General features: G+C 71.9%; 100 protein-coding genes, 1 other RNA gene and 4 pseudogenes (2 of these 105 running past the window's edge). 41 read left to right on the top strand and 64 right to left on the bottom strand.

Features of this window, described 5'->3' with window-relative positions; genetic code table 11:
- Window positions 1–169 carry the start of a peroxide stress protein YaaA gene (yaaA, locus tag DC008_RS09790; RefSeq protein ID WP_108706630.1) on the bottom strand. Its footprint begins 614 nt before the window's first position, so the window shows 169 of its 783 coding nt (coding positions 1–169); its start codon is at window positions 167–169; the stop codon falls past the left edge of the window.
- A 73-nt stretch (window positions 170–242) separates the two neighbouring features.
- Between yaaA and DC008_RS09785 the strand changes: the two genes are divergently transcribed.
- Complete coding sequence (locus DC008_RS09785; RefSeq protein WP_108706629.1) at window positions 243–1,679, top strand: RNB domain-containing ribonuclease; 1,437 nt, start codon at window positions 243–245, stop codon at window positions 1,677–1,679.
- On the opposite strand, the gene DC008_RS09780 is transcribed toward DC008_RS09785, so the two are convergent.
- Window positions 1,591–2,232, bottom strand: a complete 642-nt coding sequence (locus tag DC008_RS09780) for a hypothetical protein (protein ID WP_108706628.1) — start codon at window positions 2,230–2,232, stop codon at window positions 1,591–1,593. The genes DC008_RS09785 and DC008_RS09780 overlap by 89 nt on opposite strands.
- Window positions 2,229–2,981 carry a MerR family transcriptional regulator gene (locus tag DC008_RS09775; RefSeq protein WP_108706627.1) on the bottom strand — a complete coding sequence of 251 codons (753 nt, stop codon included), beginning with the start codon at window positions 2,979–2,981 and terminating at the stop codon, window positions 2,229–2,231. Before DC008_RS09775 ends, DC008_RS09780 begins: the two co-directional genes overlap by 4 nt.
- A 164-nt stretch (window positions 2,982–3,145) precedes the next feature.
- Between DC008_RS09775 and DC008_RS09770 the strand changes: the two genes are divergently transcribed.
- Both DC008_RS09770 and rnpB read left to right on the top strand, forming a co-directional pair.
- Window positions 3,146–3,685: a Uma2 family endonuclease gene (locus DC008_RS09770; protein WP_244221339.1), complete on the top strand. Its 540-nt coding sequence runs from the start codon at window positions 3,146–3,148 to the stop codon at window positions 3,683–3,685.
- A 54-nt stretch (window positions 3,686–3,739) separates the two neighbouring features.
- Window positions 3,740–4,143, top strand: an RNA gene (gene rnpB, locus DC008_RS09765) — RNase P RNA component class A.
- Between the two features lie 289 nt (window positions 4,144–4,432).
- On the opposite strand, the gene DC008_RS09760 is transcribed toward rnpB, so the two are convergent.
- From DC008_RS09760 to DC008_RS09740, 5 genes are all read right to left on the bottom strand, one after another.
- Window positions 4,433–4,834, bottom strand: coding sequence for a hypothetical protein (locus DC008_RS09760; protein ID WP_108706625.1), 402 nt, complete (start codon window positions 4,832–4,834; stop codon window positions 4,433–4,435).
- Window positions 4,835–4,933: 99 nt separating this feature from the next.
- Entirely contained in the window at window positions 4,934–5,365 is a 432-nt protein-coding gene (locus tag DC008_RS09755) for a hypothetical protein (protein WP_108706624.1), read from the bottom strand.
- Window positions 5,358–6,344: a hypothetical protein gene (locus DC008_RS09750; RefSeq protein WP_244221338.1), complete on the bottom strand. Its 987-nt coding sequence runs from the start codon at window positions 6,342–6,344 to the stop codon at window positions 5,358–5,360. Before DC008_RS09750 ends, DC008_RS09755 begins: the two co-directional genes overlap by 8 nt.
- A gap of 278 nt (window positions 6,345–6,622) precedes the next feature.
- Window positions 6,623–6,970, bottom strand: coding sequence for a hypothetical protein (locus tag DC008_RS09745; protein ID WP_123953992.1), 348 nt, complete (start codon window positions 6,968–6,970; stop codon window positions 6,623–6,625).
- A gap of 114 nt (window positions 6,971–7,084) precedes the next feature.
- Complete coding sequence (locus tag DC008_RS09740; protein ID WP_108706622.1) at window positions 7,085–7,720, bottom strand: hypothetical protein; 636 nt, start codon at window positions 7,718–7,720, stop codon at window positions 7,085–7,087.
- Between the two features lie 138 nt (window positions 7,721–7,858).
- On the opposite strand from DC008_RS09740, the gene DC008_RS09735 reads away from it, so the two are divergent.
- Window positions 7,859–9,370, top strand: coding sequence for an esterase/lipase family protein (locus tag DC008_RS09735; RefSeq protein ID WP_108706621.1), 1,512 nt, complete (start codon window positions 7,859–7,861; stop codon window positions 9,368–9,370).
- Between the two features lie 411 nt (window positions 9,371–9,781).
- Here DC008_RS09735 and DC008_RS09730 read toward each other — a convergent pair.
- Together DC008_RS09730 and DC008_RS09725 are read right to left on the bottom strand one after the other, a co-directional pair.
- A pseudogene (locus DC008_RS09730) lies at window positions 9,782–10,105 on the bottom strand (MazG-like family protein); the annotation flags it as partial.
- Window positions 10,106–10,149: 44 nt separating this feature from the next.
- On the bottom strand, window positions 10,150–10,707 hold the full coding sequence (locus tag DC008_RS09725) for a DoxX family protein (RefSeq protein ID WP_055620684.1): 558 nt from the start codon (window positions 10,705–10,707) through the stop codon (window positions 10,150–10,152).
- A gap of 142 nt (window positions 10,708–10,849) precedes the next feature.
- Here DC008_RS09725 and DC008_RS09720 point away from each other — a divergent pair, with 142 nt between their 5' ends.
- A complete protein-coding gene (locus DC008_RS09720) occupies window positions 10,850–11,176 on the top strand; it encodes a hypothetical protein (RefSeq protein ID WP_055620683.1) in 327 nt (108 codons plus the stop codon).
- Window positions 11,177–11,465: 289 nt separating this feature from the next.
- Here DC008_RS09720 and DC008_RS09715 read toward each other — a convergent pair whose 3' ends face one another.
- Window positions 11,466–12,230, bottom strand: a complete 765-nt coding sequence (locus DC008_RS09715; RefSeq protein WP_108706620.1) for an SDR family oxidoreductase — start codon at window positions 12,228–12,230, stop codon at window positions 11,466–11,468.
- 134 nt (window positions 12,231–12,364) lie between these two features.
- On the opposite strand from DC008_RS09715, the gene DC008_RS09710 reads away from it, so the two are divergent.
- Complete coding sequence (locus tag DC008_RS09710; protein WP_108706619.1) at window positions 12,365–14,002, top strand: alkaline phosphatase D family protein; 1,638 nt, start codon at window positions 12,365–12,367, stop codon at window positions 14,000–14,002.
- Here DC008_RS09710 and DC008_RS09705 read toward each other — a convergent pair.
- Window positions 13,989–15,023 (bottom strand): Gfo/Idh/MocA family protein, encoded by a 1,035-nt coding sequence (locus DC008_RS09705; RefSeq protein ID WP_108706618.1) that lies wholly within the window; start codon window positions 15,021–15,023, stop codon window positions 13,989–13,991. The genes DC008_RS09710 and DC008_RS09705 overlap by 14 nt on opposite strands.
- An 88-nt stretch (window positions 15,024–15,111) precedes the next feature.
- Between DC008_RS09705 and DC008_RS09700 the strand changes: the two genes are divergently transcribed.
- From DC008_RS09700 to DC008_RS09690, 3 genes are read left to right on the top strand one after another with little or no spacing between them, the layout of a single operon-like run.
- Window positions 15,112–16,452, top strand: a complete 1,341-nt coding sequence (locus DC008_RS09700) for a multidrug effflux MFS transporter (protein WP_108706617.1) — start codon at window positions 15,112–15,114, stop codon at window positions 16,450–16,452.
- A gap of 11 nt (window positions 16,453–16,463) precedes the next feature.
- Entirely contained in the window at window positions 16,464–17,579 is a 1,116-nt protein-coding gene (locus DC008_RS09695) for a serine hydrolase domain-containing protein (RefSeq protein WP_235074624.1), read from the top strand.
- 32 nt (window positions 17,580–17,611) lie between these two features.
- The gene (locus tag DC008_RS09690) at window positions 17,612–18,616 is read left to right on the top strand and encodes a small ribosomal subunit Rsm22 family protein (protein ID WP_108706616.1); all 1,005 of its coding nucleotides are present in this window, start codon (window positions 17,612–17,614) and stop codon (window positions 18,614–18,616) included.
- A 23-nt stretch (window positions 18,617–18,639) separates the two neighbouring features.
- On the opposite strand, the gene DC008_RS35195 is transcribed toward DC008_RS09690, so the two are convergent.
- Complete coding sequence (locus DC008_RS35195) at window positions 18,640–18,834, bottom strand: DUF6243 family protein (protein WP_123953991.1); 195 nt, start codon at window positions 18,832–18,834, stop codon at window positions 18,640–18,642.
- Window positions 18,835–18,969: 135 nt separating this feature from the next.
- On the opposite strand from DC008_RS35195, the gene DC008_RS09685 reads away from it, so the two are divergent.
- A complete protein-coding gene (locus DC008_RS09685; protein WP_108706615.1) occupies window positions 18,970–19,605 on the top strand; it encodes a TetR/AcrR family transcriptional regulator in 636 nt (211 codons plus the stop codon).
- A 152-nt stretch (window positions 19,606–19,757) separates the two neighbouring features.
- Complete coding sequence (locus DC008_RS09680) at window positions 19,758–20,489, top strand: bifunctional DNA primase/polymerase (protein ID WP_108706614.1); 732 nt, start codon at window positions 19,758–19,760, stop codon at window positions 20,487–20,489.
- 20 nt (window positions 20,490–20,509) lie between these two features.
- On the opposite strand, the gene DC008_RS09675 is transcribed toward DC008_RS09680, so the two are convergent.
- The 4 genes from DC008_RS09675 to efeO are packed head-to-tail and all read right to left on the bottom strand — an operon-like array spanning window position 20,510 to window position 24,763.
- A complete protein-coding gene (locus DC008_RS09675; protein ID WP_108706613.1) occupies window positions 20,510–21,502 on the bottom strand; it encodes an SCO2278 family lipoprotein in 993 nt (330 codons plus the stop codon).
- Window positions 21,462–22,334, bottom strand: coding sequence for an iron uptake transporter permease EfeU (gene efeU, locus DC008_RS09670; protein WP_108706612.1), 873 nt, complete (start codon window positions 22,332–22,334; stop codon window positions 21,462–21,464). The genes DC008_RS09675 and efeU overlap by 41 nt, the downstream gene beginning before the upstream one ends.
- A 1-nt stretch (window position 22,335) precedes the next feature.
- Window positions 22,336–23,598: an iron uptake transporter deferrochelatase/peroxidase subunit gene (efeB, locus tag DC008_RS09665; RefSeq protein ID WP_108706611.1), complete on the bottom strand. Its 1,263-nt coding sequence runs from the start codon at window positions 23,596–23,598 to the stop codon at window positions 22,336–22,338.
- A gap of 10 nt (window positions 23,599–23,608) precedes the next feature.
- Complete coding sequence (gene efeO / locus DC008_RS09660) at window positions 23,609–24,763, bottom strand: iron uptake system protein EfeO (protein WP_108706610.1); 1,155 nt, start codon at window positions 24,761–24,763, stop codon at window positions 23,609–23,611.
- A gap of 265 nt (window positions 24,764–25,028) precedes the next feature.
- Here efeO and DC008_RS09655 point away from each other — a divergent pair, with 265 nt between their 5' ends.
- Window positions 25,029–25,673 (top strand): PhzF family phenazine biosynthesis protein, encoded by a 645-nt coding sequence (locus DC008_RS09655; protein ID WP_055620666.1) that lies wholly within the window; start codon window positions 25,029–25,031, stop codon window positions 25,671–25,673.
- A 6-nt stretch (window positions 25,674–25,679) separates the two neighbouring features.
- On the opposite strand, the gene DC008_RS09650 is transcribed toward DC008_RS09655, so the two are convergent.
- Complete coding sequence (locus tag DC008_RS09650) at window positions 25,680–26,327, bottom strand: biliverdin-producing heme oxygenase (protein ID WP_108706609.1); 648 nt, start codon at window positions 26,325–26,327, stop codon at window positions 25,680–25,682.
- A 123-nt stretch (window positions 26,328–26,450) separates the two neighbouring features.
- Window positions 26,451–27,308, bottom strand: a complete 858-nt coding sequence (map, locus tag DC008_RS09645; RefSeq protein ID WP_108706608.1) for a type I methionyl aminopeptidase — start codon at window positions 27,306–27,308, stop codon at window positions 26,451–26,453.
- Between the two features lie 58 nt (window positions 27,309–27,366).
- Between map and DC008_RS09640 the strand changes: the two genes are divergently transcribed.
- A complete protein-coding gene (locus DC008_RS09640; protein ID WP_055620663.1) occupies window positions 27,367–27,597 on the top strand; it encodes a hypothetical protein in 231 nt (76 codons plus the stop codon).
- Between the two features lie 26 nt (window positions 27,598–27,623).
- Here DC008_RS09640 and DC008_RS09635 read toward each other — a convergent pair whose 3' ends face one another.
- The gene (locus DC008_RS09635) at window positions 27,624–28,955 is read right to left on the bottom strand and encodes an MFS transporter (RefSeq protein WP_164492279.1); all 1,332 of its coding nucleotides are present in this window, start codon (window positions 28,953–28,955) and stop codon (window positions 27,624–27,626) included.
- Window positions 28,956–29,052: 97 nt separating this feature from the next.
- Window positions 29,053–29,679, bottom strand: coding sequence for a hypothetical protein (locus tag DC008_RS09630; protein WP_108706607.1), 627 nt, complete (start codon window positions 29,677–29,679; stop codon window positions 29,053–29,055).
- Between the two features lie 146 nt (window positions 29,680–29,825).
- Here DC008_RS09630 and npdG point away from each other — a divergent pair, with 146 nt between their 5' ends.
- Window positions 29,826–30,551, top strand: a complete 726-nt coding sequence (gene npdG / locus DC008_RS09625; RefSeq protein WP_108706606.1) for an NADPH-dependent F420 reductase — start codon at window positions 29,826–29,828, stop codon at window positions 30,549–30,551.
- 52 nt (window positions 30,552–30,603) lie between these two features.
- A complete protein-coding gene (locus DC008_RS09620; RefSeq protein ID WP_055620660.1) occupies window positions 30,604–30,789 on the top strand; it encodes a hypothetical protein in 186 nt (61 codons plus the stop codon).
- Here the strand turns inward: DC008_RS09620 and DC008_RS09615 are convergent.
- Window positions 30,779–31,579 carry a site-2 protease family protein gene (locus DC008_RS09615; RefSeq protein WP_108706605.1) on the bottom strand — a complete coding sequence of 267 codons (801 nt, stop codon included), beginning with the start codon at window positions 31,577–31,579 and terminating at the stop codon, window positions 30,779–30,781. The two genes, DC008_RS09620 and DC008_RS09615, sit on opposite strands and share 11 nt — an antisense overlap.
- 175 nt (window positions 31,580–31,754) lie before the next feature.
- Between DC008_RS09615 and DC008_RS09610 the strand changes: the two genes are divergently transcribed.
- The gene (locus DC008_RS09610) at window positions 31,755–35,045 is read left to right on the top strand and encodes an AfsR/SARP family transcriptional regulator (RefSeq protein ID WP_108706604.1); all 3,291 of its coding nucleotides are present in this window, start codon (window positions 31,755–31,757) and stop codon (window positions 35,043–35,045) included.
- Window positions 35,046–35,065: 20 nt separating this feature from the next.
- Here the strand turns inward: DC008_RS09610 and DC008_RS09605 are convergent, their stop codons facing one another.
- The 5 genes from DC008_RS09605 to DC008_RS09585 form a co-directional block, all read right to left on the bottom strand.
- The gene (locus DC008_RS09605) at window positions 35,066–35,890 is read right to left on the bottom strand and encodes an ABC transporter permease (protein ID WP_108706603.1); all 825 of its coding nucleotides are present in this window, start codon (window positions 35,888–35,890) and stop codon (window positions 35,066–35,068) included.
- Complete coding sequence (locus DC008_RS09600; RefSeq protein ID WP_108706602.1) at window positions 35,887–36,912, bottom strand: ATP-binding cassette domain-containing protein; 1,026 nt, start codon at window positions 36,910–36,912, stop codon at window positions 35,887–35,889. The genes DC008_RS09605 and DC008_RS09600 overlap by 4 nt, the downstream gene beginning before the upstream one ends.
- Before the next feature lie 87 nt (window positions 36,913–36,999).
- Window positions 37,000–38,052: an endonuclease/exonuclease/phosphatase family protein gene (locus DC008_RS09595; protein ID WP_108706601.1), complete on the bottom strand. Its 1,053-nt coding sequence runs from the start codon at window positions 38,050–38,052 to the stop codon at window positions 37,000–37,002.
- A 188-nt stretch (window positions 38,053–38,240) separates the two neighbouring features.
- The gene (locus DC008_RS09590) at window positions 38,241–38,870 is read right to left on the bottom strand and encodes a TetR/AcrR family transcriptional regulator (RefSeq protein WP_108706600.1); all 630 of its coding nucleotides are present in this window, start codon (window positions 38,868–38,870) and stop codon (window positions 38,241–38,243) included.
- 83 nt (window positions 38,871–38,953) lie between these two features.
- On the bottom strand, window positions 38,954–40,537 hold the full coding sequence (locus tag DC008_RS09585) for an MFS transporter (protein WP_108706599.1): 1,584 nt from the start codon (window positions 40,535–40,537) through the stop codon (window positions 38,954–38,956).
- Between the two features lie 201 nt (window positions 40,538–40,738).
- Here DC008_RS09585 and panB point away from each other — a divergent pair, with 201 nt between their 5' ends.
- Window positions 40,739–41,614: a 3-methyl-2-oxobutanoate hydroxymethyltransferase gene (panB, locus tag DC008_RS09580; RefSeq protein ID WP_108706598.1), complete on the top strand. Its 876-nt coding sequence runs from the start codon at window positions 40,739–40,741 to the stop codon at window positions 41,612–41,614.
- A 67-nt stretch (window positions 41,615–41,681) separates the two neighbouring features.
- On the opposite strand, the gene DC008_RS09575 is transcribed toward panB, so the two are convergent.
- On the bottom strand, window positions 41,682–42,284 hold the full coding sequence (locus DC008_RS09575) for a DUF305 domain-containing protein (protein ID WP_108710623.1): 603 nt from the start codon (window positions 42,282–42,284) through the stop codon (window positions 41,682–41,684).
- 17 nt (window positions 42,285–42,301) lie between these two features.
- On the bottom strand, window positions 42,302–42,964 hold the full coding sequence (locus DC008_RS09570; RefSeq protein ID WP_108706597.1) for a DUF3105 domain-containing protein: 663 nt from the start codon (window positions 42,962–42,964) through the stop codon (window positions 42,302–42,304).
- A gap of 175 nt (window positions 42,965–43,139) precedes the next feature.
- Between DC008_RS09570 and DC008_RS09565 the strand changes: the two genes are divergently transcribed.
- The gene (locus DC008_RS09565; RefSeq protein ID WP_108706596.1) at window positions 43,140–43,574 is read left to right on the top strand and encodes an RrF2 family transcriptional regulator; all 435 of its coding nucleotides are present in this window, start codon (window positions 43,140–43,142) and stop codon (window positions 43,572–43,574) included.
- A gap of 13 nt (window positions 43,575–43,587) precedes the next feature.
- Here DC008_RS09565 and DC008_RS09560 read toward each other — a convergent pair whose 3' ends face one another.
- A complete protein-coding gene (locus DC008_RS09560) occupies window positions 43,588–44,781 on the bottom strand; it encodes a globin domain-containing protein (protein WP_108706595.1) in 1,194 nt (397 codons plus the stop codon).
- 331 nt (window positions 44,782–45,112) lie between these two features.
- Here DC008_RS09560 and glnA (DC008_RS09555) point away from each other — a divergent pair, with 331 nt between their 5' ends.
- Complete coding sequence (glnA, locus tag DC008_RS09555; RefSeq protein ID WP_055620935.1) at window positions 45,113–46,474, top strand: type I glutamate--ammonia ligase; 1,362 nt, start codon at window positions 45,113–45,115, stop codon at window positions 46,472–46,474.
- Between the two features lie 89 nt (window positions 46,475–46,563).
- Here the strand turns inward: glnA (DC008_RS09555) and DC008_RS36560 are convergent.
- Window positions 46,564–46,724, bottom strand: a pseudogene (locus DC008_RS36560) (site-specific integrase); the annotation flags it as partial.
- A 32-nt stretch (window positions 46,725–46,756) separates the two neighbouring features.
- Here DC008_RS36560 and DC008_RS36440 point away from each other — a divergent pair.
- From DC008_RS36440 to DC008_RS09530, 5 genes and pseudogenes are all read left to right on the top strand, one after another.
- A pseudogene (locus tag DC008_RS36440) lies at window positions 46,757–47,208 on the top strand (toll/interleukin-1 receptor domain-containing protein); the annotation flags it as partial.
- Between the two features lie 27 nt (window positions 47,209–47,235).
- A complete protein-coding gene (fxsT, locus tag DC008_RS09545; RefSeq protein WP_108706593.1) occupies window positions 47,236–49,095 on the top strand; it encodes an FxSxx-COOH system tetratricopeptide repeat protein in 1,860 nt (619 codons plus the stop codon).
- 17 nt (window positions 49,096–49,112) lie between these two features.
- A complete protein-coding gene (locus DC008_RS09540; RefSeq protein WP_164492277.1) occupies window positions 49,113–49,979 on the top strand; it encodes a tetratricopeptide repeat protein in 867 nt (288 codons plus the stop codon).
- A 433-nt stretch (window positions 49,980–50,412) separates the two neighbouring features.
- Window positions 50,413–50,499 (top strand): annotated as a pseudogene (locus tag DC008_RS36435) (glutamine synthetase); the annotation flags it as partial.
- A 170-nt stretch (window positions 50,500–50,669) separates the two neighbouring features.
- On the top strand, window positions 50,670–52,820 hold the full coding sequence (locus tag DC008_RS09530) for an MMPL family transporter (RefSeq protein WP_108706591.1): 2,151 nt from the start codon (window positions 50,670–50,672) through the stop codon (window positions 52,818–52,820).
- A gap of 71 nt (window positions 52,821–52,891) precedes the next feature.
- Here DC008_RS09530 and DC008_RS09525 read toward each other — a convergent pair whose 3' ends face one another.
- The 3 genes from DC008_RS09525 to DC008_RS09515 form a co-directional block, all read right to left on the bottom strand.
- On the bottom strand, window positions 52,892–54,343 hold the full coding sequence (locus DC008_RS09525) for a HAMP domain-containing sensor histidine kinase (protein WP_108706590.1): 1,452 nt from the start codon (window positions 54,341–54,343) through the stop codon (window positions 52,892–52,894).
- Complete coding sequence (locus DC008_RS09520; protein ID WP_108706589.1) at window positions 54,340–55,032, bottom strand: response regulator transcription factor; 693 nt, start codon at window positions 55,030–55,032, stop codon at window positions 54,340–54,342. The genes DC008_RS09525 and DC008_RS09520 overlap by 4 nt, the downstream gene beginning before the upstream one ends.
- A gap of 134 nt (window positions 55,033–55,166) precedes the next feature.
- On the bottom strand, window positions 55,167–55,616 hold the full coding sequence (locus DC008_RS09515) for a VOC family protein (protein WP_108706588.1): 450 nt from the start codon (window positions 55,614–55,616) through the stop codon (window positions 55,167–55,169).
- Between the two features lie 235 nt (window positions 55,617–55,851).
- Here DC008_RS09515 and DC008_RS09510 point away from each other — a divergent pair, with 235 nt between their 5' ends.
- Window positions 55,852–58,851 (top strand): bifunctional [glutamine synthetase] adenylyltransferase/[glutamine synthetase]-adenylyl-L-tyrosine phosphorylase, encoded by a 3,000-nt coding sequence (locus DC008_RS09510; protein ID WP_108706587.1) that lies wholly within the window; start codon window positions 55,852–55,854, stop codon window positions 58,849–58,851.
- A 15-nt stretch (window positions 58,852–58,866) separates the two neighbouring features.
- On the opposite strand, the gene DC008_RS09505 is transcribed toward DC008_RS09510, so the two are convergent.
- Window positions 58,867–59,790 carry a phosphatase PAP2 family protein gene (locus tag DC008_RS09505; RefSeq protein ID WP_108706586.1) on the bottom strand — a complete coding sequence of 308 codons (924 nt, stop codon included), beginning with the start codon at window positions 59,788–59,790 and terminating at the stop codon, window positions 58,867–58,869.
- Between the two features lie 117 nt (window positions 59,791–59,907).
- Window positions 59,908–60,942, bottom strand: a complete 1,035-nt coding sequence (locus tag DC008_RS09500) for a LacI family DNA-binding transcriptional regulator (RefSeq protein WP_279632310.1) — start codon at window positions 60,940–60,942, stop codon at window positions 59,908–59,910.
- A 381-nt stretch (window positions 60,943–61,323) separates the two neighbouring features.
- Between DC008_RS09500 and DC008_RS09495 the strand changes: the two genes are divergently transcribed.
- The 7 genes from DC008_RS09495 to DC008_RS09465 all read left to right on the top strand — a co-directional run bounded on the left by DC008_RS09495 (window position 61,324) and on the right by DC008_RS09465 (window position 73,968).
- Complete coding sequence (locus DC008_RS09495; protein ID WP_108706584.1) at window positions 61,324–62,595, top strand: extracellular solute-binding protein; 1,272 nt, start codon at window positions 61,324–61,326, stop codon at window positions 62,593–62,595.
- A 110-nt stretch (window positions 62,596–62,705) separates the two neighbouring features.
- The gene (locus DC008_RS09490; protein ID WP_108706583.1) at window positions 62,706–63,710 is read left to right on the top strand and encodes a carbohydrate ABC transporter permease; all 1,005 of its coding nucleotides are present in this window, start codon (window positions 62,706–62,708) and stop codon (window positions 63,708–63,710) included.
- A gap of 14 nt (window positions 63,711–63,724) precedes the next feature.
- Entirely contained in the window at window positions 63,725–64,636 is a 912-nt protein-coding gene (locus DC008_RS09485) for a sugar ABC transporter permease (protein WP_108706582.1), read from the top strand.
- 160 nt (window positions 64,637–64,796) lie between these two features.
- Window positions 64,797–66,479 (top strand): glycoside hydrolase family 13 protein, encoded by a 1,683-nt coding sequence (locus DC008_RS09480; protein ID WP_108706581.1) that lies wholly within the window; start codon window positions 64,797–64,799, stop codon window positions 66,477–66,479.
- A gap of 137 nt (window positions 66,480–66,616) precedes the next feature.
- Window positions 66,617–68,002, top strand: a complete 1,386-nt coding sequence (locus DC008_RS09475; RefSeq protein ID WP_108706580.1) for an alpha-amylase — start codon at window positions 66,617–66,619, stop codon at window positions 68,000–68,002.
- A gap of 115 nt (window positions 68,003–68,117) precedes the next feature.
- Window positions 68,118–73,517: a pullulanase-type alpha-1,6-glucosidase gene (pulA, locus tag DC008_RS09470; RefSeq protein ID WP_108706579.1), complete on the top strand. Its 5,400-nt coding sequence runs from the start codon at window positions 68,118–68,120 to the stop codon at window positions 73,515–73,517.
- A 94-nt stretch (window positions 73,518–73,611) separates the two neighbouring features.
- Window positions 73,612–73,968 (top strand): 5-carboxymethyl-2-hydroxymuconate Delta-isomerase, encoded by a 357-nt coding sequence (locus DC008_RS09465; RefSeq protein WP_108706578.1) that lies wholly within the window; start codon window positions 73,612–73,614, stop codon window positions 73,966–73,968.
- A 20-nt stretch (window positions 73,969–73,988) separates the two neighbouring features.
- Here DC008_RS09465 and DC008_RS09460 read toward each other — a convergent pair whose 3' ends face one another.
- From DC008_RS09460 to DC008_RS09450, 3 genes are all read right to left on the bottom strand, one after another.
- Window positions 73,989–74,678, bottom strand: coding sequence for a TetR/AcrR family transcriptional regulator (locus tag DC008_RS09460; RefSeq protein WP_107096696.1), 690 nt, complete (start codon window positions 74,676–74,678; stop codon window positions 73,989–73,991).
- A 90-nt stretch (window positions 74,679–74,768) separates the two neighbouring features.
- Window positions 74,769–76,697: a hypothetical protein gene (locus DC008_RS09455; RefSeq protein WP_108706577.1), complete on the bottom strand. Its 1,929-nt coding sequence runs from the start codon at window positions 76,695–76,697 to the stop codon at window positions 74,769–74,771.
- 62 nt (window positions 76,698–76,759) lie between these two features.
- Window positions 76,760–77,269, bottom strand: a complete 510-nt coding sequence (locus DC008_RS09450; RefSeq protein ID WP_208645833.1) for a tetratricopeptide repeat protein — start codon at window positions 77,267–77,269, stop codon at window positions 76,760–76,762.
- 120 nt (window positions 77,270–77,389) lie between these two features.
- Between DC008_RS09450 and DC008_RS09445 the strand changes: the two genes are divergently transcribed.
- Window positions 77,390–77,821 carry a hypothetical protein gene (locus DC008_RS09445; protein ID WP_108706575.1) on the top strand — a complete coding sequence of 144 codons (432 nt, stop codon included), beginning with the start codon at window positions 77,390–77,392 and terminating at the stop codon, window positions 77,819–77,821.
- Between the two features lie 72 nt (window positions 77,822–77,893).
- Here the strand turns inward: DC008_RS09445 and DC008_RS09440 are convergent, their stop codons facing one another.
- From DC008_RS09440 to DC008_RS09415, 6 genes are all read right to left on the bottom strand, one after another.
- Window positions 77,894–79,444, bottom strand: a complete 1,551-nt coding sequence (locus DC008_RS09440) for a DUF1996 domain-containing protein (RefSeq protein ID WP_108706574.1) — start codon at window positions 79,442–79,444, stop codon at window positions 77,894–77,896.
- 207 nt (window positions 79,445–79,651) lie between these two features.
- Complete coding sequence (locus DC008_RS09435) at window positions 79,652–80,671, bottom strand: SDR family oxidoreductase (RefSeq protein ID WP_108706573.1); 1,020 nt, start codon at window positions 80,669–80,671, stop codon at window positions 79,652–79,654.
- Window positions 80,672–80,743: 72 nt separating this feature from the next.
- Window positions 80,744–81,298, bottom strand: coding sequence for a winged helix-turn-helix domain-containing protein (locus DC008_RS09430; protein WP_108706572.1), 555 nt, complete (start codon window positions 81,296–81,298; stop codon window positions 80,744–80,746).
- Between the two features lie 351 nt (window positions 81,299–81,649).
- A complete protein-coding gene (glnII, locus tag DC008_RS09425; RefSeq protein WP_108706571.1) occupies window positions 81,650–82,678 on the bottom strand; it encodes a glutamine synthetase in 1,029 nt (342 codons plus the stop codon).
- Between the two features lie 313 nt (window positions 82,679–82,991).
- Complete coding sequence (locus tag DC008_RS09420) at window positions 82,992–83,699, bottom strand: RlpA-like double-psi beta-barrel domain-containing protein (protein WP_108706570.1); 708 nt, start codon at window positions 83,697–83,699, stop codon at window positions 82,992–82,994.
- A gap of 132 nt (window positions 83,700–83,831) precedes the next feature.
- The gene (locus tag DC008_RS09415) at window positions 83,832–84,197 is read right to left on the bottom strand and encodes an arsenate reductase family protein (RefSeq protein WP_108706569.1); all 366 of its coding nucleotides are present in this window, start codon (window positions 84,195–84,197) and stop codon (window positions 83,832–83,834) included.
- Window positions 84,198–84,418: 221 nt separating this feature from the next.
- Here DC008_RS09415 and DC008_RS09410 point away from each other — a divergent pair, with 221 nt between their 5' ends.
- Window positions 84,419–84,745 (top strand): hypothetical protein, encoded by a 327-nt coding sequence (locus tag DC008_RS09410; protein WP_055620620.1) that lies wholly within the window; start codon window positions 84,419–84,421, stop codon window positions 84,743–84,745.
- A 507-nt stretch (window positions 84,746–85,252) separates the two neighbouring features.
- Window positions 85,253–86,602, top strand: coding sequence for a DUF2252 domain-containing protein (locus DC008_RS09405; RefSeq protein WP_108706568.1), 1,350 nt, complete (start codon window positions 85,253–85,255; stop codon window positions 86,600–86,602).
- A 47-nt stretch (window positions 86,603–86,649) separates the two neighbouring features.
- Here the strand turns inward: DC008_RS09405 and DC008_RS09400 are convergent, their stop codons facing one another.
- Window positions 86,650–87,396, bottom strand: a complete 747-nt coding sequence (locus DC008_RS09400) for an alpha/beta hydrolase (RefSeq protein ID WP_208645832.1) — start codon at window positions 87,394–87,396, stop codon at window positions 86,650–86,652.
- Window positions 87,397–87,633: 237 nt separating this feature from the next.
- Here DC008_RS09400 and DC008_RS09395 point away from each other — a divergent pair, with 237 nt between their 5' ends.
- Window positions 87,634–87,918 (top strand): hypothetical protein, encoded by a 285-nt coding sequence (locus DC008_RS09395; RefSeq protein ID WP_108706566.1) that lies wholly within the window; start codon window positions 87,634–87,636, stop codon window positions 87,916–87,918.
- Between the two features lie 43 nt (window positions 87,919–87,961).
- Here DC008_RS09395 and pspAB read toward each other — a convergent pair whose 3' ends face one another.
- The 4 genes from pspAB to glnA (DC008_RS09375) all read right to left on the bottom strand — a co-directional run bounded on the left by pspAB (window position 87,962) and on the right by glnA (DC008_RS09375) (window position 91,340).
- Complete coding sequence (pspAB, locus tag DC008_RS09390) at window positions 87,962–88,561, bottom strand: PspA-associated protein PspAB (RefSeq protein WP_108706565.1); 600 nt, start codon at window positions 88,559–88,561, stop codon at window positions 87,962–87,964.
- Between the two features lie 2 nt (window positions 88,562–88,563).
- Window positions 88,564–89,481, bottom strand: coding sequence for a zinc metalloprotease HtpX (htpX, locus tag DC008_RS09385; RefSeq protein WP_108706564.1), 918 nt, complete (start codon window positions 89,479–89,481; stop codon window positions 88,564–88,566).
- A 72-nt stretch (window positions 89,482–89,553) separates the two neighbouring features.
- Window positions 89,554–89,820: an SCO2583/SCO2584 N-terminal domain-containing protein gene (locus DC008_RS09380; RefSeq protein ID WP_108706563.1), complete on the bottom strand. Its 267-nt coding sequence runs from the start codon at window positions 89,818–89,820 to the stop codon at window positions 89,554–89,556.
- A 110-nt stretch (window positions 89,821–89,930) separates the two neighbouring features.
- A complete protein-coding gene (glnA, locus tag DC008_RS09375) occupies window positions 89,931–91,340 on the bottom strand; it encodes a type I glutamate--ammonia ligase (protein WP_108706562.1) in 1,410 nt (469 codons plus the stop codon).
- A 198-nt stretch (window positions 91,341–91,538) separates the two neighbouring features.
- Here glnA (DC008_RS09375) and DC008_RS09370 point away from each other — a divergent pair, with 198 nt between their 5' ends.
- A complete protein-coding gene (locus DC008_RS09370) occupies window positions 91,539–92,006 on the top strand; it encodes an RDD family protein (protein ID WP_108706561.1) in 468 nt (155 codons plus the stop codon).
- Between the two features lie 88 nt (window positions 92,007–92,094).
- Here DC008_RS09370 and DC008_RS09365 read toward each other — a convergent pair whose 3' ends face one another.
- The 4 genes from DC008_RS09365 to lipB form a co-directional block, all read right to left on the bottom strand.
- Window positions 92,095–92,793, bottom strand: a complete 699-nt coding sequence (locus DC008_RS09365) for a DUF4191 domain-containing protein (RefSeq protein ID WP_108706560.1) — start codon at window positions 92,791–92,793, stop codon at window positions 92,095–92,097.
- A 48-nt stretch (window positions 92,794–92,841) separates the two neighbouring features.
- Window positions 92,842–93,042, bottom strand: coding sequence for an SCO2195 family GlnR-regulated protein (locus tag DC008_RS09360; protein WP_108706559.1), 201 nt, complete (start codon window positions 93,040–93,042; stop codon window positions 92,842–92,844).
- Between the two features lie 291 nt (window positions 93,043–93,333).
- A complete protein-coding gene (gene lipA, locus DC008_RS09355) occupies window positions 93,334–94,299 on the bottom strand; it encodes a lipoyl synthase (RefSeq protein ID WP_108706558.1) in 966 nt (321 codons plus the stop codon).
- A 105-nt stretch (window positions 94,300–94,404) separates the two neighbouring features.
- Window positions 94,405–95,202 (bottom strand): lipoyl(octanoyl) transferase LipB, encoded by a 798-nt coding sequence (lipB, locus tag DC008_RS09350; RefSeq protein ID WP_108706557.1) that lies wholly within the window; start codon window positions 95,200–95,202, stop codon window positions 94,405–94,407.
- A gap of 280 nt (window positions 95,203–95,482) precedes the next feature.
- On the opposite strand from lipB, the gene DC008_RS09345 reads away from it, so the two are divergent.
- The gene (locus DC008_RS09345) at window positions 95,483–96,919 is read left to right on the top strand and encodes an NsdA family TPR-like regulatory protein (protein WP_108706556.1); all 1,437 of its coding nucleotides are present in this window, start codon (window positions 95,483–95,485) and stop codon (window positions 96,917–96,919) included.
- Window positions 96,920–97,389: 470 nt separating this feature from the next.
- Here the strand turns inward: DC008_RS09345 and DC008_RS09340 are convergent, their stop codons facing one another.
- Window positions 97,390–98,763: an NAD(P)/FAD-dependent oxidoreductase gene (locus DC008_RS09340; protein ID WP_108706555.1), complete on the bottom strand. Its 1,374-nt coding sequence runs from the start codon at window positions 98,761–98,763 to the stop codon at window positions 97,390–97,392.
- Between the two features lie 368 nt (window positions 98,764–99,131).
- On the bottom strand, window positions 99,132–100,037 hold the full coding sequence (locus DC008_RS09335; RefSeq protein ID WP_108706554.1) for a TIGR01777 family oxidoreductase: 906 nt from the start codon (window positions 100,035–100,037) through the stop codon (window positions 99,132–99,134).
- A 53-nt stretch (window positions 100,038–100,090) separates the two neighbouring features.
- Between DC008_RS09335 and DC008_RS09330 the strand changes: the two genes are divergently transcribed.
- A complete protein-coding gene (locus DC008_RS09330) occupies window positions 100,091–100,591 on the top strand; it encodes a GNAT family N-acetyltransferase (protein WP_108706553.1) in 501 nt (166 codons plus the stop codon).
- A gap of 12 nt (window positions 100,592–100,603) precedes the next feature.
- Here DC008_RS09330 and DC008_RS09325 read toward each other — a convergent pair whose 3' ends face one another.
- The gene (locus DC008_RS09325; RefSeq protein WP_108706552.1) at window positions 100,604–101,785 is read right to left on the bottom strand and encodes a MarP family serine protease; all 1,182 of its coding nucleotides are present in this window, start codon (window positions 101,783–101,785) and stop codon (window positions 100,604–100,606) included.
- A gap of 264 nt (window positions 101,786–102,049) precedes the next feature.
- On the opposite strand from DC008_RS09325, the gene DC008_RS09320 reads away from it, so the two are divergent.
- Complete coding sequence (locus DC008_RS09320) at window positions 102,050–102,787, top strand: peptidoglycan recognition protein family protein (protein ID WP_235075012.1); 738 nt, start codon at window positions 102,050–102,052, stop codon at window positions 102,785–102,787.
- A 158-nt stretch (window positions 102,788–102,945) separates the two neighbouring features.
- Here DC008_RS09320 and DC008_RS09315 read toward each other — a convergent pair whose 3' ends face one another.
- The 7 genes from DC008_RS09315 to DC008_RS09285 all read right to left on the bottom strand — a co-directional run bounded on the left by DC008_RS09315 (window position 102,946) and on the right by DC008_RS09285 (window position 113,554).
- On the bottom strand, window positions 102,946–103,464 hold the full coding sequence (locus DC008_RS09315) for a DUF4240 domain-containing protein (protein ID WP_108706551.1): 519 nt from the start codon (window positions 103,462–103,464) through the stop codon (window positions 102,946–102,948).
- A 72-nt stretch (window positions 103,465–103,536) separates the two neighbouring features.
- Complete coding sequence (locus tag DC008_RS09310) at window positions 103,537–104,514, bottom strand: helix-turn-helix transcriptional regulator (RefSeq protein ID WP_108706550.1); 978 nt, start codon at window positions 104,512–104,514, stop codon at window positions 103,537–103,539.
- A gap of 103 nt (window positions 104,515–104,617) precedes the next feature.
- Complete coding sequence (gene aceE, locus DC008_RS09305) at window positions 104,618–107,320, bottom strand: pyruvate dehydrogenase (acetyl-transferring), homodimeric type (protein WP_108706549.1); 2,703 nt, start codon at window positions 107,318–107,320, stop codon at window positions 104,618–104,620.
- Between the two features lie 261 nt (window positions 107,321–107,581).
- Entirely contained in the window at window positions 107,582–108,205 is a 624-nt protein-coding gene (locus tag DC008_RS09300; RefSeq protein ID WP_108706548.1) for a GntR family transcriptional regulator, read from the bottom strand.
- Between the two features lie 280 nt (window positions 108,206–108,485).
- A complete protein-coding gene (gene sucB / locus DC008_RS09295; RefSeq protein WP_108706547.1) occupies window positions 108,486–110,294 on the bottom strand; it encodes a 2-oxoglutarate dehydrogenase, E2 component, dihydrolipoamide succinyltransferase in 1,809 nt (602 codons plus the stop codon).
- 76 nt (window positions 110,295–110,370) lie between these two features.
- Entirely contained in the window at window positions 110,371–111,759 is a 1,389-nt protein-coding gene (gene lpdA, locus DC008_RS09290; protein WP_055624490.1) for a dihydrolipoyl dehydrogenase, read from the bottom strand.
- Window positions 111,760–112,012: 253 nt separating this feature from the next.
- Entirely contained in the window at window positions 112,013–113,554 is a 1,542-nt protein-coding gene (locus DC008_RS09285; RefSeq protein ID WP_108706546.1) for a leucyl aminopeptidase, read from the bottom strand.
- Window positions 113,555–113,907: 353 nt separating this feature from the next.
- Here DC008_RS09285 and DC008_RS09280 point away from each other — a divergent pair, with 353 nt between their 5' ends.
- Window positions 113,908–114,141, top strand: the 5' end (the start) of a protein-coding gene (locus DC008_RS09280) for a hypothetical protein (protein ID WP_108706545.1). Its footprint extends 1,800 nt past the window's final position; 234 of the gene's 2,034 nt are visible here — the first part of the coding sequence; the start codon lies at window positions 113,908–113,910; the stop codon falls past the right edge of the window.

The raw sequence follows: 114,141 nt of genomic DNA, 5'->3' as shown, positions 1-114,141 counted from the left end.
CGAGCACGTCCCGCGCCTTGTCCTCGTCGCCCGCGCACAGGTCGACCAGCTCCGTCAGCACGGCCTCACGGGCCTCGCCGAGCCCCGGCAGGGACAGCGACTCCGGCTTCAGCGGCGCACCGCGACCGGACGACGCCTTGCCTTCGGACGGCGGCAGCAGGACAAGCACAACGACTCCTCACGATCGAACCCCGCCCAGCGTACGGCGTGCCCACCGGCCCCCCTCGCCCTACGCTCGACTCATGCCCCGCCGCCACATCCGCGTGACCGGCGCCCCCGAGGCCCCCCTGCGCGCCGCCCTCACCGCGCTGCGCACCCGGCTCGACGTCCCGGCGGGCTTCCCGCCCGAGGTCCTGGCCGAGGCCGAGCGCGCCGCGAAGGCCCCCGTCCTCCCGGCCCGCGACGCCACCGGCATCCCCTTCCTCACCATCGACCCGCCCGCCTCCACCGACCTCGACCAGGCCCTGCACCTGTCCCGGCGGGGCACCGGCTACCGCGTCCGGTACGCCATCGCCGACGTCGCCGCCTTCGTCGTACCGTCGGGCGCGCTGGACCGGGAGGCGCACCGGCGGGTGACGACCCTCTACTTCCCGGACACCCGCGTCCCGCTGCACCCCGAGGTGCTCAGCGAGGACGCGGCCAGTCTGCTGCCGGACCGGGACCGCCCCGCCGTCCTCTGGACGATCGAGCTCGACGCGGAGGGCCGTACGGTCGCCGTCGACGTCCACCGCGCCCTGGTCCGCAGCCGGGCCAAGCTGGACTACGCGGGCGTCCAGCGGCAGATCGACGCGGGGACCGCCGAGGAGCCCCTGGCCCTGCTGAAGGAGATCGGGGAACTGCGCGAGCGCCTGGAGCTGGAACGCGGCGGCATCTCGCTGAACGTCCCCGAGCAGGAGATCGTCGAGCACGACCACACGTACGCGCCCGCGTACCGGGCGCCGCACCCCGCCGACGGCTGGAACGCCCAGCTCTCCCTGCTCACCGGCATGGCCGCCGCCGAGCTGATGCTGGCCCACGGCACCGGCATCCTGCGCACCCTGCCGGCCGCCCCCGACGGCGCGGTCGGCCGGCTGCGCCGTACGGCCCGCGCCCTGCACATCGACTGGCCCCACCATGTGTCGTACGCCGCGCTCGTCCGCTCCCTCGACCCGCACCGGCCGCACCACGCGGCCTTCCTCCAGGAGTGCACGACCCTGCTGCGGGGCGCCGGCTACACACCGTTCCGCGACGGCGCCCTGCCCGCCCTGACCACCCACGCCGCCGTGGCCGCCCCGTACGCCCACTGCACGGCCCCCCTGCGCCGCCTGGTCGACCGCTACGCCTCGGAGATCTGCCTGGCGGCCACCGCGGGGGACCCCGTCCCCGACTGGGTCCTGGCGGCCCTCGACACCCTCCCCTCCCGTATGACCGAAGGCGCCCGGCGCGCGGGCACGGTGGAACGGGAGTGCGTCGACCTCGTGGAGGCGGCGGTGCTGAAGGACCGGGTGGGGGAGGAGTTCGAGGCCCGCGTGGTCGACGTGGACGAGCACCGCCCGACGACGGGCGTGGTCCAGCTCCACACCCCGGCGGTGATCGGCCGCATCGACGGCCCTACTCCGCTCCCCCTGGGCGACCCTCTACGAGTCCGGGTGACGGAGGCCGACCCGGAGAGGGCGAAGGTGCGCTTCGAACCGGCGTGAGGGCGCTGACGAGCCCGGCGGCGTCCTCGGCGTACAGCCGGACCAGCCACACCTCCCGCCGCCGCCCGAGGAGACCGGTGTGGACGACGGGCTCCGCGAGCTCCAGTGTCACGGTGGTCTGCGAGCCGACGGCCAGATTCAGCTCGCCCTCGGCGGCCGCGTGGGTGGTCCGCAGCTCACGCCGCACCCGCGCGACACGGTCCACCGGTATCCGCAGATCGACATGCCCGGCCTGCCGGACCCGCAGCACGCCGGGGAGGAGCACATGGGGCCGTACGACGGAAGCGGCATGCATCCCGAGCACGAGCACCAGCGTGTAGACGTCGACCGCGAACCACACCCCCCGCACGACCGGATGGCCGCGCAGCAGCACGGACATCATCACCGACTCGATCACGACCACGAACCCGAAGCCGAGCAGCATCACCCCCTGCCCCCGCGCGTAGGGGAACGCGACCCCGCCCCGCACCCCGTGCCGCCGTCGAGCCACCCACAACCCGATGCTGACCAGCAGCCGCAGCTCATGCCGCATCAAGGCGGCGACGGCCCTCACCCCTGCTCCATGATCAGCGCCAGCGCCCGCCGGACGGCCTCGGCCTGGGCGGGCGGGAAATCGGCGTAGAAGGCCCGCAGAAAACTGTCGTCGGAGTCGATCTCGAGCGTCTCCGGAAGCACCCCACGGGGCAGACAGTCCACGAGGGCTCGGGCCGCCTCGTCCACCCGGGGATCGGCCGGATCGGCGTCGGCGAGGTCGTCGAGCAGGGCGTAGGCGGCGAGGGCCCGCTCCTGCCCACCCGGCACGGCGAGCGCGTCGCCCAGCGCGGCCATGACGGCCTCGCCGGTCTCGTCCCCCGCCGCGGTCTCGATGAGGGCGAGCAGCTCACGGTCCTTGGCGGCCATCGGGGAGTCGGTGACCTGGGACATGTCCCGGAACAGCGCCGCCAGCCGGGGCGACACGGGCCCCTCGGCGGGCAGCCCGCCCTCCATGTCCAGCAGGGCCTTCAGCCGCGCCCGCCGCTCCCGGATGGCGGCCTCCTGCCGGGCGAGGTCCGCGTCGAGCTCGCCCAGCACCTCGACGAGGTCCTTCCCGGCGTCCTCGGCCAGCACGTCCCGCACCTCCGCGAGCCCCAACCCCAACTCCGTCAGCCGCCGGATCCGCGCCAGCACGACGGCATGCCGCAGGGTGTAGTCCCGATACCCGTTGGCCAGCCGCTCCGGCTCCGGCAGCAGCCCCTGATGGTGGTAGTGCCGCACGGCCCGCGTGGTGACGCCGACCGCGGCGGCGAGTTCTCCGATCCGCATGGGACCAGTAGAGACGTTGACGTCGCGGCAGGGTCAAGGGACGGCGGTGGTGCGGGGCCTGTGCCACGTTCGAGGGACGAACCCCCGCTCCCTGGGACAGATGATCGTCAGATGGCCCAGCCTGACCGGTGACAAGGGAGACGACGGAGGAAGGACCGAGCAGGGTGCTTCTGGAGGGCTTCCTCGCCCTGAACCCACCTCAGGGATTCCGGGCCGAGCTGGTCGAGGGGGAGATCGTTGTGACGCCGCCACCGGACGGGGATCATGAGAAGTACATCAGCCGGATCGTGCGGCAGGTGATCAAACACTCCAGGACCGACATGGACTTCTCGGAGAACAAAGGGCTGCGGCTGAGAAGCGGCGACGCGTGCCCCGAGAACCACGTGATCCCGGACGTCATCTTCGCTCCCCTGGCGTCCGACCTCTTCGGGGGAGCGGGGCCCTGGATGCCCCTCGATGGTGTCGCCATGGCGGTGGAGGTGACGGCCGGCAACCTACGGAAAGACCGCGAGCTCAAACGCCGCTGCTACGCACGCGGCGGTGTCGCCCTGTACCTCCTGCTCGACCGTGACACCGCACAGACCACCCTCTTCGGCTCGCCCGGGAAGGACGACTACCGGGAGCACCACACACGCCCCCTCGGCAGGCCCGTCACCCTCCCCGCCCCCTTCGCATTCGAACTGGAGACGACGGACCTGCTCTGACGCCGCCCGGCGACGGCCGCCCCGACCGCCCGGTACCATGGTCGACACGGCAGACGAGCCGGGCGGGCGGCCGCGTGGAGTCCCTCAGGGGGCTCCCCGAGGAACGTCCGGGCTCCACAGGGCAGGGTGGTGGCCAACGGCCACCCGGGGTGACCCGCGGGACAGTGCCACAGAAAGCAAACCGCCCGGCACTCAGGTGCCGGGTAAGGGTGAAACGGTGGTGTAAGAGACCACCAGTGCCTGGGGTGACTCAGGCAGCTAGGTAAACCCCACCCGGAGCAAGGTCAAGAGGAGCGCTGTAACAGGCGCTCTGCGCGGACGATCGAGGGCGGCCCGCCCGAGTCCGCGGGTAGACCGCAGGAGGCCGGTGGCAACACCGGTCCTAGATGGATGGCCGTCGCCCCGGCTCCCGCGAGGGAACCGGGGAACAGAACCCGGCGTACAGCCCGACTCGTCTGCCGCCCAGGTCACTGACCTGCCAGAACACCCTCAGAATCGCCCGATGATCTTGCGCTGGGGAGCATCTGGGCGTCGGGGAGCGCCGAGCCCCACGGGTCCACAGCCGCATGAACAGAGCCTTCGCGCCCCCGCCGCCCCTTTTCCGGACTCCGTAACGGGAGTGACCGGCCTCGGGGTTGGTTGACCGCATCCCCTTCCCGAGCGCGTGGGGCGGGGAGGGCGTCGCGGACTTCTCACGCCGTCTTGGTGTCACCGGGATATCGGCGCGGAGGTCACCTCCCCGGGCGGCTACCACTTGACCTGATGGAACTCCATCGTGCCGAAGGTCGTGATGTCCATCGCGTAGCTCCACAGCGCGTACCGCCGCTGATCGGTACGGCGATAGGTCTTGCCGAAACCGTTGTCGAGAATCTCGGTCCAGCCGTCGCCCTGCCCGTAGTGCGCGAACAGCCGGTCGTTGCGTCGCGCCGCGTCCTGTTCGGACTCCGCCGGGGTCTGGTAGATCACCTCGTGCAGCCGGCCGCGCCAGACAGTGAGAAGCAGTCGGCCGCCGTCCACCACGTACCTGTCCACGACCGCGTCGGGAGCGTTCTCGTGAGGCCCTGACGACTCGAGCTCACCGGGGACGCGCACTTCGTCAGCGGCGCACAGCAACTCCAGCAACGGCACGGCATCGTCGAGACGGTCCACGAGGAACCACCCTAGGCCCTCCCCGGGCCCTTCCCTGGGCTTCACCAACGCCCCGCAGAGCTACGAACTGGAGGCGGTTCGCCCTTTGACGTGGTGCGGTCAGAACTCCCACACCTGAGCCGGGTCGTCCAGCGCCGCCCGGATCTGGGAGAGGTCGCCCATGTCCGCCAGCGGGGAGCTCTTGGCGACGTCGACGATCCCGCGCACGACGGCGTGCAGTACCTCGCCGTTCTCCTCTTCGAGTGCTCTGTCCAGCCGGACGAACATCTCCTCGTAGAGATTGCGTCGTTCGGCGAACGCCTGTGTGAAGTAGTCCTTGAGGACGGCTTCAGCGGCCCTGATCCGGGCGACCTCGGTGGCCTCGTAGGCCCGGATCCGGGCTCTCTTGCTGCTCTCGACCTCGTGGATGTGGATGCACTCACGGGTGGCGTCGACGATCTGGCTCAGCGCGTCGAAGACGTCCTTCACCTGGGCGGAGGCTCGGGCCGCCGTGACCACCTTGCCTACGTGCACCTTGGGCCGGTCAGTCATCCTGGGTCTCCTCGATCAACGGCCTGTACCTGATGGTGAGATTGCCGACGCGCTCGTCCAACTCGCCGTCGGCGTTGACGATGGGAGCCGCCGCCACGTCGCGGACCGCCATCACCAGCGTCATGGTCCGCTGGAAGCGCGCGGCGTGCCGCAGTGAATCGAACGGCTCCGACTCCAGGAGGTCCAGCGCCTCGAGCGCCCGAGTGGTGAGGCTGGCGAGGAGCCCGCGCAGCTCCGCGGTGCGGATGTCGACGCTCTTCAGGAGCGCCTCCGTCTTGTCGAGTTCGGCGATCGCCACGGCGACGTCCGCCTCGTACTTCTTCGCCTGGGTGACCTTCTTCGTGGTCTGGCCCTTGAAGACCAGTCCGCCGACGAGCAACGCGGGGCCCGCGACGACGATGTTGAGCGCCGCGCCTCCCAGGGCCATGCCGCCGCCACCGGATGCGAGCGACCCGCCGCCCAGGAAGGCGAGCAGCGCACTCTCGGCCGCGGCACCCGACAACCCGGAGATGGCCGCACCGGTGCTCGCCACGCCGAAGCTGCTCGCCGCCGCCGTGACACCGATACCTGCGCCGGCGCCCGCCGCCGCGGACCCGAGAGCCCCGCCGATCCACGTCGCCGTATCGACATCGAGGCTGCGAAGCCCGGGAACCTGTCCCATGGTGGCGTCGACGCCGTCCACCAGCAGTCGCTCGCTCTCGCGTACCTGGCGCTCGTGGCGGCGCAGGAAGTCGACCATGCGGACGACGACGTCCATGAACGCCTGCCTCTGTTGCTCCCCCAGAGTTCCGAGGCGGCCGTTCGTCGCGGCCAGGGCCTCCTCGGCCCGAGTCCGGCGCAGCTCGTAGGCCTGGCTCGCCTCCTTGCTCCGGTCTCGCGCCCGCTTGAGGTCGAGGAGGCCTTTGCCCATGAGAGCGCCTCCGCTTCCTCCGGTCGCCACCCCGACGCCGATGAGGACGACCGGTATGAAGATGGGCACGATTTCCCCCCTGCGGCCCCTGCGCCATGTGCACCGGCAGGAGTCGACCGTGTCGATGGCTGGCTGGCTGGCTGGCTGCGGCGGAAGAGGCCAAACGTGCTGCTGGTGCACCTTGTTGACGTCTCAAGCTTGACGATGAGACGTAAGCGCTGTCAACGAGATGTGATGATCCGATGGAGACTCGGTACTATGCCCGCCCCTTCGAGGCATCCGACGTGCCGGCAGTGTGCGCGTACGCCGCGAACACGCGTGCCTGCTCGGTCCTCGCCTGCGGTCCTTCAGCGACTTCCGGTCCCCGTGTGCCCAGGGCTCGTGCGAAGGCCGGTGCCGGCTATGAGGAGGAGCGCAGCGAGGACGGAGACCACGCAGGCCGGTACGAACACGTCCGACTTCTCGTCGGCGAACATGCCCGCTGCGGCGAGGGCGAGGAAGACGCCGACTGCCTGCCGGCCGGTTCCGGAGGGAATCCGTCCCGCCGTCCGCCAGCGTCTGCGGGGGATCCACAGGCGGAGGAGTTCCGCGGTGGAGGCGAGGGCGAGAAGCCGGGACGCGATCATCAGCCGTCCGGGAGCGGTGTTCTCTCCCAACTCGCCGACGCCGACAGGGTGGGAAGGGGGGAGCTGCATGTAGATGCGGACTCTCCGGATGTGGAATGGTTGCGTACTGCAGTGAAGGAAATGTGTTCCCTCGGTCCGCGCTCTCGCTGGTGAGAGGCGACTGCAGTCCGGCCGGTCCTCGGCTCAGCCGCCCAGCGCCACGATCGTGTTCGGCTCCTTCTCCAGCAGGCCGGCGATGCCCGCCTCCGTCGCCATCGCGCGGCGGGACGGGTCGGCGGCCGCGCGGTCGGCCTCGTACTTCTCCCACTTCGCGGGCTGGAGGAAGAGCATGTCGTTCGTGCCCGGGACGATCAGGACGCCGCCGAAGGCCGGGTCGCCCGCGAACCAGGCGCCGGCTTCCGTGCCCCCGGGCCGGCGGCGGGTCATCGAGGCGTTCAGGGCGCGCATCGTCGGGGCTCCGTGCCGGCCCCGGATCGGCAGCTTCACCGTGTGGATCGTGCCGAGGAGCAGCCAGTCGGAGCCGCGCCGGTCCACTCGGTCGCGGTATTCCAGCGGGTACGTGCGCAGGACGCGTTCGCACACGTGGAGGCGTCGTCCGTGGCGGACCTGGAGGAGAAGGAGGAGCAGGACGAAGAGGCCCGGTACGACCGGGAGGACCGTCAGGAACGTGTTCGGGACGCCCGCGTTGACGAGAGCGAAGGGCAGGGCTGTCAATGCTGTGCCCAGGGCGGCCCGCAGGGCTATGTGCCGGGTGCGCGCGGAGCGGCTGCGGGCTATCACCTCGGCCACGTCGGGGGCCTGGTGTGGGGGGTGCGTCATGCGGTGTCTGTCTCCTCGAAGCGGCTGCGCCACGGCATCGGACAGCGTAGGGCCGCTTCACCCCCACGGGTGGTCCCGACGGGCGCGGGTCCCCGGCTTCGGTTACTCAGGAGACGTGACCGTCTCTTGGAGGCTGCCGTGGACGACCCCCGCCGTCTTCCCCTCGTCTACGTCCGTGGCTTCGCCGGAGGGACGTCGGGGATCGACAAGGCCGTCGGTGATCCCTTCTACGGGTTCAACGAGGGGTCCACGCATGTCCGGGTCGGGGCCCACGACCAGCCGTTGTTCCATCAGTTCGAGAGTCCTCTGCTGCGGCTGATCCGTGAGGAGGGGTACGAGCTGCTGGTGCGGGGGAGCCAGGAGACCTACCTCGCCGAGCACGCGCAGGTGCCCGCCAACTCCGTATGGGTGCACCGGTTCTACGACCGGTCCTCCAGCACCTGGGGCGGCCGGCCGGAGGAGTACCGGCTGGAGAGCGCCGCCGCCGATCTGCTCGACCTCGTCGACCGGTTGCGGGAGAAGACCGGCGCCCCCGCGGTCCATCTCGTCGCCCACTCCATGGGCGGGCTGATCTGCCGGTGCCTGCTGCAGAAGGTGCTGCCGGACCGGGGCCGCGACGCCGCCGAGTGCATCGGCAAGTTCTTCACCTACGGCACTCCGCACGGCGGTATCGCCTTCGACCTCGGGGGCGGCTGGCTGGAGCGGATCCGGGACGCCGTCGGGATCCAGGGCGCCGACATCTTCGGACCCCGGCGGATGTACGAGTACCTGACGCCCCAGGCCGAGTTCGATCCCGGCGGGCCGCCCGAGGGGTGGGACGCCCGGCGGATGCCCCAGGGGCCCGGGACGCTGCCGCTGGAGCGGGTCTTCTGCCTCGTCGGCACCGATCCGGCCGACTACGACGTCGCCTTCGGGCTGTCCTCCACCGCTGTCGGGCCGCACAGCGACGGGCTCGTGCAGATCGAGCGGGCGTATGTGCCGGACGCGCACCGGGCGTATGTGCACCGTAGTCACAGCGGGCGGTACGGGATGGTCAACTCCGAGGAGGGGTACCAGAATCTGCGGCGGTTCCTGTTCGGGGACACCCGGATCGAGGCATCGCTGGTCGGGCACCGGCTGCCCGATGACGACGACCTCGTGTGGCAGGCCGAGACACGGCTGTCGGTGCGCGGACTGCCCGTCGTCATGCACGAACGGCTGGCCGCCCACTGGTGCCCCGTCCAGCTCGACCCGCCCGCGGCCGGCACGGGCGCCGGTGAGGCATCCGTCCCGCTCGCGACCACCTTTCTCAACAGCCGGCTGCGTCAGACGACAGGCGAGCCGATGCGGTTCATCCTCATGCTGCGGCTGCTGTCGCTGCGCGAGCGTCGCGGCATCCTCAGCCTCGGCGACCACATCGAGCGCACTGCCGACTTCTCCGACACCCTCGTCATCGACGTCGGGACCCCCGAGGCCGGGCCCGGTATCTGGGCCGCCTGGAACTCGGAGATCGAGGGCGCCATCCGCGACCATCGCGTCGCCGGCGCGCCCCGGTCCGACGAGGACCCCACCCCCGGCCGCTGGGTCGCCCACATCCCGCTCCCCGAGAGCACCGTCCCCCTGGTCGGCGACCGAGCCAGGATCCGGCTGGTCGCCACGCCCTGGAGCTGAGCGGGTTCCCTCCGGGGGCGGGACAGGGCGCGATACGGCTTGTCGTCGCGTCCCCTGTGTATGAGGTGTATGAGGTGTATGAGGTGCCCCTCAGGTGTCTGAGGTGTCTGAGGTGTCTGAGGTGTCTGAGCGCGGGCCGTGCGGACCCGACGCGCTCAGCCCGGCCCCTGCCCGGCCGCCCGGCAATAGGCGCCGACTGCGCACACGCCCCCGCGCCCCCGGAGCCCCTACGCCCCGGAACCCCCACGCGCCCGGAACCCCCACGCCCCCCGGAGCCCCTACGCCTCCAGAACCCCCACGCGCCCGGAGCCCCTACGCCTCCGGAACCCCCACGCGCCCGGAACCCCCACGCCCCCGGAACCCCCACGCGCCCGGAACCCCCACGCCCCCGGAACCCCTACGCCCCGCCCTCAGCGACCGTTCCGCCACCCGCGCCAGATGCCGCATGAACACCTCGCGCGCGTGCGGCGTCAGGGTGCGCAGCGCGACCAGGGCCGTGATCACCACGTCGCACAGTTCGGACTGCACGTCGTCCCAGGTGTGGGTGACGCCCTTGCGCGGGTTCTGGCCGGTCGCCCCGATGACCGCCTGGGCGACCTCGCCGACCTCCTCCGACAGCTTCAGCATCCGCAGCAGCAGGCCCTCGGTGCCGCCGTGCGGTTGCCCGGCCTCCAGCCACGCCCACAGGGCGTCGACGTCTTTCCACAGGTCGGCGGTGGCCTCGTCAGTCGTCATGCGGGCAGCTTAGGCACCGCACCCGTGCGGTACCGGCCCCCGGTTCACTCCTCGAACAGCGTCTCCTGGTCCGCGAACTCGCCGTCCTTGTCCGGGCGGTCGAGCCGCCGGTTGCGGGCGCCCACCACCAGCGCGGTCGCCGCCGCCGTCACGCCGAGCGCCGTGGGGACCATCCAGCCGCGGTCCAGGACGTGTTTCAGCGCGTGGTCGAGGGAGAGCCTGCCGGGGCCCGTGATCGCGAGGCTCGTCGCGGCGAGGCCCAGCATGGCGGCGTGCTCGTAGCCGCCCTCCTGGTTGAAGAAGCCGTTCGGGGCGTGCACCGCGGCCGCGCCCGCCATGCCGCCGGCCGCCGCCGCGCCCGCGGCGGGGGTGGCGAGGCCGAGGGCCAGCAGGGCGCCGCCGCCGGTCTCCGCGAGGCCGGACGCGGTCGCGCTGGCCTTGCCCGGCTTGTAGCCGATCGACTCCATGAACTGGCCGGTGCCCTCGATGCCGTGGCCGCCGAACCAGCCGAACAGCTTCTGCGTGCCGTGCGCCATCAGGACGCCGCCGGCTCCCAGCCGGAGCAGCAGCAGGCCCAGATCGTGTCGGTTGAAAGAACTCACAGCGACTCCCGGAGACAGATCAACAGGGACAGGGCCCGGCGGGGACCTCCCGCCCTTCCACCGTGACATCGGGAGCACCCGCCCGCCTTGCCTCGGCGCCGTTCGGGTGGCGGGCCGGTGGGGCCGGTGTGACGCTGCCGGTATGACCATTCAGACGTCCAAGCTCAGCGACCCCACGGTCCGTGCCTTCGTCGCGGCGGTCAACGCCCATGACCGCGACGCCTTCATGGGCGTCCTCGCGCCCGGCGCGACCATGGCCGACGACGGCACCGACCGCGATCTGACCGACTGGGTGGACCGGGAGATCTTCTCCTCCAACGGGCACCTGGAGGTCGACAACGAGTCCAACCGGGGCCGCGACCTCGTCGCCTCGTACCGCAACGACACGTATGGCGAGATGCGGACCCGCTGGCACTTCGAGGTCGAGGACGACGGGCGGATCTCCCGCTTCGAGACGGGTCAGGCCTGAGCCGCCTCCGTCCCTTCCTGACCGTACGCACGGCAGCCGTTCCACCCACCGGTGCGTCCCTCGCGGTCCCACGCGAGGTCCACCCCCACCCCGGTGCGGTGGAACGGCTGCCGCGTCCCCCCTCGGTATGGCATACGAACCCTGCTGCTCCGAATGTGAAGCTCTCGTGCAGAGTGATCTGAGCATAAGCCGCCTACCGGGGGCGATGTAGCGGAATTACAGATTCCAGTTGTGCACATCGTGAAGACGCACAGCCCCTCGGGATCGCCCCGGCCCGCCCCGGCTCCCCTCAGCCCCGCCCCACATACGGCATCCCCGTAGCCAGCACCGTCGCGAACTGGACGTTCGCCTCCAACGGCAGCTCCGCCATGTGCCGGACCGTGCGGGCCACGTCCGCCACATCCATCACCGGCTCCGGCACCACCGAACCGTCCGCCTGCAGCGCACCCCGCTGCATCGCCGCCGTCATGTCGGTCGCCGCGTTGCCGATGTCGATCTGACCCACCGCGATCCCGTACGGCCGCCCGTCCAGCGCCAGCGACTTCGTCAGGCCGGTCAGCGCGTGCTTGGTCGCCGTGTACGCCACCGACTGCGGGCGGGGCGTATGGGCCGAGATCGAGCCGTTGTTGATGATCCGGCCGCCCCGCGGGGTCTGCTCCTTCATCTGCCGGTACGCCGCCTGCGCGCACAGGAACGCCCCGGTGAGATTGGTGTCCACCACATGCCGCCAGGCGTCGTACGGCAGTTCCTCGACCGGCACCCCGCCGGGGCCGAACGTGCCCGCGTTGTTGAACAGCAGGTCCACCCGCCCGAACCGCTCCACGGTGGCCGCGAAGAGTGCGGTGACGTCCTCCGGGCGGGCCACGTCCGTGCGTACGGCCAGCGAGGCGGCCTCCGGCACCAGGTCCGCCGTCTCCCGAAGCGTCTCCACGTGCCGTCCGGCCAGCGCCACCGACCAGCCCGTGCGCAGCAGTTCCACGGCGACCGCGCGGCCGATGCCCGAGCCGGCGCCGGTCACCACGGCGGTCCTCGTCTGCGTCTCCTTGTCGTCCATGGGGCGGCAGCGTAGGGGACGGTCCGCCATTCGGAACCCGCCTGTCCGCCATCCGGGTGTTGTGTACGCGCCAAGCTCGTGTCGTCGCGGCCCGCCTCCCCGCCCCGTGCCTCCATCGGGCAGGGGAGGACCGGATGACCATCACGAACGACCTGTCCCAGCACAGCCCCGAACTGCGCACGGCGGCCCGGCACATCGGCCGCCGCCGCTTCCTGACCCTGACCGGCGCGGCCGCCGCGCTGGCCTTCTCCGTGCAGCTGCCCGCCCCGGTCGCCGCGAGCGCCGCCGCGCGCGGCGCCCGCCGGATCGCCGACGACCCCTTCACCCTCGGTGTCGCCTCCGGCGACCCGCTGCCCGACTCCGTCGTCCTGTGGACCCGGCTCGCGCCCGTGCCGTACCAGGCGGACGGCGGGATGCCCGCCGAGCCGGTCACCGTGGGCTGGGAGGTGGCGCACGACGAGGCGTTCACGCAGCTCGCCGCGAGCGGCGAGACCGTCGCCCACCCCGAGTACCACCACTCCGTCCATGTCGACGTGCAGGGCCTGGAGGCCGGCCGCGTCTACCACTACCGCTTCCGCAGCGGCACCTGGATCAGCGAGACCGGCCGCACCCGCACCGCCCCGGCCGCCTCGGCGACGACCGCGCTGACCTTCGCCGCCGTCTCCTGCCAGGCGTACGCCGACGGCTACTACACGGCGTACCGGCATCTCGCGCAGGACGACGTCGACGTCGTCCTCCACCTCGGCGACTACCTGTACGAGTACGCCGTCAACTCCGTCGGCGGCTACCGCAACTACACCGACCGCACGCTGCCCGCGCTGTTCAACCGGGAGACCGTCACCCTGGAGGACTACCGGCTGCGCTACGCCCTGTTCAAGTCCGACCCGGACCTCAGGGCCGCGCACGCCGCGCATCCCTTCGTCGTCACCTGGGACGACCACGAGACCGAGAACAACTACGCCGGCGACACACCCGAGAACAGCGTCCCGCCCTCCGAGTTCCTGCTGCGCCGGGCCTCCGCCTACCGCGCCTACTGGGAGAACCAGCCCCTGCGTCTCCCGCAGCGGCCCACCGGCCCCGACATGCGGCTCTACCGGCGGCTGCACTGGGGCCGCATGGCCCAGTTCGACGTGCTCGACACCCGCCAGTACCGCTCCAACCAGGCGTACGGCGACGGCGCCCAGGTCCCGGGCCCGGAGATCGACGACCCGGCGCGCACGATGACCGGCGCCACGCAGGAGCGGTGGCTGCTCGACGGCTGGCGCGCCTCCACCGCCGTGTGGAACGTCGTACCGCAGCAGGTGACGTTCTCGCAGCGCAGATTCGACCTGACCACGCCGTCACGGGTGTCCATGGACGCCTGGGACGGCTACCGCGCCTCGCGGCGCCGGGTGCTGGACGGCGCCAAGGCCGCCGGGGTGCGGAACCTCATGGTGCTCACCGGGGACGTCCACGTCGGCTACGCCTTCGACATCAAGGACGACTTCGACGACCCCGCGTCCGCCACCCTGGGCACCGAGATCGTGGCCACCTCCGTCGCCAGCGGCCGCGACGGCACCGACCGGCCCGCCAACTGGGAGACGTACATGACGGCCAACCCGCATCTGCGGTTCTACAACGGCCGGCGGGGCTATGCGCGGGTCGCGCTGGGGGAGTCGCTGGCGCGGGCCGACTTCCGGACCGTGCCGTACGTGACCACGCCGGGGGCGCCGGTCACGACGGCCGCGTCCTTCGTCACCGAGGTCGGCGACCAGGGGCTCACGCCGGCGTGAGCGCCGACGCGGGGTCCTCGCCGAGGGCCTCGCCGGGGTAGCGGACGCCCACCCGGTCCCGGATCGCGTCCAGCGTCCGCATCACCGCGAGGGTGCCCTCCAGCGGGACCAGCGGGGACTCGGTCTCCCCGGCGCGCACCGCCCGCATCACCTCGATCGCCTCGTGCCGCATGGAGGTACGGGGTCCGTCCGCCGGGTCGGCCGTGAACTCCTCGGGGTCACGGCCGTCGCGGTGCAGCACGAACCGCTCCGGGTGGAAGAAGCCCTCCGGTACGTCGATCCGGCCCGCGGAGCCGGTCACGGACGCCACCGTCGGCGTACCGCCCGAGATCGAGCAGTGCAGGGAGGCGAGCGCGCCGCCGTCCCACGACAGCAGGGCACCGGTCTGCAGGTCGACGCCCTCCGGGGACAGCGTGGCGCGCGCCGTCACGTCCGACGGCTCCCCGAGCAGCAGCTGCGCGAACGCCACCGGGTACACGCCGAGGTCCAGCAGCGCGCCGCCGCCCTGCGCCGGGTCGCGCAGCCGGTGCGCGGGCGGGAAGGGGCCGGCCAGCCCGAAGTCGGCCTGGACGTGCCGGACCTCGCCGATCGCGCCGTCGTCGACCAGGGCCTTCAGACGCCGGACCAGCGGGTTGCAGTACATCCACATGGCCTCCATGAGGAAGCCGCCGTGCTTCCTGGCCAGCGCGACCAGTTCCCCGGCCTCGCGGACGTTCAGCGTGAACGGCTTCTCGCAGAGGACGTTGCGGCCCGCCTCCAGGCAGAGCCCGGCGGCCTCGCGGTGCGCCGCGTGCGGGGTCGCCACGTACACGACATCGATGTCCTCGTCCTGGGCCAGGGACACCCAGTCGCCGTAGGCGCGCGGGATGCCGAAGCGCTCGGCGAACGCGTCGGCGGAGGCACGGGTCCGCGAGGCCACCGCCACCACCTCGGCGTCCGGCAGATCCACCAGGTCCGCCGTGAACGCGGCCGCGATCCCACCGGTCGCCAGAATCCCCCACCGCACGCTGTCGTCCGCCACTGCGGCCCCGCCCCTCGCTCATCCGACCATCGGCACTCTGTTCGAGCTGAGAGCATAGAGGGCGGATCACTCGGAGAGGGAGGGGCTCATGAGCGACCAGGGGGGACCGGCACGGGACACGGCCCGGCCGCCGGCACCGTCCGCGCGGCCGTCACCGGTCGTCGTGCGGCGCCGCACCGGCCTGCTCGTCACCTTCGTGCTCGGCGGGCTGACGGCGACGCCCCCGCTGGCGATGGACATGTACCTCCCGGCGCTGCCGGAGGTCACCCGCGCGCTGCACGCGCCCGCCGCCACGGTCCAGCTGACCCTCACCGCGTGCCTGGCCGGCATGGCGCTCGGACAACTGCTGGTCGGCCCGATGAGCGACCGCTGGGGCCGCAGGCGCCCGCTGCTCGCGGGCCTCGCGGTGTACGTCGTCGCCACCGCGCTCTGCGCCTTCGCGCCCACCGTCGAGGCGCTCGTCGCCTGCCGGCTCGCGCAGGGGCTCGCCGGGGCCGCCGGCATCGTCATCGCCCGGGCCGTCGTCCGCGATCTGCACGACGGCGTGGCCATGGCCCGCTTCTTCTCCACCCTCATGCTGATCTCGGGGGTCGCGCCGATCGTGGCCCCGCTCATCGGCGGGCAGATCCTGCGGGTCACCGACTGGCGGGGCGTGTTCGTCGTCCTCACCGTGGTCGGGGTGCTGCTGGGCGCCCTCGTCTGGTTCCGGCTCCCCGAGACGCTGCCGCCGCAGGACCGGCACGCGGGAGGCGTCGGTGAGACCCTGCACGCGATGCGCGGGCTGCTCGCCGACCGCGCCTTCACCGGGTACGCGCTCACCGGCGGCTTCGCCTTCGCCGCGCTGTTCGCCTACATCGCCGCCTCGCCCTTCGTGATCCAGGAGATCTACGGCGCCTCGCCGCAGACGTTCAGTCTGCTGTTCGGCCTCAACTCCATCGGCCTGGTCGCCGTCGGCCAGCTCAATGGCAAGGTGCTCGTGGGCCGGGTCAGCCTCGACCGGGTGCTCGGCATCGGCCTCGTGGTCGTCGTCCTCGCCGCCGGCGCGCTGCTGCTGATGTCCCTGGGCGTCTTCGGCGAGACCGGCCTCGCACCCGTGGCCGCCGCGCTGTTCGTGCTGATGTCCGCGATGGGTGTGACGCTGCCCAACACCCAGGCGCAGGCCCTGCAGCGCACCAAGCGCTCCGCCGGGTCCGCCTCCGCGCTGCTCGGCACCACCTCCTTCCTCATCGGCGCCATCGCCTCACCCCTGGTGGGCGTCGCCGGGGAGGACACCGCCGTCCCGATGGCCGTCGTCCAACTGGCCGCGGGCCTGGTGGCGCTGGCCTGCTTCATGGGAATGTGCCGTCCCTGGAGGACACCAGGTCCGGGCGTACGGGACGGGGCTTCGCCCGCGTCCGGCGCGGCCGCGAGCACGGGGGAGGACAGCTGAGCGCGCCGAGACTGCGCGGGGACGCACCGGAGAGGGCCGGTCTCGACCCCGAGGAGATCCGACAGCTCGTCAGCGAGGTCCGCGACCTCACCGCCGGCCCGCGCCCCTGGGCCGCCGGGACGGTCCTCGTCGTCGGGCGGGGCCCCTACCTGGCCGTCGAGGAGGCGGCCGGCTGGGCCGTGCGCCACGCCGCCTACGACGAGCGCACCGACGCGGGCGTGGAACTGCCGCCCGGGGCCCGGGTGCCGATGACCACGGCCACCCCGTTCGACCTGGCCTCCCTCACCAAGCTGTTCACCTCGGTGGCCGCCGTGCAGCAGATCGAGCGCGGCACCCTCGGCATCGACGCGCGCGTCGGCGCGTATCTGCCGGACTTCCGGGCCGCCGCACGGCACGACATCACCGTGCGGCAACTGCTCACGCACACCTCCGGGCTCCGCCCCGAACTGCCGCTGTACGACTGCGCGGACGACGCCGAGCGGCTGGACCGGCTGCGCGCCGAGGCACCCATCGGGGTGCCCGGCACGTACTGCTACTCCGACCTCAACATGCTGCTGCTCCAGCACGTCCTGGAACGCATCACGGGCCGCCCGCTCGACGTCCTGATCCACGACGGCATCACCCGCCCGCTGGGTATGACCGCGACCCGGTTCGGCCCCTGCCCGGGCGCCGCCGCGACCGAGGACCAGCGGCGGCCCTGGGCGAAGGCGGACCGGGGGATGCTGCGGGGCGTCGTCCACGACGAGAACGCCTGGGCGCTGGGCGGGGTCGCCGGGCACGCCGGACTGTTCTCCACCGGCCGCGACCTCGCCGTCTTCTGCCGCGCCCTGCTGTCCGGCGGCGCCTACGGACCCGCCCGCATCCTCGGCCCGGACTTCGTGGAGCTGCTGCTGACGCCGCCCGGCCTGGGCTTCGCGGTCGACCAGCCGTGGTTCATGGGGGAGCTGGCAGGGCGGGGCGCGGCCGGCCACACCGGATTCACGGGCACGTCGCTGGTGATCGACCCGGCCCGGGACACCTTCCTGATCCTGCTGGCCAACACCGTCCACCCGCGCCGCCGGCGCCCCGACAGCGGTCCGAGGGCGGCGGCGGGCACCCGGGTGGCCCGGGCACTGCGGGGCCGGTGAGGAGGCCCTTCGCGGCCTCGTAGAATCTCCGGGTGAACGCCCCCGTCTCCCCGTCCGCCGAGACCCTGCGCGCCGCCCTGGCCGCCCTGCTCGACGGGCTCCCGCCGCGCCGGGCCGCGCAGGCCGTCGACCGGCTGATCGCCACGTACCGGGGCGCCACCCCCACCGACAGCCCGATCCTGCGCGACCGCGCCGACGTGGCCGCCTACGCCGCGTACCGGATGCCCGCCACCTACGCGGCCGTCCGCGCGGCCCTGGAGGCGTTCGCGCGTACGGTCCCCGGCTGGGCTCCGGACCGGCACCTCGACGTCGGCGGCGGCACCGGAGCGGCGACCTGGGCGGTCGGCGCCACCTGGCCCGGCCCGCGCGAGGTCACCGTCCTGGACTGGGCCGAGCCCGCCCTGGCCGTCGGTCGGGAGATCGCCGAGGCCGCTCCCGCGCTGCGCGGCACCCGCTGGCAGCGCGCCCGGATCGGCGCCGCGCTCAGCCTCGACGCCGCCGACCTCGTCACCGTCTCCTACGTCCTCAACGAGCTCACCGCCGCCGACCGCGGCACCCTCGTCGACACCGTGGCGGGCGCCGCCCGGACGGTCGTGATCGTCGAACCCGGCACCCCCGACGGCTACGCCCGGATCATCGAGGCCCGGGACCGCCTCATCGGCGCCGGGTTCCGGATCGCCGCGCCCTGCCCGCACAGCGCCGCCTGTCCCATCGTGCCCGGCACGGACTGGTGCCACTTCTCCGCGCGGGTCAGCCGCTCCTCGCTGCACCGCCAGATCAAGGGCGGCTCCCTCGCCTACGAGGACGAGAAGTTCAGCTACGTCGCCGCCACCCGGCTGCCGGCCGCCCCGGCCCCCGCCCGGGTCGTGCGCAAGCCCCAGATCCGCAAGGGGCAGGTGCTGCTCGACCTGTGCGAGACCGAGCCGGGGCTGCGCCGGACGACGGTCACCAAGCGCCACGGCGACCTCTACCGGGCGGCCCGCGACACGGACTGGGGCGACGCCTGGCCGCCGCCCCCCGAGGAGGGGACCTCCTAGAAGGTCCCCTCCGTACGGGCCTCCTAGGAGGACTCTTCCGTCCGGGCCTCCTCGGCCCGCCTCTCCTGCAACCTGCGCAGCAGCTCCCGCTTCTGCGCCACCGGGTCCGTCCCGCCGCCGACACGGTCGCCGCGGGCGCCGCCGCGCAGCGCCGTACGGCCCAGGTGGCGACGGGCCCCGCCGACGCCCAGCATGTTTCCGGCTCCGCCTCGAGTCATGGCGAGGCTCCCTTCGTGATGACCGATCACTGACGACTGACGTCCAGTGGTAGCGAACGAGACGTATCGTCTCGCTTTTCGACCGCTCCAGCATCTGGCGAGACGCAGCGTCTTGTCAACTGATAAGTTCGAGCCATGGCAGCACGCGAATCAGCCCCGCCCGCACCCAACGCCGGCCGCCGCAGCGAGCGCTCCCGGCGCGCCATCTACGACGCCGCCCTCGCCCTGGTCGTCGAGGTCGGCTACCCCCGCACCACCATCGAGGGCATCGCCGCCCGGGCCGGCGTCGGCAAGCAGACGATCTACCGCTGGTGGCCCTCCAAGGCCGACGTGCTGATGGAGGCGTTCCTCGATCTCGCCGAGCGCTCCGCGCGGGAGGCCGGGGAGCAGCCGTACTCCATCCCCGACACCGGCGACCTCGCGGCCGATCTGAAGGCGGTCCTGCGTGCCACCGTCGACGAGCTCCAGGACCCCGCCTTCGACGCGCCCTCCCGTGCCCTCGCCGCCGAGGGTCTGGTCAACGAGGAGCTCGGCCGCCAGTACGTGGCCAAGCTGCTGGAACCCTCGCTCCAGCTCTACGTCGAGCGGCTGCGCTCCGCCCAGAAGGCCGGCCAGGTCCGCCCCGACATCGACCCGCGCATCGCCCTGGAGCTGTTCGTCTCCCCACTCGCCCAGCGCTGGCTGCAGTACACCGGGCCGATCTCCCACGACTACACCGACACCCTGGTCGACTACGCGCTGTACGGCCTCGCCCCCCGCCCCCAGGCGTGACGAAAAACGCATCCGCGACCCCATTACCCCTGATCACGGCGTTGTGCACGGCTCGCCCCACCTGGCACGGTTGTCCGCTACGGCCCCCCGGAGCGCACGAGGGTGGGACCATAGGGCATGCTGTTCCGCACGACAGCGAGGCGAGGGGATAGATGAGCGCGGAGTTGGGCGGCCGGTCCGGCCTCCAGGGCAGAATCTCCCAGTGGCTGCGGGGACGCCGCCCGAAGGACACCGCCGGCGACGGCGGCCGGGAGGCCCTGCTGCTCGCCGCCGCGGCGGCGGGACTGCCCCTCGCGCCCGCCGCGCACCCGGCCGGATACCGCTGCTCCTGCGACCGCGTCGGCTGTCCCACCCCCGCCCGGCACCCGGTGTCCTTCGCCTGGCAGACGCAGTCCACCACCGACCGCGGCCAGATCGAGCGCTGGGCCCGCCACCATCCGCAGGCCAACTTCATCACCGCGACCGGCATGGTCCACGACGTCCTGGACGTCCCCGTGGAGCCCGGCCGTGAGGCGCTGGAGCGGCTCCTCGCCGCCGGTATCGAGGTCGGGCCGGTCGCCGAGAGCGACGACGGACGGCTGCTGTTCTTCACCCTCACCCGGGGCACCCCCGAGGACGAGGACGAGTGGTGGCCCTGCGAGCTGGACTGCCACCCCGAGACCATGGACGAGCACCCCGGCCTGCGCTGGCACTGCCGCGGCTCCTACGTCCTGATGCCGCCGTCCCGGCTGCCCGGCGAGGGCCAGTCCGTGCACTGGGTCCGCGGGCCGGAGCATCCGCTGCCCGACCCGCTCAGCATCCTCGAGGTCCTCACCGACGCCACCGCCCGCCATGTGGGCGAGGAGCCCGACCACGTCTCCGCGTCCTGGCCCCTGCGCCGCTGACTCCGCGTCCTGCGGCGGGGCTACTCGCCCTTCGCGGCCGTCATCCCCTGGATCCGGCCGAGGACGTCCACCTTGCCCGAGCCCTTCGGGACCAGCGCCACCTCGTTGGAGACGAACTCCAGCGTCAGCGACTGCTTGATCTCGCCCTCCGTCAGGGCCTCCACCGACTTGCTCGGCACCGGCACGGACGCGCCCGGCGCCGCCGTCTGCTTCTCGAAGTGCCGTGAGGCGAAGAACGCCAGCGCGTCACCGTCGGCCGTACGCAGCGCCAGCGGGGCGAAGTCGCCGTTCGTCAGCGGCTCGTCGATGAACTGCCGGACCAGACCCGGGCGTTCGGCCTGCTTCTTGCGCAGGGCGCGCCACCGGCTGGTCTGCCCGCCGTCCGCGAAGGCGGTCCCGCCGTCCTTCAGATAGGACACATAGCGGTCGCTCAGATCGCCGGGCGGTATGGCCAGTTGCTTCGAGTCCGCCGGGACGGCCTCGGCGAACCCGTCCTCGTCCGTCTTGAACTCGGGAACGTCCCGGGGCGCCATCAGCGTCAGATAGGCGGCCTTCCACGGCTGGTCCAGGTCGTGCCGGGTGAACACGAAGACCCAGCGGGCCTGCCCGCCCTTGTTGGCGGCCGCGTCGGCGACGAACCAGCGGGGCCAGCCCGCCTTCTTGGGAATGGCGAACTTGGTGTCCGACAGCTCCAGCGGGCTGTGCGCCGGGTTGCCGCCGGGGCTCGTCGCCCGGCCCGCCTTCAGCCGGGCCGCGTCGATGGCCCCCAGGGCACCCGTGACCCGGCCCTCGTCCAGAGCGCTGTCGTAGGCCTTGTCGGCCGCGTTGTACGCGGTGGTGAACTCCTTCAGTGCCTTCGCGGCCTCCGCCTTGGTGGCCGAGGGAAGGACCTCCTTCTCCCCGTGCACCACCACACATCCGCTCGCCGTCAACGACAAAGCGGTCAACGAGGCCGCAATCAGCGCGCTCCGGTCAAGCCTGCGGAGCCTTCGAGGGCCGCGATCCCTGCTCATCCGGTTCCTTCACCTTCCCCTTCCCGGAGGCGAACCCTACCGGGGCGAGGAACAGCGCGAGCGTCGGGATCAGGTACAGCAGCCACACCGTGACCTGGAGCACGGTCGGATCGGGCTGGAAGTTGAACACACCCTTCAGCAGGGTGCCGTACCAGCTCGCCGGATCGACGGTGTCGCTGACGTCGAACGCCTTGTCGCTCAGGCCCGGCAGCCAGCGCGCCTCCTGCAGGTCGTGCATCCCGTACGCCAGCACACCGGCCGCGACGACGACCAGCATGCCGCCGGTCCAGGTGAAGAACTTCGACAGGTTGATGCGCAGGGCCCCGCGGTAGAACAGCCAGCCCAGCACGACCGCCGTGGCGATGCCGAGCGCGACGCCGACCAGCGGGCGCGGGGTGCCGTCCCCGGCCGCCCGCACCGACGCCCACACGAACAGGGCCGTCTCCAGGCCCTCCCGGCCGACGGCGAGGAAGGCGGTGGCGACCAGCGCGCCGGTGCCCATCCGCAGGGCCGCGTCCAGCTTGCCGTGCAGTTCGCTCCGCAGATGCCGGGCGGTGCGCCGCATCCAGAAGACCATCCAGGTCACCAGGCAGACCGCGAGGATCGACAGGGAGCCGCCGAGGGCCTCCTGTGCCTCGAACGTCAGCTCCTGCGAGCCGAATTCGAGGGCACAGCCGAAGCCCAGCGCGAGGGCGACCGCGACACCGATGCCGGCCCAGATGGGCCGCAGGGCGTCCCGGCGGTCCGTCTTCACCAGGTAGGCGATGAGGATGCAGACGACGAGGCTGGCCTCCAGCCCCTCGCGCAGCCCGATCAGATAGTTGGAGAACACCTCACGCCTCCTTGCCGAACAGCGTGCTGCCCCACCAGTCGTCCTTGTCGCGGACGCCGGGCGGGACCGCGAACAGCGCCGAACCCACGTGCTGGATGTACTCGTTGAGCGCGTCCTTCGCCAGGTTGCGCTGGATCCGGACGAACCCGGTGCGCGGGTCGCGCTGGTAGGCCAGGAAGAACAGGCCCGCGTCCAGGCGGCCGAGGCCGTCGGTGCCGTCCGTGAAGGAGTAGCCGCGGCGCAGGATCGTCGCCCCGCCGTTGGAGTCGGGGTGCGCGAGCCGTACGTGCGCGTCGGGGAGCATCGCCTTCAGGAACGGCTTGTCGCGCTCCTTTGCCTTGCCGACAGGGGCGCCCTCGCCCTTGCTCCGGCCGAAGATGTCCTCCTGCTCCTGCAGCGGGGTGCGGTCCCAGGTCTCGATGTGCATGCGGATGCGCCGCGCGACGAGGTAGGAGCCGCCGGTCATCCAGGCGGGTCCGTCCTTCTCGCCGACCCACACGTGCTGGTCCAGGCGGTCGGTCTCGGTGCCCGAGATGTTGCGGGTGCCGTCCTTGAAGCCGAACAGGTTGCGCGGGGTCTGCGCGTCGGGCGTCGTCGACGAGGTCTTGCCGAAGCCGAGCTGCGACCAGCGCACCACGACCTTGCCGAACCCGATACGGGCCAGGTTGCGGATGGCGTGCACGGCGACCTGCGGGTCGTCCGCGCACGCCTGGACGCAGAGGTCACCGCCGCTGCGGTCGCGGTCCAGGTTGTCGCCCGCGAACCTCGGCAGTTCGGTGAGGGCTTCGGGGCGCGCGTCCGCGATGCCGAACCGGTCCCCGAACTTGTCGAAGAAGGAAGGCCCGAAGCCGATCGTCAGGGTGAGCCGGGACGGCTTCAGCCCGAGCGCCTCACCGGTGTCGTCCGGCGGGGCCTCGGCGAGACCGCCGTACGCGCCGTCGCCGACGGCCTGCCCGGCGGTCATCCGGCGCGCGGCCTCCGTCCAGTCCTTCAGCATCTGGACGAGCGCGTCCCGGTCCTCGGTGCGGACGTCGAACGCGGCGAAGTGCAGCCGGTCCTGGACCGGGGTGGCGATACCGGCCTGCCGCTCCCCGTGGAACGGGATCGCGGCACCGGTGTCGGTGCCGGCCGGCTCGGCGTCGTCGCCGGCGCGGGCCGCGGCGACGGCCCCGCCGGCCGCGACGGCACCGAGCGCGAGCCCGGCGCCGCCCCAGCCGAGCAGCGCACGCCGGGAAGGGGTGTTGTTCTCGGACTGTTCCGTCATGACGGCGCCCCTACTTGACGACGACGGCGGCGGCGAGCTTGGACAGCGGCTCCGCCAGGGCGTTGACCCCGTCCGAGAGCTGCTTGCGGTCGGCGTCGCCGACCTTGTCGTAGGAGGTGAACTCGTACGACTCCTTGTCGGCCCGGAACTTGTCCAGCCGGGCGTTGAGCTCGGCGAACTGCCGGTCCAGCTCGGTGGCCAGCGCCGGCTCGTTGGCCTGGGCGACCGGCTTCAGCAGCTCGTACGCCTTCTGCGCGCCCTCCACGTTGGCCTTGAAGTCGACCAGGTCGGTGTGCGAGTAGCGCTCCTCCTCGCCGGTGACCTTGCCGGTGGCGACCTCGTCGAGGAGCTCCTTGGCGCCGTTGGCCATGGAGGTCGGGGTGATCTCGGCCTTGCCGACCCGGCTCTGCCAGTCCTTCAGGTCGGTGATCAGCTGCCCGGCCAGCTCCTTCTCCCGGTCGCCGATCTTCTTGTCCTTCCACAGCGCCTTCTCCAGGCGGTGCCAGCCGGTCCAGTCGGTGGCCGGGTCCCGGCCGTCCTCCAGGCCGTCCTCGCGGACGTCGACCTTCGGGTCGATGTCGCCGAACGACTCGGCGACCGGCTCGGTGCGCTCCCAGCCGATCCGGGACGGGGCGTACGCCTTCTTGGCGGCCTCGACGTCCCCGGCCTTCACGGCCGCGGCGAACTTCTCGGCGAGCGGCAGCGTCTCGTCGGCCTGCTGCTGGACGTACTCGCGGTAGGCGGCCACGGCCTTGTCCAGACGCGGGTCGCGCTTGGCGGTCGAACCGCCGGTGACCTTGACGGACTGCCGGATGCCGTCGCCCTTCATACCGGGCTTGCACGCGATGGTGTAGTCGCCGGCCTTCACCTCGGCGGTGACGGTCTGCTTGGTGCCGGGGCCTATGTTCTCGCGCTCGGTGACGATGCGGTCGTCCGGGAAGAGGATGTAGACCTCGGTGACCTTCGAGCCCTTGTTCTCCACGGCGAGCTCGATGTGCCCGGCCGGGAACTCCTTCTTCGACACCTCGCACTTGTCGTCCGTCGCGGTCACCCGCACGACCCGGTCGGAGCCGGCGGAACTGCCTTTCTCGGTGCACCCGGTGACGGCGGTCAGTGCGGCCACGGTCGTGGCGGCGGCGACGGCGGAGAGTCTGGCGGGTCGCATGAAGGCTCCAAAAAAGGGTGGCCGGAAAGGACGCATGACGTGCCTCACAGCCCAGCAAGGTGAGGCTCACCTAACGGACCTAAGGATCGCCTAAGTGGCCAAAATCGTCCCCATGGAGAGGTCAAAGGAAAGTCAAAGGTTCGGATGCGGCATGAGCAGGACGGCTCCTGTTCGAGGGGGCGACAACATGTCGACCGGCCGGCCGTGACCCCGGGACCTGGAGGCGCCCGGCGTCCCGCTCGCGCGGCGGTGCTTCAATTTCCCCGTGACTGACTACGACGTCCTCCGCGTGTTCTGCGGACCCCGCGGCGGATACGGCAACGAACTCGGCGTCGTGCGCGACGGCTCGGTGATTCCGGACGGCCGGGACCGGCAGGCCCTGGCCGCGAAGCTGGGGTTCAGCGAGACCGTGTTCGTGGACGACCCCGAGCGCGGGGTCGTCGACATCTACACGCCGTCCACCCGGCTGCCCTTCGCCGGCTACCCCTGCGTCGGGGCCGCCTGGCTGCTGGACGTGCCCGAACTGGTCACGCCCGCCGGGGTCGTGGGCACCAGGATCGACGGCGAGTTCTGCTGGATCGAGGCCCGCCCCGAATGGGCGCCGCCGCGCACACTGCGGCAGTACGCCTCCGCCGCCGAGGTCGACGACCTGGAGGTGCCGCCGCCGGGGGAGTGGATCTACGCCTGGGCCTGGGAGGACGAGGCCGCCGGACGGATCCGCGCCCGCGGCTTTCCCGGCCGGGGCGACGGCATCGACGAGGACGAGGCGACGGGCGCGGCGGCGATGCAGCTCACCCATCGCCTGGGCCGCGCCCTCAACATCACCCAGGGCGCCGGCTCCCAGCTGCTGACCGCACCCCAGCCGGGGGACTGGATCGAGCTGGGCGGCAGGGTCGTCCTGGAACGCTGACCCGCCTCAGGCGCTCAGCGGGAACTCCTCGCCGAGCGCCTGGAACATCGCGGTGTTCAGCGCGAACGCCTTCTTGCACTCGGCGACGATCCGCTGCTTCTCCAGGTCGTCCGCCGGGACGCCGTCCAGCAGCGCCCGGTACTCCCGCTTGAACGCGGCCGGGTTCGAGATGCCCTCGAAGACGTAGAACCGGACCCCGTCGCCCTTGCGCTCGAAGCCCCAGGTCCGCTCCGCCCGGTCCCGGATGATCTGCCCGCCGGAGAGGTCGCCGAGGTAGCGGGTGTAGTGGTGGGCGAGAAAGCCGCCCGGCCACTCCCGCGCACAGGACCGCACCCGGTCCGCGTACGCCCGCGTCGCCGGGAGCGCGGTGAGGCCCGCCCGCCACTGCGGGCCCCGCAGATGCGCCAGGTCCCGCTCCAGGGCCGCCAGCCGGAACAGCTCCGGCCGGACGAAGGGGCCGGCCACCGGGTCCGCCGTGAGCCGTCCGGCGTCGCTCTCCAGTGCCTCGTAGACGAACCACAACTGCTCCGTGTACCGCGCGTACGCGTCCACACCGAGCCTGCCGCCGAGCAGATCGCTCATGAACGTCGAGGCCTCGGCCTCCATGTGCTGCTCGTGGGACGCGGTGCGGATGACGGTGGAGAAGGGGTCCATGGGGGCATCCTCTGAGGTTAGGCTAACCTAAGTCAAGAGGTTTGCCGACGCTGTGTCGGTAAAAGCCTACCGAGAAAACCCGCCCTCCGCAGAGGACGGGTTCTCAGATGGTCGGGCAGCAGGTCAGGGCAGGGTCAGGATCTCCGTGCCCGTCTCCGTCACGACCAGCGTGTGCTCGAACTGCGCGGTGCGCTTGCGGTCCTTCGTGACGACGGTCCAGCCGTCGTCCCACATGTCGTACTCATGGGTGCCCAGCGTCAGCATCGGCTCGATCGTGAACGTCATCCCCGGCTGGATGACCGTCGTCGCGTGCGGGCTGTCGTAGTGCGGGATGATCAGGCCCGAGTGGAACGACGAGTTGATGCCGTGGCCCGTGAAGTCCCGCACCACGCCGTAGCCGAAGCGCTTGGCGTAGGACTCGATCACTCGGCCGATGACGTTGATCTGGCGGCCCGGCTTGACCGCTTTGATCGCGCGGTTCAGCGACTCGCGGGTGCGCTCCACCAGCAGCCGGCTCTCCTCGTCCACGTCACCGACCAGGTACGTGGCGTTGTTGTCGCCGTGCACACCGCCGATGTACGCCGTCACGTCGAGGTTGACGATGTCGCCGTCCCGCAGCACCGTCGAGTCCGGGATGCCGTGGCAGATGACCTCGTTGACGGACGTGCACAGGGACTTCGGGAAACCGCGGTAGCCGAGCGTCGACGGGTAGGCGCCGTGGTCGCACATGTACTCGTGCGCCACCTTGTCCAGCTCGTCCGTCGTCACGCCGGGCGCGATCAGCTTCGCCGCCTCGGCCATCGCGCGGGCCGCGATCCGCCCGGCGACGCGCATCGCCTCGATGGTCTCCGGCGTCTGCACCTCCGGCCCCGTGTACGGGGTGGGCGCGGGCTTGCCGACGTACTCGGGGCGGCGGATGGCGCCGGGTACGGAACGGGTGGGGGAGAGCTCCCCGGGAACGAGCAGCGACTGGCCAGACATGCCAGCGAGTCTAACCAGCGGGCATGGGGGAACATGTCGGTGGCGAGAGGAGCTGGTCATGGCCTTGTTCAAGAAGCGCACGGTCGGCAAGCCCGGCGAGTGGTACTACTGCCTGGTCCACAAGCGGGTCGAGGAGGGGCCGGACTGCCCGGCCAAGGACCGGTTCGGGCCCTACACCTCGCGCGAGGAGGCCCAGCACGCCATGGACCTCGCGCGCGAGCGCAACCTGGAGTGGGAGAACGACCCCCGCTGGCACGACTCGCGGTCGGGGCAGACGGACGGCGGCTGATCGACGCTCCGCCGGCACCGGTGGGGTCAACCCTCCGCCGGCACCGGTGGGGCCGCCGCCGCTTCGGCCCGCCGCTCGCGCTGCCGTACCGCGTGCTCGTTCGTCCGCGCGTCGTACGTCATCAGCTTCGGCAGGCACAGCGCCAGCAGCCCCACCGCGCCCACGCACAGCAGCCCGCCCGACCACACCGACGTCCGCACGCCCTTCCACGCGGCGACGCCACCCATGTAGGTCTGGCCGAGCTGCGGTCCCACCGAGTACGACAGAAGCTCGATCCCGGCGAGCCGGCCCCGCAGCTCGTCGGGGATCGTCTGGTTCCACATCACCCCGCGGAACAGTCCGCTGACCATGTCCGCCGCGCCGCCCAGCGTCAGGAACAGCAGCACCAGCCACACGTCGTGGGACAGCCCGGCCGCCGTGATCGCCGCGCCCCACAGAGCCGCCGCCAGCACCACGGCCCGCCCGTGCCGGTGCACCCGCGCGGTCCAGCCGCTCGTCAGACTCACCAGCATCGCGCCGGCCGGGACGGCGGCGTACATCAGACCCAGCGCCCAGGGGGCGCCCAACTCGTCGGCGAGGAAGGGCAGGACGGCCAGCGGCAGCGCGAAGAGCATCGCCGCGATGTCGATGACGTACGTGCCCAGCAGCTCCTTGCGGCTCCACGCGTACCGGGCGCCCTCGGCGATCGCCCGCAGGGACGGCTTCGCCGCCTCGTGCGAGGGCGGCGAGGACGCCAGGCCGATCACGAACAGCACCGAGACCACGAACGTCACCAGGTCCGCCGCGTACGCCCAGCCGAGCCCCGCGTACGCGACGACCACACCGGCCAGCGCGGGACCGGCCACCCCGCCGACCTGCCAGCGCAGCGCGTTCAGGGACGCGGCGGCCGGCAGCTGGTCGTGGGCGACGATCCGGGGCAGCAGGGCGTCCAGCGCCGGGCGCTGCACCGACACCAGCGCCGACGACAGGGCGGCCACGACATACAGCGGCCACACGGCGGGCCGCGGCAGCAGCGCGTTCAGCAGCAGCGCCGCGCTCAGCACGGCCTGACCGGCCTCCGTCCACACGATCAGCCCGCGCTTGTCGAGGGCGTCGGCGAGCGCGCCGCCGTACAGCCCGCACACGATCAGCGGCACCAGCTCCACCGCGCCGATCGCGCCGACCGCCGCGGCCGACCCCGTCAGCTCCTTGATCTGCACGGGCAGCGCCACGAACGTCAGAAAGCTGCCGAAGGTGGAGACCAGCCCCGCCAGCCACACCTTGCGGAAGTCGGCGGACGCCCGCCAGGGCGTGAGATCGGGGAGCAGGGCGCGCAGCCGCGACACGGGCGCCGCGCCGGCGGGGGAGTCGTCGGTCACGAGGGGTCATGGTCGGGCGCGGCGGTGGCCCGGGCAAACGGTTTTCACCGGCGCCCCGGGCGAACGGTCTTCACCAGCGTCCCAGGGCAGACGGTTTTCACCAGCGCGGGGGCGGCGGTGCCGTCAGGGCGTCCGCGAGCCGCGACAGCCGGTCCCGCAGCCGGCGGCGCCCCCGGCGGGACGGCAGCGGATTCTCCCCGGCCGCCGCGCTCACCAGATGCTGCACGGTGTCCAGGTCCAGCTCCGCGCCCCGCGGCACGATCAGCCGCTCGTGGGAGATCTCGGTCAGCTCGCCCTCGCCGGTGCCGAGCACCAGCACCGTCGCACCCGCCCGCCGCGCGTCGTACACCCGCTCAAGCAGCGGCGCCCCAGGTCCGGGCCCCGACTCCGGCCCGTCCGAACCGGGCGCCACCACCAGCAGCGTCTCCCCGCGCCGCGCCGCCGCCAGCCGGCCGAGCCCCACCGCCAGATGCGCCGGGTCCGAGGCACGGGCGTCGTGCCGCACCAGCGTCGGCGCCAGCTCGGGCGTCCCCGACCACGCGGCCTCGTCCACCAGGTGCGCCGCCAGATGCCACGGCTCGTACTCCCGGGTGCCGACCAGCAGCAGCCCGCCGCCGTGCGCCACCGCCGACGTCCGCAGCGTCCCGGCGAACCTCCGCGTGGCCCCCAACCACTCGGTCCCGGCGAGTACTTCACGCAGCAGGGCGACCCGTACGGCATCCATGGGCCCGCATCCTGCCCCAGTGCGCCTCGCGCGACCCGCCGTTCACCCCGAATTCGCCCGACCCGGGCCTCCGCCCGCACACCTGCCCGACCCCGCCGCAACGCCCTCGCCCTCCGCCGCGGGCACCACGGACGTAAAGTCGGCCCATGACCTCTAGCGACAGCGCACAGCAGTCCGCCGGAACCCCCGCGAAGGCGCCGGCCAAGGACCCCTGGGACCTCCCCGACGTCTCCGGGCTCGTCGTCGGTGTGCTCGGCGGCACCGGACCGCAGGGCAAGGGCCTCGCGTACCGGCTCGCCCAGGCCGGCCAGAAGGTGATCATCGGCTCGCGGGCCGCCGAGCGCGCCCAGGCCGCCGCCGAGGAGCTCGGACACGGCGTCGAGGGCGCCGACAACGCCGAGACCGCGCGCCGCAGCGACATCGTGATCGTCGCCGTGCCGTGGGACGGCCATGGCAAGACCCTGGAGTCCCTGCGCGAGGAGCTGACCGGCAAGCTCGTCGTCGACTGCGTCAATCCGCTCGGCTTCGACAAGAAGGGCGCCTACGCCCTCAAGCCCGAGGAGGGCAGTGCCGCCGAGCAGGCCGCCGCCCTGCTGCCGGACTCCCGGGTCACCGCGGCCTTCCACCATCTGTCGGCCGTCCTGCTGCAGGACCCGGAGATCGACCGCATCGACACCGACGTGATGGTCCTCGGCGAGGAGCGGGCCGACGTGGAGATCGTCCAGGCGCTGGCCGGCCGTATCCCCGGGATGCGCGGCGTCTTCGCGGGACGGCTGCGCAACGCCCACCAGGTGGAGTCGCTCGTCGCGAACCTGATCTCGGTGAACCGCCGCTACAAGGCGCACGCGGGACTCCGTGTCACGGACGTATGAGGCGATGGGGGACACTGGGCACAGCAGTGTCCCCCGACCAGGAGCCGACCCCATGCCCCGCCTCGCCTACTACACCCTCGCCGTCTGCGTCCTCTCCGTGGCCGCGGCGGCCGTCGCCTTCGCCCAGGGCAGCTGGCTCGGAATCGTGTGGATCCTGCTGGCGGGGCTGTCTTCGAACATGACCTGGTACTACGTGAAGCGCGCCCGGGACGCCCGGCGGGACTCCGTCACCGGATGACCTGGCACAGCTCGTTCCCGTCCCGCCAGAAGCGGAACAGGTCGTAGCCGCAGTAGGTGTCGATCTCGCCGATGCCCAGGCCGCGCAGCACGGCGTCGATCATGTCGAAGAACACGCCGTTGACCTCGGGCACCCACAGCAGCGCGAAGACGAACAGCAGGCCGAACGGTGCGAACGGCTCCACCTGGCGCCGGACGTTGTGCGACAGCCAGGGCTCGATCACCCCGTAGCCGTCCAGGCCCGGCACCGGCAGGAAGTTCAGGATCGCCGCCGTCACCTGGAGCAGCGCCAGGAACGCCAGCGCGAACCGGAAGTCGGCGGGGACGCCGTCCAGCGCGCCCAGCCAGAACGGGGCCGCGCACACGACGGCGAACAGCACGTTCGTCAGCGGTCCGGCCGCCGAGATCAGGCTGTGCCGCCAGCGGCCCCTGATCCGCCCGCGCTCGATGAACACCGCGCCGCCGGGCAGACCGATACCGCCCATGATCACGAAGACGACCGGCAGGACGATGCTCAGCAGGGCGTGCGTGTACTTCATCGGGTTCAGCGTGAGGTAGCCCTTCGCGCCGACGGAGATGTCACCGCTGTGCAGCGCCGTGCGCGCGTGCGCGTACTCGTGCAGGCACAGCGACACGATCCAGGCGGCCGTCACGAACAGGAACACCGCGAGACCCGGCTTCTCCGCGAACCCGGTCCAGGTGGCCCACCCCGTCACCGCGGTCACGGCGACGATCCCGAGGAACACGGGGCTGATCCGCCGTTCGCTGTGACGGCTGAGGGCGGTGGTCATGGGGCTCCCTGTATGTCTCGGACGTGCGGGCCTGCCCGACCGTACCGGCCCCACCCGGAAAACGTCTCGCGGTGGGGCGCTGGTTCCAGGGAGGCTGGACCCCGGCCCCCGCACCCCGGGGCGCCGCCACGCCTCGTCCGACGGCCCCGTGACCGGCCCCAGCCCACCAGAGACAATGGACCCCGTGCGCTATCGCATCCTCGGCACCACCCAGGCACTTCGCCCCGACGGCCGGGCCGTCCCGCTCGGCGGGGCCCGGCTGCGGGCCCTGCTCACCGTGCTCGCGCTGCGCGCCGGCCGGACCGTGCCCGTGGGGCTGCTGGCCGACGAGGTGTGGGGAGCCGAACCGCCCGCCGACGCCACCGGGGCGCTCCAGGCGCTCGTGGGCCGGCTGCGGCGGGCCCTGGGCGCCGACGCCGTACGGTCCGAGGACGGCGGCTACCGGCTGGCCGCCGCGCCCGACGACGTCGACCTGCACCGGTTCGAACGGCTCACCGGCGAGGGCACCCGCGCCCTCGCCGACGGCGACCCCGCCAAGGCGGCCGGCGTCCTCGACGACGCTCTCGCCCTCTGGCGGGGCCCCGCCCTCGCCGACCTGCCCGACCGCACCGCCGAGGCGGCCCGGATCGGCACCCGGCACCTCGACGCGCTGCGCGCCCGGCACACCGCGGCCCTCGCCCTCGGCCGCGCCGAGCAGGCCCTGCCCGAGCTGACCGCCCTGTGCGACGCGCACCCCCTGGACGAGCCCCTCCAGGCCCTGCGGCTGCGTGCCCTGCGCGACGCCGGCCGCCCCGCCGAGGCCCTGGCCGCCTACGACGACGTACGACGGCTGCTGTCGGACCGCCTCGGCTCGGACCCCGGGCCGGAACTGCGCGCCCTGCACGCCGAGTTGCTGCGCCCGCAGCCGGAGGCCGGCACTCCCGCCGCGCCGCCCCCGGCCCCGCCGGCCGCCCCCGCCGGCAACCTCCGCGCCCGGCTCACCTCCTTCGTCGGCCGCGAACCCGACATCGCGGCCATCCGCGGCGACCTGGCCGCCGCCCGGCTCGTCACCCTGCTCGGCCCCGGCGGCGCCGGCAAGACCCGGCTCTCCCAGGAGGCCGCCGAGAGCGTGCGCGACGGCGTCCCGGACGGGGTGTGGCTGGCCGAACTCGCCCCGGTCGACGACCCGCAGGCCGTCCCCGAGGCCGTCCTCACCGCGCTCGGCGCCCGCGAGACCGTCCTGTACGGCGCCGGCGCCGAGGCCATGCGGGCCGGCACCGAACGGCACGACGACCCCGTCGACCGGCTCTCCGAGTACTGCGCCAAACGCCGGATGCTGCTGATCCTCGACAACTGCGAGCACGTCGTCGACGCCGCCGCCCGTCTCGTCGAGCGGCTGCTGGAGCGCTGCCCCGGCCTCACCGTGCTCGCCACCAGCCGGGAACCCCTCGGCGTGCCGGGCGAGGTGCTGCGCCCCGTCGAACCGCTCCCCGAGCCCTTCGCGCTGCGCCTGCTCGCCGACCGGGGCGCCGCCGCCCGGCCCGGCTTCCGACCCGAGGCCGACGAGGAGACCGCCGCGGCCTGCGCCGAGATCTGCCGCCGTCTGGACGGCCTGCCCCTCGCGATCGAACTCGCCGCCGCCCGGCTGCGCGTGCTCACCCCCCGGCAGATCGCCGACCGGCTCGACGACCGTTTCCGGCTGCTCACCTCCGGCAGCCGCACCGTGCTGCCCCGCCAGCAGACCCTGCGGGCCGTCGTCGACTGGTCCTGGGAGCTGCTGGACGACGGCGAACGCGAGGTGCTGGGGCGGCTGTCGGTGTTCGCGGGCGGCTGCGACCTGGCCGCCGCCGAGGCGGTGTGCGGCCCCGGTGCCCTGGAGGCGCTGGGCTCACTCGTCGACAAGTCCCTCGTGGTGGCCGCCGCCGGTGACGACGGCGAGATGCGCTACCGGCTCCTGGAGACCGTCGCCGAGTACGCCGCCGAACGGCTCGACGAGACCGGCCGGCGGGCCGACGCCGAACGCGCGCACCTGACGTACTACCGGGAACTCGCCCGCACCACCGAGCCGGCGCTGCGCGGCCGCGGCCAGCTCGCCGCCATCCGCCGGCTGGAGCGCGAGAGCGAGAACATCCGGGCCGCCCTGCACCACGCGGTCGCCGCCCGGGACGAGCAGGAGGCGCTGTGCCTGGTGCTCTCCATGGCCTGGTACTGGCAGATGCGCGACCTGCGGATCGTCGCCCGCAACTGGTCGCGCGAGGTGCAGGACCTCGGGCCCGACCCGTTCGCCGAACCGGTCCGCCGCGCCGAACCCCTGTGGGAGCGCTGCACCGACACCCCGCCGCCCTGGACCGACCAGGTCCGCGAGGAGGCCCGGCGCGGGCTGCATCTGATCCACCTCGCCTGCATGGACACCGAGCTGGACGCCTGGCAGACCCCCGAGGCGCAGGCCAAGCTGAGGACCATCGCCGGTTCCTACGAGCCGGGCCTCCCGCAGGTCTGCCACTCGCCGGGCAGCCTGTGGTTCTTCGCCGTCATGCTCACCGGCGACATGGACCGGCTGCGGACCGTCGTCGACGCCGCGATCCGCACCTGCCGCGCCCAGCCCGGCTACCGGTGGGACCTCGCCGCCAACCTCCAGATGCGGGCCAACCTGCTGGCCGGCCGCGCCGACTGGGCGGGCGACGCCATCGCCGACGCCGACGAGGCGCTGGAGATCTTCGAGGGCCTCGGCGACCTGTGGGGGACCGCCGAGGCGTACTCGGCGCGCGCCGAGGCCCATGAGCGCCGGGGCGCCTACCTGCGGGCCGCGGCCGACTACGAGGCGGGCATCGACCACGCCGAGCGGCTGGGCGCCCACGCCCAGGTGGGCGTGCTCAAGGCCCGGCTCGGCAGCGCCCTGATCGAGGCGGGGCAGGGCGAGCGGGGGGAGAGCCTGCTGCGCGGGGTCATCGAGCAGGGGAGCGGGGTGAGCGAGCACGCCATGCCGTTCGCCCGGCTGATCCTGGCCGGCCTGCTGAGCATGACCGGCCGGATCCCCGAGGCCCGGGAGCAGCTGCGGACGCTGCGTGAGGAGTTCAAGATCGCCCACTTCATCGTCTTCGACGCGTTCATCCTCGGTTCCGAGGCCTGGCTGGACGCCCTCGAGGAGCGGAGCGAGGTGGCCCTGGCGACGATCAGGAAGGCGCTGGAACGCGCCGAGGACCCCCTCGCCCAGGCCATCGCGCCCCAGATGCGGGCCGCCTACCTGACCACCGCCGCGTTCGCCCTCGCCCGCGCCGACGGCGGCCGCCGGGCCGCGGACGCCGCCCGCTGCCTCGCCGCCGCCGACGCGCTCCAGCCGGACCGGCACGTCCCGAGCTGCCAGGAGCGCGAGGTGCGCCAGCGGGCGGTGACGGCCGCGCGGGCCGCGCTCGGTGACACCGCGTTCGAGGCGGCGTACGCCGAGGGCGGCGGCCTCTCCCCGCAGGAGGCCGCCGCCCTCGTATGACGCGTCCGACGCGGGCCGCGTCAGGTCTTGGTGCGGAACTTGTGGATCGCGACCGGCGCCATCACCGCCGTGATGAGCGCCGACCAGCCGAGCGTCACCCACAGGTCGTGCGCGACCGGCCCGCCCACCATCAGCCCGCGCGCCGCGTCGGCGAGCGTGGACAGCGGGTTGTAGTCGGTGAACGCCTGCAGCCAGCCCGGCATCGACGTCGTCGGCGCGAAGATCGACGAGCCGAACTGCAGCGGGAACAGCACCAGGAAGCCCATCGCCTGCACGGACTGCGCGCTCTTCATCACCACGCCCAGGGTGAGGAACACCCACATGATGGACGAGGCGAACACCGTCGACAGCGCGACCGCCGCGAACAGCCCCGGCCAGTGGTTGATCTCGAACCCGACCAGCACCGAGACGACCATCAGCACCGCCGTCGCGAACAGCATCCGCAGCAGCTCCACGGAGATCTTCGCGAACAGCACCGAGCCGCGCCCGATCGGCAGCGACCGGAAACGGTCCATCACACCGGAGTTGAAGTCCTGGCTGAACCCGGTGCCGACGCCCTGCGACAGCGTCATGCTCATCATCGCGATCATGCCGGGGATCACGTACTGGACGTACTGGTCCTGCCCGCCGCCCAGAGCCTGCCCGATCGAGCCGCCGAAGACGAACACGAACAGCAGGGTGAAGATGACCGGCATCAGCAGCGCGTCGGCCATGGACTCGGGGTCCTGCCGGATCCACAGCAGATTGCGGCGCACCAGCGCGCCCGTGTGCCGCAGATGCCCGCGCAGCGGGATCCGCGCGTCGTCCTTGGCGGGGGCGGCGTCGGTCAGGGTGGCGGCGCTCATACGGCGACCTCCTCGCGGTCGTCGGCGGGCACGGTGTCCTGCGGCGCACTGGCACGGTGGCCGGTGAGCGAGAGGAACACCTCGTCCAGGCTGGGCAGTTCGGTGGTGATGGAGGCGAGCGTGACCCCGCGCGCGGTGACCGCGCCGACGAGCGCGGTCAGCTGCTCGTCGCTGAGCACGGGGACCAGCAGGGTGCCCGTCTCGGGATCGACGGTGCCGGCCGCGAGCCCGGTGATGCCGAGGTCGTCCAGATACCCGGCGAGCGGCCGCAGTTCGAGCGGGTCGGCCGGGCGGATCCGCAGGGTGCGGCCCCCGACCTTCGCCTTCAGCGCGTCGATGGCGCCGCCCGCGATGACCTTGCCGCGGTCCACGACCGTCAGCTCCGAGGCGAGCTGCTCGGCCTCCTCCATGTACTGGGTGGTCAGCAGGACGGTCACACCGTCCCCGACCATCGCCTTGACCTCGTCCCACACCTCGTTGCGGGTGCGCGGGTCGAGGCCGGTCGTCGGCTCGTCGAGGAACAGCACGGCCGGCCGTCCGATCATGGAGGCGGCCAGGTCGAGCCGGCGGCGCATACCCCCCGAGTAGGTGGAGGCGGGCCGCTTGGCCGCCTCGGTCAGGGAGAAGCGCTCCAGCAGCGCGTCGGCGCGGGCGCGGGCCTCCTTGCGCGGCAGGTCCAGCAGCCGCCCGATCATGTACAGGTTCTCCCAGCCGGGGAGCTTCTCGTCCACCGAGGCGTACTGCCCGGTCAGACCGATGACCCGGCGCAGCTGCCGGGGCTGCCGTACGACGTCGTAGCCGGCGACGGTGGCCTGCCCGGCGTCCGGGGCGAGCAGGGTGGAGAGGATGCGCACGAGGGTCGTCTTGCCGGCGCCGTTCGGCCCCAGCACGCCCATCACGGTGCCCTCCCGGACCTCCAGGTCCACACCGTCCAGGGCCTTGGTCTCGCCGTAGTGCTTGACCATCCCCCGTACGGAGACGGCGCCGCTCGCGCCGCCCGAGGTGTTGTCGATTCGCGTCATGGCACAGACGGTGACAGACGCCGCCGACAAACCGCCGACAGTCCGCCGACACCCCGGGCGGCGCGCTGTCGGCGGCCCCGGACCAGGTCAGGAGGTGGTCGGGTCGACCTCGACGCGCGCCGCCACCGGCAGATGGTCGCTCCCGGTCTCCGGCAGCGTCCACGAGCTCGACGGCTCCACACCCTTCACCATGATCTGGTCGATCCGGGCCATCGGGAACCGCGCCGGCCAGCTGAAGCCCATCCCGGTGCCGGACGCGCCCTGCGTGGAGCGCATCTGGGCGGTGACGGCGTTGAGCGCGCGGTCGTTCATCGTGCCGTTCAGATCGCCGAGCAGGACGACCTTGCCGATCCGCTCGTCGGCGATGGCCTCACCCAGCGCGTCGGCGCTCTTGTCGCGCTGCCGGGCGGTGAACCCGGCCTCCATCTTCACGCGCACCGACGGCAGATGGGCGACGTAGACGGCGACCTCGCCCGAGGGCGTGTCCACCACGCCGCGCATGGCACGGGTCCAGCCCAGCCGGATGTCGACCGGCCGCACCCCGGACAGCGGGTACTTGCTCCACAGCCCGACCGTGCCCTGCACCGAGTGGTACCGGTACGTCCCCGCGAGCGCCTTCTCGTACGTCGGGACCGCCGAGGCCGTCAGCTCCTCCAGGGCCACCACGTCCGCGCCGGACGCGGCGACGTCCCGGGCCGTGCCCGACGGGTCGGGGTTGTCGGCGTTGACGTTGTGCGTGGCGACCGTCAGATCACCGCCGGTGCCGGTCTTGTCGGTGAGCTGCCCGCCGAAGAGGCTGACCCAGATGATCGCCGGGACCAGCACGGCGATCAGCGCGGTCGCGGACCGGCGCACCACCCCGAGCACGAGCAGCAGAGGGACGAACACCCCGAGCCAGGGCAGGAACGTCTCGGTGAGACTGCCGAGGTTCCCGATGGCGTTGGGGATCTGCGCGTGCAGCAGCATCACCAGGCCGAGCGCGACCGCGAGCACGGCCGGCACCAGACCGCGCCGCCAGACACCCGGGTCGCGCCACCAGCTCGCGGTCAGGCGCTGCGTCAGGCGTCGAAGCCCGGGCCTGCGGCGCTCGGACCCCGGGCCGCCGTTGTCCGTCTCCGTCACGTACGCCTGTTGCGCCATACCGTCGCCTCACTACCTGCCGTGCAACACCGTCGTCCCCCCGCGCCCAGAGAAAACCCTAGGGGATGATCGGCTCCGATCCCGCCGTCCCGTGACGGCCGTACGGGGGCGAGGACGTGGAGGGCGGCCCCGGCAGTTCCGCTTCGCCGGGAGGAATGCGCCCTCTGTGACGAAACGCGCACATGGCTCTACGTCGTTGAGGTGCTGACGGGCCGTAGACCGGTGAGCGCGACGTCGGCGATCTGCTCCGCGAGGCCCTCCGGGAGGTCGGCGTCCGGGCGCATCACGGCCCGCACCAGCATCGGCCCGAACACCATGTCGTTCATCACGTCGATGTCGATGTCGGTGCGCAGTTCGCCGGTCTCCTGGCCGCGCCGCAGGATCGCGTACTGCTTGCGGCGCCGCGGCTCGATGACGTTCGCGTGGTAGGCGTCCCAGATCTTCGGGCTGCTCTTCATCTGGGCGATGACGTTGTGCAGCAGCACCGACGACCGGGTCATCAGGCCGCGCTGCCTGGTCTGTTCGAGCAGGGCCACCACGTCGTCGCGCACCGAGGTGCCGGGCAGCTCGGGGTCCGGCGGCTCGGCGGCCCGCACGATGTCCACGAACAGCTCCTCCTTGCCGCTCCAGCGCCGGTAGATGGCGGCCTTGCCCACGCCCGCGGTGCGAGCGATGCGCTCGATGGACAGCTCCGCGAGCGGCACGCCGTCCTCAAGGAGCTTCAGCACGCCCTCGGTGATGGCCCGCTCCACAGCCTCGCTGCGGGGCCGGCCCCGGGTGGGACCGTCCTGCCGGGGACGATGGTCGGCGAGGCTCACTGGGTTCGCTCCTTTCCGTGGGCTGTGCCGATTCTCCCCCCGGATGCGGACGCCGCCGGAACGACGGCGTCCGCGCGTCGGCGCTATTCGGACGCCACCAGCTCCTTCTCGTCCTCGCCCGCACGGGGTCCGGCGGGCCGCCCGGGCAGGCACACGGCCACGACGACCGCGCCGAGCACCGCGATGCCCGCTCCCCACAGCGCCGTGATGTGCATGGCGTGCAGGAACGCGTCGTGGGCCGGGCCGACGAGGGCGTCGCCGCGCGGGCCCAGCTTCTCGGCGACCCCGAGGGTGGCCTCGATGGACTCGCCCGCGGTGTGCCGTACGTCCGCCGGGAGCGCGGTGAGCCGGTCCTCGATGCCGCCCCGGTAGGCGGTGGACAGCACCGAGCCGAGCACCGCGATGCCGAGGGCGCCGCCGACCTGGCGGAAGGTGTTGCTGAGCGCGGAGGCCGAACCGGCCTTCTCGCGCGGCAGGGCCTGCATGATGACGACGCTGATCGGCGTCATGATGTGCGCCATCGCGGCACCCATCAGGAAGAAGACGACCTCCAGGAGCCAGATCGGGGTGTCCGCCTCGAAGGTGGCGAAGGCGGCCAGCGTGGCGGCGATGAGGACCATGGCGCCGGTCGTGGTGGCCCGGTTGCCGAACCGGTCGACGAGGAGCCGGGCGCGCGGGGCGAAGATCATCTGGGCGGCGGCGAGCGGCAGCATCAGCAGACCGGTCTCCAGCGGCGAGTAGCCGCGCACGCTCTGGGTGTAGAAGACCGAGAAGAACGTCACGCCCATGAGGGCGAAGAAGACCAGCGCGATGACGCCGATCGCGGCCGAGAAGACCTTGTCGCGGAAGTAGCCGATGTCGATCGACGGGTGGTCGCTGCGCTTCTCGAAGACGCCGAACGCGGCGAGGACCGCGAGGCCGGCGCCGATCGTCAGCAGGACCGCGGGGTCGGTGAAGTCGGCGAGCTGGCCGCCCTTGATGATGCCGTAGACGAGCAGGACCAGGCCGGCCACGGACAGCACCACGCCGATGGGGTCGATCCGGCCGGGCCGCGGGTCGCGGGAGTCGGGGACGAGCCACAGCATCAACGCGAGCGCGAGCAGCACGATCGGCACGTTGATGAGGAAGACCGAGCCCCACCAGAAGTGGTCGAGGAGCAGACCGCCGGTGATCGGCCCGATGGCGATGGCGAGACCGACGCCGCCGGCCCAGATGCCGATGGCCTTGGGCTGCTCGTCCCGCTCGAAGACGTTCATCAGCACGGCGAGCGTGGCCGGCATGACGAACGCGGCGCCGAGGCCCATGACGGCGCGGAAGGCGATCAGCTCGCCGGGCGAGCCGGAGAACGCGGCGAGCGCCGAGCCGACGCCGAACACGGCGAGACCGCCGAGCAGCACCTTCTTGCGGCCGACCCGGTCCCCGAGGATGCCCGCGCTGAACAGCAGGCCGGCGAAGACGAGCGTGTAGGCGTTGATCGCCCATTCCAGCTCGCTCTGCGTGGCGCCGAGGCCGGTCGGCGCGGGCGTCGAGATGGTCTTGATGGCGACGTTCAGGATGGAGTTGTCCAGCACGACGATCAGGAGGCTGAGCATCAGCACACCGAGGATCGCCCAGCGGCGCCGGTGCACCGCCTCCGGTATGCGGGTGGCTGGGGCGGGAGAAGTCATGGGGCCGACCGTACCGCTATAACGATACGAGACCGTCTCGTATCGTAAATTCTTACCGGAACCTTACGTGACGAAACGGCCACGGGCGCGGGGCGGAACTCACATCCGGCGGTCTGGCCCCGCCCGGCACGAAGTGCCACCATGGACCTGATCCGGGGACGCCGTCAGGGCGCCTCGAGATGACATGAAGGAGCCGTTGCCATGACGCAGCTCTCGGCTGCCCAGACGCCTCAGGCGAAGCCCTCCGACGCCGGAAAGGCGCTGTACGGAGGCAAGAGCACCCGCCGCATCACCGTCCGCGACATCGCGCTCGCCAAGGAGCGGGGCGAGAAGTGGCCCATGCTCACCGCGTACGACGCGATGACCGCGTCCGTGTTCGACGAGGCCGGCATCCCGGTCATGCTCGTCGGCGACTCGGCGGGCAACTGCCACCTCGGCTACGAGACCACCGTGCCCGTCACCCTCGACGAGATGACCATGCTCTCGGCGGCCGTCGTCCGGGGCACCTCCCGCGCCCTGATCGTCGGCGACCTGCCCTTCGGCTCCTACCAGGAGGGCCCGGTGCAGGCGCTGCGCTCGGCGACCCGACTGGTCAAGGAGGCCGGCGTCGGCGCGGTCAAGCTGGAGGGCGGCGAGCGCTCGCACCGCCAGATCGAGCTCCTGGTCGAGTCCGGCATCCCGGTGATGGCCCACATCGGCCTGACCCCGCAGTCCGTCAACGCCATGGGCTACCGCGTCCAGGGCCGCGGCGAGGAGGCGGCCGCGCAGCTCCTGCGGGACGCCAAGGCCGTCCAGGACGCCGGCGCCTTCGCGGTCGTCCTGGAGCTGGTACCGGCCGAGCTGGCCGCCGAGGTCACCCGTGTCCTGCACATCCCGACCGTCGGCATCGGCGCCGGACCCGAGACCGACGCCCAGGTCCTCGTGTGGACCGACATGATGGGCCTGACCGGCGGCCGCGTCCCGAAGTTCGTGCGGCAGTACGCCGATCTGCGCCGGGTCGTGGGAGACGCCGCCAAGGCCTTCGCCGAGGACGTCGTCGGCGGATCCTTCCCGCGCGAGGAGCACTCCGTCCACTGACGGACCCCCGAACCACTGCGGCACCGAGCGCCCCGCCGATCTTCCCCCGTCGGCGGGGCGCTTTCCGCTATGCGCGCGGCTTCGCGCCGCGCTCGCGCAGCATGTCGGCCATCAGGTCGATCTCCGACTGCTGCCCGTTCACCATCGTCCGCGCGAGCCTCTTCTCCACGCCCGTCGCGCACTTGTCCAGGCAGCCCTCGGCCATGTGGATGCCGCCCTTGTGGTGGGCCGTCATCAGCTGGAGGAAGAAGACCTCCGCCTTTTCGCCGTCGAGCGCGCCGAGCTTCTTCATCTCCGCGTCGGTCGCCATGCCCGGCATCAGCGACCCCTCCCCGGCGGAGGGCGCGTCGCCCATGCCCATCCAGGTCATCGGGGCGTCCGCGGACACCTTCGGCAGATCCCACAGATCCAGCCAGCCCAGCAGCATGCCGCGCTGGTTGGCCTGCGTCTGCGCGATGTCGTACGCCAGGCGCCGCACGTCCTCGTCGTCGGTGCGGTCGCGCACCACGTACGCCATCTCCACGGCCTGCTGGTGGTGCACGGACATGTCGCGCGCGAAGCCCGCGTCCGCCGAGTCCGCACCCGGGACCGGGTCCCCGGAGCCGTCCCCGGCGGCCGCGTAGGTCAGCGCGCCGGCGGCGACGAGGACGGCCGCCGCGGTCCCCGCCATCCAGCCGATGTCCCGCCTCACTCCGCGAGACCGCCCGTGCAGGCGGCACCCGGCTCGGGCGTCTGCTTGCCCTGGACGTACGTCTCGAAGAACTTCCCGACGGCCGGGTCGTCCGCGCTCTTCACCGTGCGCTGGTGCCCCCAGGCGCTCAGCATGATCGGGTCCTTCTGCTTCTCGTCCGGGCTCATCAGCGTGTACGGCGTCTGCTTCACCTTCGCCGCCAGCGCGTCGACGTCGGCCTTGGGCGCCTTGGACGTGTACGTCACCCAGACCGCGCCGTGCTCCAGCGAGTGCACGGCGTTCTCCCGCCGCAGCTCCTTGGTGTAGACGTCGCCGTTGCAGTTCATCCAGGCGCGGTGGTGGTTGCCGCCGACCGGGGGCTCCATCGGGTAGTCCACGCTCGTCTCGACGTGCGTGCTGGCCAGCTTGCCCTTCCAGGTGTTCACCCCGTCGTCCCCGGCGACGAACTTGCCCGTCGTCCTGTCGGGCTTCGCGGCCTCGTCGTCGCCCGTCTGCGACCGGACGAGGACGACCCCGCCGACGACGAGGGCGGCGACGATCAGGGTGGAGACGCCGATGGTGATGATGCGGCCGCGGCGCTCACGGGCCTGCTCGGCCCGCCGCATCTCCTCTATCCGCGCCTTGCGCTCGGCGCTGTTCCGGTTCTTGGCGGAGCCCATGAGGTCATGTCCTTCGGCGAAAGGGGCGGTCGGGTCCGCTGATCGTAATGGGGAAGGAGTGACCTCTCGTAGAGAGGTGACGACAACGACCGGATCGCGGTCCCGCGCGGGGGATGTGCGAACGATGTGCGGGCGATATTTGGAATCCCCCATGCGCATTATCTACTCTGCCCTGATGCGGCTGTTGCGCTCCACCGATCTGGCCCTGCGCCTGCTGATGCGGCTCGCCGTCCTCGGGGACGCCATGCCGACGACCCGCGAGGTGGCCGCCGACATGGAGGTGCCCTACACGCACGCCGCCAAGGTGGTCGCCGAACTCCAGCACCTGGGCCTCGTCGACGCCCGCCGGGGGCGCGGCGGCGGGCTCACGCTCAGCGAGCGCGGCCGCACCGCGTCCGTCGGCGCGGTCGTGCGGGCCTTCGAGGGGGACGGCGACGTCGTCGAGTGCGAGGGCGACAACCCCTGCCCGCTCAGCCCCGGATGCCGGCTGCGCGGGGCGCTGCGGCAGGCCCAGGAGGCGTTCTACGCCTCGCTGGACCCGCTCACCCTGGCCGACGTCACCGCGGACCCCACGGGCCCCCTGCTGCTCCAGATCGGCCGCCCAGCCTGACGCCCGGGCCGGCTCAGCCCGCCTGCGCCAGCCAGAGGTCCGGCCCGAACACCTCGTAGTGGATGTCCGCCGCCGCCACACCCTTGCCGAGCAGCTGCGCCCGCACCGTCCGCATGAACGGCAGCGGACCGCACAGGTAGGCCTGCGTGCCCTCGGGCACGGTCACCTCGGCCAGGTCGACCAGCCCGGCGCGGTGGGACGCCTCGGCGGGGTCGGCGCCGGTCTCGTACCAGAAGCGGACCGTGGCGTCCGCGAGCTTCCCTGCGTACGCCTCGTGGTCGGCGCGCAGGGCGTGCCCGGCGGGGGAGCGGTCGCCGTGCACGACCAGCACCGGGCCCTCGTGCCCGGCGTCCGCCAGCTCGCCGAGTATCGCGACCATCGGGGTGACGCCGATACCGGCGGAGGCGAGCAGCAGCGGCGCGTCCGTGCCGGCCAGCACGAGATCGCCGTACGGCGCCGAGAGGTCCAGCCGGTCGCCGGGCCGCACGTGCGCGTGCAGGTGCGCCGAGACCTCGCCGTCCGGTCCGGCCTCGCCCCGCACGCGCTTGACGCTGAACTGGCGCAACGGCGAGCCGGGAGCCGCCGAGAGGCTGTACTGGCGGATCTGCCGGGCCCCGTCCGCCAGCTCGACCTGGACGGAGACGTACTGCCCGGCCCGGAAGTCGGGCACCGGGCCGCCGTCGGCCGGGCGTACCCGGAAGGTGGCCACGTCCTCGGTCTCCTCGACGCGCTCCACGACCTCCCAGGAGCGCCGGCCGGCCCCGCCGCTCTCCGCGTACAGCCGCTTCTCGATGGCGGTCAGGGCGTTCGCCATCAGCCAGTACACCTCGTCCCAGGCGGCGGCGACCTCGGGGGTGACGGCCTCCCCGAGCACCTCGGCGATCGCGGCGAACAGGTGCTCGTGGACGAGCGCGTACTGCTCGGGCGCCACCCCGAGGGAGGCGTGCTTGTGCGCGATACGGCTCAGCATCGCGTCCGGCCGCTGGTCGGGGTGGTCCACCAGGTGCGTCGCGAACGCGGCGATCGACCCCGCCAGCGCCTGCCGCTGGGTGCCGGCCGCCTGGTTGCCGCGGTTGAACAGGTCGCGCAGCAGCTCGGGGCGGGCGGCGAAGAGGCGGGCGTAGAAGCGCTCCGTGATCTCACCGATGGCCCCGCCGACGACGGGGAGGGTGGCGCGCACGGTGGCGGCGGACTGCTCGGACAGCATCGGGTCTCCTCAAGGCTCGACCGGGCGGTGCGAGGGCGACCGCCCGCCCTCATTAAAACTTGCATCCAAGATGCAAATTAAAGCGGGGTCGGTCCGGCGGGGGCGGCCATTACGGATGTCGGCGCGAGCAGGCAATATGGGCGGCAGAGCGGTTCACCCGACACCGCGGCGGCACCCCTGCCGACCGCCGGGCGTTCGGCCGGGGTCGGTCAGGCCGATCAAGGTCCGCAACGCGCCGGAAACGGTGGTGTGGTGGGATGCTCAGGTGCCCGACCGCCTCCCGCAGCACCGGAGACAGGCGGCCTGACCAGCAAGGATGGGGAAGCGGAAGATGGACAAGCAGCAGGAGTTCGTGCTCCGGACGTTGGAGGAGCGCGACATCCGGTTCGTACGGCTGTGGTTCACGGACGTGCTGGGCTTCCTCAAGTCCGTGGCCGTGGCCCCCGCCGAGCTGGAACAGGCCTTCGACGAGGGCATCGGCTTCGACGGCTCCGCGATCGAGGGCTTCGCCCGGGTCTACGAGTCCGACATGATCGCCAAGCCCGATCCGTCGACGTTCCAGATCCTCCCCTGGCGCGCGGAGGCCCCCGGCACCGCCCGGATGTTCTGCGACATCCTCATGCCGGACGGCTCCCCGTCCTTCGCGGACCCGCGCTACGTCCTCAAGCGCGCCCTCGCCCGCACCTCCGACCTGGGCTTCACGTTCTACACCCACCCGGAGATCGAGTTCTTCCTGCTGAAGGACAAGCCGGTCGACGGCACCCGCCCCACCCCGGCGGACAATTCCGGCTACTTCGACCACACCCCGCAGAACATCGGCATGGACTTCCGCCGCCAGGCGATCACCATGCTGGAGTCCATGGGCATCTCCGTGGAGTTCTCCCACCACGAGGGCGCCCCCGGCCAGCAGGAGATCGACCTCCGCTACGCCGACGCGCTCTCCACGGCGGACAACATCATGACGTTCCGCCTGGTCATGAAGCAGGTGGCGCTGGAGCAGGGTGTCCAGGCGACGTTCATGCCGAAGCCCTTCTCCGAGCACCCGGGCTCCGGCATGCACACCCACCTGTCGCTCTTCGAGGGCGACCGCAACGCGTTCTACGAGTCCGGCGCCGAGTACCAGCTCTCGAAGGTCGGACGCTCCTTCATCGCGGGCCTGCTCCGCCACGCCGCCGAGATCTCCGCGGTCACCAACCAGTGGGTGAACTCCTACAAGCGCATCTGGGGCGGCTCCGAGCGCACGGCGGGCGCCGGCGGCGAGGCCCCGTCCTACATCTGCTGGGGCCACAACAACCGCTCGGCCCTGGTCCGCGTCCCGATGTACAAGCCCGGCAAGACCGGCTCGGCCCGTGTCGAGGTCCGTTCCCTGGACGCCGGCACCAACCCGTACCTCGCCTACGCGGTCCTCCTCGCCGCCGGCCTCAAGGGCATCGAGGAGGGCTACGAACTCCCGCCCGGCGCCGAGGACGACGTCTGGGCCCTCTCCAACGCCGAGCGCCGCGCGATGGGCATCGAACCCCTCCCGCAGAACCTCGGCGAGGCCCTGACCCTCATGGAGAACAGCGACCTGGTCGCCGAAACCCTCGGCGAACACGTCTTCGACTTCTTCCTCCGCAACAAGAAGTCGGAGTGGGAGGAGTACCGCAGCGAGGTCACGGCCTTCGAACTGCGGAAGAACCTGCCGGTGCTGTAGGCGCAGGTCAGGGTCGACTTCCGACGAAGCAATCCCTTGGGGCCGACGGTCGCGGACCGTCGGCCCCGGCGTGTTTCACTGGATCTGGGGTCTCGGACCTTGCTCTGCTTGCGCGGGGCGAACACGAGACCTCGCTTCGTCACCTTCACCTGGTCGCTATGTGCAGCCATCCCGAGTCGAAGCTGATTGCATCGACGGGAAGCCCGAAGATCTCACCCTGGCGGAGTCCGCATCCGCCTCCGAGATCCACTGTTGAACATAGGCTGTTGATAGCGCCCCGCGATGGGCCTGATCAGTGGTTTGCAGCTTGCGCCCCTCGTGTGGGGGGAATCCTCATACCGGATAGTGAAACCTACCGACTTGACCACAAGTACGTGTGTGCTGGTCCGGATGGGCTCTAGTCTCGATGCACCTTTTCGGCGCAGGGCTAGTTCGGGGGCCAAGTTGACGACTGTCGGGGGTATGTCGGGCGTGGGGCGGGTGTTCGTCTCGCATGCGAGTGCGGATCTTGCGTGGGCGGAGTGGGTGGCCTGGCAGTTGCAGGATGCCGGGTACGAGGTGGAGTTGGCCGTCTGGCACTGGGGGCCGGGGACAACGTCATCCAGAACATGGACAAGGCTCTGGCCTCTGGACCGATGGTGGCGCTGTTCTCTGCCGCGTACTTCGAGCCTGAGCGATGGACCACCGAGGAGTGGACGGCCAGGCTCGCGGGTCGAGAGGGGCTGATCCCGGTCCGAATCGAAGACTGTGCCGCACCGTCGATGTTGCGGGCGTTACTCGCGCCGGCACTCTTCGGCCTGGGGGAGGAGAAGGCGCGGGAGGTGCTTCTGGCGGCGGTGGCGGGGCCGGTGGGGGCACCGCGGGTGAGTCCACGGTTTCCGGACCAGGCTGGGGCGGGGCGGTTGCGGAGCGTAGGGGCGACCGGGCCACGGCTGCCAGGCACGTTACCGAGAGTGTGGAACGTGCCCGCGCGCAATGCCGGGTTCGTCGGCCGCAATGACCTTCTGACGGAAGTCCGATCCCGGCTGGCCGGCGGGCGCACCGTGGCGGTGGTGGCACTGGATGGTCGTGGCGGAGTAGGCAAGACGCAACTGGCCGCAGAGTACGCACACCGGTTCTGCGGCGAGTACGAGCTGGTGTGGTGGGTGCGGGCGGAAGATCCAGCACTCATTTCCGAGCAGTTGGCACTACTGGCGGTCGAAACTGGGGCTGCACAGTCCAAAGTTCCGCCCGAGAAAGCTGTGCAAGCGCTCGGGCATGAGCTGCGGTCCCGTGCACGCTGGCTGCTCATCTTCGACAACGCAGAGGACCCTGAGGCCCTGGCGGACTTTGTCCCGTCCGGGCCGGGGCATGTGCTGATCACCTCGCGGAACCCGGACTGGCACGGGATGGCCTCGCCGTTGGACGTCGACGTGCTGGCGCGCCAGGAGTCGATCGACCTGCTGCGCAGTCGCACACCCTGGCTGTCAGAGGCGGAGGCGGGGCGTCTGGCCGAGGCGCTGGATGACCTGCCGCTGGCCCTGGTCCAAGCCGCAGCGGTGTTGACGACGACAACCGTGGACGACTACCTGGTGCTGTTGACGAGCAATGCCAGCGAGGTAACAGATGAAGGCAGGCCGCGTGACTACCGATGGTCGCTGGCCGCGCAGATCCGGCTGAGCATGCAGCGGCTGCGGTCTCTGAACGCGGAGGCGGCCGATGTGATGAACGCCTGTGCACTGCTGGCCCCCGAGCCGTTCGTTCTGCCGGCCGGCGCCGGACTGACATCGGATGAAGACGCCATTTGGCGAGTGGTGGCAGATCGACGCACCAGGACCCGTGTCCTGTCGGCACTGCATCAGCACGGGTTGGCCCGGGTCGCGGGCGGCAGCCTCCACCTGCACCGCCTCACCCTGGCCGTCCTCAAAGACCAGCTCACCCCCGAGGAGCACGTTGCCGCAGCCGAGAACGCAAGTGCCCTCCTCGCCGCGGCCTATCCAGGTAAGGCGCAGGAACCTGCCTCCTGGCCACGCTGGCCCGACCTGTTGCCCCACCTGCTGGCGATCGATCCGACCGACCTCGTCTCCGCCGAAGCACGCTTCGCCGCATGCGAGGCATGCCTCTACCTCCTGGACCGTGGCAGTGCAGCAGCCATCCTGCCCCGCCTCAAGGACCTGTACCACGCATGGAACGCCTTACTGGGCCCTGATCACACGCACACCGAGTGGGCCGCTAACTACTTGGCCATGGCGTTTAGTGCCGTTGGCGATCACGACAGTGCCTATGCCTTGCACCGGGACATGTTCGACAGGCAGCGGCGGGTGTCGGGTGAGGACCACCCCGACACTCTCGCGACTGCATCTAACCTGGCGATCCGGCTGGCGGGTTTGGGTCGGGTGGAGGAAGCGTTCGAGCTGGGCGAGGACACCTTTGCCCGACGAGGGCGGGTTCTGGGTGAGGACCACCCCGACACTCTGCGCACTGGATCCAACGTGGCGAATTGGCTGGGGCAACTGGGTCGGGTGGAGGAGGCGGTGGAGCTGGGCGAGGACGCCTTGGCCCGGCTGCGACGGGTTCTGGGTGAGGATCACCCCGGCACCCTGGCCACGGCGTCGAACCTGGCGATCTGGCGGGGGAGCTAGGTCGGGCGGAGGAGGCGGTGGAACTGGGCGAGGACACCTTGGCCCGGCGGAGGCGGGTTCTGGGTGAGGATCACCCCGACACCCTGCGCACCGCGTCGCACCTGGCGATCTGGCGGGGGGAGCTGCGTCGGGCGGAGGGCGCGGTGGAGCTGGGCGAGGACACCTTGGCCCGGCGGAGGCGGGTTCTGGGTGAGGATCACCCCGACACCCTGGTCACAGCGTCGAACCTGGCTTCCCGGCTGGGGGAGCTGGGTCGGGTGGAGGAGGCGGTGGAGCTGGGCGAGGATGCCTTGGCCCGGTTGCGGCGCGTCTCGGGTGAGGACCACCCCGACACCCTGGCCACGGCGTCGAACCTGGCTATCCGGTTGGCGGACTTGGGTCGGGCGGAGGAGGCGGTGGAGCTGGACCAGGATGCCTTGGCCCGGTTGCGGCGCGTCTCGGGTGAGGACCACCCCGACACCCTGGCCACGGCGTCGAACCTGGCTATCCGGTTGGCGGACTTGGGTCGGGTGGAGGAGGCGGTGGAGCTGGGCGAGGATGCCTTGGCCCGGTTGCGGCGCGTCTCGGGTGAGGACCACCCCACCACTCTGACCACGGCGTCGAACCTGGCGGTCGACTTGGGCGGGGCGGGTCGGGTGGAGGAGGCGGTCGAGCTGGGCGAGGACACCTTGGCCCGGCGGAGGCGGGTATTGGGTGAGGACCACCCCGACACCCTGGCCACGGCGTCGAACCTGGCGATTCGGCTGGGAGGGCTGGGCCGAGTGGAGGAGGCGGGCGAGCTGGGCGAGGACACCTTGGCCCGGCGGAGGCGGGTATTGGGCGAGGACCACCCCGACACCCTGGTTACGGCCCGATGGCTAAGTACTCTTCTACGGCGCAAGTGACTGACACCGACTCCGACGATCGAACGCTCGTCTGTGGCCGCGACATGATTGACGCGCTGATGCAGCGCGGCAGGACGACTCGAAAGTCCGGGATCAGGCGTTTCGTCTGCCTGTAGTGCGCTACGGCGCAACTGCAGATGGTCAGCTACCGAGGGTGCCGCCCGAGCACGGTCGCTCGGCTGGACGCTGAAATCAGCGGGTGTCACCAATCCGTAGGACATTCGCGGGGTGGTCGAGCCTACAGCGGTCAGAGGTGCAGGCCACACGCCGTCTGTCGCGCAGACTGTAAATCCGTCGTCCCGCACGGTTCGGGCCGTATGTGGGCCGTCGAAGGGCGGCCCACAGCGACCAGCAACGACCTCTGACGACCGTTCGATCGCAGGCAGCGCTGCGCCCACGTCGATCGCGTGAGGCCGCTCCGGATTAAGGCCTCTTCCGCCGCAACAAGAAGTCGGAGTGGGAGGAGTACCGCAGCGAGGTCACGGCCTTCGAACTGCGGAAGAACCTGCCGGTGCTGTAAGGGCGGTCGTTTCTGGATCGGCGGGGGATTGCGTCTCCGCCGATCGGTTCCTCGCCGGCTGCCGTTCTCGCGCTGCGCGTTCTGTCAGGGGTTCTAAGGGCCGTCTAAGGCTCGCTCATTAGGAAGGAGGCGTCAGATGAGCGATGCAACCCCTATGCAGGAGGCCAGAGATGGCAGTCGACGCAGCGCCGTCCGGGGAAGTGCCGGCCGGCCGGTTGGCAGGCCGGTGGGTGCCGTGGTTGGTGATCGGCTTGTGGTTGGTGCTGGCGGCGTTCGCGGTGCCGTTGAGCGGGAAGCTGAGTTCGGTCACCACCGACAGCGCCGCGGACACCCTGCCGGCCGGTGCCGAGTCCACCAAGGTCGCGATACTGGAGGACAGCCTTCCCGACGGTGACGACAACACGTTCGTCTTCGTGTACCACCGCGCCGGCGGAATGACCGACGCCGACCGCGCGACGGTCGAGCGGCACTACGACACCCTCGCCGAGCGGTACCCGCCGAAGGAGACGGAGGCGGCCGACGAGGACGACGAGGGCCCGCCGACGAGCCTCTCCACCGACGGCGAGGCGATGACGTTCACCCTCGAGGTGAGCACGGCCCACGGCCCACCGGAGGAGATCGTCGGCCCGTTGCGTGACGCCGCCAAGGACCGCCCCTCCGGCCTGGAACTCGACGTGACCGGCCCCGGCGCGATCGACGGCGACATGGACGCCGTCTTCGACGGCATCGACGAGCAGGTCCTCCTCACCACGATCGCCGTCGTCACCCTCCTGCTGATCCTCACCTACCGCAGCCCGGTGCTGTGGATCATCCCGCTGGTGTCCGTCGGCGCGGCGGCGCTGACCTCGATGGGGACCGTCTACCTGCTCGTCAAGGGCTTCGGCATCGTGGTCGACGACCAGAACTCGGCGCTGCTGACGATCCTGGTGTTCGGCGTCGGCACGGACTACGCGCTGTTGCTCATCGCCCGGTACCGGGAGGCGCTGCACCACCACGAGAACGTCCGGGTCGCGATGGTCCACGCCCTGCGCTCCGCGGCGCCGGCCATCGTCGCGTCCGCGGCCACCGTGGTCGCCGGCCTGCTCTGCCTGCTCGTCGCGGACCTGAACAGCACCAGCGGGCTGGGCCCGATCGGTGCGGCCGGCATCCTGTGCGCGCTGGTGGCCATGCTGACGCTGTTCCCGGCGGTGCTCGTCGTGCTCGGCAGGCGGATCTTCTGGCCGGCCGTCCCGCGGTTCAGCACGGCCGTGGAGGAGAGGCCGGGGCTGTGGGGACGGCTCGGCACCGCCATCAGCCGCCGCCGGTGGCCGGCGGCGCTCGGCTCGCTCGGAGTCCTCGGCGTCCTCGCCCTCGGCCTGGCGGGCAACACCGGCGCCCTGCGGGAGCAGGACCAGTTCCTGTCCGCGCCCGAGTCGGTCACCGGCTTCACCGTGCTCCGCGAGCACTTCCCGGAGCTCGGCGGCCAGCCGATGACGGTCTTCACACGGCCGGCCCACCAGGAGCAGGTGCTCGACGTCGTCGAGGACACGCCCGGTGTCGCCTCGGCCGTCCCGGAGGAGAGCAGCGGGGGCTGGGCCGGCATCTCCGTGTTCCCGGAGGACGCGCCGGACACCGCCGCCGAGTACGACACCATCAAGCGGGTGCGTGCCGCCGTGCACGCCGTGGACGGGGCCGAGGCGATCGTCGGCGGGCCGAGTGCGGAGAACCTCGACACCGAGGTGACCACCGAGCGCGACGAGAAACTGGTGATCCCGCTGGTGCTCGTCGTCGTCCTGATCGTCCTCGGGCTGCTGCTGCGCGCGATCCTCGCCCCGCTGGTCCTGATGGCCACCGTGATCGTCTCGTTCGCCGCGGCCTTCGGCGGCAGCGTGTTCGTCTTCGACACGATCCTCGGGTTCAAGGGCGTCGACTACTCGGTGCCGCTGCTGGCCTTCCTGTTCCTGGTGGCGCTCGGCGTCGACTACAACATCTTCCTGGCCGGCAGGGCCCGGGAGGAGACCCTGCGGCTCGGCACCCGCGAGGGCATGCTCAAGGCCCTCTCGGCCACCGGTGGCGTCATCACCTCGGCCGGCCTGGTCCTGGCGGCCACGTTCGCGGTCCTCGTCACCCTTCCGCTGGTGATGCTGGTCGAGGTCGGGTTCCTGGTGGCCTTCGGCGTGCTGCTCGACGCCCTGCTGGTGCGGTCGGTCCTGGTGCCCGCCCTCACCCTGCTGATCGGCCCGCGGATGTGGTGGCCGAGTCGGCTGTCCCGGCCGGCGGCGGAGCCGCCGGCCGGTCGGCAGCCGGTCGACGGCCGAGCGGAGTCCGTGCTGCAACGGTGAGCTCGACGAGATCCGGGACGGGGACCCAGGCCCGTCCCGGATCTCTCCATGGGCCGGCGGGCCGCCGTCCGTCAGACCACCGTGGTGTCCTCCCCGGCGGTGGGCCGCGCGACCGGGGCGGGCGGGGCCGCGGCCGGAAGGTCGACGCGAAGCAGCGCGCCCCCGCGTGCGGAGCGGGCGACGGTGACCCGGCCGCCATGGGCGTCGACGACCCGCTGCACGATCGACAGCCCCAGACCGGATCCCGGCAACGCCCGTGCGCTGTCGGCACGGTAGAACCGGTCGAACACCCGCGGTACGTCGGCGGCGTCGATGCCGGGCCCGGCGTCGTCGACCTCGAGCACCGCCGACGCGCCCTCGGCACGGAGCCGCACCTGGACCGGCCGGTCCGCGGGGGACCACTTGCCGGCGTTGTCGATGAGGTTGAGCACCGCCCGCTCGAGCGCGGCGGGACGCCCGCTCACCCACACGGAGGTCACGTCGAGCGCCACCTCGATGTCGGGCACGCGGGAGCGCGCCCGGGGCGCGGCTGCCCCCACCACGTCGGCGAGGTCGAGCAGTTCGGTGTTCTCGTCGCTGACGTCACCGCGCGCCAGGTCGGTCAGCTCGGCGACAAGGGTGCCCAACTCGGCCACCTGCGCGCCGAGATCGTCGAGCAGCCGGGTCCGGCTCTCCGCCGGCAGCGCGCTGTCCAGGGTGCCGCGCCGATCGAGCCGGATGAGCAGCTCGACGTTGAGGCGCAGGCTGGTGAGCGGGGTCTTCAGCTCGTGGGCGGCGTCCTCGGCGAGCAGCCGCTGGGCCCGCCGGGAGTCCCGTAGCGCGGCGAGCATCTCGTTGATCGACTGGATCAGCCGCCGGATCTCCCCACCGCCCTCGTCCGGGATGTCGGCGTCGAGATCCCGGGTGTGCGCGACACGTACGGCGGCGGCGGTCAGCCGGTCGATCGGGGTCAGCCCGGTCCGTGCCACGGCCCGCCCGACGACGGCACCGCCGGCCACGCAGAGCAGCCCGATCAGCAGCATGCCGAACCCGAACCGGTTGACCGGGCCGTCGTCGGCGGCGCGGGCCACCTGGACCGCCCCGTCGCCCGCCCGCAGCGTGTGGACGAGGTAGCCGTCCTCGTCGCTGTCGTCCGACTCCATGAGGTCGGCCGACAGGCCCCGCGCCACGCGCGCGGCCCGCTCGCTGACCGGGGGCAGCGGGGGTTGGCCGGCCGGCGTGCGGACCGAGCCGTCGGGCAGGACGACCCGCACCAGCCGGCCGCCTCCGGCATACGGCGGCAGCCGGACCCGCGCCGGACCGGCGCGCTCCGCGTCCGCCGCCAGGACCCGGGAGTCGGCGCGCAGCTGCTCCTCGACGGTGCCCCGCAGCTCCCGGTCCAGCAGTTCGCTGGCCACCTGGAAGGCCAGGAACACGCTGACCGCGATGGCCGTCGCCGAGATCACCGTCAGCCTGGTCCGCAGGGACCGCCGGCGCCACCACCGGATCAACCGGCGCGGTTTCCGGCCGGCGGGCCCGCTCACGGGGGAGTCTCCCGCAACGTGTAGCCCAGGCCGCGCAGCGTGTAGAGCAATCGCGGCTCACCCTCGGCCTCCATCTTGCGACGCAGATAGCTCACGTACACCTGGAGGTTGTTGGCGGTGGCGCTCATGTCGAAGCCCCAGATCGCCTCGAACAGCGCGTCGCGGGTCAGGACCCGGGTCGCGTTGCGCATGAGGACCTGCAGGAGGGAGAACTCGGTCCGGGTCAGGCGCAGCGCCCGCCCGCCCCGCCACGCCTCGAACCGGTCGGGATCGAGCCGGACGTCGGCGAACGACAGGATCTGCGACTCCCCGTCGGCCGGCGCGCGCCGCCGCAGCAGGGCCCGCACCCGGGCCAGCAGCTCCTCTGTGGCGAACGGCTTGGGCAGGTAGTCGTCGGCGCCCGCGTCCAGCCCCGTGACCCGGTCGGAGACCTGGTTGCGGGCGGTCAGCATCAGCACCGGCAGGTCCCGGCCCGCGGCCCGCAGGCGCCGGCAGGTCTCCAGCCCGCCGAGGCGGGGCATCATCACGTCGAGGATCAGCAGATCCATCTTGTCGCCGTCGGCCCCGTCCATCCCGTCGAGCACGGCGAGACCGTTGGCGACGGTGCGGGTGTCGTACCCCTCGACCTGGAGCACCCGCTCCAGCGACTCACGGATGGCCGCCTCATCATCGGCGATCATGATGCGCACGCCGGCCCGCCCCCTTCCGGTCGATGAGTTTGCGGCTCATTGTCGCCGCTCGACCTGAGACCAGGCTGAGAGCTCCGAACAAAAGTGGAGCCCCAAGAGGCACCGTGGGCGGGCCGGCCGTCGGCCCCGGCGTGCTACTCGGACTGCGCCGCCAGTTCCGACAGGACCGCGTGCAGGGGCTGGGTCGCGCGGCGGCGGTACTCCTGAATGGACCAGCCGTTGCCGTCGGGGTCCTTGAAGTACATGAAGGTGGCGCCGTCGTCGGGGGAGTACTGCACCGGCTCGGACACCTCCAGGCCCCGCTCGCGCAGCTCCGCGTACGCCGCCTTGATGTCGGCCACGCAGAGCTGGAGGCCCTGGTACGAGCCCGGTTCCGGCACGGTCTCGCCCTTGGTCAGGTCCCAGATGCTGTCGCCCAGCGCGATCGAACAGCCCGAGCCCGGCGGGGTCAGCTGGACGATGCGCATGCCCGGCATGACCTCCTGGTCGATGTCGACGTGGAAGCCGACCTTGTCGCGGTAGAAGTCACGGGCCCGGTCGATGTCGCTCACGGGCAGCGGGATCACTTCGAGGGTGAAGTCCATCAGTGGTCTCCAGGGTCGACGGTGGCTCGGTCTGCCTGAACGGCTCACCCTTACCGAAGCCGAAATCGGTACGGGGCGCCACCGAAACGCCCACAGTGGGCACATCCACCCGCCGGCCACCGCACACGACGCGTCGGCGCCGACCGCCGGGACTGCGGCTAGGCTCGATCGCGTACGACCTTGATCGGGTACCACCGGGAAGGCGTACACCCCTGATCGGAACGGGAGGGCGAGGATGACGGCGCCGGGACGCAGGAGCAGTACGTTCACTCGGCTGCTGCGGCACGGCTTCACCGACCCGTCGGCCGCCGAACGCCTCCTGGACAGCCCCGACCTCACCCCGCTCAGGAACGACCCGGTCCTTCTGGAGGCCCTGGGCGCCACCGCCGACCCCGACCTCGCGCTGACCGGCCTCGTCCGGCTGACCGAGGCCCAGCCCGGCGACGCCGACCGGCGCGAGCTGCTCGACACGCTGATAGCGGCCAAGCCGCTGCGCGACCGGCTGCTCGGGGTGCTCGGCGCCTCCGCCGCCCTCGCCGAGCACCTCGCCCGCCACCCCGGCGACTGGCAGGTGCTGGTCACCTACGAGCCGCGCGACCTGCACCCCGAGGTCGAGGAGTTCGAACGGGCCCTCGCCGAGGCCACCGACCCCGTCAGCCTGCGCGTCGCCTACCGGCGCTGCCTGCTCTCCATCGCCGCCCGCGACGTGTGCGGCACCACCGACCTCGCCCAGACCGCCGCCGAGCTCGCCGACCTCGCCACCGCGACCCTGCGTGCCGCGCTCGCCCTCGCCGCCGCCGAGGCCCCGCAGGACGCCGAGCAGTGCCGGCTGGCGGTGATCGCCATGGGCAAGTGCGGCGGCCACGAGCTGAACTACGTCTCCGACGTCGACGTCATCTTCGTCGGCGAGAGCGCCGACGGCGCCGACGAGGGCAAGGCCCTGCAGGCCGCCACCCGGCTCGCCTCGCACATGATGCGGATCTGCTCCGAGACCACCGTCGAGGGCTCCATCTGGCCCGTCGACGCCAATCTGCGCCCGGAGGGCCGCAACGGTCCCCTCGTGCGCACCCTCAGCAGCCATGTCGCCTACTACCAGCGCTGGGCCAAGACCTGGGAGTTCCAAGCCCTGCTCAAGGCCCGCCCGGTCGCCGGCGACCTCGAACTGGGCGCCGAGTACGTCGCCGCGCTGCGGCCCCTGGTGTGGAAGGCCGCCGAGCGGGAGAACTTCGTCGCCGACGTGCAGAAGATGCGCCGCCGCGTCGTCGAGAACATCCCCGTCTCCGAGGTCGACCGCCAGCTGAAGCTCGGCCCCGGCGGCCTGCGGGACGTCGAGTTCGCCGTCCAGCTGCTGCAGCTCGTGCACGGCCGCGAGGACGCCGCGCTGCGCAGCGGCACCACCCTGGACGCCCTCCAGGCCCTCGCCGCCGGCGGCTACGTCGGCCGGACCGACGCCGCGCAGCTCGACGCCGCCTACCGCTTCCTGCGCTCCATGGAGCACCGCATCCAGCTGTACCGGCTGCGCCGCACCCACCTGGTCCCCGAGGACGACGCCGACCTGCGCCGCATCGGCCGCTCCCTCGGTCTGCGCGCCGACCCGGTCGCCGAGCTGACCCGCGAGTGGAAACGGCACAGCAGCGTCGTACGGCGGCTGCACGAGAAGCTCTTCTACCGGCCGCTGCTGGACGCCGTCGCCCAGCTCGCCCCCGGCGAGGCCCGGCTCAGCGCGGGCGCCGCCCGGGAACGGCTCATCGCCCTCGGCTACGCCGACCCCGCCTCGGCGCTGCGGCACCTGGAGGCGCTGGCTTCCGGCGTGACCCGCGCGGCGGCGATCCAGCGCACCCTGCTGCCCGTCCTGCTGGGCTGGTTCGCGGACTCGGCCGACCCGGACTCCGGCCTGCTGAACTTCCGCAAGGTCTCCGACGCGCTCGGCAAGACCCCCTGGTACCTGCGGCTGCTGCGTGACGAGGGCGCCGCCGCCGAGAACCTCGCCCGGGTCCTGTCGGCGGGCCGGCTCGCCCCCGACCTGCTGATGCGGGCCCCGGAGGCCGTCGCGCTGCTCGGCGACGGCGACGGCGGCAGCGGTCTGGAGCCCCGCTCGCGGGCCCATCTGGAGCAGGAGGTCCTCGCCGCGGCGCACCGCGCCGACAACGCCGTCCAGGCCGTCACCGCGGCCCGCGGCATGCGGCGCCGCGAGCTGTTCCGTACGGCCGCCGCCGACATCGTGGACTCCTACGGCACCGAGACCAAGCCCGCCGAGGCCGACCAGGGCGCCCTGGTGGACCGGGTCGGCGCCGCGGTCTCCGACCTCACGGCGGCCACGCTGGCCGGCACCCTGCGCGCGGTGGTCCGCGAGGGCTGGGGCGACACCCTGCCCACCCGGTTCGCGATCATCGGCATGGGCCGCTTCGGCGGGCACGAGCTGGGCTACGGCAGCGACGCGGACGTCCTCTTCGTGCACGAGCCGCGCGAGGGCGTCGACGACCAGGAGGCCGCCGCGGCGGCCAACCGCGTCGTGGCCGAGATGCGGCGGCTGCTCCAGATCCCCAGCGCCGACCCGCCGCTGCTGATCGACGCCGATCTGCGCCCGGAGGGCAAGTCCGGGCCGCTGGTGCGCACCCTCAACTCGTACGCCGCCTACTACCGGCGCTGGTCGCTGGGCTGGGAGTCGCAGGCGCTGCTGCGGGCCGAGCCGGTCGCCGGGGACGACGAGCTGGGTGCCCGGTTCATCGAGCTGATCGACCCGCTGCGCTATCCCGCCCGGGGCCTCGAGGAGGACGCCGTACGGGAGATCCGGCGGCTGAAGGCGCGTATGGAGTCCGAGCGCCTGCCGCGCGGCGCCGACCCGAAGCTGCACACCAAGCTCGGGCCCGGCGGGCTGTCGGACGTCGAGTGGACCGTGCAGCTGCTCCAGCTGCGGCACGGGGCCCATGAGCCCGGACTGCGGACCACCCGCACCCGCGAGGCGCTGGCCGCGGCCCGTGCCGCCGAGCTCATCGGCGAGGAGGACGCGGAGATCCTCGACGAGGCCTGGGTGCTGGCGACCCGGGTCCGCAACGCGGTGATGCTGGTCCGCGGACGCGCCGGCGACACCTTCCCCTCGGACCCGCGCGAACTGGGCGCGGTGGGCCGCTACCTGGGGTACGAGCCCGGTCACGTGGGCGACATGCTGGACGACTACCGCCGCACCGCCCGCCGGGCCCGCGGCGTCGTGGACGAGCTGTTCTACGGGGGCTGAGCCTCGGGCGCTGAGCTACGGCCCCGGTGACGTCCGGGCCGGCACCGGCTCGTTCTCCTCCTCGGCGGCCACCGGGACCTGCCGTACGCCGGCACCCGGCGACACCGCTCCGGTGCGTGCCGGGACCACCCGGGGCAGCCGGTAGGGCAGCGCGCCGTACCAGAGGCGGGCCACGCCGTAGCCGAAGGCCAGGCAGATGAGGCCGCCCACCGCGTCGAGCCAGAAGTGGTTGGCCGTCGCGACGATCACCACGAGGGTCGCCGCCGGGTAGAGCAGCCCGAGGACCTTGACCCAGGGGGTGCGCGCCAGGGCGAAGATCGTCAGCCCGCTCCACACCGACCAGCCGATGTGCATGGACGGCATCGCGGCGTACTGGTTCGACATGTTCTTCAGGTCGCCCGAGGCCATCGAGCCCCAGGTGTCGTGGGCGAGGACCGTGTCGATGAACCCCGTGTTCGTCATCAGCCGCGGGGGAGCGAGCGGATACAGGTAGTAACCGACCAGGGCCACACCCGTGGTCGCGAAGAGGACCAGCCGGGTCGCCGCGTAGCGGCCGGAGTGTCTGCGGTACAGCCAGACCAGCACCGCAAGCGTCACCACGAAGTGCAGCGTGGCGTAGTAGTAGTTCATCCCGACGATCAGCCAAGTCGCGCCGTTGACCGCGTGGTTGACGGACTCCTCGACGGCGATGCCCAGACTGTGCTCGAGCCGCCACAGCCAGTCGGCGTTGCGCAGGGCCTCGGCACGCTGCTCCGGGACGGCGTTGCGGATCAGGGAGTAGGTCCAGTAACTCACCGCGATGAGCAGGATCTCGAACCACAGCCGCGGCCGGCGGGGGGTGCGCAGGCGGCGCAGGAGTCCCGGCCCCGCCCTCTCCGCGGCGGAGTGCGGGACGGCTTCTTCAGGGCCTTCGCGTGTCGTCACCGTAGCGTCACCCATAGGCACAGAGTCTGCCAGAAAAGACCTCTCCGACCGATCATCCTCCGGTCGGGTCCGTGACGCACGTTCTGCGGCTTTTCTCCTCCTGGGGGAGTAGGCCGCAGGTCCCGGTACCCCCTAGGGGCGCGCCCGGTCGCCGGGCGCCGACGCCGTCGAACCGCGTACGACCAGCTCCGGCATGAACACGAACTCGCTGTGCGGGGCCGGGGTTCCGCCGATCTCCTCGAGCAGCGTGCGGACGGCGGCCTGGCCCATGGCCGGGACCGGCTTGCGGACCGTGGTGAGCGGCGGGTCGGTGAAGGCGATCAGCGGGGAGTCGTCGAAGCCCACGACCGAGATGTCGGTGGGGACCTCGAGGCCCTGCTGCCGGGCCGCGCGTATCGCGCCCAGCGCCATCATGTCGCTGGCGCAGACGACGGCCGTGCAGTCGCGCGCGATGAGGGCGGTCGCGGCGGCCTGCCCGCCCTCCAGGGTGTAGAGCGAGTGCTGCACCAGGTCGCGCTCCACGACGTCCGGCGGCAGGTTCAGCTGGTCCTGGACGGTCCGGACGAACCCCTCGATCTTCCGCTGCACCGGCACGAACCGCTTCGGGCCGAGGGCCAGTCCGATCCGGGTGTGCCCGAGGGAGGCGAGGTGGGTCACCGCCAGCGCCATCGCCGCCCGGTCGTCGGGGGAGATGAACGGCGCCTGCACCTTGGGGGAGAAGCCGTCGACGAGGACGAAGGGGACGCCCTGCGCACGCAGCCGCTCGTAGCGCTGCATGTCCGCGGTGGTGTCCGCGTGCAGACCGGAGACATAGATGATGCCCGCGACCCCGCGGTCCACGAGCATCTCGGTGAGCTCGTCCTCCGTGGACCCGCCGGGCGTCTGTGTCGCCAGCACGGGCGTATAGCCCTGACGCGTCAGGGCCTGGCCGATGACCTGGGCGAGCGCCGGGAATATCGGGTTCTCCAGCTCGGGTGTGATCAGGCCGACCAGGCCCTCGCTGCGCTGGCGGAGCCGCACCGGACGCTCGTAGCCGAGCACGTCGAGTGCGGCCAGCACGGACTGGCGAGTGGTGGCGGCGACGCCGGGCTTCCCGTTGAGGACGCGGCTGACGGTCGCTTCGCTCACCCCCGCCTGAGCAGCGATGTCGGCAAGCCTCGTGGTCACGGCACTGGACTGTACCTGTCGTATGCCGCCTTGCACACCAATCGGACGCCGAGGGCGACCCGTTGGCCGGCCCGTGCGGGGCTGCTGCGTCATCGCGCTCCCTCGTGGAAGTCATGGCAAGAGCTTGCAGAGTCTTGCACAAGTGGACCGCGTACCGCTCCACCCCTGTAAGGAAGCGTCTCACAGCGGTCGCTGGACGGTCACGCCGGGATAACTTCCGTGTTCCCTTGCACTTTTTTGCTGCAAGGTCTTTCGCAAGGATTGCATCGCTGTTACGTTCACGTCGCCCGGCGGCCGCAAAGGCGCAGTCGGCACGACAGCAGGGGCCGGCAGACGGGGCCGCCCCCGCATCACACGGGCTTTCACCCTCAAGGAGAACTCATGCGGCGTGGCATAGCGGCCACCGCGCTGGTGGCGTCCCTCGCCCTCGCGGCGACGGCCTGCGGCGGGGACGACAGTGGCAGCGACTCGAGCGGTCCGGTGACCATCACCTGGTGGGACACCTCCAACGCCACCAACGAGGCGCCGACGTACCAGGCCTTGGTCAAGGAGTTCGAGGCCGCCAACAAGGACATCAAGGTCAAGTACGTCAACGTCCCCTTCGACCAGGCGCAGAACAAGTTCGACACCGCCGCCGGTTCGAAGGGCGCGCCGGACATCCTGCGGTCCGAGGTCGGCTGGACCCCGGCCTTCGCGAAGAAGAGCTTCTTCCTGCCGCTGGACGGCACCGAGGCCCTCGCCGAGCAGGACAAGTTCAAGTCCAACCTGCTGGAGCAGGCCAAGTACGAGGGCAAGACGTACGGCGTCCCCTTCGTCACGGACACGCTCGCGCTCGTCTACAACAAGGCGCTGTTCGAGAAGGCCGGCATCACCGAGGCCCCCAAGACCTGGGACGACCTCAAGAAGGCCGCCGCCACGATCAAGGGCAAGACCGGCGTCGACGGCTACTGGGGCTCGACCCAGGCCTACTACGCCCAGTCCTTCCTCTACGGCGAGGGCACCGACACCGTCGACGCCGACGCCAAGAAGATCACCGTCAACTCGCCCGAGGCGAAGAAGGCGTACGGCACCTGGCTGAGCCTGTTCGACGGCAAGGGCCTGCACAAGGCCGACACGACCGCCGACGCGTACGCCCACATCCAGGACGCGTTCGTCAACGGCAAGGTCGCCGCGATCGTCCAGGGCCCCTGGGAGATCACGAACTTCTACAAGGGCTCGGCGTTCAAGGACAAGTCGAACCTCGGCATCGCCACCGTCCCGGCCGGCTCGTCCGGCAAGGCGGGCGCCCCGACCGGCGGCCACAACCTCTCGGTCTACGCCGGCTCCGACGAGGCCCACCAGAAGGCCGCGCTGAAGTTCGTCAAGTTCATGACGTCGGCGAAGTCGCAGGAGACCATCGCGCTGAAGAACAGCACGCTGCCCACCCGTGACGACGCCTACACCGAGCAGGTCAAGGCCGACCCGGGCATCGCCGGCTACCAAGGCGTCCTGTCCGCCGCCCAGCCGCGTCCCGCGCTGCCGGAGTACAGCTCCCTGTGGGGTCCGCTCGACACCGAGCTGCCCAAGATCGCGGGTGGCAAGGTGTCCCTGGACAAGGGCCTGAGCACGGCCGAGACGTCCATCGCCAAGCTGGTGCCCGACTTCAGCAAGTGAGCCCCGCGCGGCCGCCGGACCGCCCTGTTGGGGCAGGCGATCCGGCGGCCGCCCGGCCGTCCCACGGGTCCCGACCGCGGACTTCCTGAACTCCCAGAAGGTGTCGAACCATGACAGTCGCCATCGACCGCGCGACCGGCAAGCGCCGCGGTGACCGTGCGCCCCGGCCAGGGCTCGGGCAGCGCCTGAGGAACAGCTACCAGAAGCACTGGTACGCGTACGCGATGATCACCCCGGTGGTCGTCGTGCTCGGCATCCTCGTGCTGTACCCGCTGGCCTACGGTCTGTACCTGACGCTGACCGACGCCAACAGCCTCAACACGGCGCGCACGATCGGCGCCAACGAGATCGAGGCGACGTACAAGTTCATCGGCCTCGACAACTACGCCGACATCCTCTGGGGCGAGACCTCCTACGACCGCTTCTGGTCGCACTTCATCTGGACGATCGTGTGGACGGCCGCCTGTGTGGCCCTGCACTACACGATCGGCCTCGGCCTCGCGCTGCTGCTCAACCAGAAGCTGCGCGGCCGCACCCTCTACCGCCTGATCCTGGTCCTGCCGTGGGCCGTGCCGACCTTCGTCACCGTGTTCGGCTGGCGGTTCATGCTCGCGGACGGCGGCATCATCAACGCCGCGCTGGAGTCCCTGCACCTGCCGACGCCGCTGTGGCTGGAGGACACCTTCTGGCAGCGGTTCGCGGCGATCATGGTCAACACCTGGTGCGGTGTGCCGTTCATGATGGTCTCCCTGCTCGGCGGCCTGCAGTCCATCGACGCCTCCCTCTACGAGGCCGCGGAGATGGACGGCGCCAGCGCCTGGCAGCGCTTCCGCTACGTCACCCTGCCCGGCCTGCGGACCGTCAGCTCCACCGTCGTCCTGCTCGGCATCATCTGGACGTTCAACCAGTTCGCCGTGATCTTCCTGCTCTTCGGCAACACCGCGCCGGACGCGCAGATCCTCGTCACCTGGGCCTACTACCTCGGCTTCGGACAGCAACCGCGCGACTTCGCCCAGTCCGCCGCCTACGGCATCCTGCTGCTGGGCATCCTGATCGTCTTCACCTCGTTCTACCGCCGCTGGCTGAACCGCAACGAGCAGCAGCTCGCGATCTGAGGCAGGAGTTCTTCATGAGTACCACCACAGCCCAGACCTCCGCCGCGGTGACCGAACCGGAGAGCCCGGCCAAGCCGCCCCGGCGCACCCGGCGGCGCGGCGAGACGGGCTTCGCCGGCTCCCTCGCCTCCCACGGCATGCTCACCGTCGCGAGCCTGATCGCCCTGTTCCCCGTCCTGTGGCTGGTGTTCCTGTCACTGGGACCGGACAAGGACGACTATCTGCACCCCGAGCGCATCTGGTCCAAGATGACGTTCGACAACTACGCGTTCGTCCTGCAGCACACGAACTTCTTCGACTGGCTGAAGAGTTCGCTGATCGTGTCGCTGGGCACCACCGTGATCGGCGTCCTGATCGCCGCCACCACCGGCTACGCGGTCTCCCGTATGCGCTTCCCGGGCTACCGGAAGTTCATGTGGGTGCTGCTGGTCACCCAGATGTTCCCGATCGCCGTGCTGATCGTGCCGATGTACCAGATCCTCTCGGACCTGGGCCTCATCGACACCTACCTCGGCCTGATCATCGTCTACTGCTCGACCGCGGTGCCGTACTGCGCCTGGCTGCTCAAGGGCTACTTCGACACCATCCCGTTCGAGATCGACGAGGCCGGGCGCGTCGACGGCCTCACCCCGTTCGGCACCTTCGCGCGGCTGATCCTGCCGCTCGCCAAGCCGGGCCTCGCGGTCGCCGCGTTCTACAGCTTCATCACCGCCTTCGGCGAGGTGGCCTTCGCGACCACCTTCCTGCTCGACGACGAGAAGTACACGCTCGCCGTCGGTCTGCAGAGCTTCGTCAGCGAGCACGACGCCCAGCGCAACCTCATGGCGGCCACGGCGGTGCTCATCGCGATACCGGTCTCCCTCTTCTTCTACCTCGTGCAGAAGAACCTGGTCACCGGCCTCACCGCCGGTGGCACGAAGGGCTGAGCCGGCCCCGAGAACCCGAGGCGGCCGCCGTGTCCATCCGACCCCGCTGTCACTGCGGCCGCCTCGTCGTCCGCCGCCGCGCGCACGACCCAGAACGACTGACTCCTTCTCCGCCCGTGACACCGTCCGGGCGTGAGACCCCCACCGCATCAAGGAAGCCATGAGCCAGTACCCCACCGCCCCGGCCGAGACCGCTGCCGTCGCCACCGTCGCCAAGCGCCGTGACTGGTGGCGCGACGCGGTGATCTACCAGGTCTACCCGCGCAGCTTCGCCGACAGCAACGGCGACGGCATGGGCGACCTGGAAGGCATCCGTTCCCGCCTGCCGTACCTGCGCGACCTCGGCGTCGACGCCGTATGGCTCAGCCCCTTCTACGCCTCCCCGCAGGCCGACGCCGGCTACGACGTCGCCGACTACCGGGCCGTCGATCCCATGTTCGGCAATCTGCTGGACGCCGACGCGCTGATCCGGGACGCCCGTGAGCTGGGCCTGCGGATCATCGTCGACCTGGTCCCCAACCACTCCTCGGACCAGCACGAGTGGTTCAAGCGCGCCCTCGCCGACGGCCCCGGCTCGCCGCTGCGCGACCGCTACCACTTCCGCCCCGGCAAGGGCGCGAACGGCGAACTCCCGCCGAACGACTGGGAGTCCATCTTCGGCGGCCCCGCCTGGACCCGGGTCACCGAGCCCGACGGCACCCCCGGCGAGTGGTACCTGCACCTCTTCGCGCCCGAACAGCCCGACTTCAACTGGGAGCACCCGGCGGTCTCCGACGAGTTCCGCTCGATCCTGCGCTTCTGGCTGGACATGGGCGTCGACGGCTTCCGGATCGACGTCGCCCACGGCATGGTGAAGGCCGAAGGCCTGCCCGACCTTGGAAACCACGATCAGCTCAAACTGCTGGGCAACGATGTCATGCCGTTCTTCGACCAGGACGGCGTCCACGACATCTACCGCCAGTGGCGGCTCATCCTCGACGAGTACTCCGGCGAGCGCATCTTCGTCGCCGAGGCGTGGACCCCGACCGTCGAGCGCACGGCCAACTACGTCCGCCCCGACGAGCTGCACCAGGCGTTCAACTTCCAGTACCTGTCGGCCGCCTGGGACGCGCGAGAGCTGCGCGAGGTCGTCGACCGCACCCTGGAGGCGATGCGCCCGGTCGGCGCCCCCGCCACCTGGGTGCTCTCCAACCACGACGTCACCCGGCACGCCACCCGCTTCGCCAACCCGCCCGGCCTCGGCACCCAGATCCGCACCGCCGGCGACCGCGCCCTGGGCCTGCGCCGCGCCCGCGCGGCCACCCTGCTGATGCTGGCCCTGCCCGGCTCCGCGTACGTCTACCAGGGCGAGGAGCTCGGCCTGCCGGACGTCGTCGACCTGCCGGACGACGTGCGCCAGGACCCGGCGTACTTCCGCGGCGAGGGCCAGGACGGCTTCCGCGACGGCTGCCGGGTGCCGATCCCGTGGACGCGTGCCGGATCGTCGTACGGCTTCGGCGCGGGCGGCAGCTGGCTGCCGCAGCCGGCGGGCTGGGGCGAGCTGAGCGTCGAGGCCCAGACCGGCGACCCGGACTCCACCCTGGAGCTGTACCGGGCCGCGCTGGCCGCCCGCCGCGCCCACCCCGACCTCGGCGCCGGGGACGAGGTGGAGTGGCTGCGGGCGCCCGAGGGCGTCCTCGCCTTCCGGCGTGGGGAGTTCGTCTGCGTGGCGAACACCGGCACCGAGTCGGTGACGATCCCCGCGTACGGGCGGCTGCTGCTCGCCAGCGGTGAGATCACCGAGACGGACGGTGAGGCGAAGCTGCCGGCCGACACCACGGTGTGGTGGTCCACGGCCTCCTGACGGCCTTCCTGCAAGAATTTTCAGGCAAGTTCGTCCGGCCCGCTGCCTTTTCAGGCGGCGGGCCTTTAACATTCCCGTCACCGCAAGGTAGTTGAAAGTTTTCAGCAAGAGCCTTCAACGGTGAAGGAAATCCCCACATGGCACGCAGAACCCTCTCCGTGGCGGCCGCGCTCGCGGCGGCCCTCACCACCTCCTCCCTTGTCATGCACCCGACCGAGGCAGCGGCCTCACCGCCCGGGAGCAAGGACGTCACCGCCGTCCTCTTCGAGTGGAAGTTCGCCTCCGTGGCGAAGGAGTGCACCACCACCCTCGGCCCCGCCGGCTACGGCTACGTGCAGGTCTCCCCACCGGCCGAGCACATACAGGGCTCGCAGTGGTGGACGTCGTACCAGCCGGTGAGCTACAAGATCGCCGGCCGGCTCGGCGACCGCGCCGCCTTCCAGAACATGATCAACACCTGCCACGCGGCCGGTGTGAAGGTCGTCGTCGACACGGTCGTCAACCACATGGCCGCCGGCAACGGCACCGGCACCGGCGGCTCGTCGTACACGAAGTACAACTACCCGGGCCTGTACTCGTCGTACGACTTCGACGACTGCACGGCGCAGATCGGCAACTACCAGGACCGCTGGAACGTCCAGCACTGCGAGCTCGTCGGCCTCGCCGACCTCGACACCGGCGAGGACTACGTCCGCGGCGCCCTGGCGACGTACATGAACGACCTGCTGTCGCTCGGCGTCGACGGCTTCCGCATCGACGCGGCCAAGCACATCGACACCGCCGACCTGGCGAACATCAAGTCGCGTCTGAGCAACCCGAACGCCTACTGGAAGCAGGAGGTCATCCACGGCTCCGGCGAGGCCGTCCAGCCGGGCGAGTACACCCGCAACGGCGACGTCCAGGAGTTCCGCTACGCCTACGACCTCAAGCGGGTCTTCAACAACGAGAACCTCGCCTATCTGAAGAACTACGGCGAGGGCTGGGGCTATCTGAGCAGCTCGTCCGCCGGCGTCTTCGTCGACAACCACGACACCGAGCGCAACGGCTCCACGCTCAGCTACAAGGACAACGCCAACTACACGCTGGCCAACGTCTTCATGCTGGCCTGGCCCTACGGCGCCCCGGACATCAACTCCGGCTACGAGTTCACCGACCACGACGCCGGACCGCCCAACGGCGGCACGGTGAACGCCTGCTGGCAGAACGGCTGGAAGTGCCAGCACAACTGGCCGGAGATCAAGTCCATGGTCGCGTTCCGCAACGCCACCCGCGGCCAGGCCGTCACCAACTGGTGGGACAACGGCGGTGACGCCATCGCGTTCGGCCGGGGCTCCAAGGGCTTCGTGGCCATCAACCACGAGTCGGGCTCCCTCAGTCGTACGTACCAGACGTCCCTGCCCGCCGGCACGTACTGCAACGTGCAGAACAACAGCACCGTGACGGTGAACTCCGCCGGTCAGCTGACCGCCACGCTGGGCGCGAACACGGCTCTGGCCGTATACGCCGGCAAGTCGAGCTGCTGAGCGGACAACTGAAAGTTTTTACCGGTGGTTTCAAGCCTCTTGCTGTAAGCGTTGCGGCGGCGATACGGTCGCGCGGGGTCGGACCCGAAGAGCCGCAATCGCAAGGAGCCCCTCTGTGATACCGAGATGGCCGTCGCCGTGGAGGCGCCGAACCACCCACGCCGGACGGGTCGCTGCGGTCACCGTGACCGCGCTGGCCGCAGCGCTCGTCCAGCCACTCGCCGCGAAGGCGGCGACCCCGCCGGCGCCGCCGTCCGACGCGAAGCTCGCCGCCGAGCCCGCCCGGCACGACGCCACCCGCGAGCAGTTCTACTTCGTCCTGCCGGACCGTTTCGCCAACGGCGACACCGGCAACGACAAGGGCGGCCTGACCGGCTCCCGCCTGTCCACCGGGTACGACCCCACGGACAAGGGCTTCTACCAGGGCGGCGACCTCAAGGGTCTGACCCAGCGCCTGGACTACATCAAGGGCCTGGGCACCACCGCCATCTGGATGGCGCCCATCTTCAAGAACCGTCCCGTGCAGGGCACCGGTAAGGACGCCTCCGCCGGCTACCACGGGTACTGGATCACCGACTTCACCCAGGTCGACCCGCACTTCGGCAGCAACAAGGACCTCGAGACCCTCATCGCCAAGGCGCACGCCAAGGGCATGAAGGTCTTCTTCGACGTCATCACCAACCACACCGCCGACGTCGTGGACTACAAGGAGAAGTCCTACGAGTACCTCTCCCAGGGCGCCTTCCCGTATCTGACGAAGGACGGCCGGCCCTTCGACGACGCCGACCACGCGGACGGCGCCCGGCGCTTCCCCGCCGTGGACGACGACTCCTTCCCCCGCACGCCCGTCACCGGCGCGACGAAGAAGGTCCCCTCCTGGCTCGACGACCCGACGATGTACCACAACCGGGGCGACTCCACCTTCGCCGGGGAGAGCTCCGAACACGGTGACTTCTCCGGCCTGGACGACCTGTGGACCGAGCGTCCCGAGGTCGTCAGCGGCATGGAGAAGATCTACCAGCGCTGGGTCCGCGACTTCGACATCGACGGCTTCCGGATCGACACGGTCAAGCACGTGAACATGGAGTTCTGGACCCAGTGGGCCACCGCCCTGGACTCCTACGCCGCCAAGCAGGGCCGCGACGACTTCTTCATGTTCGGCGAGGTGTACACCTCCGACACGGACATCACCGCGCCCTACGTCACCCAGGGCCGCCTCGACGCCACGCTCGACTTCCCCTTCCAGGAGGCGGCACGCCAGTACGCCTCCCAGGGCGGCAGCGCGCGCAAGCTCGCGTCCGTCTTCGGCGACGACTACAAGTACACGACCGACAAGGCCAACGCCTACGAACAGGTCACCTTCCTCGGCAACCACGACATGGGCCGCATCGGGACCTTCCTGAAGCAGGACAACCCGAAGGCCACCGACGCCGAACTGCTGAAGAAGGACCGGCTCGCCAACGAGCTGATGTTCCTCAGCCGTGGCAACCCGGTCGTCTACTACGGCGACGAGCAGGGCTTCACCGGCGCAGGCGGCGACAAGGACGCCCGCCAGACCCTGTTCGCCTCGAAGACCGCCGACTACCTCGACGACGACCAGATCGGCACCGACCGCACCCACGCCAGTGACGCCTACGACACCAAGGCGCCGCTGTACCGGCAGATCAGCGCCCTCGCCGAGCTGCGCAAGGCCAACCCGGCGCTCGCCGACGGCATCCAGACCGAGCGTCACGCGGCCGACGGCCCCGGCGTCTACGCCTTCTCCCGCACCGACGCCCGCAAGGGCACCGAGTACCTCGTCGCCTTCAACAACGCGGACGACGCCCGCACGGAGACGTTCGCCGTCGGCTCGGCCGACACCACGTACAGCGCCCTGTACGGCACCAAGGACTCCGCCCGCTCCGGCGCCGACAAGAAGGTCACCGTCACCGTCCCGGCGGGCGCGGCGATCGTCCTGAAGGCCACCGGCCGGCCCGCGCAGCCCGCGGCGAAGCCGTCCCTCACGCTGAAGGCCCCCGCCGCGGGCGCCACCGGCACCGTGGAGATCTCCGCCGACGTCGACGGCGGACAGCTCAACCGCGTCGTCTTCGCCGCGCAGACCGGCAACGGCAAGTGGCGCGTCCTCGGCTCCGCCGACCACGCCCCCTACAAGGTCCGCCAGGTCATCGGCGCGGACGTGGCGCCCGGCACCGCCCTGCGCTACAAGGCCGTGGTGATCGACTCCGCCGGCCGTACCGCGAGCGCCACCGCCGGCTCCACCACCGGCACCCCGCCCGCCGAGGAGAAGCCCACCGCCGCCTCCCGTGACTACGCGGTCGTCCACTACAAGCGCGCGGACGGCGACTACACGGACTGGGGCGTGTACGCCTGGGGCGACATCGCCGACGGCGAGGCCACCGAGTGGCCCAAGAGCCACCCCTTCATCGGCCGGGACGCCTACGGCGCCTTCGCCTACGTCAAGCTCAAGCCGGGCGCGTCCAGCGTCGGCTACCTGGTGATCGACAAGGACGGAAACAAGGACGTCTCCGCCGACCGCACGATCGACGTCACAAAGACCGGCGAGATCTGGATCGAGCAGGGCAAGGAGGAGGCCCTGACCGAGCGGCCGGAGTACCCGGCCCAGGACAAGTCCAAGGCCGTCCTGCACTACCACCGTGCCGACGGGGACTACGACGGCTGGGGCCTGCACACCTGGACGGGTGCCGCGAACCCCACCGAGTGGTCGAACCCCCTGAAGCCGGTGCGGACCGACGCCTATGGCGCGGTCTTCGAGGTACCCCTCGCCGAGGGCGCGAGCAGCCTCAGCTACATCATGCACAAGGGCGACGAGAAGGACCTGCCCTCCGACCAGTCGCTGGACCTCAAGACCAACGGCCACGAGGTGTGGCTGCTGAGCGGCCAGGAGAAGTACCTGCTCCCGCAGCCCGCCGGCTCGGCCGCCGCGCTCGACCTGACCACCTCCAAAGCCGTCTGGATCGACCGGAACACCGTCGCCTGGAACGGCTCCGAGGCCGCGGCCTCCACCCAGCTGATCTACTCCCGCACCGGTTCCGTCACCGTCGAGGACGGTGCCCTGACCGGCGACGACCAGCGCTGGCTCCGGCTGGACAAGGCCACGCTGACCGACGCCCAGAAGGCGGAGTTCCCGCACCTGAAGTCGTACACCGCATGGTCCGTCGACCCGCGTGACCGCGACCGGGTCCGCGAGGCGCTGCGCGGCCAGGTCGTCGCCTCCCAGCGCGCCGCCAACGGCGCCGTGCTCGCCGCGACCGGCGTGCAGCTCGCCGGCGTCCTGGACGACCTGTACGACGCCACGCAGGCCGACCTGGGTCCGGTGTTCCACAAGGGCCGTCCGACGCTGTCCGTCTGGGCACCCACCGCCCAGTCGGTGAAGCTGGAGATCGGCGGCTCCACCGTCGCCATGCACCGCGCCGACGGCACCGGCGTCTGGTCCGTCACCGGACCCGCGTCCTGGAAGAACAAGCCCTACCGGTACGTCGTCAAGGTGTGGGCGCCCAGCGTCCGCAAGGTCGTCACCAACAAGGTCACCGACCCCTACTCGGTCGCGCTCACCACCAACTCCCAGCGCAGCCTCCTCGTCGACCTCGACGACCGCTCCCTGGCACCGCGCGGCTGGACCACCTACACCAAGCCCGAGGCGGTGCCGCTGAAGGACGCCCAGATCCAGGAGCTGCACGTCCGGGACTTCTCGGTGGCCGACCCGACCGTCCCCGCGAAGGACCGCGGCACCTACCGCGCGTTCGAGCACAAGCTCAGCGACGGCTCCGGCCACCTGAGGAAGCTCGCCGAGGCCGGCACCTCGTACGTCCATCTGCTGCCGGTCTTCGACATCGCCACCATCCCCGAGCGACGGGAGGACCGGACCAGCCCCGACTGCGACCTGGCCTCGTTCGCGGCCGACTCCGACAAGCAGCAGGAGTGCGTGGCGAAGGCCGCCGCGAAGGACGCCTACAACTGGGGCTACGACCCGTACCACTACACGGTCCCGGAGGGCTCGTACGCCTCGGACCCGGACGGCACCACACGCAACGTCGAGTTCCGCCGGATGGTGAAGGCGCTCAACGAGGACGGCCTGCGCGTCGTCATGGACGTCGTCTACAACCACACGGCGGCGAGCGGCCAGGCGGACACCTCCGTCCTGGACCGGATCGTCCCCGGCTACTACCAGCGGCTCCTGCCCGACGGCTCGGTCGCCAACAGCACCTGCTGCGCCAACACGGCCACCGAGAACGCCATGATGGGCAAGCTCGTCGTCGACTCGATCGTCACCTGGGCCAAGGAGTACAAGGTCGACGGCTTCCGCTTCGACCTCATGGGCCACCACCCGAAGGCCAACATCCTCGCGGTCCGCAAGGCCCTCGACGCCCTCACCCTCAAGAAGGACGGCGTCGACGGCAAGAAGATCATCCTGTACGGCGAGGGCTGGAACTTCGGCGAGGTCGCCGACGACGCCCGGTTCGTCCAGGCCACGCAGAAGAACATGGCCGGCACCGGCATCGCCACCTTCTCCGACCGCGCCCGTGACGCCGTCCGCGGCGGCGGCCCCTTCGACGAGGACCCCGGCGTCCAGGGCTTCGCGTCCGGGCTCTACACCGAGCCCAACACGTCGAAGGCCAACGGCACCGAGGCCGAGCAGAAGGCCCGCCTGCTGCACTACCAGGACCTGATCAAGGTCGGTCTGTCCGGCAACCTCGCCGGGTACCGCTTCACCGACACCAGCGGCAAGGAGGTCGAGGGCTCCGAGGTCGACTACAACGGCGCCCCCGCCGGCTACGCGGACGCCCCCGGCGACGCCCTCGCCTACGCGGACGCGCACGACAACGAGTCGCTGTTCGACGCGCTCGCCTTCAAGCTGCCCGCCACGGTCAGCGCCACCGACCGCGCCCGGATGCAGGTCCTCGCCATGGCCACGGCCACCCTGTCGCAGGGCCCGGCGCTCAGCCAGGCCGGCACCGACCTGCTGCGCTCCAAGTCGCTGGACCGCAACTCCTACGACAGCGGCGACTGGTTCAACGCCATCCACTGGGACTGCGCGGACGGCAACGGCTTCGGCCGGGGCCTGCCGCCCGCGGCCGACAACGCCTCGAAGTGGCCGTACGCCAAGCCGCTGCTGACCACCGTCAAGGCCGGCTGCCCGCAGATCGAGGGCACCTCGGCGGCCTACCGCGACCTGCTGCGGATCCGTTCGACGGAGAGCGCCTTCTCCCTCGGCACCGCCGACCAGGTGCAGGCGAAGCTGTCCTTCCCGCTCTCCGGCAAGGACGAGACGCCCGGCGTGATCACCATGCGTCTCGGTGACCTCGTCGTCGTCTTCAACGCCACCCCCGAGCGGCATCAGCAGAAGGTCGCCTCGCTCGCGGGCACCGGCTACCGGCTGCACCCGGTGCAGGCGAAGGGCGGCGAACCGGTCGTCCGGACCGCGGACTACACGGCGGGCTCCGGCACGTTCGACGTCCCGGCCCGCACGGTCGCGGTGTTCACCCGCACCAGGTGACACCGAGCCAAAACGAAGGGGCGGTCCGGTCACCGGGCCGCCCCTTCGCGCGCCGAGGTTAGGGTGGGGGCCGCCGACCAGGACAGGAGCGCCCATGCCGCAGATCACCGTCGACTACTCGCAGGAACTGGCCGACGACTTCGACCGCCCCGCGTTCGCGCGGGCGCTGCACACCGCCGTCGTCGAGATCGCGGCCGCCAAGCCGCCCGCCTGCAAGACGCAGTTCCGCCGCACCGAGGACACCACGGTCGGCGACGACACCGCCGGGCACGCCGTCGTCCATGTCACCCTGGGCCTGCTCGCGGGCCGCAGCGACGAGACCAAGGCCCGGCTCACCGAGACCGTCCTCGACCTGCTGCGCACCCATGTCAAGTCCTCCGGCGGGCTCGCGCTGCATGCCTCCGCCGAGGTCCGCGACCTCGACCCGTCGTACCGCAAGTACGAGAGCTGACCCTTAGGGCGTGCTTCGCCCTACGACGCCAGCGCGACCAGTCGGCCGACCAGGTCCGTGAACGGGCCGTCGGCCGGCTCGTCCGCCAGCGCGCCGCGCAGCAACGCGCCCATCTCCTCGTCGTGGGCGGCGCTCACCGCGGCCAGCGCCGCGAAGTCGTGCACCAGCTGGACCTCCAGCTCACGGCGCGGGATGCGCCGGCCGTCCAGCCAGATCAGGGCCGTCGACTCGGCGAGCGAGATCCACGAGCGGACCACCAGCTCCAGCCGCGCGGGCGGATCCGTCACGCCCAGATGCGACAGGATCTGGACATACGCGGCCTGCCGCACCGCATCGATGAGCGCGTTCGTCGTCGTCGAGCCGACCGCCGGACCGCCCCGCATCAGCGCCGAGAAACCGGGCCCGTGCTCGTCGACGAAGTCGAAGTAGCGGCGCATCACCCGCAGCAGCCGGGCGCCCAGCGGGCCCTCCCGGGGCTCCACGAACCGGCCCGCCAGATCGTCCGCCGCGCGCTTCAACGCGGCCTCGTACAGGCTGAGTTTGCCGGGGAAGTAGTGGTAGACCAACGGCCGCGAGATGCCGGCCGCCGACGCTATCTCGTCGATGGAGACCTCGTCGGGCGAGCGCTGGCTGAACAGTTCGAGGGCGACGCCGATCAACTGCTGCCGTCGCTCGTCGACTCCCATCCTTCGGCGTACCCCGGTAGTCATACGAACACCTTACCGATCGATTCCGGCCCTGAACGGGCCGGAGCGACCAGGGGTGTTCATCTCAGGGCGCCGACGGGTCCGTGACGCCCCTCACTTGAGGCCGCCGATCCTCCGGCCGTCCTCCAGCGTGCCCTTCAGCTCCGCCCGCGCGCCCTGCCGCGCGGGCAGGGTCAGCAGACTGCCCTCCGACGCACCCCGCACCCCGCCCGACGCCCGGATCGACTCCGTGCCGCGGGCACCGGCCGCCAGCAGGTACCAGCCGCCGGACTGCGCCTTCCACAGCACCCCGGCCAGCACCTGCGGATCCCGCGCCCCGCACGCGGCGACATTCTGCGCCTTCGCGACCACGGCCGCCTGCGCGGTGCCCGGCGTACGGAACTGCGCCAGCACCCGCTCACCGCCGCCCCGCCAGGTCTCCGCACGTGTGCACACCCAGTCCGCGGCACCGCTGCCGTCCGGCAACGGCTGGCGCGCGTACGGCCAGGTGTTCACCGACCGCACACCCGCCGAGCCCAGGGCGCTCAGCCAGCACGCGTTCGGCGCCCAGGCCCGCAGCGCCCGCGCCCCGGTGACGTCCCCCGCCTGCCCGGGCCGCCCGGCGGTCAGCCGCGCGGGGACCAGCTCGGCGAGATCGGTCAGCAGCCGGGTGCCGGTGCCGTCCGTCACCTGCAGCACGTTCCACGAGGTGCAGGAGCCGCCGCCCGGCCGGGCCGCCGGGCTCGCCATCGGCGAGGTGACCCCGGCCGTCACCGTCAGGGTCATCGCCCCGGAGCCCGGCTTCACCAGATCCCGCTCGGCCGCCTTCCGCACCCACGGCGCCAGCAGATAGCGGACGTTGCCGTCGGCCCGGCTCAGCACCAGCGCGCTCGCCTCCGCCCGGGTCGCGCCATCGACCCGCGAGAAGTCCAGCGCGGCGCCCGCCGTGCCGTCCACCGGCTCGGCGTACCGGGCCACGCGCAGACCGTCGTACAGCAGCACCACGCGCACCCCGTCGACGGTGCCCGCGTACAGCAGCTGCGGTGCCCCGGGCGGGCCGCCCGCCGGGGTGCCGGGGGTCGCCGAGACCGTGACCGTCTCACCGGGGCGGGCCCACACCGCGAGGGCGCGGCGCAGCAGGGCGGAGTCGCCGGTGAGGTCGCCGCGCGCCGGCCACACCGAGAAGTCGGTGCGGGCGGACGACTGCCAGGCCCGCGCGGGCACCTTCGTCAGCTGGGCCGGGTCCAGGGCCGCCTCCGCCGACGGGTTGCGCGCGTACGGCGGCGCGGCCGGGCCGTCGGGGGCCCAGCCCTCGCCCGGCAGGCCGAGCAGCGCCCCGCACACCAGCAGGGCGGCGCCCGCGGCGAGCGCGGCCCGCAGATGCTGGCGGCGCCGCATCAGATCGGTGGGCCGGGCCTGCAGCGAGCAGGGGTCGAACTCCGGGGACTCCAGCAGCGCGTACCGCGCCTCCACGCCGTCTGCCTCGTCGAGCGCGTCCTCCGGGTCCTCGACCCCGGCCGCCTCCAGGACGGCCCGTACGTCGCCGTCGGGGAGCTTCTCCAGGCCGCGCAGGACGTAGGCGGCGCGGGCCGGGCCCGACAGCGCCGACAGCTGCTGGTCCAGGGCCAGTTCGTCGGCGCCGCCCGACCGCGGGAACAGCCGCAGGCCCCACACCTGGGGCAGCAGCGGAGGCAGCTGGGAGCGCCGGGGCCAGGCCGCCCGGCGGAGCGGAAGCCCCGCCTCCAGGGCCGTCCGCACCAGCCGCGCCCGCAGGTACGCGTAGCCGGGGTCGCCGTCCCGGCCGCTCGACTGGGCCGGGATCACCGGGGACGGCGCCGAACGTCCGCGGGGGAGCGCCCGCTGGGTGAGGGAGTGCGCGGTCAGGACGCGCCGGTTGCGGCCGAGGCCCGGCGGCAGCACCAGATAGGCGAGGCGGACCAGGCGCGGGTAGTGCTCGACGAGCGCGGCCTCGGCCCGCTCGACGTCCACGACCGGGCCGTCGGAACTGGCTGCGGGGCGCGAGGCGACATCCTGTGACTGCACGTTCAGCAGAACGAGCGAATCGGCGGTTGGTCACCGTGACCGGGGCGCGCGCACGGCCCCGGTCAGGCTTCCTGCGGCTGCGGCTCCGCCAGCGCACGCGCGTAGTTCGCCATCGACCGCTGGTAGCGCGGCAGATGCGGGGCGAGGGCGCCCAGCACCAGCGCGAGCCCCTCGCGGTCCCGGCCGAGGCTCGACAGGCACAGCGCCAGCGTCGCGCGCACGGCGTCGTCCAGCTCGTCGGAGGGGGCGTCCAGCTCCGGCGTCAACAGCGCGACGCCCTCCTCGGCCCGCCCGACGTTCCGCAGCGAGCTGGACATCTGGATCTTCGCCCGGCGTCCCTTGTACCCGCTCAGCCCGCGCGCCAGGGCCTGCCGGTACAGCGGCACCGCGCGGTCCGAGTGCCCCGTGGAGTCCCAGGCGCACGCCTGCTCGAACGGTCCCAGCGGGCTGCCCTCCGGCAGCTCGGCCACCAGTGCGTCGATGAGGGCGCGGAACTCGGCCGCGCGCTCCTCGGGGTGGTCGTCGAAGGTGGCCCATGCCGCGCTGACGCGGTCCTCCCAGTCCTGGTCCATCGGATCACCCTCGCACACCTGTTCCGTGAGAGTCTCCTGTTTTGAGCGCATCGCACCCCGCAGCCGTATGGGAGACAAGGGCCCGGCCGGGGCTCCGTGCGGCATGGACCGGAGGACGAGATGAGACTGACCCGACCGATGCTCGCGCTGACCGGCGCGGTGGCGGTGCTCGCGCTGTCCGCGTGCGGCGCCGGCGGCGACGACGAGGCGAAGGCACCCGAGACGGCCACCGGCAGCCTGGAGCAACTGGCCGCCAAGGCGAAGTGCGACCCGAACATGCAGACCGACGCCGACGAGATCCGGCAGGCCATCTGCACGACCGGCAAGGACAAGTACATCCTCGCCACCTTCGCCACCGACCGCGGCCAGGCCGAGTGGCTGAGCGGCGCCAAGGACTACGGCGGCTACTACCTCGTCGGCCGCAAATGGGTCGCCGTCGGCCAGGAGAAGACGGTGACGGCCCTCCAGGGAAAGCTCGGCGGCACCATGGAGGAGGGCTCCGAGCACATGAATCCCGGAGGCAGCCACAACAAGGACGGTCACCACGGCTGACCCACAGCGGACACGAAAAGGCCGGCGACGGGAATTCCCGCCGCCGGCCTTTTCAATGGTGCGAGCCGGGGACTAGTCGCAGTCCTGGCCGTTGTTGATGCACTCCACCACCTGGTTCATCAGGTTCTCGTCGAAGAAGTTGATGAAGTCGTTGTGGTCGGTGATCGGCTTGTGCAGCTGGTCCGGGAAGGAGTCGACCGCGAACGCGTTCTGCACCTGCCCGTTCTGGATCTGCGGGGCCTGGACGTCGTACACCAGGCGGACCTGGAGCTGGGGGATGGCCTGGAACCCGTTGGCACAGGTGCCGTCCGCCTGCACGAACGCGACGTGCGTGCGGTGGTTGGCGCTGTCGATGTTCTGCCCGTCCCAGCAGCTCTGGAAGTTGGACGTGCGCACCACGCTGCTGCCGTCCGGGCAGATCGGGTACTTGTCCGTCACCTGGCGGTCCTCGAAGCCCGTGCAGCTCCACGCCGTGTTGGCGTTGTTGAGGCCGTTGACGAAGGACTTGGCGTCACCGGTGATGATGCGCAGGGCCTTCGGCATCGCGACGACGTCGCTGGTGCGGTTGCCGACGAACTTCAGCTCGGCCGCAGCCGGCTCGACGATCTTGCCGACGTTGCCGTCCTGACCGCCGCCGGGCTGACCGGCGTCGATGTCCTGCGAACCGTCCTGGATCCGGATGACCGGCCAGAAGTACGACGACTTGTCGCCCTGGTTCTGGCACGTGGTGTCGGCGTTGGCCAGGTCCTGGTCGCTCGCGAACGCGTTGTTGTTCTGGTTGCCCACGTAGTCGTGCTGGTGCTGGGCACCGTTGCTGACACCGGGCGCCACGATCACGTTGTCCGAGTTGCGGTTCTCGTTCTCGTTGGTGCCGCACCGGGTGGTGAAGCTGCCGGTCGAGCCGGAGTCACCGTTCGCGGGCAGACCGTTGGGCAGGTTCCGCGAGTTGGGCTGGACGTCCTCGATGTTGATGAAGTCGTCCGCGACGGGGCCGTTGCCGGCCTGCCCGCCGTTGTCCTGCTGGCCGCCGCCGTTGTCCTGTCCGCCGTCGTTCTGGCCGCCGTCCTGCTGACCGCCGTCGTTCTGGCCGCCGTCCTGCTGGCCACCGTCGTTCTGTCCGCCGCCGTCCTGCTGACCGCCGTCGGTCGGCTCTGCCGGGACGCCCTGGCACTGCGCCCACCGGCTCAGATCGCGGGGGGCCTTGCCGCCGCCCCGGTTGATGGTGATCCGGATCCGGTCGAGCGTGGCGGTCCGCTTGGACTTCAGCGGGCTGAGGATGGCGTTGCTGACGTAGTTGGCGTCACCCGCCTGCGCCTGCCGCGTCTCCGCGAGGCGCGTGTAGGCGGCGGTGATCTGCCGGTCGAGCAGCGCCAGCTCCTTGGCGACGGTCCTGCGGGCGCTTCTCGGCACCTTGGTCAGCCGCTGGCCGACGTCCGGGCAGTTGATCGTCGCGACCCGCGAGGACGTGGACTTGGTCCGGTTCCACCCGGAGTTGCCGTCCTCGTGCGCAGATGCATAGAAGTTGGCCCAGACAAGCCCGCCCCCACCGAGCGCTAGGGCCGCCGATGCGGCAATGGCCTTGTTGGCCAGTGGCGTACGGCGTTTTCTTGTGTTGCGTCCCATGGAACTCCTCTGACTTCCTTTTTCGGGGGCATCGAGGCGCCCGACAGGAGTGAAGCGGCGCCCTCTCATACGGAGGGCGCCCCACGGGTGTTCACCCGTCCCGGAAATCGTTGAGAGATTCATGGGTTCGACGAGGTTTCAACAGCCCCTGGAACACCGCGAGTTGCGGATCCCGTACGACGCGTGAGGAAGACGGTGAGGAACCGGTCAGGTGCCGGACGCGCCGTCCGCCGCGGCCGCGAGGGCCTTCGCCTCCACCTCCGGGTCGACCCCCTTCAGGGAGCGGTCCGGGCGCTGCGGCGCGATCCCGTCGAGGCCCTGGAGCCACCGCCAGGTGTCGGCCACCGTCTCGGCGACCGGTCGGCACCGCAGCCCCGCCGCGACGGCCGGCGACACGTCCGCCGCGTGCAGCGCGTCGTGCAGGTCGCTGCCCGGCGGCACCCACACCGGCAGCTGGGTCCAGGGTTCGATGCCCGCGGCGAGGACGACCTCGGGGTCGACCCAGCGCAGCTCGGCGTCCGGCCCGGCCACCGCCGCGCACGCCTCCAGGAACTCGCCCATGGTGCTGTGCCCCTGCGGGCTCATCAGGTTGTACGGCCCGCTCAGCCCGGCCTCCACCGCGCCGAGGATCCACTCCGCGAGGTCGCGGACGTCGACGTACTGCAGCGGCAGGTCCCGCGGCCCGGGAGCCAGGACCGGGCCGCCGCGCGCCATCCGGTTCAGCCACCACGGCAGCCGGCCGACGTTCTCGTACGGCCCGAGGATCAGCCCCGCCCGCACCAGCAGCGAGCGGTCGGCGCCGAAGCCCTCGACGGCGGCCAGCTCGCCGCCCCGCTTGTCCCGCGCGTAGTCGGTCTGCCCGGCACCCGCCTCGGCGCCCTCGACCAGCGGCGCCTCCTCGGTGTACCCGGCGGGCGGGGCCCACGCGTACACCGAGCAGCTCGACACGTACACATACCGCCCGGCGCGGTCCCTCAGCAGCCGTGCCGCGTCCAGGACCGGGCGCGGCGCCCCCGACCAGGTGTCGACCACGGCGTCCCACGTCTCGTCCCCGGCAAGGGCGTCCAGCCCGCCGGCCGCGGTGCGGTCACCCCGCAGGGACCGCACCCCGGCCGGGGTCGCGTGCCGCCCCCGGTTGAGGACGGTCACCTCCCAGCCACGCCCGAGCGCCGCCTCCACGACCGCGCGTCCCGCGAACTCCGTACCACCCAGCACCAGAAGTCTCATACGGCCGACTCTGCCCGCCGGGGGCACGGGGCGGAACGGCGTTCTGCCGAGGGCAGAGGCCCCGGTGGGCGGTCAGCGCCCGGCCGGCGGGGCGTACTTGTAGCCGACGCGGCGGATCGTGCGGATGGTGTCGCGGTGCTCGGCGCCCAGCTTGCGGCGCAGCCGGGCGATATGGACGTCGACGGTCCGCCCGTCGCCGACATGGCCGTACCCCCACACCGTGGTGACCAGCTGGTCGCGGGTGTGCACCCGGTGCGGATGCGCCACCAGATGGGCCAGTAGCTCGAACTCCAGGTAGGTCAGGTCGAGTTCCCGTCCGTCGACGGCCGCGGTGCGCCGTACCGGGTCGATGGAGACCAGCGGGTCGTCGACGGGCTCGGCGGCCGGCACGAGCGGCGGCTGCCGGTCGGCGGGGACGAGCACCAGATAGCCGACCATCGGCGGCCGGCCCGGCAGGGCGGGCAGGGAGTGCTGTGGGGCGGGCAGCCAGGTGGCGCCCGGCGGCAGGAGGGCCGCGACGTCGATCACCTCGTCCCGGTCGACGGCACGCAGATGCTGCCGGACACCATTCGGCTGGGGGGAGGAGGCGAGCGTGGCGGAGGAGGACAGGGAACGGGTGGTCGCCATGGGAGGTCAGCTCTTTCGCGCGAGAGGTCCGTGGGAAGACGTACGTCGTGTCGCGCTGGCCGAGGGCCGGGGAACGGCTCTACCGGGCCCGCGCGGTCAGCGCGCGGCAACACACCCGGTCGAAGTCGTGGTGCTGACGGGAAGGCCAGAAGGGCTCGAGGTCGTGACGACCCGTCGCGGGGAACTTCTGGAAGCCGACCATGTACCCATTGAAGCAGACACCCGCCCCCGAGGGGATCCTTCGTCCCGGTCCTTGGACTCCACGCGTGGACGACGCGGACGTCCGGGCACGCGAAAGGGGCGCCCACCGGTGAGGGTGGACGCCCCTGAGCACAGCCGGGCGGCGGCGGATCAGACCTGGCCGGCCTTCTCCAGAGCCGAGCAGCAGGTGTCGACCAGCAGACGGGTCACCGTGTACGGGTCGACGTTGGCGTTCGGGCGGCGGTCCTCGATGTAGCCCTTGCCGTCCTTCTCGACCTGCCACGGGATACGGACCGAGGCGCCGCGGTTGGAGACGCCGTAGGAGTACTCGTTCCACGGGGCGGTCTCGTGCAGACCGGTCAGGCGGTCGTCGATGCCGGCGCCGTAGTTCTTGACGTGGTCCAGCGGCTTGGAGCCCTCGCCGAGGGACTCGCAGGCGGTGATGATGGCGTCGTAGCCCTCGCGCATGGCCTTGGTGGAGAAGTTGGTGTGCGCGCCGGCGCCGTTCCAGTCGCCCTTCACCGGCTTCGGGTCGAGGGTCGCCGCGACACCGAAGTCCTCCGCCGTGCGGTACAGCAGCCAACGGGCCACCCACAGCTGGTCGGAGACCTCCAGCGGGGAGAGCGGGCCGACCTGGAACTCCCACTGGCCGGGCATGACCTCGGCGTTGATGCCGGAGATGCCCAGGCCCGCCTTGAGGCAGTTGTCCAGGTGCGCCTCGACGACGTCACGGCCGAAGATCTCGTCGGCGCCGACACCGCAGTAGTAGCCGCCCTGCGGGGCCGGGAAGCCGCCCTTGGGGAAGCCGAGCGGGTAGCCGTCCTTGAAGAACGTGTACTCCTGCTCGATGCCGAAGATGGGCTCCTGTGCGGCGAACTTCTCCGCGACCTCGGTGAGCGCGGCACGGGTGTTGGACTCGTGCGGCGTCATGTCGATGTTCAGGACCTCGCAGAGCACGAGGACGTCGTCGCCGCCGCGGATCGGGTCCGGACAGGTGAAGACCGGCTTCAGCACACGGTCCGAGGCGTGCCCCTCGGCCTGGTTGGTGGAGGACCCGTCGAAGCCCCAGATCGGCAGCTCGGCACCCTTGGCGTCGTCCGCCAGGATCTTCGTCTTGGAACGGAGCTTGGCCGTCGGCTCGGTGCCGTCGATCCAGATGTACTCAGCCTTGAAGGTCACGGGCCACTTCCTTCGGGGTGGGTCAGGGCGCGTACTGCGGGTGCTGCGGCGCTGCGGCACTGGGGCGCCGCTCTCGATGTCCGGGAGCTTGTCAACAGGCGATTTCCCGGCCATTGCCCATGTGTGAACCCCGTGTTACCGGGTGCCCGTGTGGCCCGATTCACGCGGTGAGCCGCCGCGGGAGACGGGCCGGGCGGCGTCCGGCGCCGGGGGAGGGGCGCCGGCCCGCACTCGTATGCGATGCCGCGGGGCCCCGCCGCTCGTGGCCGCGAGCGGCGGGGCCCCTGACACGTACGGCGTGGTGGTCCGGCCGTCACCCCACCTTCTCGATCACGGCACGGCGGATCAGGAACTTGCCGGGCTCACGCACCTGCTCGAAGGCCGCGTTGTTCAGCAGCACACAGCTGCCCGAGACGGAGGTGACCTCCACCGTCGTGGACTTGTTGTTGTCCAGGTTGGTCACCTTCAGCTTGGTGCCCGCCGGGAACTGGTTGCTGGACGCGGCCGGCGCGCCGCCCTCGCCGGACAGCGTCACGGTCGAGCCGTTGCAGACCTGCTGGCCCGCTGCGGCACCGCCAGCGGCGTCGCCGTTCCCCGCGTCTCCGGCGTTCTGCCCGGCGCCCGCGTTCCCGGCCGCCTCGCCCCCGTTGCCGGCCGCGCCGCCCGCCGGAGCGCTCGGCTGTGCCGCCTGGGAGCCCTGAGCCGACTCCCCGACGGCGCACCCGGACGCCTCCTGCTGGACCTTGATCTGCTTGATGACGGCCTCGCGGTTGGCGATACGGGCCTCCGACTGGGCGTCCGGGTTGGCCCGCTGCCCGTCGATGAACCGCTGGTTGTTGCCGAGCGCCGTGGCGAGGCCCTGGCAGACCGTCGAGTCCGCGGCGGACTTGACGGTCGCCGACGGCGCCTGGGAGGCGTTCGAGGTGCTCGCCATGACGAAGGCACCGCCTCCCGCCACCGTCGCCGCACTCACCAGCAGGGCGATCTTCTTCTTCGTGCTGACAGTTCTCCTGCGCGACATCCGCGCCTCCTGGGAGGTTGGGGGAGCGTACGTCGCTATGTACGAGATACCGAACGCCGTTACTCAGCGGTTACCGGAGGATCTGAAGTAACGTGCGTCACACCGCCCGGAGTTGAGCGTCCGGCCGAGGCGTCAGCCCTCGCGGGACAGCGCGTCCCGGACCGCCTCCTCGGACCGCCCGACCACGGCCGTGCCGTCCTGGGCGGTGATGATGGGGCGCTGGATCAGCCGGGGGTGCGCGGCGAGCGCCTTCACCCACCGGTCCCGCGCGTCCGCGTCCCGGGGCCAGTCCCTGAGTCCGAGCTCCCCGGCGTCGGCCTCCTGGGTGCGGGTGATGTCCCAGGGCTCGAGACCGAGCCGGCCGAGGACGTCCCGGATCTCGTCCTCGGTGGGGACGTCCTCCAGATAGCGGCGGACGGTGTAGTCGGCGCCCTCGGCGTCCAGCAGGCTCAGCGCGCCGCGGCACATGGAACAGGCCGGGTTGATCCAGATCTCCATGCCGCACAGGGTATCCGCGACCTCCGCTGTTCGATTTTCCGGCCGGTGTGCGCACATCGCTCACGAAGGGGCTGAGGGAACGACAATTTCCGTACTGACCAGGCGATTTCCTGGACGTCTGGAGCCCCCGATTGTCAGTGGCGGCCAGTAGACTGGAGTCAGTGTTCGAGAGCGTCACCGGGCCCGTCCGGGCGGCGCTCGTCCGCGACAGGAGGATGCCTGTGCCCGCTGCCGCACTGAAGCCGAAGCCCACCCGCAAGCCGACGCGCACCCAGTCCACCGCCCGCCGTCCGGTCCTGCTCGACTCGCCGTACGCACCCGTCGAGAAGCGGGCGCTGCCGCCGGGCCGCCCCCGCGAGTGGTACGTCACGCACAACCGCCGGCTCAAGGCGATGCGCCTCGCGATAGCGCTCCTCGACATGGGCGTCTACCTGCCCGACCAGGCGCGCAACGACCGGATCCGCAGCGCCGCGGAGACGATCGGCGTCCACCCGCCGTCCGAGACCACCTGCCACATGGTCCGGGCCCTGATGAGGTACGCCCGCTAGGCCGTGTCCGCAAAGTCCCGCCTGCCGTTCGACGTCCGGCACTCCCCCAAGCTCTTCGAGCAGGGGGGACCCCCACTCGCCGCACCGGCCGGGCTCCCGCGTACAACCAGTACGCGGGAGCCCGTCCGGCACTCCCCCAGCTCTTCGAGCAGGGGGTACCCCCAGAGCACGCACCGGACGCCGCTCGGCCCGCCCTACGGGCGGACGACGCGACTTTACGGACACGACCCAGGCCCGGGGCGCCGGGTGCTCCCGTCGACGGGGGCACCCGGCCCGTGTCACCCGTTCGCCGTATTCGGCATGCGCACGCCCCCCGCCCCGCCTTCACTGCCAACAGGGGTCACGGCGACCGCGTCCAGCAGCGAGGGCGGCAGCGGGAGGCACGATGGACAGGGACGGCGTACGGCGGCTGACCCACCGGGCCCCGGGACGGTGCGCGCGGTCCCCGGGGGCGCCCACCCGGTCCCGCCTGCCCCGCGAGCCCCGGCACGCGCGCGTGGGCCGCGCATGACCGCCCCCGGCACACCCGCCGGCCGGGCCGAACAGGGCCGGGCCGCCCGGCAGCGCGTCCGCCGCTCCGAGCACGCCCGCTGGACCGCGTCCCTCGACCGGCCCGACCCGGTCGCCGTACTGGAACGCCAGGGGCGCGACCGGCTGGCCGAGCTGCTGCCCATCCGGTACGGGAGGATGGCCGCCTCGCCCTTCGCGTTCCTGCGCGGCGCCGCCGCCGTGATGGCGGCCGACCTCGCCGCCACCCCGCACACCGGCCTGACCGTCCAGCTGTGCGGCGACGCCCACCTGCTCAACTTCGGCCTGTACGCCTCACCCGAACGCTCCCTGCTGTTCGACCTCAACGACTTCGACGAGACGTTCCCGGGCCCCTTCGAATGGGACGTCAAACGCCTCGCCGCCTCGGTCGTGGTCGCCGCCCGCGAGAACGGCCACCCGGATGCCAAGGCCGGGCGCGCCGCCCGGGAGGCCGTCGCCGCGTACCGCACCGCCATGCACCGGCTCGCCCGGCTCGGCGAACTCGACGTCTGGTACATGCGCCTCGACACCGAACAGCTCCTGCCGCTGGTCCGCTCCGCCCGCGACCGGCACCGCGCCGAGGCCACCCTCGGCCGCGCCCGTAGGCGCACCAGCCTGCGCGCCTACGGCAAGCTCACCGAGGTCGTCGACGGGCGCCGGCGCATCATCCACGACCCGCCGCTCCTGGAGCCCGCCGGCGTCGCCGACATGGCCTCCCTGCGCAAGGTCTTCAGCGACTACCGCTCGACGCTCTCCGAGGAACGCCGGCTGCTCCTGGACCGCTACCGGTTCGTCGACGCCGCCCGCAAGGTCGTCGGCGTCGGCAGCGTCGGACTGCGCTGCTTCATCGTGCTGCTCACCGGGCGGGACGCCGACGACCCCCTCTTCCTCCAGATCAAGGAGGCCCGGCAGTCGGCCCTGGAGGAGCATCTGCCGGGCGGCCCGTACACCCATCCGGGACACAGGGTCGTCGCCGGGCAACGGCTGCTGCAGGCCGCGAGCGACATTTTTCTCGGCTGGATGTCGGGGCCGCAGGGGCGCGCCTTCTACTGGCGGCAGCTGCGGGACATGAAGGGCTCCGCCGACGTCGCCGGCATGAGGCCCGGGGACCTGCTGGCCTACGCCCGGCTGTGCGGCACCGCCCTGGCCCGCGCCCACGCCCGCTCCGGCGACCGCATCGCCATCGCTGCCTACCTCGGCGGCTCCGACACCTTCGACCACGCGGTGACCGACTTCGCCTTCGCCTACGCCGACCAGACCGTCACCGACCACACCACGCTGGGCGCGGCGATCGCGGCGGGGGTGATCGCGGCGGCGCCGGGCGTATGACCCCCCGCCGAACGGTCCATCGTTACGCCGGGTGGCCGGGCGGTGCCTCAGGCGTGCGGCCCCGCCGGGACCGGCCAGTCGTCCAGGAGGGCGTCCACGAACGTCCGGCGGTCCTCCGCGTGCGTCTCGAACCACAGGCCCAGCATGTGCTCCGCACCCCGTACGTCGAACCGGGTGAACCGGGCACGGGCGCTCAGCGCATCCCGCACCGCCCCCGTCACCTCCGCCGGAATCACCGCGTCCGTCTCCGGGACCGCGAGCACGGCCCGTCCGGCGTACGTCCGCAGCACGTCCAGCGCGGGCGCCCCGCGCCAGCCGCCCGGCCTGCGGATGATCTCGCCGAACCGCCCGTCCCCCGAGCCGAACGGCATGTCCCACGCCTCGGCGGCATACACCGCGGGCGCGCACAGCCCCACCGCCGCCACCCGCTCCCCGTAGTGCGCGACGACGTCCGCGGCGGTCTGCCCGCTCATGCTGAACCCGACCACGACCAGCGGCGCCTCCGCCGGGACCCGCGCGTCGATCACGGCGACCGTCTGCTCCAGACGCCGGCGCAGACTCAACTCCTTCTGCTCACCGGTGCTTTCGCCGTGCCCCGAGAAGTCGAAGGCCAGGCTGTGACAGCCCCGGGCGGCGATGTCGGCGAGCAGCGGCAGCAGCCGGTCCTTGGTGCCCGGACCCGCGCCGTGCAGCAGGACGACCGCCGGCACCCCGGGCCCGGCGGCGGGACCGCCGTACACCCCGCTGAGCCGTTCACCGTCATGGGCGCATGTGAAGGAGGAGAGCTCGGTCATGCGCCCCATTCATTCACGGCGCACGCGCCCCCGGGAAAAGGAGGTGCACGGCCTGTGACCGGATCCCTACCCTGGACACGCGTAACGGAGCAGACCTCGCCGTTTCCCGCAGGACGGGCGCCCGTCCGGAGACTCGGGGCTACTCTCTACGGCACCGACGGACGGCCGCCCTCCCCAGCGCCCCGCCGGGGACATCCGATCACCGCTCAGATCCACCCACGCCCACGGAGGCCCGTGATGGGCACCATCGTCATGTCCGGGACCGTCGTCCTGGTGATCCTCGGATTCGGAAACCACGTCTACTGGCTGGCCGCCGTCGCCGTGCTCCTCCTCTACGTCCAGTACGGCAGAGGCTCCTCCGCGCCCAGCGGCGGAGCCGGGGGAGGCGCGGCGGGCGGCGGCGCGCCGGCCGACTACCGCAGCTATCGCGAGCGTCGTGACACCCAGGCCAAGTGGGAGCGCCGCTACCGTCGTGAGCGCCCCTTCGAGGCCCGCCGTCAGGCGCGCGAGAAGGCCAACTGAGACGACCCGCGGTGGTGACCGCGGCCGGTCGGGGCGCCCCCGTTCACAGCCCGGGGGCGCCCCAGACCGGGAACCAGCGGCCGAGGTCCTCCTCCATCCGCAGGTCGCCCGCGAGGGCGGCCTTCACCCGCAGCTCCAGCGCGTTGTCCCGCCGCTCCGGCCTGCCGGGCAGCGGGGCGAACGGGTAGAAGGTGCCGCGCTTGTACAGATAGACGAGAGCGAGACGGCGACCCCGGTCGCCGTCTCCCTCCGTCCCCTCGAAGCCCGCCAGTGAGCACAGCAGTTGCGGGCCGAACCCGTCGGCCTCCATCGCGCTGTTCACCGCGTGCAGATCGTTGACCAGGTCGGGCAGCTCGTCGGGGGAGCGGCGCGAGACCAGCCACGAGTAGCCGTAGTCGTCCCGGGTCAGCTCCACCGGGGGTCCCTCCCGCCCGGCGTCCGCGTCCAGCAGTGCCCGCACCTCCCGGTGCGTCTGTGTGAACGCCGCGCCCTCCACCGTCGCGAAGCACACCGCGCCGCTGCCGGTCGGCCGGAAGCCGGTCGCCGCCTCCAGTGTCACGGCCGCCGACGGCAGCCCGAACAGCTGGTCGAGATCGGGTGCCGCCGGCTTGCTGCGGCCCAGCAGGATGTCCAGCAGCCCCATGGTCACGCCCCTCCGGGAGCCGTCGGCTCACCCAGCTCGGCGGAGATCCGCCCCAGCTGTTCGAGCCGCTGCTCCAGGCTCGGGTGGGTGGAGAGGATCCGCGCCAGATTGGGCTCCCGGCCCAGCGCCGGGGTGAAGTAGAAGGCGTTGAACGCCTGGGCCGTCCGCAGGTCCTTCGTCGGGATGCGGGCGAGGTCGCCGGAGACCTTGGTGAGCGCGGAGGCCAGCACCGAGGGCCTGCCGGTGAGCAGGGCCGCGGCCCGGTCGGCGGCCAGCTCCCGGTACCGGGACAGGGCCCGGATCAGCAGAAAGCTGAGCGCGTACACGGCGGCCGACACGCCCATGACGGCGGCGAGGACGACCGCGGTGTTCTGGTCGCGGCGCCCGCCCCCGAAGAGCTGCGAGTAGAAGGCGAACCGCACGACCAGCCCGGCGATCACTCCGAGGAACGAGGCGATGGTGATCACCGCGACGTCCTTGTGCGCGACATGTGCCAGCTCGTGCGCGAGCACGCCCTCCAGCTCGTCCCGCTCCAGCCGGCGCAGCAGCCCCGTGGTCACACAGACCACGGCGTGATCGGCGTTGCGGCCGGTCGCGAAGGCGTTGGGCATCTCCATGTCGGACACCGCGACCACCGGCTTCGGCATGTCGGCCATGGCGCACAGCCGGTCGACGACACCGTGCAGCCCGGGGTACTCCTCGCGCTCCACGGGCCGCCCGCGCATCGCGAACAGCGCGACCCGGTCGGAGAACCAGTACTGGGCGCCCAGCATCGCGGCGACGATCACCACGACCAGCACCCAGGACTTCAGCAGCACGATCAGCGCGGCGATGAACGCCACGTACAGCAACCCGAGCAGAAACAGCGTGACACCCATCCGGGCGGTCAACCGACGGTCACTGCGGAAGCGGCTTCGCATGGTGCACCATCCCGCACTCAGGCACTCGTCCCCCTGCCAGTGTGCACCGCCCGTTCCGGCCCCGCGCAGCCGCTACGGCGCCGTGAACCGGAAGTAGCCGAGCAGCAGGACGACGGCGGCGACGCTGCCGAGGACGACGACCGTGGACACCCAGCCGGAACGGCGGTGCCGCCGGGCCACATGATCGGGCTCGGGCCGGAACGGCACCGGACCGGGCGGATCGTGCTTCCACCGCGCGGCGAGCATCCGGGCCCGCGCCGACGGCTCCTTGTGCTCGGCGGCATCGGCCCACCGGATGTCGAACTCCCGCTCGTGATCGTCCTGCTGCGAATCGGCCATGGCCTCCACCCCCGTGCGATCCCACCCCCCAGAATAGAACACACGCCCGCGCCCCCACCGTCCATCGGGACGGCGGGGGCGCGGGCGTCAGTCGCCGAGCGCAGGCTCGATCACACGTCGAAGTACAGCTCGAACTCGTGCGGGTGCGGGCGGAGCTGGAGCGGGGCGATCTCGTTGGTGCGCTTGAAGTCGATCCACGTCTCGATCAGGTCCGGGGTGAAGACGTCACCCTGGAGCAGGAACTCGTGGTCGGCCTCGAGCGAGTCCAGGACGGCCGGGAGCGAGGTCGGGACCTGGGCCACGTTGGCGTGCTCCTCGGGAGCCAGCTCGTAGAGGTCCTTGTCGATCGGCTCGGCCGGCTCGATCTTGTTCTTGATGCCGTCGAGGCCCGCGAGGAGCAGGGCCGAGAAGGCCAGGTACGGGTTGCCGGAGGAGTCGGGCGCGCGGAACTCGACGCGCTTGGCCTTCGGGTTGGAGCCCGTGATCGGGATGCGCATCGCGGCGGAGCGGTTGCGCTGCGAGTACACCAGGTTGATCGGCGCCTCGAAGCCCGGGACCAGGCGGTGGTACGAGTTCACCGTCGGGTTGGTGAAGGCGAGCAGCGACGGGGCGTGCTTGAGGATGCCGCCGATGTAGTAGCGCGCCATGTCCGACAGGCCCGCGTAGCCGGCCTCGTCGTAGAAGAGCGGGGAGCCGCCCTGCCACAGGGACTGGTGCACGTGCATGCCCGAGCCGTTGTCACCGAAGATCGGCTTCGGCATGAAGGTCGCGGTCTTGCCGTTGCGCCAGGCCACGTTCTTCACGATGTACTTGAAGAGCTGCAGGTCGTCGGCCGCGGCGAGCAGCGTGTTGAACTTGTAGTTGATCTCGGCCTGGCCGGCGGTGCCCACCTCGTGGTGCTGGCGCTCGACCTGCAGGCCGGCCTTGGCCAGCTCCAGGGAGATCTCGGCGCGCAGGTCGGCGAAGTGGTCGACCGGCGGGACCGGGAAGTAGCCGCCCTTGTAGCGGACCTTGTAACCGCGGTTGTCCTCGAGGGCGCCGGTGTTCCAGGCGCCCGCCTCGGAGTCGATGTGGTAGAAGGACTCGTTCTCCGACGTGCGGAAACGCACGCTGTCGAAGACGTAGAACTCCGCCTCGGGGCCGAAGAACGCGGTGTCGGCGATACCCGTCGACGCCAGGTAGGCCTCGGCCTTCTTCGCCACGTTGCGCGGGTCACGGGAGTACTGCTCGCCCGTGATCGGGTCGTGGATGAAGAAGTTGATGTTGAGGGTCTTGTCACGGCGGAAGGGGTCCACCCGCGCGGTCGACAGGTCGGCGCGCAGCGCCATGTCGGACTCGTGGATGGCCTGGAAGCCGCGGATCGACGAACCGTCGAACGCCAGCTCCTCGTCGGGGTCGAACGCCTCGACGGGCAGCGAGAAGTGCTGCATGACGCCCGGCAGGTCGCAGAAGCGGACGTCGATGAACTTGACGTCCTCGTCCGCGATGAACTTCTTGGCCTCGTCGGCGTTCTGGAACATCCAGCTCCTCCTACTCCCGACCGTCCCGCCGGGGTGGTAGATCGTTCGTGCGGCCAGTGCGGGTGGCACACGCTGCACTCGACCCTAGGGATGGGTGATTTCTCGGGCGTGACCCATTTGTTTCGCACACGTTAACCGGACATCCCCCTTCTCACCCCACCTGTCCACATCCCAGAACGGGCCCAGTACCGTGGTGACGTGGACAAGAGGCAAGCAATCGGATCCTGGCTCTCCGGCCCCCGCGCGGCCGCCGAGGAAGCCGGTGTCGACTTCGGATACAGGGGGGAGCAGCTCGGCCTTCCGCAGGACGGCCAGGGCTCCATCGCCCGCCCCGGACGGCGGCTCGGCGCCCTGGCCGTGGACTGGGGGCTGTGCGTCCTGATCGCATACGGCCTTCTCACCGACGGCTATGGCCAGGCCACCAGCAACTGGGCCCTGCTCGTCTTCTTCGTGATGGGCGTGCTCACGGTCGGCACCCTCGGCTCCACCCCCGGCAAGCGCCTCTTCGGCCTGCGCGTGGTCGCCCTCGACAGCGGCACCGTCAACCCGGTGCGGGCCCTGGCGCGCACCGCCCTGCTCTGCCTCGCCCTCCCGGCCCTGATCTGGGACCGCGACGGGCGCGGGCTGCACGACCGGCTGGCGGGCACCGTCGAGGTCCGCCTCTAGCGTCCGGGCTTCAGATGCATCCGCGTACATCCGCGTACGACGAAGGGGCGCCCGGAAACGATCCGGGCGCCCCTTCGTCGTTCAGGGATCAGCGGCGGAAGTTGCCCTTCGGCAGCTTCATGCCCTTGGGCATCGGGCCCTTCGGCAGCGGCATGTTGCTCATCAGGTCGCCCATGGCGCGCAGCCGGTCGTTGGTGGCCGTCACCTGGGGGCCGGTGAGCACGCGGGGCAGCTTGAGCATCGTGGTCCGCAGCTTCTTCAGCTCGACCTGGCCTTCGCCCGTGCCGACCAGCAGGTCGTGCACCGGGACGTCCGCGACGATGCGGTTCATCTTGCGCTTCTCGGCGGCCAGCAGGCTCTTCACCCGGTTCGGGTTGCCCTCGGCGACCAGCACGATGCCGGCCTTGCCGACGGCCCGGTGGACCACGTCCTGGCTGCGGTTCATCGCCACCGCGGGGGTCGTCGTCCACCCCCGTCCGATGTTGTCCAGGACGGCCGCCGCAGCGCCCGGCTGGCCCTCCATCTGGCCGAAGGCCGCCCGCTCGGCCCGGCGCCCGAACACGATCGCCGTCGCGAGGAAGGCGAGCAGCAGGCCCAGGATGCCGAGATAGATGGGGTGCCCGATCAAGAAACCGATCGCGAGGAAGACACCGAAGGTGACGATTCCGACAGCCGCGAGTACAAGACCGATCTTCTTGTCGGCCCTGCGGGTCATCTTGTAGGTCAGAGCGATCTGCTTGAGTCGCCCGGGGTTCGCAGCGTCCGCTGCCGTGTCCTTCCTCGCCATGCCACGAAGTCTACGTGGCCGTGGGAGCGCCTTCGACGGCGCGTGTCCTCAGAGGCGGGGAGCGCGGGTCCGCTCCAGGACGCGCTCCGCCTCGACGCGGTCCTTCGCGCGGCGGCGGTCCTCCAGGACGGAGGTCCAGGCGTTGCGACGGGCCGTGCGCTGGCCGCTGCCCATCAGCAGCGACTCGACGGCACGCAGTGCATCGGTGAACGACGGGATGGCGGTGGCGCGAACGGGCGCGGCCTGCATGGCAGAGGTCCCCCCTCGGGAATGACTGCTCCGGTGAGCGGTGCACAACGTGTGCAACCAGGGTCACTGATTGGTGTTACCAGGGCGTGACCGACCGGTCAAACACCGATGAAGGCCGAATGGGGGGCCGGAACGACCGAACGCGGTCCGGACCTGGTCGCGATCTGCGACGACGTACCGGACCGCGTCTCACGGACGAAGTCGGGGAGCGTTCACCTGTGCGCGGATTCACATGCGCACAGTGACACTCCGTGCCATCGGGCGGCCTGAGCCATCCGACGGCCCGTGCCGTCAGACGGCCTGGGAGGCGACGTACGCGCCGCGCTTCTCCACGGCCATCTGGTAGAGGCGGCCGGCCCGGTACGAGGAGCGCACCAGCGGGCCGGACATCACACCGGAGAAGCCGATCTCCTCGGCCTCCTCCTTCAGCTCCACGAACTCCTGCGGCTTGACCCAGCGCTCCACGGGGTGGTGGCGCACGCTCGGGCGCAGGTACTGCGTGATGGTGATCAGCTCGCAGCCGGCGTCGTGCAGCTGCTTGAGCGCCTCGCTGACCTCCTCGCGGGTCTCGCCCATGCCGAGGATCAGGTTCGACTTCGTGACCAGACCGTAGTCGCGGGCGTCGGTGATGACCTTGAGGGAGCGCTCGTAGCGGAAGCCGGGGCGGATGCGCTTGAAGATGCGCGGTACCGTCTCGACGTTGTGCGCGAAGACCTCGGGGCGGGAGGCGAAGACCTCCTGCAGCAGCTCCGGGACCGCGTTGAAGTCGGGGGCGAGCAGCTCGACCTTGGTGCGGCCGGCCTCGCGGGCGGCGGTCTGCTCGTGGATCTGGCGGACCGTCTCGGCGTACAGCCAGGCGCCGCCGTCGGGGAGGTCGTCACGGGCGACGCCGGTGATGGTGGCGTAGTTCAGGTCCATGGTGACCACGGACTCGCCGACGCGGCGCGGCTCGTCGCGGTCGAGCGCCTCGGGCTTGCCGGTGTCGATCTGGCAGAAGTCGCAGCGCCGGGTGCACTGGTCGCCGCCGATGAGGAAGGTGGCCTCGCGGTCCTCCCAGCACTCGTAGATGTTCGGGCAGCCGGCTTCCTGGCAGACCGTGTGCAGCCCCTCGCTCTTCACGAGGCTCTGCATCTTCGTGTACTCGGGGCCCATTTTCGCCCGGGTCTTGATCCACTCGGGCTTGCGCTCGATGGGGGTCTGGCTGTTGCGGACCTCCAGGCGCAGCATCTTGCGTCCGTCCGGTGAGACTGCGGACACGTCGGCTCCCTGTGCTTCGATTCTTCGGCGTACACCAGGGTACGCCCGTGCTTACTGAGCCCTGCCGTCAGGCCAACCTCGTGACGGCGGGGCCCATTCCCGGTCTCAGACGGCCGCCCTCTCGATCTCCCGCGGCCTGAGGTCGGCGTTCTCCAGTACGTCCCGCAGATGCCGCTCGACGACCGGCAGCACCTCCTCGATGGTGACGTCCCGGCCGAGCTCCGCCGCCAGGGACGCGACCCCGGCGTCCCGGATGCCGCACGGGATGATCTTGTCGAACCACTTGTTGTCCGGGTTCACGTTGAGAGCGAAGCCGTGCATGGTCACGCCCTTCGCCACCCGGATCCCGATGGCCGCGATCTTGCGGTCCTCGCGCCGCTGCCCGGCGTTGGAGGGCGCGTACTCGGGGCCGTTCAGCCGCGGGTCGAACTCCTCGTCCGTGAGGCGGGGGTCGAAGTCCAGGGAGAGCCCGCCGAGGGAGGGGCGCTGCTCGACCGGGTCGCCGAGGACCCAGACGCCGCTGCGGCCCTCGACCCGGGTGGTCTCCAGGCCGAACTCCGCGCAGGTGCGGATCAGGGCCTCCTCCAGCCGCCGTACGTGCGCCACGACGTCGACCGGGCGGGGGAGCTTCTGGATGGGGTAGCCGACCAGCTGGCCGGGACCGTGCCAGGTGATCTTGCCGCCGCGGTCCACGTCGATGACGGGCGTGCCGTCCAGCGGGCGCTCGTTGGCGGCGGTGCGCCGGCCCGCCGTGTAGACCGGGGGGTGTTCGAGCAGCAGGACGGTGTCGTCGATCTCGTCGGCGAACCGGGCCGCGTGCACGCGGCGCTGCTCGTCCCACGCCTCCTGGTACTCGACGGCATCCGCCCCGAACCCCATGCGGACGAACCGCAACTCACTCACGGCAAGCGCCTCCCTAGAAGCACCGGAAAGTCGTAAGGCACGAAGCGTGCCTACGCCACTGTACGACCGGTCCGTTCGAGTGGGCTCCCGAGGCCCACGTCAGCCCGCTGGCGCAATCCTCACACGATCGGATGAATGGGCGGCGTAATGTGCGATCGGCTGTTTACTCTCCGCTACATTCGCGCCGTTCGAGAGGCCAAAAGGGCTGCTCACGGCAATTCCGGGCGTTCGGCGGCCGTAAGGCCACACGACGCCCGAAAGGCAGGAGACCGCACCGCAGATGACGGAACGACCCGCGCAGCGCACTCCCAATCGACAGCTCGCCGCGCTCATCGCAGAAGCGGGATTCTCCAACGCGGGTCTCGCCCGCCGGGTGGACCAGCTCGGACTCGAACACGGGCTTGACCTGAGATACGACAAGACATCGGTCACCCGCTGGCTGCGCGGACAGCAGCCGCGCGGCACCACCCCGGCGCTGATCGCCGAGGTCTTCACCCGGCGCCTCGGCCGCCGGCTCACCGCCCAGGACCTCGGCCTGGACGCCTGCGCGCCCGTGTACGCCGGGCTGGAGTTCGCGGCGACCCCCGAGGAGGCCGTCGACATCGTCAGCGGCCTGTGGCGCAAGGACTCCGGCAGCCATGCCGAGCTGCGCAAGATCGCGTTCACCCCGGCCGGCCTCGTCGTGCCGAGCCGGGACTGGCTGATCGGGCGGGCCGACGAGAAGGTCGCGCGCGGCGAGCCGGTGCCGCGGGTGCCGGTCCCCGGCCGGCCGGTGGTGCCCCGCCAGCGCGGCCAGGCCGAGCGCGGGCCCGGGCAGAAGGTCACCGGCGGCGACATCGCCGCGCTGCGCTCGGTCGGCGACCTGTTCCGCTCCCTGGACGACATGTACGGCGGCGGCCACGCCCGGCAGGCCCTCGTGCGCTATCTGGAGCACGAGTGCGAGCCGATGCTGCGCGGCACCTACGGCGAGCAGACCGGCCGCCGGCTGTTCGCCGCCGCCGCCGACCTCACCCGGCTCGCGGGCTGGACGTCGTTCGACATCGCCGCGCACGGCCTCGCGCAGCGCTACTTCGTGCAGGCGCTGCGGCTCGCCCAGGCGGCCGGGGACCGGGCGTTCGGGGCGTACGTCCTCGCGACCATGAGCCGGCAGGCCGTCTACCTCGGGCACGGCCGCGAGGCCGTCCAGCTGGCGCGCGTCGCCCAGCAGGGCGCGGGGACCGGCGCCCCGCCCGCCGTCCTGGCCCTGCTGCACGCCTGCGAGGCGCGCGGGCACGGCGTGCTCGGCGAGGTGCGCGCCTGCACGGCCTCGCTGGTCCGGGCCGAGCGCGCCCTGGAGGCCGCCCGGCCCGGCGACGACGTGCCGCACTGGGCGCGCTTCTTCGACGAGGCGCAGCTCGCCGACGAGTTCGGGCACTGCCACCGGGACCTCCAGCAGTTCCGCGCGGCCGCCCAGCACGCCGAGCGCTCCCTGCAGCTGCGCGCCCCGGCCTTCGCCCGCAGCCGTCTCTTCTGCCGGCTGGTCCTGGCCAGCGCCCGCCTCGGCCTCGGCGAACTCGACCAGGCGTGCGCGCTGGGCGCGGAGGCCGCCGGCCAGGCCGCCGAGATGCGGTCCGTCCGGGCGATCGAGTACGTCAGGGACTTCGAACGCCGGCTGGAGCCGTACCGCGACGCGGCCCCCGTCCGGGGCTACCGGGACAGGGTCGCCGCGCTGCTGTGACCGGGCGGCCCGGCCGCCCTTGGCGGGTTCGCCCGGCCCGGGTGGCCGGTTCGTGGGGGGTGCGTCCGGTTCGGGGGGCGCCCGAACAGGTTCGTTGGGCTGGGCGGGCGCCCGCGGGGCCGACCCGGCCCAGGTGGCTGTCCTGCCCGAAGGTCTCGACGGAGGCAGGGCGGCGGCTCCGCCGAGCCGGGTGGTCGGTCCGTGCGGGGATCGCGCGGGCCGGACGGCCGCCCGGGCGGGTCGCGGCCCGGCCTGGACGGCCGGGCCGGTCAGGCCGCCGACCAGAACAGGTTCGTTGGGCTGGGCGGGCGCCCGCGGGGCCGACCCGGCCCAGGTGGCTGTCCTGTCCGAAGGTCTCGACGGAGGCAGGGCGGCGGCTCCGCCGAGCCGGGTGGTCGGTCCGTGCGGGGATCGCGCGGGCCGGACGGCCGCCCGGGCGGGTCGCGGCCCGGCCTGGACGGCCGGGCCGGTCAGGCCGCCGACCGCAGGGGTTCCGCGCTGTGCAGGGAGCCCGCCGCGCCCAGGTCCGACAGGATCGCCGTGGTGGCGCGGCGGGCCGAGTGCAGGGCGCCCTGGACCGTGCTGGTGTCCCGGTGGTCGCCGCACACGTACAGGCCCGCGAGCAGGCGCACCGGCCGGCGCAGGTCGTGCGGGGCGGTCATCGCGGGCACGGCCTCGGGCGTGTGGTGCACGGCCAGCGTCTCCCAGCGGGCCGTCGAGGTGCCGTACAGGCGCGCGAGATGCGTGCGTACGGCGGTGTCGACGTCCGGGGGCGGGGTGCCGAGGACCGTCGAGGTGACGAGGGCGCGGCCGGCCGGGGCGCGGCTCGGGTCGACGCGGCTGATCACCGCCGTGTGCGCCACCGGACCGCTCCGGTCGGCGTCGAGCAGCAGCGAGGCGCCGGTGGCCGGTGCCTCGTCCATCGTGTGGTGCAGGACCGTCACCCGGTGGAAGCCGGGCACCCGCAGCCCCGGCAGCAGCTCGGCGGCGGTCCGCGCGTCGGTGGCCAGCAGCACCGCGCGGCACCGGATCTCGCCGTGCTCGGCGGTCGTCACGGCCGTCGTGGCGATCGAGGTGACCCGCACCCCGGTGTGCACGGTGCTCGGCGGCAGCGAGCGCGCCAGCAGCTCGGGCAGGGCCTCGGCGCCGCCCTCGGGCAGACAGAGCCGGCCGCCCGCGAACGCGTGCAGCGCGAGGTCCGCGCACCGGCTGGAGGTGGTCAGCTCGGGGTCGTACAGCAGGGCGGCCAGCAGGGGCCGCAGGAAGCCGTCGATCGTGCGCGCCGGGATGCCCCGCTCGGCGAGGGCCTGTGCGGCCGGGGCCTCGGGGCGGGCGAGCAGCCGTTCGACGGGCGCGGAGGCCAGCCGGGCGAGCGCGGCGCCCAGCCGTGCCTGGTCGACGGCGGTGCCCAGCGGGGCTCCCGCCCGCGCCCGGGGGACCGTCGGCGCCCCGCGCCCGGCGGAACCCCTGGGGGCGCTCGCCAAGGCGCGCACCGCGTGGAGTGCGCCCCTCGCGCGCCGGGCGCTCGTCGGGCCGGTGAGTGCGCCGGCGCGGTGCCGGCGTCCGTCGCTGTGCAGCAGCACCCCCGGGGCGAAGGACCGCAGCGCGAGCGCGTCCAGGGCCGGTGTCCGGCGGAGCTCGGGATACGACGTCGACAGAAGCTGCCCGATCCGGTCCAGCCGGAAGCCGTCGACCTTCTCGGTCGACATGCGGCCACCCGGGTAGGGGGCCGCCTCCAGGACCGCGGTGGTGATTCCTGCGCTGGTCAGCCGGTGCGCCGCGGCGAGCCCGGCGACCCCGGCTCCCACGATGACGACGTCCGCCTGGTTCGCGGGCTCAAGCACGTGCCCCTCCTCGAGGTTGCGCGGCCGGTGGAGACGTCATGCCCCCGACTGGCCCAGGAAATACCCGAGTTCGGCACGAGGTTACGGACGGGATCGGTCAGGGACAGTCGCGCATCGACAGAGCACGGTCGCACGGCGGTCGCACACGGACACCGGGTCCCAGGGCGTGTTTCGAAAGTCCCGTCTGGCGCGCGGCGTCTGGCACGGCACCTCGCCGCGTTGTCGCACCGTCCACGTACGTCCAGTACGCGGACGGTCCTCCGCCTTGCGATGCTCCCCCACTGCCCGAAGGGCGTGGGAGGTGCCCCCGGCACCAGACGCCGCGCGCCCCGCCCTCCGGGCGAACGACGCCACTTTCGAAACACGCCCTAGTTCAACGCGGCCCGGATCGCGCCCTCGATGTCCGGGAACGCGAAGGTGAAGCCCGACTCCAGCAGACGTGCCGGCACCACCCGCTGACTGCCCAGCACATCCCCGGCCATCTCGCCGAGGACGGTCCGCAGGACGGGCGCGGGCACCTGGAACAACGTGGGCCGGTGCAGCACCCGGCCCATGGCCGCCGTGATCTCACGGTTCGTCACCGGCTCGGGCGCCGTCACATTGAACGGCCCCGACAGCTCCTCGGCGTCCAGCAGATACCGGATCGCGGCCACCTCGTCGTGCAGCGACACGAACGACCAGTACTGGCGCCCGTCCCCCAGCCGCCCGCCGAGCCCCGCCTTGAACAGGGGGAACAGCCGCCCCCACGCCCCGCCCTCCCGGGCCACCACCAGGCCGGTGCGCACGAAGACCGTCCGCACCCCGGCCTCCCGCGCGGGCGCCGCCGCGGCCTCCCACTCCACGCACAGCTCCGGCAGAAAACCCTCGCCGGGCGGGCTCGACTCGTCGACGATCTCCTCGCCGGTCTCGCCGTAGTAGCCGATCGCGCTGCCGTTCACGAAGACCCGCGGCCGCTCACCGGGCTTCAGCGCCGCCATCGCCGAGGCAAGCGCCCCCGTGCCCCGGACCCGGCCGCGCCGCAGGCTCTCCTTGTACGCCTCCGTCCAGCGCCGCGCCCCCACATTGGCGCCGGCCAGGTTGACCACGGCGTCGCACCCGGCGAGCACCGCCGCCGCCACCTCACCGCCGTCGGGGTCCCAGCGGACCTCGTCCGCCGCCTGGGGCGCCCGGCGCACCAGCCGGACCACCTCATGGCCGTCCGCGACGAGCGAGCGCACCAGGGCGGCGCCGATGAGGCCGGAGGAGCCGGCGATCACGATTCTCGACTGATCCATGCAAGCCATCCTGCCCGGAACCGGGCCCCATGCCTCCTCGTAGGCTGGCGGTCATGTCCGAGACCCGCCCGCAGCCCGTACTGCGCACCGCCCGGCACGAGGACGACGAGGAACTGGCCCGGCTCGACCGCTCCACCTGGTCGCCGCTGCACGCCGTCGTGCCCCGGCCGCGCCCGCCGTACCCGCCCTTCTTCGACGAGCGCCACGCCCCCGAGGACGTCCTCGTCGCGGAGCTGGAAGGGCGGGCCGTCGGCTACATACGCGTGGTCCCGCCGACCCGGCTCGCCTGCAACGCGCACGTCCGCCAGATCCAGGGGCTGGCGGTCGCGGACGAAGCCCGTGGTCTGGGCGTCGGAAGGGCGCTCGTGCGGGCGGCCGTCGAGGACGCCCGGCGCCGGGGCGCCCGCCGCGTCACCCTGCGCGTCCTCGGTCACAACACCCCCGCCCGCGCGCTCTACGCCTCCGAGGGCTTCGTGGTCGAGGGCGTCCTGCCCGGGGAGTTCCACATCGACGGGAGGTACGCCGACGACGTGCTCATGGGGCGCGCTCTGTGAGGTCCCGCGGCGTCACGAGGTGATCAGGTCCCCGGTGTCCACCGGGGCCGTCGCGGTCGCCGCGCGCCGGGCGTCCGAGGCGACCTCGTCCGCCGTCAGGACGTAACCCGTCTCAGCGTCGGTGGTGGAACGGGCGAAGACCACCCCGAACACCCGGCCCTCGGTGGTCAGCAGCGGCCCGCCCGAGTTGCCGGGCCGGACGGTCGAGCGGATCGAGTAGATCTCTCGGGTGACGGTCTCGTCGTTGTAGATGTTCTGCCCGGTGGCCTGTATACGGCCGGCGACCGTCGCCGCCTGCAGATCCAGCGCGCCGTCCTCCGGATAGCCCGCGACCACCGCCGAGTCGCCGCGCGTGGCGTCGTCGAAGCGCAGCACCGGGGCGCGCAGCTGGGGCACGTACAGCACGGCCACGTCCCGCCGCGGGTCGAACAGCACCACCCGGGCGGCGTACGACGGCCCGACACCGCCCACGCGGACGTCCGGCCGGTCGATGCCGGCCACCACATGGGCGTTGGTCATCACACGCTGCGGGGCGTACACGAACCCGCTGCCCTCGCGGCCCTGGGTGCCCGCGGTCCCCTCGATCTTGACGGTGCTGCGCTTGGCGGCCTCCGTCGCGGCCGGGGTGACGCTGTCACCGGTGGGCTTGGCGACCTCGGCCGTCGACTCGTTCTCGAACGGGTTGAAGACCTGCGGGAAGCCCGCCTCGGTCAGCGCGGAGGTGGCCCGCGAGAACCAGGCCGGGGTGGTGTCCGGCATCGCGTCCTGCACGGTCCCCAGCAGCCGCGAGTCACGGATCGCCGACGTCAGCAGCGTCGAGGAGGACGCGGCCAGCACGCTCGCCGCCACCCAGGCCACGATCAGCACGGCCACCGAGTTGGCCACCGCCCCGCCGATGCCGTCCGCCACCCGCAGCGGCCCGCGGTCCAGCTCCCGGCGCAGCCGCAGGGCCAGCCGCCCCGCCAGCTCGTGCACCAGCACGGCCGGCAGCAGCACCGTCAGCACCGCGGCCACCGTCGCCCGTGTGGTGCCCGGCGAGACCAGGTCCATCACCCACGGCAGCAGCCACACGCCGATCACCGCGCCGCCCACGAAGCCGGCCAGCGAGACACAGCCCGCCACCAGCCCGCGCCGGTAGCCGGACGCCGCGTAGGCCACCATCACGAGCAGCAGCAGGATGTCGAGCAGGTCCACTGAGCCGCCTCTCCCTCACCTCTTGACCGGACCCCTTAGTACGCGCACGGAGCGCTTCTTGATCAGCGCGCGGCGGCGTGTCACGGGGATTCGGCCACGCTGCGTACACCAGGAGGAACGCCCCGGACCCGGATGATGGTTCCACCCGGTGTCACACCACACATCGCGGGCGGACCGGATCCGTCGGACAGTAGGACCATGCGTGCCATCCGACGGGTCACGGCGGAACGGGTACGAGGTGTCCCCGGGGGACGGGGAGCCCTCGTGGCCCTCGGTTTCGTACCGGGAGTGGCCGCCGGGCTCGCGCTCGTGCTGTGCGCCGACGGGGTGGAGAAGAGCGTCGAGCGGGAGAAGCGGCCCGTCGCGGCGCGCCCGGCCTCGTACCAGGCCGCCAGGCCGCCCATCGTGCCCCGGGACGTCTGGCTCGACGAGAAGACCCTGCACACCCAGCCGCCGCCGCGCTACGACGACAAGGTCGTCGCCGTCTTCGTCCACCACACGGACTCGCCCAACGACTACGACTGCGCCGACTCGCCCCGGATCATCGAGCATCTGTACGCCGGGCAGACCGGCGCACGGCACTGGGACGACCTCGGCTACAACTTCGTCGTCGACCGCTGCGGCACGATCTACGAGGGCCGGGCCGGCGGCACCGACCGGCCCGTCACCGGCGCCCACACCCAGGGTTTCAACCACCGCACCGCGGGCGTCGCCGCCCTCGGCACCTTCACGGACGGAGTGCCCGTCCCGCAGGCGATGACCGACGCGATCGCGGCGGTGGCGGCGTGGAAGCTGGGGCTCTCCGGGACCGACCCCCGCACGAAGGTGCGGCTGACCTCCAGCAACAGCCTCAGTCGCTACGCCTCCGGCACCACCGCCACGCTCCCCGCCGTGGCCGGCCACAACGACGGCTACTCGACGAGCTGCCCCGGCGCCGCCCTCAGCGCCCTCCTCCCGGAGATCAGGGCCACGGCGGCCCGCCTCCAGGGCCGGGCACCCTAGGGTCTTTCGTCGGGGTCAGGCCGGATCAGGGAGCGGGGTCCGGTGCCGTGCGTCGCAAGGCGGAGGAGGGCGTCATGGCGACCGACGACAACGCGGCGAGGTGCGGCACCAGGGCCCGCGAGCCCGGCATGATCCAAACGAGAGGCCCTGGGCCACGCTCAGCCCTTGAAGCGTGCCCACAGCCGGGGAAACCGCTCCGCCAGCGCCCGCGAGTCCTCGAAGTCCACAGGTGTGCCGGACGGCTCCGGGGGCGCGGGCGGCAGGCCCAGATCGGGAGCGACGGCACCGGTGAGCTGCTCGTACGCCTCGTCTGCGGCGTACCCCAGCTCCTCCCCGTCGCCGTCGAACTCCTCGTCGAAGTCGTCCAGCAGCTCGGCCAGGGAGTCCGGGTCGTGCACCGCGCCCTCGTACACCTCGCGGCCCTGGCCGATCAGCCAGCAGCGGAAGAAGTCGAAGGCGTCGTCACTGGCCCCGTCGAGCAGGACCCAGGCGGCGCCCCACAGATCCCAGGTGTAGGCCCGGTTGTAGCGGGCCTCGAAGTGGCGGGCGAAGTCGAGCACGGCGTCCGGGTCCAGCTGGACCAGCCGGTCCACGAGCAGGTCGGCCTGCTCCTCGGGATCGCCCTCCGCGGCCTCACGGGTCGCGTCCACCAGCTCCCAGAACTCCGTCTCGTCCATCACGGGTCAAGCATCGGCCCTGGACCGGTGGGGCGCACGTGGAGTGCGACGGATTGTTATGGGGCGCGTGACTCAATCGGCGTACAGGGCCGCCAGGCGTATCGCGTCGGCGGCGAACCGCTCCCGCAGCGACCTCGGGGCCAGCACCTCCACCTCGGGGCCCAGCGCCGCGAGCTGGCCGTGGGCGACCTCCTCGGACTCCACCGGGACGGTCGCCGTCACCCAGCCGTCCCCGTCCGGGGCGCCCGCCGCCTCCAGCGCCTCCCGCGCGACCAGCGTCCCGACGGCGAACCGCAGGGCGCGCACCCCCTCGGGCGACACCCGCAGCACCACCTCCGTCCGCAGGATCGACCGCGCGAACTGCTCGGCCCGCTCCGCCCAGAACCCCGGCAGATCGAACGACTCGTCCCGCTCGAACCGCCCGTCACCGGCCTCGACCGCGAGGAACCGGTCGATCCGGTACACCCGGTGGGCACCGTCCCCGGGGACCCGGGCGCACAGGTACCAGACACCGGCCTTCAGCACGAGCCCGTACGGCTCCAGCTCCCGCTCGACCTCTTCGTCGCCGCGCCGCCGGTAGCGCGCGACGATCCGGCGGTCGTCCCACACGGCGTCCGCGACCGCCGGCAGCAGCTCCGGGGGCGCCGGCTCGGTGAACCAGTTCGGCGCGTCCAGATGGAAGCGCTGGGCCGCCGTACGGGACGCGTCGCGCAGCGACGGCAGCAGAGCGGCCGACACCTTCAGCCGCGCGGCCGACGCGGCGTCCTCCAGGCCCATCTCGCGCAGCGCCCCCGGCACCCCGCTGAGGAACAGCGCCTCGGCCTCCCCGCGCGCGAGCCCGGTCAGCCGCGTGCGGTACCCGCCGACCAGCCGGTACCCGCCGGCCCGGCCCCGCTCGGCGTAGACCGGCACCCCGGCCTCCGACAGCGCCTGCGCGTCCCGGGTGACCGTCCGCTCGGAGACCTCCAGCTCCCGCGCCAGCTCACCGGCGGTCATGGAGGGCCGGGACTGGAGCAACAGCACCATCTTGATCAGACGAGCGGCACGCATACGGCCATCATGCCGGGGCCCACTGACAGCCGACGGTGACAGCGGAGGGGTACGCCGAAGGGGCACGGCGAGTGCCGTGCCCCTTCGCTCACCACCGGCCCGGCTACAGGCCGTACTTCTCGCGGGCTTCCTTCACCGCGGTGGCCTTGACCTCGCCACGCCGGGCGAGCTGGGCCAGGGCCGCGACGACGATCGACTCGGCGTCCACCCCGAAGTGGCGGCGGGCCGCGTCACGGGTGTCGGACAGACCGAAGCCGTCGGCGCCCAGCGAGGACCAGTCCTGCTCGACCCACTGCGCGATCTGGTCCGGGACCTGGCGCATGTAGTCGGAGACCGCGAGCACCGGGCCCTCGGCGCCCTGCAGCGCCTGACGGACGTACGGCACCCGCTCCTCGCCGCGCAGCAGGGCCGCGTCGGCCTCCAGCGCGTCACGGCGCAGCTCCGTCCAGGAGGTCGCGGACCACACGTCGGCGGCCACACCCCACTCCTCGGCGAGCAGCCTCTGCGCCTTCAGCGCCCAGTGGATGGCGGTGCCGGAGCCCAGGAGCTGGATGCGCGGGGCGTTCGCCGCCGGGGACAGACCGGCCGACTCCGCCGTGTTGAAGCGGTACAGGCCCTTGACGATGCCCTGGTCGACGCCGTCCACCGCGGGCTTCGCGGGCTGCGGCAGCGGCTCGTTGTAGACGGTCAGGTAGTAGAAGACGTCCTGGTCCTCGCCCGGGGCGGCCTCGCCGTACATCCGGCGCAGACCGTCCTTGACGATGGCCGCGACCTCGTAGGCGAAGGCCGGGTCGTACGTCAGCGCCGCCGGGTTGGTCGCCGCGATGACGGGGGAGTGGCCGTCGGCGTGCTGCAGGCCCTCACCGGTCAGCGTGGTGCGGCCGGCCGTCGCGCCGACGAGGAAGCCGCGGCCGAGCTGGTCGCCGAGCTGCCACATCTGGTCGGCCGTCCGCTGCCAGCCGAACATCGAGTAGAAGATGTAGAACGGGATCATCGTCTCGCCGTGCGTCGCGTACGACGTCGACGCGGCGATGAAGTCGGCCATCGAACCGGCCTCGGTGATCCCCTCGTTGAGGATCTGCCCGTTCTTCGCCTCCTTGTAGTACATCAGCTGGTCGCGGTCGACCGGCTCGTACGTCTGGCCCTTCGGCGAGTAGATGCCGAGGGACGGGAAGAGGCTCTCCATGCCGAAGGTGCGCGCCTCGTCGGGGACGATCGGCACCCAGCGCCTGCCGGTCTCCTTGTCGCGGACCAGGTCCTTGACCAGGCGGACGAACGCCATGGTGGTGGCGACGTTCTGCGAGCCGGAGCCCTTGTCGAAGGCGGCGAACGCCTTGTCGGCGGGGGCCGGCAGCGGGGCCACCGGGTGGACGCGGCGGGCCGGGGCGGGACCGCCGAGGGCCGCGCGGCGCTCCTGGAGGTAGCGGACCTCGGGGGAGTCGGCGCCGGGGTGGCCGTAGGGCACCACGCCGTCGGCGAAGTCGCTGTCCTTGATGGGCAGTTCGAGCAGGTCGCGCATCGCCTTGAACTCGTCCACCGAGAGCTTCTTCATCTGGTGGTTGGCGTTCTTCGACGCGAAGCCCTCGCCGAGGGTGTGGCCCTTGACCGTCTGGGCCAGGATCACGGTCGGCGCGCCCTTGAACTCGACGGCGGCCTTGTAGGCGGCGTACACCTTGCGGGCCTCGTGGCCACCGCGCGAGAGGTGGAAACACTCGAGGATCTTGTCGTCGCTCAGCAGCTTCGCCATCTCGGCGAGCGCCGGGTCCTTGCCGAAGAAGTCCTCGCGGATGTAGGCGGCGTCGCGCGTCTGGTACGTCTGCACCTGCGCGTCCGGCACCTCGCGCAGCCGGCGGACCAGCGCGCCCGTGGTGTCGAGCTGGAACAGCTCGTCCCAGGCGGTGCCCCACAGCGTCTTGATCACGTTCCAGCCGGCGCCGCGGAACTGGGCCTCCAGCTCCTGCACGATCTTGAAATTGGCGCGGACCGGGCCGTCGAGGCGCTGCAGGTTGCAGTTGATGACGAAGGTCAGGTTGTCCAGGCCCTCGCGGGAGGCCAGGGCGAGTGCCGCCGTCGACTCCGGCTCGTCCATCTCGCCGTCGCCGAGGAAGGCCCATACGTGGGACGCGGAGACGTCCTTGACGCCGCGGGCCGTCAGATAGCGGTTGAAGCGGGCCTGGTAGATCGCCGACAGCGGGCCGAGACCCATGGAGACGGTCGGGAACTCCCACAGCCAGGGCAGCCGGCGCGGGTGCGGGTACGACGGCAGGCCGTTGCCGCCCGCCTCCTGGCGGAAGTTGTCCAGGTGCTGCTCGGTGAGGCGGCCGTCGAGGAAGGCGCGGGCGTAGATGCCCGGCGAGGCGTGGCCCTGGATGTAGAGCTGGTCGCCGCTGCCGTCGCCCTCCTTGCCCTTGAAGAAGTGGTTGAAGCCGGTCTCGTAGAGCCACGCGGCGGAGGCGAAGGTGGCGATGTGACCGCCCACGCCGTACTTGGAGCCGCGGGTCACCATCGCGGCCGCGTTCCAGCGGTTCCACGCGGTGATCTTCCGCTCCATCTCCTCGTCACCGGGCGCGGACGGCTCGGCGGCGGTGGGGATGGTGTTGACGTAGTCCGTCTCGAGGAGCTTGGGCAGCGCGATGCCGGTGCCCTCGGCCCGCTCCAGGGTGCGGCGCATCAGGTACGCCGCACGGTGCGGGCCGGCCGCCTCGGCGACCGCGTCCAGCGAGGCCTGCCACTCGGCGGTCTCCTCCGGGTCACGGTCGGGGAGCTGGTCGAGCGCGCTCGGCTGGATGGCGTTGGGGTCGGTCATGTCGCCGCCTTCCTCAGTCGAAGGGGGTTCCCTCATCGGCAAGGGTTCGGGGTTGCCCTTTGTCTTTGGCAGGACAGGGCGGAAGACCTCGGTGGAGGTCCAGCGGTGACAATAACTCCCTGATCGATGATCGATCAAAGGGTTCCGGGGTAAAACATCGTGATCCGGGGAAAGTAGGCATGCGGTGCCTCGGCATATGGCACGCGGTGCCGTGTTTTCGAAGGGTTTCCGCAGGTGAGCGGGGTGATGCTCGCCTGTCGATCAGGCCCTGGGGGCGCAGCCCAGCACGTGCGCCTTCACCAGTTCCGCGATCCTCGGGTCCCGCCGGCGGAACGCCTGGACGAGCTCCTCGTGCTCCTCCGCGTACGACTGCTGAACGGTTCCGAGCCAGCGGATGGACAGTGCCGTGAAGACCTCGATGCCCAGGCCCTCCCAGGTGTGCAGCAGCACCGAGTTGCCCGCGGCCCGCACCAGCTCGCGGTGGAAGCCCACCGTGTGCCGCACCTGCCCGGTGCCGTCGGCGTCCCGGTCGGCCTCGTACAGGGCGGCCACATGCGGCTCGAGCGCGGAGCAGTCCCCGGCGAGGCGGTCGGCGGCCAGCTCGGCGGCGATGGCCTCGAGGCCGGCGCGGACCGGATAGCTCTCCTCCAGGTCGCCGGCGGTCAGATTGCGCACCCGAACGCCCTTGTTGGGGGCGGACTCGATCAGCCGCAGCGACTCCAGCTCGCGCAGCGCCTCCCGGACCGGGGTCTGGCTCACCTCGAGCTCGGTGGCGATCCGCCGCTCGACGATCCGCTCGCCCGGCTGCCAGCGCCCGCTGATGATCCCCTCGAGGATGTGCTCGCGGATCTGTTCGCGCAGCGAGTGGATGACGGGGGCGGTCATGAGGGCTCCTTAGGGCGCGTTGACGTTTAGACAATACGGCGGTTGCGCTCCGCGGGGAGGACCGACGGCGGTGCTTTGGTGCAGGTGAGACGAGGCGCACACGCGGTGATGGGTGGGGCGCCCACGAGCTCGGTGCCGGGTGCCGCCGGGCGGGTGCGGGTGTGTCGGGGCTGGTCGCGCGGTTCCCCGCGCCCCTGGAGGGGCGGTCGCGCCCGGGTACAGAGCGGCGCCCCGTCCGGAATCGTTCCGGGCGGGGCGCCGTACTGCCGAACAGCGAGGATCAGAGGCCGAGCTCGACCTCGAACTCGCCGGCCTCGAGGATCGCCTTGACCGCCGTCAGGTAGCGGGCGGCGTCGGCGCCGTCCACCAGGCGGTGGTCGTAGGACAGGGTCAGGTACGTCATGTCGCGGACGCCGATGACCGTGCCCTCCTCGGTCTCGATGACCGCCGGGCGCTTGACCGTGGCACCGATGCCGAGGATCGCGACCTGGCCCGGCGGCACGATGATCGTGTCGAAGAGCGCACCGCGCGAACCGGTGTTGGAGATGGTGAAGGTCGCGCCGGACAGCTCGTCGGGCGTGATCTTGTTGCCGCGGACCTTGCCCGCCAGCTCCGCCGTGGCCTTGGCGATGCCCGCGATGTTGAGGTCGCCGGCGTGCTTGATGACCGGGGTCATCAGGCCCTTCTCGGAGTCCACCGCGATACCGACGTTCTCGGTGTCGAAGTAGGTGATCGTGCCCTCGGCCTCGTTGATCTTGGCGTTGATGACCGGGTGGGCCTTCAGCGCCTGGGCCGCCGCCTTCACGAAGAACGGCATCGGGGAGAGCTTGACGCCCTCGCGCGCGGCGAAGGAGTCCTTGGCCTGGGCGCGCAGGCGCATCAGGCGGGTGACGTCGACCTCGACGACCGAGGACAGCTGCGCCTGCTCGTGCAGCGCCTTGACCATGTTGTCGCCGATGACCTTGCGGATGCGCGGCATCTTGACGGTCTGGCCACGGAGGGGGGAGGCCTCCAGCGTGGGCGCCTTCTTGGCGGCCGGGGCCGCGGCGGCGGCCGGAGCCGGGGCTGCGGCGGCGGCCTTGGCGGCCTCGGCGGCGGCGATGACGTCCTGCTTGCGGATACGGCCGCCGACGCCGGTGCCCTTGACGGAGCCCAGGTCGACGCCGTGCTCGGCGGCGAGCTTGCGCACCAGCGGGGTGACGTAGGCGCCCTCGTCGGTCGCCTGGGCGGCCGGAGCGGGGGCGGCCTTCGCCGGAGCCGGAGCCGGAGCCGGAGCCGGAGCCGGAGCAGCCGGAGCGGCCGGCGCGGGAGCCGGGGCGGCCGGCTGGGCCGGAGCCGGGGCAGCGGCGGCGGGCGCGGCCGGAGCGGCGGGGGCCGGGGCGGGCGCGGCGGGCTGAGCCGGAGCCGGAGCCGGGGCGGCCGCGGGGGCCGGGGCCTCCTGCGCCGGGGCGGCCGCCGGAGCGGCGCCCGCGGCACCGATGACGGCGAGCTTGGCGCCGACCTCGGCCGTCTCGTCCTCGCCGACCACGATCTCCAGCAGGGTGCCGGACGCGGGGGCGGGGATCTCGGTGTCGACCTTGTCCGTGGAGACCTCGAGCAGCGGCTCGTCGGCCTCGACGGAGTCGCCGACGGACTTCAGCCAGCGGGTGACGGTGCCCTCGGTGACGGACTCGCCGAGCGCGGGCAGGACCACGTCCGTACCCTCGGCGGAGCCGCCGCCGGACGCGGCCTCGGCGGTCGGAGCGGGCGCCGGGGCGGCCTGCTCGGTGGACGGCGCGGCGGCGGCCGGCTCCGGAGCCGCGGCGGGCTCGGGCTCGGCGGCCGGGGCCGGGGCGTCAGCGGGGGCGCCCGTGCCGTCGTCGATCACGGCCAGCTCGGCGCCGACCTCGACGGTCTCGTCCTCGGCGACCTTGATGGAGGACAGCACGCCGGACGCGGGGGAGGGGATCTCGGTGTCGACCTTGTCGGTGGAGACCTCGAGCAGCGGCTCGTCGGCCTCGACGCGCTCACCCTCGGCCTTCAGCCAGCGGGTGACAGTGCCCTCGGTGACGCTCTCGCCGAGCGCCGGAAGGGTTACGGAAACCGCCATGGTTTCGGTTGCTCCTTACGAATTGCGGAAGTCTGTGGGCGTCGCTGGGACGCGGAGTCGCTTCGTCGGCCGAGGGTCAGTCGTGCGCGTGCAGCGGCTTGCCCGCCAGGGCCAGGTGCGCCTCGCCGAGCGCCTCGTTCTGCGTCGGGTGGGCGTGGATGAGCTGGGCGACCTCGGCCGGCAGCGCCTCCCAGTTGTAGATGAGCTGGGCCTCGCCGACCTGCTCGCCCATCCGGTCGCCGACCATGTGGACGCCGACCACGGCGCCGTCCTTGACCTGGACGAGCTTGATCTCGCCCGCGGTGTTCAGGATCTTGCTCTTGCCGTTGCCCGCGAGGTTGTACTTCAGCGCGACGACCTTGTCCGCGCCGTAGATCTCCTTGGCCTTGGCCTCGGTGATGCCGACGGACGCGACCTCCGGGTGGCAGTAGGTCACACGGGGGACACCGTCGTAGTCGATCGGGACGGTCTTGAGGCCGGCCAGCCGCTCCGCCACCAGGATGCCCTCGGCGAAGCCGACATGTGCGAGCTGGAGGGTCGGGACCAGGTCGCCGACGGCCGAGATGGTCGGCACGTTGGTGCGCATGTACTCGTCGACGAGGACGTAGCCGCGGTCCATCGCGACGCCCTGCTCCTCGTAGCCGAGGCCCTGCGAGACCGGGCCGCGGCCGACGGCCACCAGCAGCACCTCGGCCTCGAACTCCTTGCCGTCGGCGAGGGTGACCTTGACGCCGTCCTGGGTGTACTCGGCCTTCTGGAAGAAGGTGCCCAGGTTGAACTTGATGCCGCGCTTGCGGAAGGCGCGCTCCAGGAGCTTGGAGCTGTTCTCGTCCTCGACCGGGACGAGGTGCTTGAGGCCCTCGATGACGGTGACGTCGGCGCCGAACGACTTCCACGCCGAGGCGAACTCGACGCCGATGACGCCGCCGCCCAGGATGATCGCGGACTTGGGCACGCGGTCCAGGACGAGGGCGTGGTCCGAGGAGATGATCCGGTCGCCGTCGATCTCCAGGCCCGGCAGCGACTTCGGCACGGAGCCGGTCGCCAGCAGGACGTGGCGGCCCTGGACACGCCGGCCGTCGACGTCGACGGAGGTCGGGGAGGACAGCCGGCCCTCACCCTCGATGTACGTCACCTTGCGGGAGGCCACGAGACCCTGGAGGCCCTTGTACAGGCCGGAGATCACGCCGTCCTTGTACTTGTGGACCCCGGCGATGTCGATGCCCTCGAAGGTCGCCTTCACGCCGAACTGCGCGCTCTCGCGGGCCTGGTCGGCGATCTCGCCCGCGTGCAGCAGGGCCTTGGTGGGGATGCATCCCCGGTGCAGGCAGGTGCCGCCGACCTTGTCCTTCTCGATCAGGGCGACGTCCAGGCCCAGCTGCGCTCCGCGCAGGGCCGCGGCGTAACCGCCACTACCACCGCCGAGGATCACTAGGTCGAAAACGGTGCTGGCGTCGTTCGCCACGTCACGTCCTCCATGCATGTGCGCCACGCCGGTCTCCAGTGACCGGTCGGCGGCTGGTGTCCGGCCGCTCGTTCTTTCGGCCCTTGGTGGGGCCCTGTCCTGCCGAGCCCCATCTTCGCACTTGTCCACACCGAACGAGACGCCGGGCTGGTGTGTGAGACGTCCCACTCGTGGCCCTCCGCCGGGCCGGGACCGGACGCCGCCGGGGCCTCGCCCTACCCGCGTGCGAGGCCCCGGCGGCCGGGATCCGGTGTCAGCCCAGGTCGCCGGCGGCCGTCAGCTCGGCCAGCCGCACCAGCGTCCGCACCGCGGAGCCCGTACCGCCCTTGGGGGTGTACCCGAACGGGCCGCTCTCGTTGAACGCCGGGCCCGCGATGTCCACGTGCGCCCAGGTGATGCCCTCGCCCACGAACTCGCGCAGGAAGAGGCCCGCGACCAGACCGCCGCCCATCCGCTCGCCCATGTTGGCGATGTCGGCGGTCGGCGAGTCCATGCCCTTGCGCAGGTGCTCCGGCAGCGGCATCGGCCAGGACGCCTCGCCGACCTCCTCCGCGGCCTCCACGACCGCCGCGCGGAACGCGTCGTCGTTGGCCATCACACCGAAGGTGCGGTTGCCGAGCGCCAGCACCATCGCGCCGGTCAGCGTCGCCACGTCGACGATGGCGTCCGGCTTCTCCTGGGAGGCCGCCCACAGCGCGTCGGCCAGCACCAGCCGGCCCTCGGCGTCGGTGTTGAGCACCTCGACGGTCTTGCCGCTGAACATGCGCAGCACGTCACCGGGACGGGTGGCGGAGCCGGAGGGCATGTTCTCGGCCAGCGCCAGCCAGCCGGTGACGTTGACCTCCAGGCCGAGCCGCGCGGCGGCGACGACGGCGGCGAACACCGCGGCGGCACCGCTCATGTCGCACTTCATCGTCTCGTTGTGGCCGGCCGGCTTCAGCGAGATGCCGCCCGAGTCGTAGGTGATGCCCTTGCCGACGAGCGCGAGGTGCTTGGCGTTGCGCGAGTGCGTGTACGTCAGCTTCACCAGGCGCGGACCGGCGGCGGAACCGGCGCCGACGCCCAGGATGCCGCCGTAGCCGCCCTTGGCGAGCGCCTTCTCGTCGAGCACCTGCACCTTGATGCCGTGCTCCTTGGCGGCCGCCGTGGCGATCGCGGCGAACGACTCGGGGTTGAGGTCGTTCGGAGGGGTGTTGACGAGGTCGCGGGCGCGGTTGAGCTCCTCGGACACGGCGGTGGCGCGCTCGAGGGCGGCCTTGTGCGCCTTGTCGCGGGGCTTGGCGCCGAGCAGCGCGGCCTCGGCGAGCGGCGCCTTGCCGTTCTTGCGCTCCCCGCCGTTCTCCTTGTAGGCGTCGAAGGAGTAGGCGCCCAGCAGGACGCCCTCGGCGATCGCGCCGAGGTCGCCGGCGTCGGCCAGCGGCAGCGCGAACGCGGCCTTCTTGGAACCGGCGAGGGCGCGCGCGGCCACACCGGCCGCCTTGCGCAGGGCCTCGCCGTCGAAGCCGGCGTCAGCGTCCTCGCCGTCGGGCTCGGCGCCCAGGCCGACCGCCACGACGAGCGGGGCCTTGAAGCCGGCGGGGGCGGGGAGCTTCGTCACCTCGCCCTCGGAGCCGGAGGCCCCGAGGGTCTCCAGGACGCCGGCCAGCTTGCCGTCGTACGCCTGGTCCACGGCCTCGGCGCCGGGGGCGACGATCAGGCCCGCGCCCTTGGAGCCGGAGCCCTTGGCGACACCGATCACGAGCGCGTCGACGCGCAGGCCGGGCGCCGCGGCGGTGCTGAGAGTCAGAGCAGTCACGGTGGTGAATTCTCGCTTCCGATGTGAAGTTGCGGTGGCCGAAAAGTGTGGGTCGGCCGGGCCCGAGGGCCGACCCTAGTTCCGACCTGGCGGTGCGGGTGTCAGCGGGGCCTTCCCCGGTACGGCACGAACACTGCGGCTGAGCCTACGCTCGCGTGAGCGTTCGCTCATTCCTGCGGTCGTTCACCCGTCCGTGGCGTCGCGCCGCTTCCCGATCCCCAGGGCCGGTGAGCTGAGTCACACTCGTGTGGTTTCCGGCGAGTGATCCGCTCGCCGTTTCGCATGATTTCCACGGATCCTCCGCAGCTCCTCCACGTGGAGCGCCCGGGGATCCTCTGGGGGGAAGGACAACCATGGCGCAGAGAGCGCACCGTTGGAGAGAAACGGCCGCCGTCTCGGCGGCCGCCGGTCTGCTGGCGCTGGGCGTGGGCGTGCCCGGTGCCTCGGCCGCGGGGGAACCACGCGTCGACCTCAAGGTGCTGGTGGTGGACGACGGCGGCAGCGCGGTCCAGGCCATCACCGCACAGCTGAAGAGCACCGGCATCCCGTACACCACCGTCGACCTGAACGACACGAACCGCCCCGCC

It is taken from the genome of Streptomyces nigra, assembly GCF_003074055.1.
In the GTDB taxonomy this organism is placed as follows: Bacteria; Actinomycetota; Actinomycetes; order Streptomycetales; family Streptomycetaceae; genus Streptomyces; species Streptomyces nigra.
This window is presented reverse-complemented; position numbering and strand designations above follow the sequence as displayed.

Excerpts from the sequence above, each read along its gene's own strand:
- DC008_RS09740 (WP_108706622.1), bottom strand. The coding sequence starts at position 7,720 with ATGACGCACCCCCCACACCAGGCCCCCGACGTGGCCGAGGTGATAGCC.
- DC008_RS09365 (WP_108706560.1), bottom strand. The coding sequence starts at position 92,793 with ATGGCGAGGAAGGACACGGCAGCGGACGCTGCGAACCCCGGGCGACTC.
- DC008_RS09330 (WP_108706553.1), top strand. The coding sequence starts at position 100,091 with ATGTCCGAGACCCGCCCGCAGCCCGTACTGCGCACCGCCCGGCACGAG.
- glnA (WP_108706562.1), bottom strand. The coding sequence starts at position 91,340 with ATGTTCCAGAACGCCGACGAGGCCAAGAAGTTCATCGCGGACGAGGAC.
- DC008_RS09575 (WP_108710623.1), bottom strand. The coding sequence starts at position 42,284 with ATGGCGGGGACCGCGGCGGCCGTCCTCGTCGCCGCCGGCGCGCTGACC.
- efeO (WP_108706610.1), bottom strand. The coding sequence starts at position 24,763 with ATGCGACCCGCCAGACTCTCCGCCGTCGCCGCCGCCACGACCGTGGCC.
- DC008_RS09755 (WP_108706624.1), bottom strand. The coding sequence starts at position 5,365 with ATGACTGACCGGCCCAAGGTGCACGTAGGCAAGGTGGTCACGGCGGCC.
- DC008_RS09745 (WP_123953992.1), bottom strand. The coding sequence starts at position 6,970 with ATGCAGCTCCCCCCTTCCCACCCTGTCGGCGTCGGCGAGTTGGGAGAG.
- DC008_RS09600 (WP_108706602.1), bottom strand. The coding sequence starts at position 36,912 with ATGACGCGAATCGACAACACCTCGGGCGGCGCGAGCGGCGCCGTCTCC.
- DC008_RS09715 (WP_108706620.1), bottom strand. The coding sequence starts at position 12,230 with ATGGACGACAAGGAGACGCAGACGAGGACCGCCGTGGTGACCGGCGCC.
- DC008_RS09415 (WP_108706569.1), bottom strand. The coding sequence starts at position 84,197 with ATGGAGATCTGGATCAACCCGGCCTGTTCCATGTGCCGCGGCGCGCTG.
- DC008_RS09595 (WP_108706601.1), bottom strand. The coding sequence starts at position 38,052 with ATGGCGCAACAGGCGTACGTGACGGAGACGGACAACGGCGGCCCGGGG.
- DC008_RS09300 (WP_108706548.1), bottom strand. The coding sequence starts at position 108,205 with ATGACCGCCCCCGTCATCCACTCGCTGCGCGAACAGATCCGCGAGCAC.
- DC008_RS09465 (WP_108706578.1), top strand. The coding sequence starts at position 73,612 with ATGCCGCAGATCACCGTCGACTACTCGCAGGAACTGGCCGACGACTTC.
- efeB (WP_108706611.1), bottom strand. The coding sequence starts at position 23,598 with ATGACGGAACAGTCCGAGAACAACACCCCTTCCCGGCGTGCGCTGCTC.
- DC008_RS09505 (WP_108706586.1), bottom strand. The coding sequence starts at position 59,790 with ATGGGTGACGCTACGGTGACGACACGCGAAGGCCCTGAAGAAGCCGTC.
- DC008_RS09710 (WP_108706619.1), top strand. The coding sequence starts at position 12,365 with ATGACCATCACGAACGACCTGTCCCAGCACAGCCCCGAACTGCGCACG.
- DC008_RS35195 (WP_123953991.1), bottom strand. The coding sequence starts at position 18,834 with ATGACTCGAGGCGGAGCCGGAAACATGCTGGGCGTCGGCGGGGCCCGT.
- DC008_RS09360 (WP_108706559.1), bottom strand. The coding sequence starts at position 93,042 with ATGCAGGCCGCGCCCGTTCGCGCCACCGCCATCCCGTCGTTCACCGAT.
- DC008_RS09460 (WP_107096696.1), bottom strand. The coding sequence starts at position 74,678 with ATGACTACCGGGGTACGCCGAAGGATGGGAGTCGACGAGCGACGGCAG.
- DC008_RS09615 (WP_108706605.1), bottom strand. The coding sequence starts at position 31,579 with ATGACCACCGCCCTCAGCCGTCACAGCGAACGGCGGATCAGCCCCGTG.
- DC008_RS09675 (WP_108706613.1), bottom strand. The coding sequence starts at position 21,502 with ATGAGCAGGGATCGCGGCCCTCGAAGGCTCCGCAGGCTTGACCGGAGC.
- DC008_RS09495 (WP_108706584.1), top strand. The coding sequence starts at position 61,324 with ATGCGGCGTGGCATAGCGGCCACCGCGCTGGTGGCGTCCCTCGCCCTC.
- DC008_RS09650 (WP_108706609.1), bottom strand. The coding sequence starts at position 26,327 with ATGGACCCCTTCTCCACCGTCATCCGCACCGCGTCCCACGAGCAGCAC.
- DC008_RS09565 (WP_108706596.1), top strand. The coding sequence starts at position 43,140 with ATGCGGCTGTTGCGCTCCACCGATCTGGCCCTGCGCCTGCTGATGCGG.
- DC008_RS09720 (WP_055620683.1), top strand. The coding sequence starts at position 10,850 with ATGACCATTCAGACGTCCAAGCTCAGCGACCCCACGGTCCGTGCCTTC.
- DC008_RS09335 (WP_108706554.1), bottom strand. The coding sequence starts at position 100,037 with ATGGATCAGTCGAGAATCGTGATCGCCGGCTCCTCCGGCCTCATCGGC.
- DC008_RS09405 (WP_108706568.1), top strand. The coding sequence starts at position 85,253 with ATGACCGCCCCCGGCACACCCGCCGGCCGGGCCGAACAGGGCCGGGCC.
- glnA (WP_055620935.1), top strand. The coding sequence starts at position 45,113 with ATGGACAAGCAGCAGGAGTTCGTGCTCCGGACGTTGGAGGAGCGCGAC.
- DC008_RS09315 (WP_108706551.1), bottom strand. The coding sequence starts at position 103,464 with ATGGACGAGACGGAGTTCTGGGAGCTGGTGGACGCGACCCGTGAGGCC.
- DC008_RS09605 (WP_108706603.1), bottom strand. The coding sequence starts at position 35,890 with ATGAGCGCCGCCACCCTGACCGACGCCGCCCCCGCCAAGGACGACGCG.
- DC008_RS09610 (WP_108706604.1), top strand. The coding sequence starts at position 31,755 with ATGGACCCCGTGCGCTATCGCATCCTCGGCACCACCCAGGCACTTCGC.
- htpX (WP_108706564.1), bottom strand. The coding sequence starts at position 89,481 with ATGCGAAGCCGCTTCCGCAGTGACCGTCGGTTGACCGCCCGGATGGGT.
- DC008_RS09630 (WP_108706607.1), bottom strand. The coding sequence starts at position 29,679 with ATGGATGCCGTACGGGTCGCCCTGCTGCGTGAAGTACTCGCCGGGACC.
- DC008_RS09585 (WP_108706599.1), bottom strand. The coding sequence starts at position 40,537 with ATGACTTCTCCCGCCCCAGCCACCCGCATACCGGAGGCGGTGCACCGG.
- DC008_RS09450 (WP_208645833.1), bottom strand. The coding sequence starts at position 77,269 with ATGGACCAGGACTGGGAGGACCGCGTCAGCGCGGCATGGGCCACCTTC.
- fxsT (WP_108706593.1), top strand. The coding sequence starts at position 47,236 with ATGTTGCGGGCGTTACTCGCGCCGGCACTCTTCGGCCTGGGGGAGGAG.
- DC008_RS09680 (WP_108706614.1), top strand. The coding sequence starts at position 19,758 with ATGAGCGCGGAGTTGGGCGGCCGGTCCGGCCTCCAGGGCAGAATCTCC.
- DC008_RS09515 (WP_108706588.1), bottom strand. The coding sequence starts at position 55,616 with ATGGACTTCACCCTCGAAGTGATCCCGCTGCCCGTGAGCGACATCGAC.
- DC008_RS09490 (WP_108706583.1), top strand. The coding sequence starts at position 62,706 with ATGACAGTCGCCATCGACCGCGCGACCGGCAAGCGCCGCGGTGACCGT.
- DC008_RS09400 (WP_208645832.1), bottom strand. The coding sequence starts at position 87,396 with ATGACCGAGCTCTCCTCCTTCACATGCGCCCATGACGGTGAACGGCTC.
- DC008_RS09435 (WP_108706573.1), bottom strand. The coding sequence starts at position 80,671 with ATGAGACTTCTGGTGCTGGGTGGTACGGAGTTCGCGGGACGCGCGGTC.
- DC008_RS09420 (WP_108706570.1), bottom strand. The coding sequence starts at position 83,699 with ATGTCGCGCAGGAGAACTGTCAGCACGAAGAAGAAGATCGCCCTGCTG.
- DC008_RS09440 (WP_108706574.1), bottom strand. The coding sequence starts at position 79,444 with ATGGGACGCAACACAAGAAAACGCCGTACGCCACTGGCCAACAAGGCC.
- panB (WP_108706598.1), top strand. The coding sequence starts at position 40,739 with ATGACGCAGCTCTCGGCTGCCCAGACGCCTCAGGCGAAGCCCTCCGAC.
- DC008_RS09445 (WP_108706575.1), top strand. The coding sequence starts at position 77,390 with ATGAGACTGACCCGACCGATGCTCGCGCTGACCGGCGCGGTGGCGGTG.
- DC008_RS09480 (WP_108706581.1), top strand. The coding sequence starts at position 64,797 with ATGAGCCAGTACCCCACCGCCCCGGCCGAGACCGCTGCCGTCGCCACC.
- DC008_RS09640 (WP_055620663.1), top strand. The coding sequence starts at position 27,367 with ATGGCCTTGTTCAAGAAGCGCACGGTCGGCAAGCCCGGCGAGTGGTAC.
- DC008_RS09310 (WP_108706550.1), bottom strand. The coding sequence starts at position 104,514 with ATGCGTGCCGCTCGTCTGATCAAGATGGTGCTGTTGCTCCAGTCCCGG.
- DC008_RS09620 (WP_055620660.1), top strand. The coding sequence starts at position 30,604 with ATGCCCCGCCTCGCCTACTACACCCTCGCCGTCTGCGTCCTCTCCGTG.
- DC008_RS09345 (WP_108706556.1), top strand. The coding sequence starts at position 95,483 with ATGACGGAACGACCCGCGCAGCGCACTCCCAATCGACAGCTCGCCGCG.
- npdG (WP_108706606.1), top strand. The coding sequence starts at position 29,826 with ATGACCTCTAGCGACAGCGCACAGCAGTCCGCCGGAACCCCCGCGAAG.
- aceE (WP_108706549.1), bottom strand. The coding sequence starts at position 107,320 with ATGACCGACCCCAACGCCATCCAGCCGAGCGCGCTCGACCAGCTCCCC.
- DC008_RS09685 (WP_108706615.1), top strand. The coding sequence starts at position 18,970 with ATGGCAGCACGCGAATCAGCCCCGCCCGCACCCAACGCCGGCCGCCGC.
- DC008_RS09700 (WP_108706617.1), top strand. The coding sequence starts at position 15,112 with ATGAGCGACCAGGGGGGACCGGCACGGGACACGGCCCGGCCGCCGGCA.
- DC008_RS09380 (WP_108706563.1), bottom strand. The coding sequence starts at position 89,820 with ATGGCCGATTCGCAGCAGGACGATCACGAGCGGGAGTTCGACATCCGG.
- DC008_RS09430 (WP_108706572.1), bottom strand. The coding sequence starts at position 81,298 with ATGGCGACCACCCGTTCCCTGTCCTCCTCCGCCACGCTCGCCTCCTCC.
- DC008_RS09560 (WP_108706595.1), bottom strand. The coding sequence starts at position 44,781 with ATGCTGTCCGAGCAGTCCGCCGCCACCGTGCGCGCCACCCTCCCCGTC.
- DC008_RS09475 (WP_108706580.1), top strand. The coding sequence starts at position 66,617 with ATGGCACGCAGAACCCTCTCCGTGGCGGCCGCGCTCGCGGCGGCCCTC.
- pspAB (WP_108706565.1), bottom strand. The coding sequence starts at position 88,561 with ATGGGGCTGCTGGACATCCTGCTGGGCCGCAGCAAGCCGGCGGCACCC.
- DC008_RS09530 (WP_108706591.1), top strand. The coding sequence starts at position 50,670 with ATGGCAGTCGACGCAGCGCCGTCCGGGGAAGTGCCGGCCGGCCGGTTG.
- map (WP_108706608.1), bottom strand. The coding sequence starts at position 27,308 with ATGTCTGGCCAGTCGCTGCTCGTTCCCGGGGAGCTCTCCCCCACCCGT.
- DC008_RS09775 (WP_108706627.1), bottom strand. The coding sequence starts at position 2,981 with ATGCGGATCGGAGAACTCGCCGCCGCGGTCGGCGTCACCACGCGGGCC.
- sucB (WP_108706547.1), bottom strand. The coding sequence starts at position 110,294 with ATGGCGGTTTCCGTAACCCTTCCGGCGCTCGGCGAGAGCGTCACCGAG.
- DC008_RS09485 (WP_108706582.1), top strand. The coding sequence starts at position 63,725 with ATGAGTACCACCACAGCCCAGACCTCCGCCGCGGTGACCGAACCGGAG.
- DC008_RS09570 (WP_108706597.1), bottom strand. The coding sequence starts at position 42,964 with ATGGGCTCCGCCAAGAACCGGAACAGCGCCGAGCGCAAGGCGCGGATA.
- DC008_RS09395 (WP_108706566.1), top strand. The coding sequence starts at position 87,634 with ATGGGCACCATCGTCATGTCCGGGACCGTCGTCCTGGTGATCCTCGGA.
- DC008_RS09510 (WP_108706587.1), top strand. The coding sequence starts at position 55,852 with ATGACGGCGCCGGGACGCAGGAGCAGTACGTTCACTCGGCTGCTGCGG.
- DC008_RS09785 (WP_108706629.1), top strand. The coding sequence starts at position 243 with ATGCCCCGCCGCCACATCCGCGTGACCGGCGCCCCCGAGGCCCCCCTG.